General features: G+C 63.4%; 111 protein-coding genes, 2 tRNA genes and 2 pseudogenes (2 of these 115 running past the window's edge). 60 read left to right on the forward strand and 55 right to left on the reverse strand.

The genetic code is table 11. The annotated features are described in order from the left end of the window. Positions 1-21: the 3' end of a cell cycle two-component system response regulator CpdR gene (gene cpdR, locus ACFFNA_RS24365; RefSeq protein ID WP_010911372.1), read on the forward strand. 342 nt of this gene lie to the left of the window's left edge; only the last 21 of its 363 coding nucleotides appear in the window; its start codon lies off the left edge, out of view; it ends in the stop codon at positions 19-21. A gap of 196 nt (positions 22-217) precedes the next feature. After that, positions 218-292, forward strand: a tRNA-Val gene (locus ACFFNA_RS24370). 21 nt (positions 293-313) lie between these two features. Here the strand turns inward: ACFFNA_RS24370 and ACFFNA_RS24375 are convergent. Next, the gene (locus ACFFNA_RS24375; protein ID WP_378922215.1) at positions 314-1,468 is read right to left on the reverse strand and encodes a dihydrodipicolinate synthase family protein; all 1,155 of its coding nucleotides are present in this window, start codon (positions 1,466-1,468) and stop codon (positions 314-316) included. 240 nt (positions 1,469-1,708) lie between these two features. Here ACFFNA_RS24375 and ACFFNA_RS24380 point away from each other — a divergent pair, with 240 nt between their 5' ends. From ACFFNA_RS24380 to ACFFNA_RS24445, 14 genes and pseudogenes are all read left to right on the forward strand, one after another. Then, positions 1,709-2,767, forward strand: a complete 1,059-nt coding sequence (locus ACFFNA_RS24380; protein WP_378922217.1) for a LacI family DNA-binding transcriptional regulator — start codon at positions 1,709-1,711, stop codon at positions 2,765-2,767. Then, positions 2,764-3,776: pseudogene (locus ACFFNA_RS24385) on the forward strand (Gfo/Idh/MocA family protein). Before ACFFNA_RS24380 ends, ACFFNA_RS24385 begins: the two are co-directional and overlap by 4 nt. Beyond that, positions 3,773-5,374, forward strand: a complete 1,602-nt coding sequence (locus ACFFNA_RS24390) for an acyl CoA:acetate/3-ketoacid CoA transferase (RefSeq protein WP_378922219.1) — start codon at positions 3,773-3,775, stop codon at positions 5,372-5,374. Before ACFFNA_RS24385 ends, ACFFNA_RS24390 begins: the two are co-directional and overlap by 4 nt. Continuing rightward, positions 5,367-6,143 (forward strand): enoyl-CoA hydratase/isomerase family protein, encoded by a 777-nt coding sequence (locus ACFFNA_RS24395; protein ID WP_378922221.1) that lies wholly within the window; start codon positions 5,367-5,369, stop codon positions 6,141-6,143. Before ACFFNA_RS24390 ends, ACFFNA_RS24395 begins: the two co-directional genes overlap by 8 nt. A gap of 16 nt (positions 6,144-6,159) precedes the next feature. Then, entirely contained in the window at positions 6,160-7,671 is a 1,512-nt protein-coding gene (locus ACFFNA_RS24400) for an aldehyde dehydrogenase family protein (RefSeq protein WP_378922223.1), read from the forward strand. 59 nt (positions 7,672-7,730) lie between these two features. Continuing rightward, positions 7,731-8,984, forward strand: coding sequence for an ABC transporter substrate-binding protein (locus tag ACFFNA_RS24405; RefSeq protein ID WP_378922225.1), 1,254 nt, complete (start codon positions 7,731-7,733; stop codon positions 8,982-8,984). Between the two features lie 90 nt (positions 8,985-9,074). Further along, complete coding sequence (locus tag ACFFNA_RS24410) at positions 9,075-10,031, forward strand: carbohydrate ABC transporter permease (RefSeq protein ID WP_111548685.1); 957 nt, start codon at positions 9,075-9,077, stop codon at positions 10,029-10,031. Next, positions 10,028-10,972, forward strand: coding sequence for a carbohydrate ABC transporter permease (locus ACFFNA_RS24415; RefSeq protein ID WP_111548686.1), 945 nt, complete (start codon positions 10,028-10,030; stop codon positions 10,970-10,972). The genes ACFFNA_RS24410 and ACFFNA_RS24415 overlap by 4 nt, the downstream gene beginning before the upstream one ends. Before the next feature lie 4 nt (positions 10,973-10,976). Beyond that, positions 10,977-12,092 carry an ABC transporter ATP-binding protein gene (locus ACFFNA_RS24420; protein ID WP_111548687.1) on the forward strand — a complete coding sequence of 372 codons (1,116 nt, stop codon included), beginning with the start codon at positions 10,977-10,979 and terminating at the stop codon, positions 12,090-12,092. A gap of 5 nt (positions 12,093-12,097) precedes the next feature. Further along, the gene (locus tag ACFFNA_RS24425; RefSeq protein ID WP_378922228.1) at positions 12,098-13,600 is read left to right on the forward strand and encodes a GMC oxidoreductase; all 1,503 of its coding nucleotides are present in this window, start codon (positions 12,098-12,100) and stop codon (positions 13,598-13,600) included. After that, on the forward strand, positions 13,597-14,358 hold the full coding sequence (locus tag ACFFNA_RS24430; protein ID WP_378922230.1) for a 3-ketoacyl-ACP reductase: 762 nt from the start codon (positions 13,597-13,599) through the stop codon (positions 14,356-14,358). Before ACFFNA_RS24425 ends, ACFFNA_RS24430 begins: the two co-directional genes overlap by 4 nt. 13 nt (positions 14,359-14,371) lie before the next feature. Continuing rightward, on the forward strand, positions 14,372-16,000 hold the full coding sequence (locus ACFFNA_RS24435) for a GMC family oxidoreductase (RefSeq protein ID WP_378922232.1): 1,629 nt from the start codon (positions 14,372-14,374) through the stop codon (positions 15,998-16,000). Positions 16,001-16,012: 12 nt separating this feature from the next. Further along, the gene (locus ACFFNA_RS24440; RefSeq protein WP_378922234.1) at positions 16,013-16,330 is read left to right on the forward strand and encodes a Dabb family protein; all 318 of its coding nucleotides are present in this window, start codon (positions 16,013-16,015) and stop codon (positions 16,328-16,330) included. Positions 16,331-16,401: 71 nt separating this feature from the next. Continuing rightward, positions 16,402-17,637 (forward strand): MFS transporter, encoded by a 1,236-nt coding sequence (locus ACFFNA_RS24445; protein ID WP_378922236.1) that lies wholly within the window; start codon positions 16,402-16,404, stop codon positions 17,635-17,637. Between the two features lie 64 nt (positions 17,638-17,701). On the opposite strand, the gene ACFFNA_RS24450 is transcribed toward ACFFNA_RS24445, so the two are convergent. The 3 genes from ACFFNA_RS24450 to ACFFNA_RS24460 form a co-directional block, all read right to left on the reverse strand. After that, positions 17,702-18,547 (reverse strand): EamA family transporter, encoded by an 846-nt coding sequence (locus ACFFNA_RS24450; protein WP_378922238.1) that lies wholly within the window; start codon positions 18,545-18,547, stop codon positions 17,702-17,704. A 7-nt stretch (positions 18,548-18,554) separates the two neighbouring features. Then, positions 18,555-19,466 (reverse strand): endonuclease/exonuclease/phosphatase family protein, encoded by a 912-nt coding sequence (locus tag ACFFNA_RS24455; RefSeq protein WP_378922240.1) that lies wholly within the window; start codon positions 19,464-19,466, stop codon positions 18,555-18,557. Between the two features lie 99 nt (positions 19,467-19,565). Then, entirely contained in the window at positions 19,566-21,119 is a 1,554-nt protein-coding gene (locus ACFFNA_RS24460; RefSeq protein WP_378922242.1) for a cation:proton antiporter, read from the reverse strand. Positions 21,120-21,169: 50 nt separating this feature from the next. Between ACFFNA_RS24460 and ACFFNA_RS24465 the strand changes: the two genes are divergently transcribed. Further along, positions 21,170-21,403, forward strand: coding sequence for a hypothetical protein (locus ACFFNA_RS24465; protein WP_378922244.1), 234 nt, complete (start codon positions 21,170-21,172; stop codon positions 21,401-21,403). A gap of 38 nt (positions 21,404-21,441) precedes the next feature. Here ACFFNA_RS24465 and ACFFNA_RS24470 read toward each other — a convergent pair whose 3' ends face one another. The 9 genes from ACFFNA_RS24470 to ACFFNA_RS24510 all read right to left on the reverse strand — a co-directional run bounded on the left by ACFFNA_RS24470 (position 21,442) and on the right by ACFFNA_RS24510 (position 32,245). Beyond that, a complete protein-coding gene (locus ACFFNA_RS24470; RefSeq protein ID WP_111548695.1) occupies positions 21,442-22,506 on the reverse strand; it encodes an ABC transporter ATP-binding protein in 1,065 nt (354 codons plus the stop codon). Between the two features lie 15 nt (positions 22,507-22,521). Continuing rightward, positions 22,522-23,313 carry an ABC transporter permease gene (locus ACFFNA_RS24475; RefSeq protein ID WP_378922246.1) on the reverse strand — a complete coding sequence of 264 codons (792 nt, stop codon included), beginning with the start codon at positions 23,311-23,313 and terminating at the stop codon, positions 22,522-22,524. Then, a complete protein-coding gene (locus ACFFNA_RS24480; protein WP_378922248.1) occupies positions 23,310-24,224 on the reverse strand; it encodes an ABC transporter permease in 915 nt (304 codons plus the stop codon). The genes ACFFNA_RS24475 and ACFFNA_RS24480 overlap by 4 nt, the downstream gene beginning before the upstream one ends. A 56-nt stretch (positions 24,225-24,280) precedes the next feature. Further along, positions 24,281-25,390: an ABC transporter substrate-binding protein gene (locus ACFFNA_RS24485; protein WP_378922250.1), complete on the reverse strand. Its 1,110-nt coding sequence runs from the start codon at positions 25,388-25,390 to the stop codon at positions 24,281-24,283. Positions 25,391-25,632: 242 nt separating this feature from the next. Then, positions 25,633-26,805: an iron-containing alcohol dehydrogenase gene (locus tag ACFFNA_RS24490; protein WP_378922252.1), complete on the reverse strand. Its 1,173-nt coding sequence runs from the start codon at positions 26,803-26,805 to the stop codon at positions 25,633-25,635. Positions 26,806-26,823: 18 nt separating this feature from the next. Continuing rightward, positions 26,824-28,212 (reverse strand): aldehyde dehydrogenase family protein, encoded by a 1,389-nt coding sequence (locus ACFFNA_RS24495; protein ID WP_378922254.1) that lies wholly within the window; start codon positions 28,210-28,212, stop codon positions 26,824-26,826. Positions 28,213-28,383: 171 nt separating this feature from the next. Beyond that, the gene (locus tag ACFFNA_RS24500) at positions 28,384-29,754 is read right to left on the reverse strand and encodes a glutamine synthetase family protein (protein WP_378922256.1); all 1,371 of its coding nucleotides are present in this window, start codon (positions 29,752-29,754) and stop codon (positions 28,384-28,386) included. An 88-nt stretch (positions 29,755-29,842) separates the two neighbouring features. Then, positions 29,843-31,405, reverse strand: coding sequence for an amino acid permease (locus ACFFNA_RS24505; protein ID WP_378922258.1), 1,563 nt, complete (start codon positions 31,403-31,405; stop codon positions 29,843-29,845). Positions 31,406-31,426: 21 nt separating this feature from the next. After that, a complete protein-coding gene (locus ACFFNA_RS24510; RefSeq protein ID WP_111548703.1) occupies positions 31,427-32,245 on the reverse strand; it encodes an N-formylglutamate amidohydrolase in 819 nt (272 codons plus the stop codon). 236 nt (positions 32,246-32,481) lie between these two features. Here ACFFNA_RS24510 and ACFFNA_RS24515 point away from each other — a divergent pair, with 236 nt between their 5' ends. From ACFFNA_RS24515 to ACFFNA_RS24525, 3 genes are all read left to right on the forward strand, one after another. Next, complete coding sequence (locus tag ACFFNA_RS24515) at positions 32,482-33,309, forward strand: MurR/RpiR family transcriptional regulator (protein ID WP_111548704.1); 828 nt, start codon at positions 32,482-32,484, stop codon at positions 33,307-33,309. 158 nt (positions 33,310-33,467) lie between these two features. Next, complete coding sequence (locus ACFFNA_RS24520; RefSeq protein ID WP_378922261.1) at positions 33,468-34,625, forward strand: efflux RND transporter periplasmic adaptor subunit; 1,158 nt, start codon at positions 33,468-33,470, stop codon at positions 34,623-34,625. After that, complete coding sequence (locus ACFFNA_RS24525) at positions 34,622-37,753, forward strand: efflux RND transporter permease subunit (protein ID WP_378922263.1); 3,132 nt, start codon at positions 34,622-34,624, stop codon at positions 37,751-37,753. The genes ACFFNA_RS24520 and ACFFNA_RS24525 overlap by 4 nt, the downstream gene beginning before the upstream one ends. 74 nt (positions 37,754-37,827) lie before the next feature. Here ACFFNA_RS24525 and ACFFNA_RS24530 read toward each other — a convergent pair whose 3' ends face one another. The 6 genes from ACFFNA_RS24530 to ACFFNA_RS24555 form a co-directional block, all read right to left on the reverse strand. Then, a complete protein-coding gene (locus ACFFNA_RS24530) occupies positions 37,828-38,241 on the reverse strand; it encodes a GtrA family protein (RefSeq protein ID WP_378922265.1) in 414 nt (137 codons plus the stop codon). Beyond that, the gene (locus ACFFNA_RS24535; protein ID WP_378922267.1) at positions 38,238-39,059 is read right to left on the reverse strand and encodes a ChbG/HpnK family deacetylase; all 822 of its coding nucleotides are present in this window, start codon (positions 39,057-39,059) and stop codon (positions 38,238-38,240) included. The genes ACFFNA_RS24530 and ACFFNA_RS24535 overlap by 4 nt, the downstream gene beginning before the upstream one ends. Next, the gene (locus tag ACFFNA_RS24540) at positions 39,056-40,045 is read right to left on the reverse strand and encodes a glycosyltransferase family 2 protein (RefSeq protein ID WP_378922269.1); all 990 of its coding nucleotides are present in this window, start codon (positions 40,043-40,045) and stop codon (positions 39,056-39,058) included. The genes ACFFNA_RS24535 and ACFFNA_RS24540 overlap by 4 nt, the downstream gene beginning before the upstream one ends. Then, a complete protein-coding gene (locus ACFFNA_RS24545) occupies positions 40,038-41,201 on the reverse strand; it encodes a glycosyltransferase family 87 protein (RefSeq protein WP_378922271.1) in 1,164 nt (387 codons plus the stop codon). The genes ACFFNA_RS24540 and ACFFNA_RS24545 overlap by 8 nt, the downstream gene beginning before the upstream one ends. A 208-nt stretch (positions 41,202-41,409) precedes the next feature. Next, the gene (locus tag ACFFNA_RS24550) at positions 41,410-42,447 is read right to left on the reverse strand and encodes a zinc-binding dehydrogenase (RefSeq protein ID WP_378922273.1); all 1,038 of its coding nucleotides are present in this window, start codon (positions 42,445-42,447) and stop codon (positions 41,410-41,412) included. Between the two features lie 37 nt (positions 42,448-42,484). After that, the gene (locus ACFFNA_RS24555) at positions 42,485-43,726 is read right to left on the reverse strand and encodes an acyl-CoA dehydrogenase family protein (RefSeq protein ID WP_378922275.1); all 1,242 of its coding nucleotides are present in this window, start codon (positions 43,724-43,726) and stop codon (positions 42,485-42,487) included. A gap of 122 nt (positions 43,727-43,848) precedes the next feature. Here ACFFNA_RS24555 and ACFFNA_RS24560 point away from each other — a divergent pair, with 122 nt between their 5' ends. The 6 genes and pseudogenes from ACFFNA_RS24560 (at position 43,849) to ACFFNA_RS24585 (ending at position 48,198) form a co-directional block, all read left to right on the forward strand. After that, complete coding sequence (locus ACFFNA_RS24560; RefSeq protein ID WP_378922277.1) at positions 43,849-44,664, forward strand: SDR family oxidoreductase; 816 nt, start codon at positions 43,849-43,851, stop codon at positions 44,662-44,664. Positions 44,665-44,700: 36 nt separating this feature from the next. Continuing rightward, positions 44,701-45,186, forward strand: coding sequence for a MaoC family dehydratase (locus ACFFNA_RS24565; protein WP_378922604.1), 486 nt, complete (start codon positions 44,701-44,703; stop codon positions 45,184-45,186). Continuing rightward, the gene (locus ACFFNA_RS24570; RefSeq protein WP_378922279.1) at positions 45,183-46,217 is read left to right on the forward strand and encodes a phosphotransferase family protein; all 1,035 of its coding nucleotides are present in this window, start codon (positions 45,183-45,185) and stop codon (positions 46,215-46,217) included. The genes ACFFNA_RS24565 and ACFFNA_RS24570 overlap by 4 nt, the downstream gene beginning before the upstream one ends. Further along, positions 46,217-46,992: pseudogene (locus tag ACFFNA_RS24575) on the forward strand (SDR family NAD(P)-dependent oxidoreductase). The gene ACFFNA_RS24570 and the pseudogene ACFFNA_RS24575 overlap by 1 nt, the downstream one beginning before the upstream one ends. 96 nt (positions 46,993-47,088) lie before the next feature. Continuing rightward, the gene (locus ACFFNA_RS24580; RefSeq protein ID WP_111548715.1) at positions 47,089-47,733 is read left to right on the forward strand and encodes a TetR/AcrR family transcriptional regulator; all 645 of its coding nucleotides are present in this window, start codon (positions 47,089-47,091) and stop codon (positions 47,731-47,733) included. 216 nt (positions 47,734-47,949) lie between these two features. Beyond that, complete coding sequence (locus ACFFNA_RS24585; RefSeq protein ID WP_378922281.1) at positions 47,950-48,198, forward strand: DUF680 domain-containing protein; 249 nt, start codon at positions 47,950-47,952, stop codon at positions 48,196-48,198. Between the two features lie 31 nt (positions 48,199-48,229). Here the strand turns inward: ACFFNA_RS24585 and ACFFNA_RS24590 are convergent, their stop codons facing one another. Next, on the reverse strand, positions 48,230-49,156 hold the full coding sequence (locus ACFFNA_RS24590) for an AraC family transcriptional regulator (protein WP_378922283.1): 927 nt from the start codon (positions 49,154-49,156) through the stop codon (positions 48,230-48,232). Between the two features lie 95 nt (positions 49,157-49,251). Here ACFFNA_RS24590 and ACFFNA_RS24595 point away from each other — a divergent pair, with 95 nt between their 5' ends. Further along, positions 49,252-50,100, forward strand: a complete 849-nt coding sequence (locus tag ACFFNA_RS24595; RefSeq protein ID WP_378922285.1) for an SDR family oxidoreductase — start codon at positions 49,252-49,254, stop codon at positions 50,098-50,100. Positions 50,101-50,112: 12 nt separating this feature from the next. Here the strand turns inward: ACFFNA_RS24595 and ACFFNA_RS24600 are convergent, their stop codons facing one another. The 7 genes from ACFFNA_RS24600 to ACFFNA_RS24630 form a co-directional block, all read right to left on the reverse strand. Continuing rightward, a complete protein-coding gene (locus ACFFNA_RS24600) occupies positions 50,113-50,898 on the reverse strand; it encodes a ThuA domain-containing protein (protein ID WP_378922287.1) in 786 nt (261 codons plus the stop codon). Between the two features lie 77 nt (positions 50,899-50,975). Beyond that, the gene (locus ACFFNA_RS24605; protein ID WP_111548948.1) at positions 50,976-51,206 is read right to left on the reverse strand and encodes a hypothetical protein; all 231 of its coding nucleotides are present in this window, start codon (positions 51,204-51,206) and stop codon (positions 50,976-50,978) included. A 59-nt stretch (positions 51,207-51,265) separates the two neighbouring features. After that, complete coding sequence (locus ACFFNA_RS24610) at positions 51,266-51,850, reverse strand: sarcosine oxidase subunit gamma (RefSeq protein WP_378922288.1); 585 nt, start codon at positions 51,848-51,850, stop codon at positions 51,266-51,268. Beyond that, the gene (locus ACFFNA_RS24615; RefSeq protein WP_378922290.1) at positions 51,843-54,836 is read right to left on the reverse strand and encodes a sarcosine oxidase subunit alpha; all 2,994 of its coding nucleotides are present in this window, start codon (positions 54,834-54,836) and stop codon (positions 51,843-51,845) included. Before ACFFNA_RS24615 ends, ACFFNA_RS24610 begins: the two co-directional genes overlap by 8 nt. Beyond that, positions 54,833-55,129, reverse strand: coding sequence for a sarcosine oxidase subunit delta (locus tag ACFFNA_RS24620; protein ID WP_378922292.1), 297 nt, complete (start codon positions 55,127-55,129; stop codon positions 54,833-54,835). The genes ACFFNA_RS24615 and ACFFNA_RS24620 overlap by 4 nt, the downstream gene beginning before the upstream one ends. A gap of 12 nt (positions 55,130-55,141) precedes the next feature. Further along, on the reverse strand, positions 55,142-55,564 hold the full coding sequence (locus ACFFNA_RS24625) for a hypothetical protein (protein ID WP_378922294.1): 423 nt from the start codon (positions 55,562-55,564) through the stop codon (positions 55,142-55,144). Further along, a complete protein-coding gene (locus ACFFNA_RS24630; protein ID WP_095084630.1) occupies positions 55,564-56,817 on the reverse strand; it encodes a sarcosine oxidase subunit beta in 1,254 nt (417 codons plus the stop codon). Before ACFFNA_RS24630 ends, ACFFNA_RS24625 begins: the two co-directional genes overlap by 1 nt. A gap of 202 nt (positions 56,818-57,019) precedes the next feature. Here ACFFNA_RS24630 and ACFFNA_RS24635 point away from each other — a divergent pair, with 202 nt between their 5' ends. The 8 genes from ACFFNA_RS24635 (at position 57,020) to ACFFNA_RS24670 (ending at position 63,282) form a co-directional block, all read left to right on the forward strand. Then, positions 57,020-57,388: a DUF2568 domain-containing protein gene (locus tag ACFFNA_RS24635; RefSeq protein ID WP_378922296.1), complete on the forward strand. Its 369-nt coding sequence runs from the start codon at positions 57,020-57,022 to the stop codon at positions 57,386-57,388. A 164-nt stretch (positions 57,389-57,552) separates the two neighbouring features. Further along, a complete protein-coding gene (locus tag ACFFNA_RS24640; protein WP_378922298.1) occupies positions 57,553-58,311 on the forward strand; it encodes an SDR family oxidoreductase in 759 nt (252 codons plus the stop codon). 111 nt (positions 58,312-58,422) lie between these two features. After that, complete coding sequence (locus tag ACFFNA_RS24645) at positions 58,423-58,809, forward strand: SET domain-containing protein (protein WP_378922300.1); 387 nt, start codon at positions 58,423-58,425, stop codon at positions 58,807-58,809. Positions 58,810-58,987: 178 nt separating this feature from the next. Further along, complete coding sequence (rpsU, locus tag ACFFNA_RS24650) at positions 58,988-59,266, forward strand: 30S ribosomal protein S21 (protein WP_023810129.1); 279 nt, start codon at positions 58,988-58,990, stop codon at positions 59,264-59,266. A 191-nt stretch (positions 59,267-59,457) separates the two neighbouring features. Next, entirely contained in the window at positions 59,458-60,309 is an 852-nt protein-coding gene (locus ACFFNA_RS24655) for a tetratricopeptide repeat protein (RefSeq protein WP_111548727.1), read from the forward strand. Positions 60,310-60,486: 177 nt separating this feature from the next. Continuing rightward, entirely contained in the window at positions 60,487-60,963 is a 477-nt protein-coding gene (locus ACFFNA_RS24660; RefSeq protein ID WP_378922303.1) for a DUF992 domain-containing protein, read from the forward strand. A 197-nt stretch (positions 60,964-61,160) separates the two neighbouring features. Beyond that, positions 61,161-61,643, forward strand: a complete 483-nt coding sequence (locus ACFFNA_RS24665; protein ID WP_111548729.1) for a DUF992 domain-containing protein — start codon at positions 61,161-61,163, stop codon at positions 61,641-61,643. 202 nt (positions 61,644-61,845) lie between these two features. Beyond that, positions 61,846-63,282, forward strand: a complete 1,437-nt coding sequence (locus tag ACFFNA_RS24670) for an MFS transporter (protein ID WP_378922305.1) — start codon at positions 61,846-61,848, stop codon at positions 63,280-63,282. A gap of 114 nt (positions 63,283-63,396) precedes the next feature. Here the strand turns inward: ACFFNA_RS24670 and ACFFNA_RS24675 are convergent, their stop codons facing one another. The 7 genes from ACFFNA_RS24675 to ACFFNA_RS24705 all read right to left on the reverse strand — a co-directional run bounded on the left by ACFFNA_RS24675 (position 63,397) and on the right by ACFFNA_RS24705 (position 72,398). Beyond that, on the reverse strand, positions 63,397-64,089 hold the full coding sequence (locus ACFFNA_RS24675) for a response regulator transcription factor (protein WP_378922307.1): 693 nt from the start codon (positions 64,087-64,089) through the stop codon (positions 63,397-63,399). Then, positions 64,086-66,818 (reverse strand): DUF4118 domain-containing protein, encoded by a 2,733-nt coding sequence (locus ACFFNA_RS24680; protein WP_378922309.1) that lies wholly within the window; start codon positions 66,816-66,818, stop codon positions 64,086-64,088. The genes ACFFNA_RS24675 and ACFFNA_RS24680 overlap by 4 nt, the downstream gene beginning before the upstream one ends. Positions 66,819-66,875: 57 nt before the next feature. After that, positions 66,876-67,439 (reverse strand): potassium-transporting ATPase subunit KdpC, encoded by a 564-nt coding sequence (gene kdpC, locus ACFFNA_RS24685; protein WP_378922311.1) that lies wholly within the window; start codon positions 67,437-67,439, stop codon positions 66,876-66,878. An 11-nt stretch (positions 67,440-67,450) separates the two neighbouring features. Then, a complete protein-coding gene (gene kdpB, locus ACFFNA_RS24690) occupies positions 67,451-69,544 on the reverse strand; it encodes a potassium-transporting ATPase subunit KdpB (protein ID WP_378922313.1) in 2,094 nt (697 codons plus the stop codon). 231 nt (positions 69,545-69,775) lie between these two features. Continuing rightward, positions 69,776-71,479, reverse strand: a complete 1,704-nt coding sequence (kdpA, locus tag ACFFNA_RS24695; protein ID WP_378922315.1) for a potassium-transporting ATPase subunit KdpA — start codon at positions 71,477-71,479, stop codon at positions 69,776-69,778. 34 nt (positions 71,480-71,513) lie between these two features. Continuing rightward, positions 71,514-71,603, reverse strand: coding sequence for a K(+)-transporting ATPase subunit F (locus ACFFNA_RS24700; protein ID WP_023669708.1), 90 nt, complete (start codon positions 71,601-71,603; stop codon positions 71,514-71,516). A gap of 492 nt (positions 71,604-72,095) precedes the next feature. Beyond that, positions 72,096-72,398 (reverse strand): DUF982 domain-containing protein, encoded by a 303-nt coding sequence (locus ACFFNA_RS24705; protein ID WP_378922318.1) that lies wholly within the window; start codon positions 72,396-72,398, stop codon positions 72,096-72,098. Positions 72,399-72,648: 250 nt separating this feature from the next. Here ACFFNA_RS24705 and ACFFNA_RS24710 point away from each other — a divergent pair, with 250 nt between their 5' ends. Beyond that, positions 72,649-73,071 (forward strand): hypothetical protein, encoded by a 423-nt coding sequence (locus tag ACFFNA_RS24710; protein WP_378922320.1) that lies wholly within the window; start codon positions 72,649-72,651, stop codon positions 73,069-73,071. A 244-nt stretch (positions 73,072-73,315) separates the two neighbouring features. Here ACFFNA_RS24710 and ACFFNA_RS24715 read toward each other — a convergent pair whose 3' ends face one another. From ACFFNA_RS24715 to ACFFNA_RS24725, 3 genes are all read right to left on the reverse strand, one after another. Then, entirely contained in the window at positions 73,316-73,495 is a 180-nt protein-coding gene (locus tag ACFFNA_RS24715; RefSeq protein WP_378922321.1) for a hypothetical protein, read from the reverse strand. 16 nt (positions 73,496-73,511) lie between these two features. Beyond that, positions 73,512-73,772 (reverse strand): hypothetical protein, encoded by a 261-nt coding sequence (locus ACFFNA_RS24720; RefSeq protein ID WP_378922323.1) that lies wholly within the window; start codon positions 73,770-73,772, stop codon positions 73,512-73,514. Between the two features lie 137 nt (positions 73,773-73,909). After that, positions 73,910-74,152 (reverse strand): hypothetical protein, encoded by a 243-nt coding sequence (locus ACFFNA_RS24725; RefSeq protein WP_378922325.1) that lies wholly within the window; start codon positions 74,150-74,152, stop codon positions 73,910-73,912. Positions 74,153-74,438: 286 nt separating this feature from the next. Here ACFFNA_RS24725 and ACFFNA_RS24730 point away from each other — a divergent pair, with 286 nt between their 5' ends. The 4 genes from ACFFNA_RS24730 to ACFFNA_RS24745 all read left to right on the forward strand — a co-directional run bounded on the left by ACFFNA_RS24730 (position 74,439) and on the right by ACFFNA_RS24745 (position 78,339). Beyond that, complete coding sequence (locus ACFFNA_RS24730; RefSeq protein WP_378922327.1) at positions 74,439-75,767, forward strand: DUF6538 domain-containing protein; 1,329 nt, start codon at positions 74,439-74,441, stop codon at positions 75,765-75,767. A gap of 14 nt (positions 75,768-75,781) precedes the next feature. After that, complete coding sequence (locus tag ACFFNA_RS24735; protein WP_378922329.1) at positions 75,782-75,967, forward strand: hypothetical protein; 186 nt, start codon at positions 75,782-75,784, stop codon at positions 75,965-75,967. A 736-nt stretch (positions 75,968-76,703) separates the two neighbouring features. Beyond that, positions 76,704-77,255, forward strand: a complete 552-nt coding sequence (locus tag ACFFNA_RS24740) for a recombinase family protein (protein ID WP_378922331.1) — start codon at positions 76,704-76,706, stop codon at positions 77,253-77,255. Between the two features lie 400 nt (positions 77,256-77,655). Continuing rightward, positions 77,656-78,339 (forward strand): hypothetical protein, encoded by a 684-nt coding sequence (locus ACFFNA_RS24745; RefSeq protein WP_378922333.1) that lies wholly within the window; start codon positions 77,656-77,658, stop codon positions 78,337-78,339. Between the two features lie 371 nt (positions 78,340-78,710). On the opposite strand, the gene ACFFNA_RS24750 is transcribed toward ACFFNA_RS24745, so the two are convergent. Continuing rightward, positions 78,711-78,800: transfer RNA gene (locus ACFFNA_RS24750), tRNA-Ser, on the reverse strand. A gap of 357 nt (positions 78,801-79,157) precedes the next feature. On the opposite strand from ACFFNA_RS24750, the gene ACFFNA_RS24755 reads away from it, so the two are divergent. From ACFFNA_RS24755 to ACFFNA_RS24770, 4 genes are all read left to right on the forward strand, one after another. Then, positions 79,158-79,862 carry a hypothetical protein gene (locus ACFFNA_RS24755; RefSeq protein WP_378922335.1) on the forward strand — a complete coding sequence of 235 codons (705 nt, stop codon included), beginning with the start codon at positions 79,158-79,160 and terminating at the stop codon, positions 79,860-79,862. Positions 79,863-79,981: 119 nt separating this feature from the next. Beyond that, positions 79,982-80,305, forward strand: a complete 324-nt coding sequence (locus ACFFNA_RS24760) for a hypothetical protein (RefSeq protein ID WP_378922337.1) — start codon at positions 79,982-79,984, stop codon at positions 80,303-80,305. Between the two features lie 37 nt (positions 80,306-80,342). Then, on the forward strand, positions 80,343-81,005 hold the full coding sequence (gene msrA / locus ACFFNA_RS24765; protein WP_378922339.1) for a peptide-methionine (S)-S-oxide reductase MsrA: 663 nt from the start codon (positions 80,343-80,345) through the stop codon (positions 81,003-81,005). Between the two features lie 211 nt (positions 81,006-81,216). Next, a complete protein-coding gene (locus tag ACFFNA_RS24770; RefSeq protein ID WP_378922341.1) occupies positions 81,217-82,206 on the forward strand; it encodes a BMP family lipoprotein in 990 nt (329 codons plus the stop codon). Between the two features lie 65 nt (positions 82,207-82,271). On the opposite strand, the gene ACFFNA_RS24775 is transcribed toward ACFFNA_RS24770, so the two are convergent. Both ACFFNA_RS24775 and ACFFNA_RS24780 read right to left on the reverse strand, forming a co-directional pair. Next, the gene (locus ACFFNA_RS24775; protein ID WP_378922343.1) at positions 82,272-82,670 is read right to left on the reverse strand and encodes a hypothetical protein; all 399 of its coding nucleotides are present in this window, start codon (positions 82,668-82,670) and stop codon (positions 82,272-82,274) included. Positions 82,671-82,689: 19 nt separating this feature from the next. Further along, on the reverse strand, positions 82,690-82,896 hold the full coding sequence (locus tag ACFFNA_RS24780; RefSeq protein WP_378922606.1) for a SlyX family protein: 207 nt from the start codon (positions 82,894-82,896) through the stop codon (positions 82,690-82,692). A 230-nt stretch (positions 82,897-83,126) separates the two neighbouring features. Here ACFFNA_RS24780 and ACFFNA_RS24785 point away from each other — a divergent pair, with 230 nt between their 5' ends. The 6 genes from ACFFNA_RS24785 to deoA all read left to right on the forward strand — a co-directional run bounded on the left by ACFFNA_RS24785 (position 83,127) and on the right by deoA (position 89,501). Next, a complete protein-coding gene (locus ACFFNA_RS24785) occupies positions 83,127-84,659 on the forward strand; it encodes an ABC transporter ATP-binding protein (RefSeq protein ID WP_378922345.1) in 1,533 nt (510 codons plus the stop codon). Continuing rightward, on the forward strand, positions 84,656-85,795 hold the full coding sequence (locus ACFFNA_RS24790) for an ABC transporter permease (protein ID WP_378922347.1): 1,140 nt from the start codon (positions 84,656-84,658) through the stop codon (positions 85,793-85,795). The genes ACFFNA_RS24785 and ACFFNA_RS24790 overlap by 4 nt, the downstream gene beginning before the upstream one ends. A 1-nt stretch (position 85,796) precedes the next feature. Further along, positions 85,797-86,768 carry an ABC transporter permease gene (locus ACFFNA_RS24795; RefSeq protein WP_111548745.1) on the forward strand — a complete coding sequence of 324 codons (972 nt, stop codon included), beginning with the start codon at positions 85,797-85,799 and terminating at the stop codon, positions 86,766-86,768. A 164-nt stretch (positions 86,769-86,932) separates the two neighbouring features. Next, positions 86,933-87,325 (forward strand): cytidine deaminase, encoded by a 393-nt coding sequence (gene cdd / locus ACFFNA_RS24800; protein ID WP_378922608.1) that lies wholly within the window; start codon positions 86,933-86,935, stop codon positions 87,323-87,325. 47 nt (positions 87,326-87,372) lie between these two features. Further along, positions 87,373-88,182: a purine-nucleoside phosphorylase gene (locus tag ACFFNA_RS24805; protein WP_378922349.1), complete on the forward strand. Its 810-nt coding sequence runs from the start codon at positions 87,373-87,375 to the stop codon at positions 88,180-88,182. Then, the gene (deoA, locus tag ACFFNA_RS24810) at positions 88,182-89,501 is read left to right on the forward strand and encodes a thymidine phosphorylase (protein WP_378922351.1); all 1,320 of its coding nucleotides are present in this window, start codon (positions 88,182-88,184) and stop codon (positions 89,499-89,501) included. The genes ACFFNA_RS24805 and deoA overlap by 1 nt, the downstream gene beginning before the upstream one ends. 58 nt (positions 89,502-89,559) lie before the next feature. Here deoA and ACFFNA_RS24815 read toward each other — a convergent pair whose 3' ends face one another. From ACFFNA_RS24815 to ACFFNA_RS24825, 3 genes are all read right to left on the reverse strand, one after another. Next, positions 89,560-90,123 (reverse strand): TIGR02281 family clan AA aspartic protease, encoded by a 564-nt coding sequence (locus ACFFNA_RS24815; protein ID WP_378922353.1) that lies wholly within the window; start codon positions 90,121-90,123, stop codon positions 89,560-89,562. Between the two features lie 95 nt (positions 90,124-90,218). Beyond that, positions 90,219-90,848, reverse strand: a complete 630-nt coding sequence (upp, locus tag ACFFNA_RS24820; protein WP_111548750.1) for a uracil phosphoribosyltransferase — start codon at positions 90,846-90,848, stop codon at positions 90,219-90,221. 146 nt (positions 90,849-90,994) lie between these two features. Continuing rightward, positions 90,995-91,969, reverse strand: a complete 975-nt coding sequence (locus tag ACFFNA_RS24825) for an adenosine deaminase (protein WP_378922356.1) — start codon at positions 91,967-91,969, stop codon at positions 90,995-90,997. A gap of 134 nt (positions 91,970-92,103) precedes the next feature. On the opposite strand from ACFFNA_RS24825, the gene ubiE reads away from it, so the two are divergent. From ubiE to coaBC, 3 genes are all read left to right on the forward strand, one after another. Further along, positions 92,104-92,880 carry a bifunctional demethylmenaquinone methyltransferase/2-methoxy-6-polyprenyl-1,4-benzoquinol methylase UbiE gene (gene ubiE / locus ACFFNA_RS24830; protein WP_111548752.1) on the forward strand — a complete coding sequence of 259 codons (777 nt, stop codon included), beginning with the start codon at positions 92,104-92,106 and terminating at the stop codon, positions 92,878-92,880. 70 nt (positions 92,881-92,950) lie between these two features. Continuing rightward, the gene (ubiB, locus tag ACFFNA_RS24835) at positions 92,951-94,525 is read left to right on the forward strand and encodes a 2-polyprenylphenol 6-hydroxylase (protein ID WP_378922358.1); all 1,575 of its coding nucleotides are present in this window, start codon (positions 92,951-92,953) and stop codon (positions 94,523-94,525) included. Positions 94,526-94,618: 93 nt separating this feature from the next. After that, positions 94,619-96,091, forward strand: coding sequence for a bifunctional phosphopantothenoylcysteine decarboxylase/phosphopantothenate--cysteine ligase CoaBC (gene coaBC / locus ACFFNA_RS24840; protein WP_378922360.1), 1,473 nt, complete (start codon positions 94,619-94,621; stop codon positions 96,089-96,091). A 50-nt stretch (positions 96,092-96,141) separates the two neighbouring features. On the opposite strand, the gene ACFFNA_RS24845 is transcribed toward coaBC, so the two are convergent. Together ACFFNA_RS24845 and ACFFNA_RS24850 are read right to left on the reverse strand one after the other, a co-directional pair. After that, on the reverse strand, positions 96,142-96,717 hold the full coding sequence (locus ACFFNA_RS24845; RefSeq protein ID WP_378922362.1) for an invasion associated locus B family protein: 576 nt from the start codon (positions 96,715-96,717) through the stop codon (positions 96,142-96,144). A gap of 294 nt (positions 96,718-97,011) precedes the next feature. Beyond that, positions 97,012-97,356 (reverse strand): hypothetical protein, encoded by a 345-nt coding sequence (locus ACFFNA_RS24850; protein WP_378922364.1) that lies wholly within the window; start codon positions 97,354-97,356, stop codon positions 97,012-97,014. 108 nt (positions 97,357-97,464) lie between these two features. Here ACFFNA_RS24850 and ACFFNA_RS24855 point away from each other — a divergent pair, with 108 nt between their 5' ends. Continuing rightward, entirely contained in the window at positions 97,465-97,941 is a 477-nt protein-coding gene (locus ACFFNA_RS24855; protein ID WP_378922366.1) for an NUDIX hydrolase, read from the forward strand. Between the two features lie 111 nt (positions 97,942-98,052). Here the strand turns inward: ACFFNA_RS24855 and ACFFNA_RS24860 are convergent, their stop codons facing one another. The 5 genes from ACFFNA_RS24860 to ACFFNA_RS24880 form a co-directional block, all read right to left on the reverse strand. Then, entirely contained in the window at positions 98,053-98,901 is an 849-nt protein-coding gene (locus ACFFNA_RS24860; RefSeq protein ID WP_378922368.1) for a citryl-CoA lyase, read from the reverse strand. Further along, a complete protein-coding gene (locus ACFFNA_RS24865; protein ID WP_378922370.1) occupies positions 98,898-100,082 on the reverse strand; it encodes a CaiB/BaiF CoA transferase family protein in 1,185 nt (394 codons plus the stop codon). The genes ACFFNA_RS24860 and ACFFNA_RS24865 overlap by 4 nt, the downstream gene beginning before the upstream one ends. A gap of 15 nt (positions 100,083-100,097) precedes the next feature. After that, a complete protein-coding gene (locus tag ACFFNA_RS24870) occupies positions 100,098-101,621 on the reverse strand; it encodes a tripartite tricarboxylate transporter permease (RefSeq protein WP_378922372.1) in 1,524 nt (507 codons plus the stop codon). Between the two features lie 4 nt (positions 101,622-101,625). Beyond that, the gene (locus ACFFNA_RS24875) at positions 101,626-102,162 is read right to left on the reverse strand and encodes a tripartite tricarboxylate transporter TctB family protein (RefSeq protein ID WP_378922374.1); all 537 of its coding nucleotides are present in this window, start codon (positions 102,160-102,162) and stop codon (positions 101,626-101,628) included. A gap of 125 nt (positions 102,163-102,287) precedes the next feature. Then, positions 102,288-103,265, reverse strand: coding sequence for a Bug family tripartite tricarboxylate transporter substrate binding protein (locus tag ACFFNA_RS24880; protein WP_378922376.1), 978 nt, complete (start codon positions 103,263-103,265; stop codon positions 102,288-102,290). A 184-nt stretch (positions 103,266-103,449) separates the two neighbouring features. Between ACFFNA_RS24880 and ACFFNA_RS24885 the strand changes: the two genes are divergently transcribed. After that, positions 103,450-104,220, forward strand: coding sequence for an IclR family transcriptional regulator (locus ACFFNA_RS24885; protein ID WP_378922378.1), 771 nt, complete (start codon positions 103,450-103,452; stop codon positions 104,218-104,220). Positions 104,221-104,251: 31 nt separating this feature from the next. Here ACFFNA_RS24885 and ACFFNA_RS24890 read toward each other — a convergent pair whose 3' ends face one another. The 3 genes from ACFFNA_RS24890 to ACFFNA_RS24900 form a co-directional block, all read right to left on the reverse strand. Continuing rightward, positions 104,252-105,352 carry an OmpA family protein gene (locus ACFFNA_RS24890; RefSeq protein WP_378922380.1) on the reverse strand — a complete coding sequence of 367 codons (1,101 nt, stop codon included), beginning with the start codon at positions 105,350-105,352 and terminating at the stop codon, positions 104,252-104,254. Between the two features lie 67 nt (positions 105,353-105,419). Then, positions 105,420-105,959, reverse strand: coding sequence for a GNAT family N-acetyltransferase (locus tag ACFFNA_RS24895; RefSeq protein WP_378922382.1), 540 nt, complete (start codon positions 105,957-105,959; stop codon positions 105,420-105,422). A 98-nt stretch (positions 105,960-106,057) separates the two neighbouring features. Further along, positions 106,058-106,288: a YdeI/OmpD-associated family protein gene (locus ACFFNA_RS24900; RefSeq protein ID WP_378922384.1), complete on the reverse strand. Its 231-nt coding sequence runs from the start codon at positions 106,286-106,288 to the stop codon at positions 106,058-106,060. Between the two features lie 160 nt (positions 106,289-106,448). Between ACFFNA_RS24900 and ACFFNA_RS24905 the strand changes: the two genes are divergently transcribed. Next, positions 106,449-106,904, forward strand: a complete 456-nt coding sequence (locus ACFFNA_RS24905; protein ID WP_378922385.1) for a DUF2214 family protein — start codon at positions 106,449-106,451, stop codon at positions 106,902-106,904. Here the strand turns inward: ACFFNA_RS24905 and nth are convergent. Beyond that, positions 106,898-107,704, reverse strand: coding sequence for an endonuclease III (nth, locus tag ACFFNA_RS24910; RefSeq protein WP_378922387.1), 807 nt, complete (start codon positions 107,702-107,704; stop codon positions 106,898-106,900). The two genes, ACFFNA_RS24905 and nth, sit on opposite strands and share 7 nt — an antisense overlap. Before the next feature lie 22 nt (positions 107,705-107,726). Between nth and ACFFNA_RS24915 the strand changes: the two genes are divergently transcribed. Further along, positions 107,727-108,221: a DUF2244 domain-containing protein gene (locus ACFFNA_RS24915; RefSeq protein ID WP_378922389.1), complete on the forward strand. Its 495-nt coding sequence runs from the start codon at positions 107,727-107,729 to the stop codon at positions 108,219-108,221. 2 nt (positions 108,222-108,223) lie between these two features. Here ACFFNA_RS24915 and ACFFNA_RS24920 read toward each other — a convergent pair whose 3' ends face one another. Then, positions 108,224-108,991 (reverse strand): class I SAM-dependent methyltransferase, encoded by a 768-nt coding sequence (locus ACFFNA_RS24920; protein WP_378922391.1) that lies wholly within the window; start codon positions 108,989-108,991, stop codon positions 108,224-108,226. Between the two features lie 161 nt (positions 108,992-109,152). Here ACFFNA_RS24920 and ACFFNA_RS24925 point away from each other — a divergent pair, with 161 nt between their 5' ends. The 3 genes from ACFFNA_RS24925 to ACFFNA_RS24935 all read left to right on the forward strand — a co-directional run. Then, entirely contained in the window at positions 109,153-110,028 is an 876-nt protein-coding gene (locus tag ACFFNA_RS24925) for a methylated-DNA--[protein]-cysteine S-methyltransferase (RefSeq protein ID WP_378922393.1), read from the forward strand. A 223-nt stretch (positions 110,029-110,251) separates the two neighbouring features. Next, positions 110,252-110,722, forward strand: coding sequence for a hypothetical protein (locus ACFFNA_RS24930; RefSeq protein ID WP_111548772.1), 471 nt, complete (start codon positions 110,252-110,254; stop codon positions 110,720-110,722). Positions 110,723-110,742: 20 nt separating this feature from the next. Further along, on the forward strand, positions 110,743-111,066 hold the 5' portion of the coding sequence (locus ACFFNA_RS24935; RefSeq protein ID WP_378922395.1) for a hypothetical protein. The gene runs 69 nt beyond the window's last position; the window shows 324 of its 393 coding nt (coding positions 1-324); it begins with the start codon at positions 110,743-110,745; the stop codon falls past the right edge of the window.

Consider the following 111,066-nt stretch of genomic DNA (forward strand, 5'->3'; position numbering starts at 1 on the left):
AAGATGCTGCACGCGGCCTGAGCCGCTTTCTGAGCCAATGCATGCCGCCCAAAAGTGGTCCCGGTTTTGGGAAAACGACATGCATGAAACAAAGACCTAGAGCGCGGCGCGCTTTAGGCGTCAGTGCCTTGTCGCCGCTGCGGCGAGACGACGCCTTCTTTCCTTTTTCCTGCTATTGACGCGCTGGATCAAAAATGGTGTATGCGCGGCTTCGGATGGGCGTGTAGCTCAGCGGGAGAGCACTGCATTGACATTGCAGGGGTCACAGGTTCAATCCCTGTCACGCCCACCATCCAATCCAAACGATCAGATTTTAAACGCCTGCGACGGCGCAGAGGCTCCTCATCCTGGCAACCGCCAGATCCGGATCGGCCAGCAATCCTGCCTGGTCGGCGAGGCGGAAGACATCGGCATAGTGGCGGATGCCGCGCGCCGACTGCATGCCGCCGACCATCGAAAAATGATCCTGATGGCCGTTCAGCCAGGCCATGAAGACGATGCCGGCCTTGTAATATTCGGTCGGCGCTTCGAAGATTTTTCGCGATAGCGGCACGGTCGGCGCCATCAGCAAGTCATAGTCGGCGCGGTCGCCGTCCGCCAGTTTTGCCAGTGCCGCATTGGCGACCGGCGCGATCGCATCGAAAATGCCGAGCAGCGCATGCGAGTGTTTCCTGTCGTCGCCCGCGATCAGTTCGGGATAGTTGAAGTCGTCGCCGGTGAACATGACGACGCCGTCCGGCAGCCGGTTCCGGAGCGTGACCTCCTTGCCGGCATCGAGCAGCGAGATTTTTATCCCCTCCACCTTGCCGGCGTGGCGTTCGATGATGGCGACGACGGTGTCGAGCGCGGGCTCGAAATTCGCGCTGCCCCAATAGCCCCTGAGCGCAGGGTCGAACATGTCGCCCAGCCAGTGCAGGATGACCTTGCCGGACGCCTGGCTCAGAATGCGCTCGTACACACGTGCATAGTCGTCCGGGCCCTTGGCGACCGCCGCCAGCGCGCGGCTGGCCATCATGATCGCCTTGCCGCCCAGCCCTTCTATGAAAGCGAATTGCTGCTCGTAGGCGGTGATGACATCGTCGAGCGTCCTGGCGGCGGTTGGCGCCAGATGGTCTGTGCCGGCACCCGAAGCGAGATCGGCGCCTTCGACGGTGCGCGCTTCCGCGATCGAGCGGCGGATCAATTCCTGTGCGTTTGTCCAGTCGAACCCCATGCCGCGCTGCGACGTGTCCATCGCCTCGGCAATGCGGAAGCCGAGCCGCCACAGATGGTGACGAAACGCCATCGTCCTGTCCCAGTCGACCACCGGCCGCGACCACGGATCGGTCATCGCAAGCGGATCGGCAACGACGTGCGCGGCGGCATAGGCGATGCGCGAAAACCGCGCGCCGATCACCGGCTGCACCGGCTGGCCGACCAGCGCGTAGCGGGTGCTGCGGCCACCCTCACCAGGTAAGGAAATGTCCATCGATCTCTCCCTATTGCCGTGCCTATAAATGGAACGTTCCAATAAATCAAGAACCTTTAGGATTCAGGGTTCATTCATCGACAAATGCTGCACCGCAGCAAAATTCGGCGTAAAATGGGCCGTATCGCCTTTCCTGATCAATTTCTCAAATTCAGAAAGAACCCCGATTGACTCCAGATAGGAGTAGTGATTAGAACGTTCCAATAGATTTGACCTAGAAAACCGGGAGGACGCATCTGGATGGCCAGTCGGGCCAAGGCAACGATATTCGACATTGCCCGCGAGGCAGGCGTGTCCAAATCGACGGTGTCGCTCGTGCTTCAGGGCAGTGGGCTGATCCGGCCTGAGACCGCGGTCAAGGTTCGCAAGGCGATCGAGGATGTTGGTTACGTCTACAACCGTGGCGCCGCCAACCTGCGCAAGGCGCACTCCAACGTCATCGGTATGGTCATCAACGATCTCACCAATCCCTTCTTCGCCGAACTGGCGGTCGGCATGGAGCGCGTCTTCCAGTCGGCCGGCATCGTGCCTTTCATCGCCAACACGGCGGAAAATCCGGTGCGCCAGGAAGAGGTGCTGAAATCGTTGATGGAGCAAGGCGTCGCCGGCCTCATTGTGTCGCCGGCGCGCGGCACCACGCCGGGCGCTTTCCGTCGGCTGGAGATGGCGGGCGTTCCGGTCGTCTTCGCCATGCGCCGGCTGCCTGAAAGCCGCATTCCGGTGATCACGCCCGACAATCATCGCGGCGCCTACCTTGCGGCCGCCCATCTCATTGGCAAGGGCCATCGCCGGCTTGCCTTCTTTGGCGGTTCGTCCGATCTCGTGGTCTATCATGAACGCCTTGGCGGCTTTCGCGATGCCTGCGAAACGCTTGGCATCGCTGCCCGCGACGTGCTCCTCGTCGAGGGCGAGACCAGCCGCAGAGGTGGCATGGCGTGCCTGGAAACCGCTCTGTCGATGCCCGAACCACCAACCGCGGCCTTGTGCTTCAACGACGCGGTCGCCTTTGGCGTCATGCTGGCGCTACGCAAGCACGGACTTGAGCCTGGCGCGGATTTCGCCGTCGTCGGCTTCGACGATGTGGTGGAGGCCGAGCACTATATACCGGCCTTGACCAGCGTTTCGGTGGACACGGCTGGGCTCGGCGAACGTGCCGCCCATGTCATGCTGAAAATGATCCAGTCGCGCACCACGCGGGCCGAAGATCATATCGGCGCGGTCAATCTGGTGGTCAGGGAAAGCTGCGGCCCGGATCGTCGCGCCCGAAACAGGCCCGCAGGAATGGGGGACGCGGCATGAGCGTCAGATGGGGCTTGATCGGCGCCAGCACGATCGCCAGACAGTTCATGATCAACGCCATCCGCGCGCAAGGCGATGGCGAGATCGCCGCGGTGATGAGTTCCAGCCCCGAGCGCGCCACGGCCTATGCCGGGGAGAACAACATTCCGCTGGCTGTTTCGACGCTTGACGCTCTGCTCGGCGCCGACATCGACGCGGTCTACATCTCGACCACCAATGAACTGCATCTCGAGCAGGCCCTGGCCGCCGCCAAGGCGGGAAAACATGTGCTGTGCGAAAAGCCGCTGGCGCTGACCAGCAGCGACGCGCGCACAATGGTCGCCGCGGCAAAAGCCGCCGGCATCGTGCTCGGCACCAATCATCATCTGCGCAACGCCGGCGCGCACCGCGCCATGCGCGAGGCCATCGCGGCCGGCCGTATCGGCAGGCCGATCGCCGCGCGCGTCTTCCATGCCGTCTACCTGCCGGAGAACCTGCAGGGCTGGCGCATCACGAAACCTGAGGCAGGCGGCGGCGTGGTGCTCGACATCACCGTGCATGATGCCGACACGCTGCGCTTCGTGCTCGGCGACGATCCGGTCGAAGTCTCGGCCTTCACCCAGTCGGCCGGCATGGCCGGCAGCGGGTTGGTGGGGCCATGTGCATCTGGCGCTTCAAGTCTGGCGTTATCGCCCAGTCGCATGAAGGCTTCACCACCAAATTCGCCGACACCGGTTTCGAGGTGCATGGCTCGGAAGGCTCGATGATCGCCCGGAATGTGATGACGCAGAAGCCGGTCGGCTCAGTGACGCTGCGCACGGCAAAAGGCGAAGAGGAGCTGAACTTCGACCGCGAGGACCTCTATGCCCGGTCGCTGCGCCAGTTCCATGCCGCTATCCGTGGCGACGGCCAACCTTCCGCCACGGGCGAGGACGGCATCTGGTCACTCGCTGCAGCCGAAGCGGCCCTGCAATCGGCCAGTTCCGGCAAGGCCGTCAAGATCGACCCGAAACTCGGGAGCATGAATTGAGCAAGGTCGTTTCCGCAGCGCAGGCCGCAGGCCTGATCAAGGATGGCATGGTCGTATCCGTGTCGTCGTCGAGCGGTCTCGGCTGCCCGGACGCGGTGCTGGCCGCGATTGGCGAGCGCTTCGACAGCGAAGGCCATCCGAAGGATATCACCACGCTGCACCCGATCGCCGCCGGCGACATGTATGGCATCAAGGGCATCGACCATCTGGCCAAGCCCGGCCTGTTGAAGCGCACCTTGTGCGGCTCCTATCCGTCGGGACCCTCCTCGTCCGAGCCGCCGCAGATCTGGAAGATGATCGGCGACAATTCGGTCGCCGCCTACAATGTGCCGTCGGGCATCCTGTTCGACATGCATCGCGAGGCCGCCGCCAAGCGGCCAGGCGTGCTGACCAAGGTCGGTCTCGACACCTTCGCCGACCCCCGCCACCAGGGTTGCGCCATGAACGCAGCCGCCAGCGAGCCGATCGTTTCGGTGCAGCAGTTCGACGGCGAGGAATGGCTCTATTTCCGCTCGATCGTGCCGCATGTCTCGATCATCCGCGCCACCACGGCCGACGAGCGTGGCAACCTCACTTACGAGCATGAGGGCGCCTATCTCGGCGGTCTCGAACAGGCGCTCGCCGCCCGCAACAATGGCGGCGTCGTCATTGCCCAGGTCAAGCGCGTCGTCGAGAACGGCACGCTGAAGCCGCACGACGTGCGCGTGCCCGGCGTGCTGGTCGACCACATCGTCGTCGCGCCCGACCAGTTGCAGACGACGCTGACGCCTTACGACCCGGCAATCTCGGGCGAAATCTTCCGGCCGCTGTCGAGCTTCCGCAACGCCGAAATGAACGTCCAGAAGGTGATTGCGCGCCGCGTTGCCATGGAGCTTCGCGACGGCATGGCCGTCAACATCGGCTTCGGCATCTCGGCCAATGTGCCACGCATCCTTCTCGAGGAAGGCCAGCACGGCAAGGTCACCTGGGTGATCGAACAGGGCGCCGTCGGCGGCGTGCCGCTGCTCGACTTCAAGTTCGGCTGCGCCTCCAACGCCGAGGCGATCATGCCCTCGCCGCACCAGTTCATCTATTTCCAGGCCGGCGGCTTTGACGCTTCGCTGCTGTCCTTCCTGCAGATCGACCGCCACGGTTCGGTCAACGTCTCCAAACTGTCTGCACGGCCGCATGTCACCGCCGGTGCCGGTGGCTTTGTCGACATCACCGCGCGGGCGAAGAAGATCGTCTTCTCCGGTTTCTTCAATGCCGGGGCAAAACTCTCATTGGCTGATGGCGGCATCCACATCGACCAGGAGGGCAAGGTCAAGAAGGTGGTCAACGAGGTCGAGCACATCTCCTTCTCGGGCAAGCGCGCGGTCGCACAGGGACAGGACATCACCTACGTCACCGAGCGCTGCGTGATGAAGCTGACGCCCGAAGGTCTGGTTGTCACCGAAATCGCAGCCGGCATCGACCTGCAGCGCGATGTGCTGGCCCAGTCCGGGACCCCGCTCGGTGTCGCCAAGAACCTTGAGGTGACACCCGCCGCACTTTACCTGGATCAGCCGATCGGCCTAACGCTGAATGGCGGCGCCGCGCTTGGAGGCGCTCATGGCTGAGCGTCTCGTCACCTTCGAGCAAGATGGTGCCATCGGCATCGTCACCTTGCGCCGGCCGGAGAAATTCAACGCGCTTGACATTCCGATGCTGCGGGCGCTGGAGACAGCGCTCGACGAAGCGGAGATGGCCAAAGGCGTGCGCGTCGTATTGCTTCGCGGCGAAGGCAAGGGCTTTTGCGCCGGCGGCGACGTCGAGGCGTGGGCGCAGATGAGTGCCGCCGACTTCCAGGTGCAATGGGTGCGCTATGGCCACCGTGTCTTCGACCGGCTGGCGCGACTGCGGCAGCCGACCATCGCCGTGCTGTCCGGCCATGCGCTGGGCGGCGGGCTGGAACTGGCCGTCGCCTGCGACTTCCGCGTGGCGGAGAAACACGTCAAGCTCGGCTTCCCCGAAACCTCGATCGGCGTCGTCCCGGGCTGGTCCGGCACCCAGCGCGCGGTGCGCCGCTTCGGTGCGCAGACGGTGCGGCGCATGGCGCTGGGCGGCGAGATTCTGCTCGCACCCGAAGCGCTGGCCCTGGGCGTGGTCGACCGGGTGGCTGAAACCGGCAGCGGCCTGACCGAAGCCAGGGCATGGGCCGAAAAGATCGCCGAGCGCGGCCCGCTGGCGACGGAAGCGGCCAAGCTGATGATCGCGGTCGCCGAAGGTGAGGACAGTGCCGCGGCAACGGAAGCGCTGGCCAGTGGCTTCATCGCCCTGACCGGCGATCTCCAGGCCGGTGTCGGCGCTTTCAAGACCAAGCAGAAACCAGCATTTTCAAGATCCTGAGGATTCCGAAGCCAAGATGAACGCCCGTCTCAACATCATCATGCCCGCCGAGGCATCCGCAGCGCCCAGAGCCTATCGGCTGCTGATCGACGGCAAGCATGTCGATGCCCGCGACGGCCGCACGCTGGAGCGCAAGAGCCCAGGCCACGGCTTCACCGTCTCGCATTATGCACAGGCCGGCGAAACCGAAGTCGAAGCCGCGGTGCTGGCCGCGCACAAGGCGTTCGACACCGGTCCGTGGCCGCGCATGAAGGCGGCCGAGCGCGCCGCGATCCTGCTCAAAACGGCCGATCTGATCGAGGCACGGCTGGAAGAGATCGCCCGGCTCGATGCGCTGGAATCGGGCAAGCCGATCGCCCAGGCGCGCGGCGAGATCGGCGGCGCCGTCGACATCTGGCGCTACGCCGCATCGCTCGCCCGCACGCTGCACGGCGAATCCTACGCCAATCTCGGCGACGCCATGCTGGGTGTCGTGCTGCGCGAGCCGATCGGCGTCGTCTCGATCATCACGCCGTGGAATTTCCCCTTCCTGATCGTCAGCCAGAAACTGCCTTTCGCGCTTGCCGCCGGCTGCACGGCCGTGGTCAAGCCGAGCGAAATGACCTCGGCCTCGACCTTTGTTCTTGGTGACATCCTGATGCAGGCCGGCCTGCCCACCGGCGTCGTCAACATCCTCGCCGGCCTTGGCGCCGATGTCGGCGCGCCGATGGTCAGCCATCCCCTGGTCGAGATGGTGTCGTTCACCGGCTCCACCCGCGTCGGCAAGATGACCATGGCCTCGGCCGCCCAATCGCTGAAGAAAGTCTCGATGGAACTTGGCGGCAAGAACGGTCAGATCGTCTTTCCGGACGCAGACCTCGAAGCGGCCGCCGACGCGGCCGTGTTCGGCGGCTTCTTCAATGCCGGCGAATGCTGCAATGCCGGCAGCCGGCTGATCGTGCACGAGGCGATCGCCGATGATTTTCTCGGCGCGGTCAAGGCGCTCACCGCCAGGGTGACCGTCGGCGATCCGCTCGATGACCGCACCAAAGTCGGCGCGATGATCTCGTCCGACCATCTGGCCAAGGTAGCCGGTTACGTCACGGCAGCGGCAAGCAACGGCAGCAGCGTCTACAGCGGCGGCAAGCAGTTGGCCTCGAATGCCGGCCAGTACCTCGATCCCACCATCATCCGCGACGTCACCGAGGACATGGCCATCGCGCGCGAGGAAGTATTCGGCCCGGTGCTCTCGGTGCTGACTTTTGAATCGATTGAAAAGGCGTTGCACATCGCCAACAACACGCCTTATGGTTTGTCGGCGGGCGTATGGAGCGCCAGCATCGACACCTGCATGTCGGTGGCGCGGAATGTGCGTTCGGGAACCGTCTGGGTAAACACGTTCATGGAAGGTTATCCCGAGCTGCCATTCGGAGGCTACAAGCAGTCCGGTCTCGGACGCGAACTCGGCAAACGCGCCGTCGAGGATTATACCGAGGAAAAGACAATCCAGTTTCATCGCGGCCAACGCACCGGATGGTGGGTCGGCTGAGTTGAGAAGAACCCGGCGGGCATCCGCCGGTCGTGTAGATGCAACAAGGGAGGAAGTACATGTTGCGCAAACTGCTTATCGGAACGGCTCTCGCATCGGGCCTTGCTTTCGCGGCCCATGCCGAGGACGTCAAGGAAGTCCAGATGCTGCATTGGTGGACGTCGGGTGGCGAAGCGGCTGCTCTCAACGTCCTCAAGGGCGACCTGGCCAAGGAAGGCTATGCCTGGAAGGACGTGCCGGTGGCCGGCGGTGGCGGTGACCCCGCAATGGTTGCGCTGAAGGCAATGGTGGCTGCAGGCAATCCGCCGACGGCTTCTCAGATGCTCGGCTACACCGCGCTCGACTATGCGGCGGCCGGCAAGATGGGCGATATCACCGCCATCGCCGTCAAGGAGGGCTGGGACAAGGTTGTTCCCGCGGCGCTGCAGAAGTTTACCGTCTATGAAGGCAAATGGGTCGCGGTGCCCGTCAACGTCCATTCGGTCAACTGGTTGTGGATCAACAAGGCGGTGATGGACAAGATCGGCGGCACCGAGCCCAAGACCTTCGACGACCTTATTGCGCTGCTCGATAAGGCCAAGGCGGCCGGCGTCATTCCGCTCGCCTTGGGTGGCCAGAACTGGCAGGAAGCCACCATGTTCGACTCGGTCGTGCTGTCGACCGGCGGACCTGAGTTCTACAAGAAGGCCTTCAACGACCTCGACGACGCATCGCTGAAGTCCGACACGATGAAGAAGTCGTTCGACAACCTCGCCAAGCTCGTCACCTATGTCGACCCGAACTTCTCGGGCCGCGACTGGAACCTCGCCACCGCCATGGTCATCAAGGGGGACGCACTGGTTCAGGTCATGGGCGATTGGGCCAAGGGCGAGTTCCACGCCGCCAACAAGACCCCGGGTACCGATTTCCTGTGCTACCGCTTCCCGGGCACCGACGGCAGCGTCGTCTACAATTCCGACGTGTTCGGCATGTTCGACGTATCTGACGACCGCAAGGCCGCCCAAGCCGCACTTGCCACCGCCACTTTGTCGAAGAGCTTCCAGTCGGCCTTCAACGTCGTCAAGGGCTCGGTTCCGGCCCGCACCGACGTTCCGGACACCGACTTCGACGCCTGCGGCAAGAAGGGCATCGCCGACCTTAAGGCCGCCAACGAGAAGGGCACGTTGTTCGGTTCGCTGGCCCAGGGCTATGGCGCCCCGCCCGCGATCGCCAATGCCTACAAGGATGTCGTGACCAAGTTCGTCCACGGCCAGATCAAGACCTCGGACGAGGCCGTGACCGAGCTGGTCAAGGCGATCGACGACGCCAGGTAAGCGCCACGCACCAAAAACGCCTTCCCCGCTCCGGCGGGGAAGGCTCCGATCCGCGAACCTGGTTGACCTCGCGTCGACGGGAGGAGCCCTATGAGCACGGTAGCGACAAGCCAGATCAAGCTGACGCCGGAGCACGCCCGTCCGCGCGCCTCGGTGCGCTCGCGCCTGCAGGACGCGCTGCCGAAGATAGTGCTGGCACCCAGCTTCGCCATCACCATCGTCTTCGTCTACGGCTTCATCCTGTGGACGATCTATCTGTCCTTCACCAATTCCAAGACCTTCCCGTCCTATGTCATCACCGGCTCGCGCGCCTATCAGCGGCTGTGGGGCTGGACCTTCGACACCGACCCGCCATCGAGCTGGTACACGTCGATCACCAACATGGGCATTTTCGGCTTTCTCTACATCTTCATCTGCCTGGCGCTCGGCCTGTTCCTGGCCATCCTGCTCGACCAGAAGATCCGCGGCGAAGGTGTGCTGCGGCCGATCTATCTCTATCCGATGGCGCTGTCCTTCATCGTCACCGGTGTCGCCTGGAAATGGTTCCTCGATCCGGGCCTCGGCCTTGAGCAGACCTTGCATCAATGGGGCTGGACGAGCTTCCATTTCGACTGGATCAAGAACAAGGACTTCGTCATCTACACGGTGGTCATCGCCGGCGTCTGGCAGGCCTCCGGCTTCATCATGGCGATGTTCCTGGCCGGCTTGCGCGGCATCGACGGCGAGATCATGAAGGCGGCGCAGATCGATGGTGCCACCACCTTCCAGCTCTATCGGCGCATCGTCATCCCGCTGCTGCGGCCGATCTTTCTGTCGGCCTTCATCGTGCTCGCGCACCTTGCCATCAAATCGTATGACTTGGTTGTCGCGCTGACCAGCGGCGGCCCCGGCGGCTCGGCCTGGCTGCCGTCGAACTTCATGTATGAGTACACCTTCAAGCGCAACGAGATGGCTGTCGGCTCGGCGAGCGCCGTGATCATGCTGATGACCATCGTCGCCATCATCGTGCCCTATCTCTATTCGGAACTGCGGGAGAAGCCGCAATGAGCGCCGTTGCCACTCCTGTCCGCCAGACCGCCGGCGGCGTCAACGTCAAGACCATCAACCGCATCGTCATCTACGGGCTGCTGGCGCTGTTTGCGCTGTTCTACCTGATGCCGCTGTTCGTCATGCTGGTCACCTCGTTCAAGACCATGGAGGAGATCCAGAACGGCAACATGCTGGCGCTGCCACAAGCGCCGACCTTCGAGCCTTGGATCAAGGCGTGGAGCGAAGTTTGCTCGGGCCTGACCTGCGTCGGCATGAAGGGCTATTTCTGGAACTCGATCAAGATGGTGGTTCCGGCAGTCATCATCTCGACCCTGCTCGGCGCGCTCAACGGCTATGTGCTGACGAAATGGCGCTTTCGTGGGGCGACGCTGGTGTTCGGGCTGATGCTGTTTGCCTGCTTCATCCCGTTCCAGTCGGTGCTCTTGCCGATGGCGACGATCCTCGGCAGCCTCGGCCGGTTCGGCGTTAAGCTGCAGAACGCGACCGGTTTCACCTTCGGCTTCGGCAATCCGACCGTGAACCTGGTGTTCGTTCACGTCGTCTACGGCATCGGTTTCACCACCCTGTTTTTCCGCAATTATTACGAAGCGTTTCCGAACGAACTGGTTAAGGCGGCGCAGATCGACGGGGCAAGCTTCTTCCAGATCTTCCGGCGCATCATGCTGCCCAACTCGTTGCCGATCATCGTGGTGACGGTGATCTACCAGTTCACCAACATCTGGAACGACTTCCTGTTCGCCTCCGCCTATGCCGGTTCCGGCGACGTGATGCCGATGACGGTAGCACTCAACAATGTCGTCAACACCTCGACGGGCGTCGTCGAATACAACGTCAATATGGCGGCCGCGATGATCGCCGCACTCCCAACCCTTCTCGTCTATGTGCTCGCCGGCCGCTATTTTGTGCGCGGCCTGATGGCCGGCGCCGTCAAAGGATAATCTGATGGCTTTTCTGGAAATTGATGGTCTGAGAAAGCGCTTCGGCCAGGTCGAGATCCTCAAGGGGATCGATGTCGAACTCGATAAGGGCGGCTTCCTGGTGCTGGTCGGCCCGTCCGGCTGCGGCAAGTCGACTTTGCTCAACACCATCGCCGGCCTCGAGACGATCACTTCGGGCGAAATTCGCGTCGAGGGACGCACCATCAACGACCTGCATCCGTCGAAGCGCGACATCGCCATGGTGTTCCAGAGCTATGCGCTCTACCCGAACATGACGGTGGCCGGGAACATCTCCTTTGGCATGGAGATGCGCGGCGTGCCGGCGGCAGAGCGCCAGAAGGCGATCGACAAGGTGGCCAAGGTGCTGCAGATCGGCCACCTCCTGCAGCGCAAGCCAAGCCAGCTGTCCGGCGGCCAGCGCCAGCGCGTCGCCATGGGCCGGGCGCTGGTGCGCGACCCAAAACTGTTCCTGTTCGACGAGCCTTTGTCCAACCTCGACGCCAAGCTGCGCGTCGACATGCGCATCGAGATCAAGCGCCTGCACGCCACCACCGGCACCACCATCGTCTACGTCACCCACGACCAGATCGAGGCGATGACGCTGGCGACCAAGATCGCCGTCATGCGCGACGGCGAGGTGCAGCAGTTCGGCACCCCGGCCGAGATCTACAACAACCCGACCAACCTCTTCGTCGCCGACTTCATGGGTTCGCCGGCGATGAACCTGATCCCGGCGACGATCGGCACCAACGGCAACGCGCTGTCCGTCGTACTGCAGCGCGAGGCGCGCGAGCCGATCTCGCTGCCGATGGCCAACGCACCGGCGGGCCTGTCGGCATTCCAGGGCAAGCCGATCATCTTCGGTGTTCGCCCCGAAGCGCTGACCGATCCGGAAGGCGCCGAGCGCAATGCGTCGAACATAGCCACCGCCGACTGCTTTATCGAGGTGGTGGAGCCGGCAGGCTCCGACACCTTCGCCGTCACCAATCTCGGCGGCAAAGGCGTGGTGGCGCGGCTGCGCGCCGACGCCAACATCCAGCCCGGCACCAACACGTCGCTCGCCTTCAACCTGACCAAGGCGGTGTTCTTCGATCCGGCGACCGAAAACCGCATTCTCTGACCGAGATGGCAAATCCCGATATCGTCATCATCGGCTCCGGCATCGGCGGCGCCACGATCGCCTCCGGTCTGGCCGGCAGCGGTGCCTCGATCCTGATGCTGGAGCGCGGCGAGCCGTTGCCGGCAACGCCGCATGCGCGCGACACGCGGTCCATCTTCGTCGACGGCCACTACCGGCCGAAGGAGATGTGGCGCGAAGCCGGCGGTGCGGCCTTCAACCCCGGCAACTACTACTACGTCGGCGGCAATTCGAAATTCTATGGCGCGGTGCTGATCCGTTACCGCAGGGAAGACTTTTCGGCCATGGAGCATTTCGGCGGCGTGTCGCCGGCCTGGCCGTTTTCCTACGAAGAATTCGAGCCCTGGTATTCGAAGGCCGAGCAGCTGTTTCGTGTGCGCGGCACACTGGGCGAGGATCCGACCGAGCCGTTCCACTCGATCCCCTACGCCTTCAAGCCGGTACCGGACGAGGCGCCGATCGCGCGCGCCCGCGCCGAGCTCAAGGGCCTCGGCCTGCATCCGGCCTCGCTGCCGCTCGGCGTCGACATCGACACCTGGCTGAAGGATGGCAAGACCGGCTGGGATGCTTTCCCGAACACCGGGCAAGGCAAGGTAGACGCGCAAACAGGACCGCTGACGGCTGCCCTCACCGACCCGAACATCAAGCTCGAGACCGGCGCTTACGTCGAATCTCTCGAAGCCTCGGCCGACGGCAAAACCATTGCCGCCATTCACTACCGCCAAAATGGCGACGTGAAGAAAGTCTCGCCGAAGCTGGTCATCCTCTCAGCCGGAGCAGTCAATTCCGCCGTCATCCTGCTGCGCTCGCCTTCTCCCGACGGCAAGGGCCTTGCCAACCGCTCCGACCAGGTCGGCCGCAATTTCATGAACCACAATTCCAGCGCCATGCTGGCGATCGATCCGCGCCGCCGCAACGATTCCATCTACCAGAAGACGCTGATGCTGAACGATTATTATCTGTCCGACGGCAAGGGCGGCAAGCCGCTCGGCAACGTCCAGCTTCTCGGCAAGATCGACGGCAACATCCTCAGCGCCAATGTAAAGTTCGCGCCTAAATTCGCGCTCGATTTCATGGCCGGCCATGCTGTCGATTGGTATCTGATGTGCGAGGATCTGCCCGATCCTGAAAGCCGCATCATGGTCGACGGCAAGGACATCGTCATGCAATGGCGGCGCTCCAACATGCAGTCGCTGGACGGGCTGACCAAGGTGATGCGCGAAAACTTCCGCGCCTGCGGTTACCCGATCGTGCTGTCGCGCCCCTTCGACAAGCGCACGCCGTCGCACCAGTGCGGCACGGTCAAGATGGGTGACGATCCGGCGACCGCGCCGCTCGACCCGTTCTGCCGGTCCTTCGATCACCGGAATCTGTTCGTTGTCGATGGCGGCTTCCTGCCGAACTCGGCCGCCGTTAATCCGGCGCTGTCGATCGCCGCACAAGCGCTGCGTGTCGCCGACCATATTCGCAAGACCGAGCTTTCCACATGACCCGTCCTGCAGCCATCGTCACCGGCGGCGCGCGCGGCATCGGCCTGGCCTGTGCGCAGGCGCTGGCCGATGCCGGCTTCGATATTCTGGTCGCTGACCTTGCCGAAAACCCCGCTGACGGGTTAGCCAAAGACATCGCCAAGCACGGCGCGAAGTTCGCTTATGTCAGCTGCGACATTGCTGATCTTGCCAGTCACACCACACTCGTCGATGCGGCGATGCGCGCCTTCGGCCGCATCGATTGCCTGGTCAACAATGCCGGCGTCGGTGCCGTCGTGCGCGGCGACCTCCTCGAGCTGAAGCCGGAGAACTTCGATAGGGTGCTCAGCATCAATCTGCGCGGCACCGTGTTCCTCAGCCAGGCCGTCGCCAAGGCGATGCTGGCTGCACCTGGCAGTCACCCGAAATCGATCATCACCATCACCTCGGTCAGCGCCGAAATGGCGTCGCCGGAACGGCCGGACTACTGCATCTCGAAAGCCGGGCTGTCGATGTGGGTGAAGACCCTGGCGCTCAGGCTCGCCGCCGAAGACATCGCTGTGTTCGAGGTGCGGCCGGGCATCATCCGCACCGATATGACATCAGGCGTCACCGCCAAATACGGTGCCTTGATCGACGGCGGGCTGGTGCCGGCAAAGCGCTGGGGCGAAGCGTCGGACATCGGTGCCGTGGTGGCGACGCTCGCCGGCGGCAAGCTCGGCTTTTCGACCGGCTCGATCATCAATGTCGACGGCGCGCTCTCCGTGCCGCGGCTGTAAGGTGGATAGTGTCATGACCGACTACATCATCGTGGGCGCCGGCCCGGCCGGCTGCGTTCTGGCCAACCGGCTGAGCGAGGATCCGGCGAATTCGGTGCTGCTGCTGGAAGCCGGCGGCAAGGACTGGCATCCCTATATCCACCTGCCGGCGGGCTTTGCCAAGATGACCAAGGGCATTGCTTCCTGGGGCTGGTCGACGGTGCCGCAGAAGCACATGAAGGACCGCGTCTTCTGGTACACGCAGGCCAAGGTGGTCGGCGGCGGTTCTTCCATCAACGCCCAGATCTACACGCGCGGCAATGCCCGCGACTACGACGCCTGGGAGAAGGAAGAGGGTCTCGCCGGCTGGGGCTACCGCGACGTGCTGCCTTATTTCAAACGCGCCGAGAACAACCAGCGCTACGCCAACGACTTTCATGGCGACCAGGGCCCGCTCGGTGTGTCGAACCCGATTTCGCCGCTGCCGATCTGCGAAGCCTATTTCCGCGCCGGCCAGGAGATGGGCATTCCGTTCAACCCGGATTTCAACGGCGCCAGCCAGGAAGGCGTCGGCTACTACCAATTGACCCAGAAGGATGCGAGGCGTTCATCCGCTTCGGTCGCCTATTTGAGGCCGATCCGAGCGCGCAAGAACCTCACCGTCAGGACCGATGTGCTGGTGACCCGCGTCGTCGTCGACAAAGGCCGCGCCATTGGCGTCGAAATCGTCGACAGGCCGGGCGGCGAGAAGAAAATCCTGCGCGCCGACCGCGAGGTGATCGTTTCGTCCGGCGCCATCGGCTCGCCGAAGCTGTTGATGCAGTCGGGCATCGGCCCGGCCGACCATCTGAAATCGGTCGGCGTCGCGCCGGTGCATGACCTCCCCGGCGTCGGCTCGAACATGCAGGACCATCTCGACCTGTTCGTCATCGCCGAATGCACCGGCGATCACACCTATGACAACTATGCCAAGCTGCACCGCACGGCCTGGGCCGGCCTGCAGTACCTGCTCCTCAAGAAGGGGCCGGTGGCCTCCAGCCTGTTCGAGACCGGCGGCTTCTGGTACGCCGACCCGACTGCCGCCTCGCCCGACATCCAGTTCCATCTCGGCCTCGGCTCCGGCATCGAAGCCGGTGTCGAGAAGCTGAACAACCCGGGCGTCACCTTGAACTCCGCCTTCCTGCGGCCGCGCTCGCGCGGCACGGTGCGGCTGAAGAGCGCCGACCCGGCCGACCATCCGCTGATCGATCCGAACTACTGGTCCGATCCCTATGACCGCGCCATGTCGATCAAGGGGCTGAGGCTGGCGCGCGAGATCATGCGGCAGAAGGCGCTTAAGCCCTACGTGCTGCGCGAAGTGCTGCCCGGCCCGTCACTCGCCAGCGACGACGAGCTGTTCGACTATGCCTGCCGCAGTTCCAAGACCGACCACCACCCGGTCGGCACCTGCCGCATGGGCCATGACGACATGGCGGTCGTAACGCCGGATCTGCGGCTGCGCGGCATCGAAGGCCTGCGGGTCTGCGACGCCTCGGTGATGCCGCGTGTGCCCTCCTCCAACACCAATGCGCCGACCATCATGGTCGGCGAAAAGGGTGCCGACCTGATCCTTGGTCGCGAGCCGCTGCCGCCGGCGGTGTTTTCCGGAAACCGTGCAGCTTGAAGGGTCCTGAAGATGATCAGGCACTGTGTTTTCGCTAGGTTTCGCAACGATGTTCCGGCCGCCGAGCGCACAGCGATCCATGCCGACCTCGAGGCGCTGCGACGGGTGATCGACGGCATGGACACCGTCAAATTCAGCGCCAATGTCAGCCCGGAGCCGTTCGCGCGCGGCTTCACCCACGGCTTCACCATCGATTTCCGCGATGCCGCCGCCCGCGACGCCTATCTGGTGCATGAAGCCCATCAGCGCGCCGGCGCCCGGCTGGTTGCAGCCCTCGAAGGCGGCACCGACGGGTTGATGGTCTTCGATCTCGACCTTACGAAAAAGTGACCGCCGGTTTTTCGAAAGCCGGCTGATGGCTGTTCTCTTTTGCGAACCGGGCGACATATCGTTGCCCGGGGATGGCAAAGGAGCACGTCTTGAACCTCAACGCCCAACAGAAGAAAACCGTCCTGGCCTCATTCCTGGGGTGGACGCTCGATGCCTTTGATTTCTTCCTTCTGACATTCCTGCTCACGGATATTGCGACCGAATTCCAGACCGATGTCCCGGCAGTCTCGAAGGCGCTGTTCCTGACCTTGGCGACGCGCTTCATCGGCGCATTCTTCTTCGGCATGCTTGCCGACAAATACGGGCGCAAACCCATCCTCATGCTCAACATCGTCAGCTATTCGGTGATCGGCGCCTTGGCCGCCTTTTCGCCCAATCTCGGGATCTTCCTGGCGCTGCGCGCCCTGTTCGGCATCGCCATGGGCGGCGAATGGGGGCTCGGCAGTTCGCTCGCCATGGAGTCCATCCCGCCCAGCGCGCGCGGCATGGTTTCGGGCATCCTGCAATGCGGTTACCCGGCCGGCTACCTCCTGGCAGCGGTGGTCTATGGCCTGCTCTATCAACAAACGATCGGCGGCTACACGATCGGCTGGCGCGCCATGTTCCTGCTCAGCTTCGTGCCGGCACTGATCGTGCTGTTCATCCGCTCGCATGTGCCGGAATCGCCGGCCTTCGTCGACGCGCGGAAAACAGCCCGACCGGGTCTGTTGGAAACGCTGCAAAAGCACTGGGGCGTCGCCCTCTATGCCGTCGTGCTGATGATGTTCTTCAACTTCTTCAGCCATGGCACACAGGACCTCTACCCGACCTTCCTGAAGAAGCAGCACGGCTTCGATCCCCACACGGTGAGCTGGATCACCATCGTCGCCAACATCGGCGCCATTGTCGGTGGCCTGGCGTTCGGCGCGCTGTCCGAGAAGATCGGCCGCGTCAACGCCATCACCCTGGCGTGCCTGATCGCCCTGCCGTCGATCCCGCTGTGGGCCTACAGCACCACGCCTTTCATGCTCGCCATTGGCGCCTTCGTCATGCAGGTCGCGGTCCAGGGCGCCTGGGGCGTCATCCCGGTGCACCTCAACGAGCTTTCACCCGGGTCGGTGCGCGCGACCTTGCCCGGCTTCATCTATCAGGCCGGCAATCTCGCCGCCTCCTACGGCGGCCCTTACCAGGCAGGCATCGCGGAAAGGGTCGGGGGCAGCTATGGCTACGCGCTGGCGCTTTTTGCCGGCGTGGTCGCCGTCTGCATCATCGTCGTCATCCGCTTCAGTCCGGAAAGACGCGGCCAGGTGATGACGGTGCTGGGCTGAAAGATCTGGCTGGTTTTTCACGCATGATCTTTGCCGAAAAGTCTGCAACTTTTCGGGATCATGCTCAGCCCAGCCTGAGCGCGACGACACCGGCAACGATGCTGAGCGCGGCGGCACCGCGCCAGCCCGTCATCTTCTCGCCGAGCGCGAACACCGAGATCATCATGGCGAACAGGATCGAGGTTTCGCGCAGCGACGCCACCGAAGCGATCGGCGCCTTGGTCATCGCCCACATCACGATCCAGTAGGCTGCACCGCTGAGCGCGCCGGTGAACAGGCCCACCTTCCAGTCACGCGCCAGCACCGGCAGCGCCTTCGGCCCACGGAAGATGAGGCATAGCACCAGCGCGCCAAGCGCATCGCAGATGAACAGCCAGGCGGCATAGCTCTGCGCGGTGGCGGCCAGCCGCGCGCCGCTGCCGTCGGACAGCGTATAGCTGGCGATGAAAATCGAGGTGCCCAGCGCAAAGCCGACCGCGCGCAGGTTCAGCTTCTCCAGATGCGCGCCGCCGCGAAACGACATCACCAGCGTGCCGGCCGACAGCAGAAAAATGCCGAGAATGGCAAGCGGCGCCGGCACCTCGGCGACCACGAACATGCCGCCAAGGGCTGCCAGCAGGGGTGCTGTGCCGCGCGCCAGCGGATAGGTCTGGGCAAAATCGCCCGCCTGGTAGGCGCCGATCAGGAAGGTCCGGTAGCCCATATGGAAGAGCACCGAGGCCAAGATATAGGGCCACACTTCGGCTTTCGGCACCTCGACGAAGGGCAGCACCACGAGGGCTGCAGCGCCCATGCCGAGCGTCATCAGCGTGATCGACAGGAAACGGTCGAGATGGACCTTGACCAGCGCGTTCCAGATCGCGTGCATGGCGGCGGCGGCAAGCACCGCGAAGAAGACGAAGAGCGTCATATCAGGCTCATCCGCCGCGCTCCATGGCGAGCGGCGTCTTGAGATCGATGTCGATCCGCAGCGGAAAATGATCCGACGCGACCTCACCCATGTCGGCGCTGACCGAGCGCACGCGCCCCGCAAACATGCCGCCGACGAAGCAATGGTCGAGCCGGCGCTTTGCCACCTTGCCGTCGATGGTCTTCACATGGGTGTGGAAATCCGCGGGAGGCTCGCTGGCAACGGCAGCGGCATCGACGAAGCCATCGAGGTAGGCGGCGCCACGATGATAGGGCGTGCTGCCGACGATGCGGCTGTATTCGGCGCTGCCCGGCTCCATGTTGAAATCGCCCAGCCAGATCGCCGCCATTGGGTTCTCCGGCTCCGGCTCACCATTACTCCAGTTGCGGGCAGGCTCGTCATCGGCGCCGCTCCACGGCCCGCCTTCGGAAGGCGCACGGCGATGCTCGGCAAGCAGATAGTCGATCTGCTCCAGCCGCTCCTCGACCGCGATATGGGCGAGATGCAACGACAGCACCCGAACCGGGCCCGCCGGCGTGCGGATCATGCATTCGAGCGCCGCATTGCGGGTGTTGAGCGGCCGCAGCGTGCGGCGCATCGGCAGCGTATGCAGCCGCGACCAGACGATCGGTAGTTTCGACAGTACCATGGTGCCGAACTGACGGCGTCGGTTGACCAGGCGGCCGTCACGCCGCTCGCTGGCATCCATGTCGAGGGCCGGACCATAGACCCAGTGATAGTCCGGCAGCAGGCGGGAAAGCAGTTCCGGCTGGTCGTCGCAATTGCTGCGTTGCCAGTGCCGTTCGACTTCCTGCAGCGCAATGATATCGGCATCGTCGACGATGCGGGCGGCGCGCGAAAGATCGTAGCGGCCGTCGCTGCCGAACCCGTACTGGATGTTGTAGCTGACCAGCTTCATTGCTTATCCGGCTCAATTTCGCTGATTGCACTAACGGTTCGGCGATGGCCCTGCAATGGACCGCGGCGACAGCGTGGCTGGGCCAGGAGGAGACACCACCTATGTGGTGGTGAGCGGCTGGAAACTTCCAGCCGGCGATGCCGCCAATTCCGACCAGTCGATTTCCTCTTCAAGCCGGTGATAGGCCTCGTCGCCGATCGTGCCGTTGCGGCGCAGTTCCTCAAGCGTGTCACGCTGGCGGTTGATGGCATAGAGACGCAGCCGGTCATACTCCGTAGCCGCCTGCGCATTTTCCGGGTTTTCGGCGATCGTGCGCTGGGCCGTATATTGTTTGCGCACGGCGGCAGCCGCATTCGAAGTCTTGCCGCTCAACACATTCAACGCGGCCTGCATAATGGCGACACGCGCCTGCGCCACTTCGCGATCGACTGTCGTGTCCGGATCGAAGTTGAGCAGGCGCAGCAGCGGCTTCAGCGTCATCCCTTGCAGCACCAGAGTACCCAGAACCACCGCGAAGGCGGCGAGCACGATCGGATCGCGGCCGGGAAATTCGACCGGCAAGGCAAAGGCCGCGACCAGCGTCACCAACCCGCGCATGCCGCACCAGCCGATAAGCACGCCGCCGCGAAACGATGGCGCTTCTCGCCTTTGGTCCTCGCTGCCGAAGCGGGCAAACCATCGTATGATCACGCCGTAACCCAACACCCAGGCGAGGCGCGACACGATGACGACGGCCAGCACCGTTGCGGCGAAGACGAATGCTTCGCCCTGCCCTTCCCCGGCAAGCCGGCCGACGATCGACCGTGCCTGCAGGCCCATCAGCACAAAGGCCAGCACGTTGAGCACAAAGACCGCCGACTCCCACACCGAATAGGTGCTGACGCGCCGCCTTGCCGACATGCGGCGCGGCGCCCTGCGTGCGAGGGTCATGGCATAGACGACAATGGTGATGATGGCCGAAAGGCCCAGCCTGTCGGCGAGGATCCAGAACCCGAAAGTTCCGGCGAATTGCACCACCGTGCTGCTCGCCGCATCCTCGATCCGGCTGAGCGTCAGCAGCGAAAAGCGGGCAAGCAGATAACCCGCGGCCAGGCTGCCGATCGTCGACAACAGGATCGTCGGTATGGCGTTGCTCAGCATGATCGCGCCGAGCGTTGCCGAAACCGCCAACCGGTAGATCAGGAGCGCGGTGGCACCGTTGAGCAGGCTCTCGCCCTGCAGGATGGCGGTGACGCGGTGCGGCACCTTGAACTGCCCGAGCACCGCGCTGGCCGCCACCGCGTCCGGCGGCGCGACGATGGCGCCGAGCGCTATCGCCGCGGCAATCGGCAGCCCGGCCATTTTCCAGCCGACGAAAGTAACGACCGCCGTCGTGAAGATGACGGCGCCAAGCGCCAGAGCGACGAGCGGCAGCCGGTAGCGGTTGAGATCCCGCAACGATGTGTCGTAGGCGGCATCCAGAAGCACCGGCGCAATGAACAGCGCCAGCGCCAGCTCCGGGTCGATCTCGATCGTCGGCGCGCCAGGTACGAAAGCGAGACCGGCGCCTGCCAGAGCCAGCAGCGAAGGATAGGGTATCTCCAGCCGCCGCGACAGCGCTGTCAGCGCGACGGCGGTCAAAAGCAGGACAAGGGTCAGTTCGAAAAGCGCCATGGCCTATCGTAGCGGCGAAGCAGGATCGTTGGCAGTGGTTAGATGACAAGATGCTGTTGATTGTCCAACGCACTCTCGGCTCCTGGCAGTATGCCCGGATCGGATTGCCGGCGTTCTGGAAGATCGATACCCACTGGTTCGGCGACCGCATCGGCCATGCCGACATCGCGCATCCGGGGCTCGCGTCGCTGGCCGACTTCCCCCCATTGGAAATCCATGCCGCGCGGATGAAAGCCCTGCCGGTCTCTCAGACAGTGATGCAGCCGTTCATTGCGCCGGCTTGAGGGGCCGGGTTCTTCTTCTGCCCCGCCCGCTCTGCTGCCTAGTGCAGCACCAGCATATCGCTCGACGAGAACGATATCTCGGCCTTCTCGCCGACAGCCGGCGGCGGAGCGGCTGGACTGTTGAAGGTGTCGAGCGAGACCGTGCTGCCACCGATGCCGACGCGAACCCGGATCACCGAGCCGAGGAAATGCACCTCGGAGATTTCACCGGACAGGCTGGAATCGCGGCCGGGCTGGCGGCCGAGCGAAATCGCCTCCGGCCGCAGCGCCAGCGACAGCGTGTCGCCTGACTTGGACCCGTTGAGCTTGCCCTTGAGCAGGACCTCCTCGCTGTTGACGCGCACTCTGCCAGATGCGGCATCGGTCACCGTGCCTTCGAGCACGTTCAGCGTGCCAACGAAATTGGCGACGAACTTGGTCGCTGGCCGGTTGTAGATCTCGAACGGCGTGCCGACCTGCTCGGCCTTGCCGCCATACATGACGGCGATGCGGTCGGAGATCGACAGCGCCTCTTCCTGGTCATGGGTGACGAAGATGGTGGTGATGCCGAGCTTCTTCTGGATCGAGCGGATTTCCTCGCGCAGCGACACGCGCACCTTGGCGTCCAGCGCCGACAGCGGCTCGTCGAGCAAAAGCAGCTTCGGCTTCGGCGCGATGGCCCGCGCCAGCGCGATGCGCTGCTGCTGGCCGCCGGAGAGCTGGTAGGGATAGCGGTCGGCCATCTGCGGCAGCTTGATGATGTCGAGCATCTCGGCCACGCGTCTATCGATGTCCGCCTTGGGCATGCCCGCGACCTTCAGTCCAAAGCCGATATTCTGCGCCACCGTCAGGTTGGGGAACAGCGCATAGGCCTGGAACACCATGCCGACATTGCGCTGGTTTGGCTTCAGCCTCGTGATGTCCTTGCCTGCAACGACGATCTTGCCCGCCGACGGCTCTTCGAAACCGGCGACCATGCGCAGAACGGTGGTCTTGCCGCAGCCGGACGGCCCGAGGAAGGAAACGAACTCGCCCGGCTCGACATCGAGATTGAAATCCTCGACCACAGTGGTGGCGCCGAAGGATTTTCGCACATGCTGGATGGAGAGGAATGGTTCGGCCATGGCTTTTTCTTTCGATCAGTTCGGGCGGTTCGCCGATCTCGGCGCGAAACGGGACAGGATCTGGATCAGCGACATACAGCCCCAGGTGATGGCGAAGGCGATGATGGCAAGCGCCGCCGGCTCATAAGCGCGGTTGGCGCCAATGTTTTGCAGATAGGGGCCGAAGGCGGGCCGGTTGAGCAGGCTGGCCATGGTGAATTCGCCAATGACGATGGCGAAGGTGAGGAACGCGCCCGACAACACGGCGATCAGCACATTGGGCAGGATCACTCGACCAATGATCGTGCCCCAACCGGCGCCAAGGATCTGCGCCGCTTCGGTCAGCGTCCTGACGTCAATGGTGCGCAGTCCGGTATCGACCGCGCGATACATATAGGGCAGCGCCAGCATCGCATAACCGATAACCAGCAAGGCATTGGTACCCATGTCGGTCGCCAGGAACGGCAGCGGCGAATTCGAACCGTACATCCTGATATAGCCGAAGACGATGACGATGGCGGGAATGACCAGCGGCAGCAGCGTGATGAACTCGACGATCGGCCGCAGCTGCGGCAGGCGCAGCCGGATCCAGTAGGCCGCAGGCACCACGATCAGCACGCCGAGAATGATGGTGAAGATGGCGGCGAGCACCGAGTAGCCGAAGGTCGCCTGAAAACGAGGATCGCCAAGCACGATCTGGTAAGCGTCGAAGGAATAGGCGCCACGCCGCATGCGCATGGAGAATTCCACCGTCGCGATCAGCGGAATGAAGAAATAGGCCGCGCCCAGCGCGAAGACGACCCAGGCCCAGAATTTTCCAGACTTCATTTCAGCCACCTCTCCGAACGCGTCCGGAACCAGATGTAGAAGACATTGGCGAGGCCGGTGATGACGATCATGCCGAAGGCGATCGCATAGCCGAGATGAGCATTGTGCAGCACATCGCCGCGAATCTGCGCGTAGAGCAGGATCGGCACGATGTTGAGCGAGGAGCCGGTCAGCGCATAGGCGGTGGCGATGGCGCCGAAGGCATTGGCGAAGAGCAGGATGACCGTGCCGAGGAAGCTCGGCCAGATTACCGGGATAACCACCATGCGCCAGTATTGCGCCTGGGTGGCGCCGAGCGTCGCGGCGGCCTCGCCCCATTCCTTCTTCAAGCCGTCGATCGCCGGCGTGATGATGACCACCATTAACGGAATCTGGAAATAGACATAGGTCAGCGTCAGCCCCCAGAACGACAGGATGTTGAAGCCGTGCGCGTAGATGTTGAGGCCGAACACGGTGTTCAGGAGCACGGTGGCGAGGCCAAGCCGACCGAGCGTAGCGAGGAAGGCAAAGGCCAGCGGTACGCCGGCAAAATTCGAAGCAACGCCAGAGAATGTCAGGGTCGCCGAGCGTATCCACTCCGGCAGGCCGCCGCGCACGATGGCGATGGCAATCGCCAGGCCCGCGAAGGCGCCGATCAGCGCCGAGGCAAGGCTGACCTTGAGCGAGATCCAATAGGCAGCAACAATCGATGGCTGCGCCAGTGCCGCTATGTTTTCGAACGTGAATTCGCCGGCCTCGTTCTGGAATGCGCCCAGCATCAGATAGAGCGTGGGCAGGATCAGGAACATGATGGCGAAGATGAAGAATGGCGCAACGCCGAGCCACTGCGTCGGCAGCCGCAAGGCGCGGGCCTCGCTTGGAGGCGCGGTCTTCCCCGCGATGGCCTGATTGGAAAGCGAGAGGTCGGTCATGCGCCGGCTACCGTCTTCGAGGGAAAACCGGGCGGCCCAGGGCCGCCCGGCTCGTGTTACTTCTGAACCGCGGCGCCGACGACGGTGTCCCAGTTCTTGGTAATGGCGTCCTTCATGGCAGCTTGTTCCTCAAGCGTCGGGAACACCGCCGCAGCATAGGATTCGGCCGGCGGCAGCTTGGCCAGCACGTCCGCCGGGATCTTGCCGTTCTTCGCCAGATCGTTGAAGCGGATCGGATGGCAATAGCCCTTCAGCCAGCCGATCTGACCTTCGTCGGAATAGAGATATTCCAGCCAGAGCTTGGCAGCATTCGGATGCGGCGCAAAGGCGCTGATCGCCTGCACGTAGACGCCGGCGACAACGCCGGTCTTCGGCACAATGACGTCGACGGGCGGGTTGCCCTTCAGCGTGTCGCGACCGGCAAGCGCGTTGTAGTCCCAGAAAACAAAGATTGGGGTCTGTCCCTGTGCAAGCGTTGCCGCCTTGCCGGTGACGGGAACGAAATTGCCGGAGGCGTTGAGCTTCTTGAAGAACTCGAGGCCAGCGGTACCAGCAGCTTCACCAGGGGCGGCACCCGTCGACAGGCCGGCGGCGTAGACGCTCATGATCGCTTGGTTGGCGGTCCGGGGGTCACCCGGAAGCGCAACCATGTTCTTATACTCGTCCTTCTGCAGGTCAGCCCAATCCTGCGGTGGATTCGGCACGAGATCCTTGTTCACCATGAAGGACAGCACGCCGTAGTAGTCGCCGGTCCAATACCCTTCTGCATCCTTGGCGCTATCGGGGATCGAGTCCCAGGTTGACACCTTGTAGGGTTGGATCAGACCATCCTTCTTGGCGGACGGGCCGAAGGACAAGCCGACGTCGATGACGTCAGGCGCCTGCGGACCCTTGTTGTCCTTGTTGGCCTTGATCGCCTCGACCTCGTCGCCGGAGCCGGCATCGGGGTTGAGTTCGTTGACGGTGATTTCCGGATACTTCGCCTTGAAGCCGTCGATGACGGCACCGTAGCCGCACCAGTCATGCGGCAGCGCGATGGTGGTGAGCTGGCCCTCGGCCTTGGCGGCCTTGACGAGATCGTCCAGCGAATCCGCGGACGAAATCACCGACGACACCATAAGGGTCGCGGCCGAAAGGGAAAGCAGTTTCCCCGTGAATTTGAACATGTGTTCTCTCCGTTGAACTGACGCCGTTGGACGCCTGCGATCCGGTATCGTTTTCATGTGACAGCCAGATGAAAGCTTTGTGAAACCGGCTGCTCGCAGTGCGAAAAAGTAAACTCTTTTTAACCGGCTGTAGCAATCGCCTCGCGATTCTTTTTCCGGCTAACTAGTTGCTGCCTTGCCCGTCATCCCTCCCCCTTGGTTTGTAGCCCCTTTTCAGATCAAATTCTTCCGCGGAAAACTCCTCAGACCGTGCCCGCGATGGCGTTCTCGAGCAAGGTCAACGCCGCCTTCTTCGTCAGCTTGACCGGGTTGCCGCCGGCGGTGGGATCGACCACCGCCATGTCGGCGATCAGGCCCTTGCGCTTCTTGTCCATGTCGAGCCCCTTGATCAGGCCCGGCAGCGCATGCGGCACCTTCAATTCCTTGCGCAGCTTGATGATCGCCTTGGCGAAGCCATCGAAGCCGCCCTTGATGCCGCAATAGGCGGCAAGCCGGCCGATGCGCTCCTCGATGGAGTCCCGGTTGAAGGCCAGCACATAGGGCATGAAGACGGCATTGGTCATGCCGTGATGGGTGTCGTAGAGCGCGCCGACCGGATGCGACAGCGAGTGGATGGCGCCCAACCCCTTCTGGAAGGCGGTGGCGCCCATCGCGGCGGCGCTCATCATATGGGCGCGCGCGACGAGATCCTTGCCGTTGGCATAGGCCTTCGGCAGGTTCTCGAAGACAAGCCTGACACCTTCGACAGCGATGCCGTCGGCCATCGGATGGTAACCCGGCGCGCAATAGGCTTCGAGGCAGTGGGCAAGCGCGTCCATGCCGGTGCCGGCGGTGATGAAGCCGGGCATGCCGACCGACAGTTCCGGATCGGCAATCACGATGGAAGGCAACAATTTGGGATGGAAGATGACCTTCTTGGTGTGGGTCGCCTCATTGGTGATGACGCCGGCGCGGCCGACTTCCGATCCGGTGCCGGCTGTGGTCGGCACCGCGATGATCGGCGCGATCACGTCGGAATTGGCGCGCGTCCACCAGTCGTCGACATCCTCGAAGTCCCACACCGGCCGCGTCTGGCCGGCCTGGAAGGCGATCAGCTTGCCAAGATCGAGCGCCGAGCCGCCGCCGAAGGCGATGACGCCGTCATGCTTGCCCTTCTTGAACACCGCGATGCCGGCGGTCAGATTGGACTCGACCGGGTTCGGCCTCACTTCGGAAAAGACGCCGTAAGGGACCTTGGCATCGTCGAGGATCTTCAGGGTCGAGGCGACGACTGGCAGTTTCGCCAGGCCCGGATCGGTGACGAACAGCGGCCGCTTGATGCCGGTGGCCGCCAGAACCTCAGGCAGCTCCTTGATGCGCCCGGCGCCGAAGCGGACGGTGGTGGGATAGTTCCATTTGGAGATCAGCTTGGACATTTTTTGTCTTTCGAAAAGTCAGATGGCTTCGCGCAGGTGGAAGGATTTTGGCCTCGTCAGATTGTCATAACCGATGGCGGACAGGCCAGCGCCCTTGCCGGTGTCCTTGACGCCGGTCCAGACCAGGGCCGGATCGAGGTAGTCGCAGCGGTTCATGAACACCGTGCCGGTCTCGACGCGGTTGCCGATCGCCACCGCATGTTCGGTATCACGCGTCCAGATCGAGGCGGTCAGCCCGTAAGAACTGTCGTTCATCAGCGCAATCGCCTCTTCATCGTTGCGCACCTTCATGATGCCGACGATCGGCCCAAAACTCTCCTCGCGCATGACGCTCATCTGATGGTCGACTTGCGTCAGCACTTCCGGCGCCAGATAGGGCGAACCGGCCTTGTCGTTAGCCACCTTCATGTTGATGTGCGCCACCGCGCCCTTGCGCAGCGCCTCGGCCTTCTGCTCGCGGATCAGGTCGGCGAAACGCGCCTGCGCCATCGGTCCCATCGTCGTCGCCTGGTCGAGCGGATTGCCGACGACATAGTTCTTCGTCTCGGCGATGAAGCCCTCGACGAATTCGTCATAGACCTTTTCGTGCACGTAAACGCGTTCGATGCCGCAACAGCACTGGCCGGAATTGTAGAAGGCGCCGTCGACCAGATTGGCGACCGCATGATCCATCTTGGCGTCGGGCAGCACATAGGCCGGATCCTTGCCGCCAAGCTCGAGGCCGAGCGTCATGAAGGTTCCCGCGGCCGCCTTTTCGATGGCGCGGCCGCCACCGACAGAACCGGTGAAGTTGACGTGGTCGATCTTGCCCGAACCGAGCAACTTCTCGGTCTGTGCATGGTTGAGCACGACATTCTGGAACACTCCCTTGGGCAGGCCCGCTCTGTCGAAAGCCTGTTGAAAACGCTCGCCGACCAGCAGCGTCTGCGCTGCATGCTTGAGGATGACGGCGTTGCCGGCCATCAGCGCCGGTACGATGGTGTTGACCGCCGTGAGGTAGGGATAATTCCACGGCGCGATCACCATGACCACGCCGAGCGGATCCTTCTTCACATAGCGCCTGAAGCCGTCCTTCGGGTTGGAAGCCGGCATCGGCCGCAGCGCCGCCTCGGCGATCTCGACCATGTAGTCGGTGCGTTCCTTGACGCCGCCGAACTCGCCGCCATAGCGCACCGGGCGCCCCATCTGCCAGGCGATCTCCGGCACGATCTCATCGGTGATCGCGACCAGCGCTTCCAGCATCGCCAGCATATACTTGCCGCGCTCGACGATCGGCGTCTCGGCCCATTTCTCTTGCGCCGCCTTGGCGCGTTCGACCGCGGCATTGATCGCCTGGTCCGTTGCCACGGGCCGCTCGGCATAGATCGAGCCATCGATGGGGGATTTGAGTTTGACCGTCTCGGTCATTTGTAAGTCCTCGCATTCTACAACAAAAATCTTATGGCTTGGAGCTGCCCCTCGTGCCGGCACCTGCTCCGTATGGTGACGGGGAGAAGCTCTAGCATTGGCGCCCCCTCTTCGCGTTCTTCACACAGAGAGGGCAAGGGTGAGGGGCGGCGCCAACGTTCGCGGGCTAGTTTAGTACCGCTCGAACCCTCTGTGCAGTTCCCAATCCGTAATGCGGCGGTCGTATTCGAGCTGCTCCCACTTTGCGGTATGCACATAATGTTCGAGCACATCCTCGCCGAGCGCCTGCTTCAGCATCTTCGACTTCACCAGCGTCTCGGTGGCGTCGCGCAGCGTCTTCGGGATCTCCGGCAAACGCGACGCCTGGTAGGCATCGCCGACGAAGGGCTTCTGCAGTTCGAGCTTCTCGTCGATGCCGGCAAGGCCGGCGGCGATCAGCGCCGCAAAGGCGAGATAGGGGTTGAGGTCGGCGCCGCCGATCCGGCATTCCATGCGGATGCCCTTGGTGCCCTCGCCGCACAAGCGGAAGCCGGCGGTGCGGTTGTCCTCGCTCCACATGATCTTGGTCGGCGCAAAGGTGCCGGCCTGGAAGCGCTTGTAGGAGTTGATGTAGGGCGCCAGGAACCAGGTGAATTCCTTGGCGTACTTCAGCTGTCCCGCCGCCCATTGCTGGCCAAGCGTCGACAGCGTCCAGTCGGCCTTCTTGTCGAAGAACAGCGGCGTCTTGCCGTCGGCGCTCCACAGCGAATTGTGGATATGGCTGGAATTGCCGGCCAGCCCGTAATTGTACTTGGACATGAAGGATATCGCCTTGCCTTCGGACTCGGCAATCTCCTTGGCGCCATTCTTCAGGATGACGTGGCGATCGGCCATGTCGAGCGCCTCGGCATAGCGCACATTGATCTCTTCCTGGCCTGGGCCCCACTCGCCCTTGGAATTCTCGATCGGGATGCCGGCCGCTTGCATCTCGTTGCGAAGCCGGCGCATGACGCCTTCTTCCTTGGTGGTGATGCCGATCTGATAGTCGCCGATATAGGGCGAGGCGGTATCGAGACCCTGCCAGTGTTTCTTGCGGGCGGAATCGTAGGTCTCGTTGAACAGATAGAACTCGAGCTCGGAAGCGAAATAGCCGATATAGCCGCGCTCCGTCAGCCGCTTGACCTGCTTCTTCAGGATGGCGCGCGGCGAATGCGGCAGGTCGTCATGGGTGTGGTGGTCGAGCACGTCGCAGATCACCAGCGCCGTCTTCTCCAGCCATGGAATGCGCCGCAGCGTCGCCAGATCCGGCTTCATGACGAAATCGCCATAGCCCTTCGACCAGCTCGCCGCCTTGTAGCCGGGCACCGGCTCCATATCGATGTCGGCGGCCAGCAAATAGTTGCAGCCATGCGTCTCGTCATGCGCGGAATCGACGAAATACTGCGCCAGGAACCGTTTTCCCGCGAGCCGGCCCTGCATGTCGACGATGCAGGCCAGTACCGTATCGATCTCGCCGCTGGAGACCGCTTTCTTCAACTGATCGAACGAGAAATTTCCGGCCATTCCTTTGGCACTCCAGCGCTTGAGCTTTTGAACGGGTTAAACAAAACCATGGCCGGCACGATGCCGGCCATGGCCATGATGGTGGATATCAGTGGCCGGTTTCGCCGACGGCCAGCTCGGCAGCCGCGATGGCAGCCTTGCGCTTGGCGATCTGGTCGCCGATCGGCGGGCCCTGGAAGCGGCGGTTCTCGAAACCGAACCAAAGCACGGCGGTCAGCACGATGAAGCCAATGGTGATGTAAAGCACCTTGTCGTTCGGCGGCTGGATGGCGATGTAGAAGATGATCACCATGCCGACGACCGACAGGGTGCAAAACAGCTTGAACAGCCCGGCGCCGAGATTCCAAGGACCCGGAGTTGGCCATTTCGCCGTTCCGAAAGTCATCATGCCGAGCACGATCGGAATGGTGAACGACAGGAACAGGAACACCAGCGTCGAATTGACGACGATGGTGTAGATGTTGGTGCCGCCGATCGAGATGAACTGGGCAAGAAAGACATAGATGATCTCGAGGATCGCGGCGGTCCAGATGGCGTTGACCGGCGTGCGCCAGCTTGGGCTGACCTTGGCGAGCGAGGCTGAGCCGACCGGCATGCCGCCGTCACGCGAGAAGGCAAACAACATGCGCGAGGCCGAGGTCACCGTGGCGAGACCGCAGAGGAACTGCGAGATCAGGATCGCCAGGTAAAGCAGCTCTTTCAGCCAGACCGGCAGGATCGCATCCATAGTCGAGAAGAACACGCTCCAGCCCTGCTTGGCGCCGGCAGCCAGGTCCGGGATCGCCAGAACGATTGCGCACAGCATCACCCAGCCGATCAGCGAAGACCAGAGCACGGACGAAACGATCGCCTGCGGCACCGAGTGTGCTGCCTTCTCTGTCTCTTCGGAGGTGTGCGCCGACGCGTCGTAGCCGGTGATGGTGTAGACCGGCAGAAGCAGGCAGAGCAGGAACAGATAGCTCATGGAATCCGACTGCGGGAAGACACCGCCACCCGCGTCACCCGAATAGTTGGTGAACGTCCACAGCCGCGTGATATCGATCGCCGGCGCAAAAACCAGGCAAGCCACGATCAGGACCGCCGTCGCGCCCAGGATGAGGAAGCCCGAAGCATCCGTCAGCATGGCCGTGAGCTTGATGCCGAAGTGATTGAGCACCGCCTGAAGAATGGTGATGATGGTGACGAACCCGACGATTTCGCCTGGCGTCCCCGTAATGCCGAAAGCCCCGCCGAAAGTACCGACGAAGAAGAAAGCCGTGCCGATGTTGATGGCGCCGAGCACGGTGATCAGGCCGAGCAGATTGAGCCAGGCGGTCAGCCAGCCGGTGAAGCGGTTGCCGAGGATCGAAGACCAGTGATAGAGGCCGCCGGCGGTCGGGAATGCCGAGGCGATCTGGGCCATGGCAAGAGCGAAAAACCCTGAAACGCAGCAGCCGACGATCCAGCCGATACCCGCGCCCGCGCCGCCGATCGACGATGTCGCCTGCGCGAAGGAGTTGATGCCGCCCGAAAGGATGCAGATGATCGAGAACGAGATCGCGAAATTCGAGAAGCGGCTCATGCTTCGCGACAGTTCCTGGGCATAGCCCATGCCATGGAGAACCTTCAGGTCCTCCGTCTTGTCTACGTCTGTATAACCCGGTGCTGCCATTTTGATTTCCCCTGTTGGTTCTTAGCTGGCCGATTGAACTGACTTGCCGACTGCGCTTGTTCGAGAGCCCTTGGCCTCCTCTGGCTCCAGATCCGAAAAAATGCCCGTGAGCAGATCCGCCCATTTCCGCTGCCCGGTCTCGCCGGCGATTTCGTCGTTGCGGATTTCGATCATTGCGCACGGCAAGCCGCGCGAACGCGCGTGGCGTTCCAGCGTGAAATAGACGCGGTCGGCCGGCGAATAGGGCTCGTTGACGCCGACGGTGACACCGGCGAGCCGCTTCAGCGCGCCAATCAGCGGTGACGCCAGCCGGCGGTCCTCGTCATGGATGATGCCGATATGCCAGGGCCGGTTGCGGCCCTTGTAGACCGGCGTGAAGGAATGCACGGAAACCAGGCGGGTTTCCTGCCCGCGCGCCAGCCTGTCGTCGACAATCTGCTCGATGGCGGCATGAAACGGCTGCCACGACAGCGCAACGCGCGCCGCCCGCTGCTTGTCCGAAAGGCCGGCATTGCCTGGTATCGCCGTGGTCTCACTGACCGGCGGCACCAGATCGGGCGCATCGAGCGGCCGGTTGCAGTCAATGACGAGGCGCGAAATGCGGGTTTCGACCAGCGTCGCGTCAAGCGCCTCGGCCATGCGGCGGGCAACCGGCAGCGCGCCGGGATCCCAAGCGATGTGGCGGGACAGGTCCTCGGCGGCAAGGCCGAGCGTGCCGAACTCGGCCGGCAGGAAATTCGAGGCGTGATCGCAGGTCAGCACGAAAGGGCTCGATCCGCCGGGGTTGGTCACCCCCACGGTATCAGACGATGCAAGGCTGGCGGGCCGTGCTTTCTCCATAGTCTGCCGTCCCCGGGGAGCGCTGTATCGTATGTTACGTATTTTGCCTCATTGCGTCCCTGTGGATGATTTCATACAGTTTATCCGGCTTTGTCAAATACGATTTCGGAAAAGACGGTGGACCGGGCCGAAGCATTTTGCAGCCAAGTGGAATCACTTGGCGTCGCAGAAATGCGGCCAAGACAAACAGACTGAGCGGGATGGGTCCACCATCCCGCTCCAGGGGTGGGGAAAAGATGATTTCCAGCATTGCCGAACTGATTGCCGACCGCATCGGCACGATGCCGGCCAGCGAACGGCGCGCAGCCCAGACTCTGATCGCCAGTTATCCGATGATCGGCCTCAAGACGGTTGCCGAATTCTCGGCCGCGGCCGGCGTCTCTTCGCCGACGATCCTGCGCTTCGTTGCCCGGCTCGGCTTCCAGAACTATCCCGAATTCCAGTCGAGCCTGCAGGACGAACTGGCAGCGCAGCTGCAATCGCCGGCGATAAGGACGCTCAACCCGCCCTCGCCCGGCGGCGGCACCGCGTCACCGATGCTGGAAGCGACGCTCGACAATATGCGCGAGACATTCAGGCACCTGTCCGACAAACAGCTTGCCGACATCGCCGCCCGCCTCGCCGACCGGCGCGGCAAGACCTTCCTGATCGGCGGCCGCTTCACCGATCCGCTGGCGCGGTACATGGCCGCCCACCTCGCCATCATCCAGCCCGATGTCTTTCACCTCGCCGGCCAGGAAAGCATGTGGCGCGACAGGCTGATCGACATGGGCAAGCGCGACGTGCTCGTGATCTTCGACATCAGGCGCTACCAGGACAGCCTCCTCCGCTTCGCCGAGAAGGCGCATCAGCGCGGCGTGCAGATCGTGCTGTTCACCGACCAGTGGCTGTCGCCGATCGCCCGCTTTGCCCGCCATGTCATTGCCGGACGTACCGCAGTGCCGTCGGCGTGGGATTCTTCGGCAGCCCTTTTCGTCGTCGCCGAAACACTGATCGGCGCCGTCACAAGGCAACTGGAAGCAGAAGGCGCCAAACGCATCCGCGAGATGGAAGGCCTGCGTTAGGCCGTCAACGTAACGCATATTTAATGTGCGCAGACACTGGAGAGTTGTCATAAAGACGCGATATCGGGGTGGCCTCTTGCCTTAGAATAGCCTCGCTGCGTCTGCTTCATTTCGGGAAACCGGTAGACGGAAGGATCGTTTTGCCAACCGGAGTGCCGATGGCCGCCTGGAAACAAATACTTTTCGCGCTAGTGGTGCTGGTCGTGGCGGCAGCCGCCTGGCTGCGCTTTTTTCCGGGCGCACCGGACGTGCTGGCACGCTGGGGGATAGACTGGGTTTATGTGGCAACGCGCCCGGCTGAAACCGGTGCTGCCAAGCAGGCAAACGTCGGCAATGGCGGCAACCGGCGGGTGAACGTGGTCGCCCTGGCCGCCACTTCGGCTGTTATCAACGATCGCCTGCAGGCGATCGGCACCGGCCGTGCCAATGCCTCGGTGACCGTCAATCCCTACAGTTCAGGCCGGCTCGTTGAATTCCTGGTCGAATCCGGCACCCGCGTCGAAAAGGGGCAAATCATTGCTACCCTCGATTCCGAGACCGAGGTGATCGCGCAGGATCGTGCCAAGCTCGTTTTGCAGGACTCGCAGAACAAGCTCGACCGGGTGAAATCGCTGCGGGCTTCCAACGCCGCGACACCGGTCGCCGTCGCCGATGCCGAAGTGGTGCTGGCGGCCGCCAAACTGGTCCTTCGCGATGCCGAACTTGCCCTGCAGCGCCGCTCCATCATCGCGCCGATCACCGGCACCGTCGGCATCCTGCCGATCGCCGCCGGCAATTATGTGACCAACCAGTCGGCGATCGCCACGCTCGACGACCGTTCCAGCATCCTGGTCGATTTCCTCGTGCCCGAGCGCTTCGCAGCCGCCGTCAAGGTCGGCGCGCAATTGACGGCGACGCCGATCGCCAATCCCAGCAATGCCTATACCGGCACGGTTTCGGCCATCGACAACCACATCGACGAAAAGAGTCGCACCCTTCTGGTCAAGGCCAAGATCGCCAACCCAGCCGATTCGCTGCGTGCCGGCATGTCGTTTGGCATCATCATGAAGTTCCCCGGCGAGACCTATCCGGCGGTCAGCCCGCTGGCGATCCTCTGGGGCTCGGACGGCGCTTATGTCTGGCAAATCGAGGACGGCAAGGCCAAGCGGGTCCCGGTGCGCATCATCCAGCGCAACACCGAGACCGTGCTGATCGACGCGGAGATCGACAGCGGCGACATGGTGGTGACCGAAGGCACCCAGAGCGTCAGCGAGGGCGGTGCGGTGCGCATCGCCGGCGAAGAGCAACGCGCCGCGGACGCCGCCGAAGGCTCATGACCAGCCCCGTCAACGCTGCCAGCGACACCGGCTTTACCGCCCTGTTCATTCGCAGACCGGTGATGGCCTTCGTGCTGAACACACTGATCGCAGTCGCCGGCCTCGCCGCCTTCTATGGCGTCGAAATCCGCGAACTGCCTGACGTCGACCGCGCGGTCGTCACGGTCTCGACCGCCTTCGAGGGCGCCGCGGCCGAAACCGTCGACCGTGAACTGACCGACACCATCGAGGGCGCTGTCGCCCGCGTCTCCGGCGTCAAGTCGATCTCGTCGTCCTCCTCTTTCGGTTCGAGCCGCGTCACCATCGAGTTCAACGACGGCGTCGACCTCAACGTCGCCGCCTCGGACGTGCGCGATGCCGTCGGCCGTGTCGCCAACCAGATGCCGGACACGGCCGATCCGCCGCGCATCGTCAAGGCCGACGCCAATTCCGACCCGGTGATGCGACTGGCGGTGACTTCGGACAACATGTCGATCCAGGACATGACGGTGGTGGTCCAGGACCAGATCGAGGACGAACTGGCCGCCGTGCCCGGCGTTGCCGACGTCCAAGTCTATGGCGACCGCGACAAGATCTTCCGCATCGACGTCGACCAGAACAAGCTCGCCAGCCTCGGCTTCACTGTTGCCGACCTCAGGGCGGCGCTTGCTTCTGTCGCTTTCGATTCACCGGCCGGTTCGATCACCACGATAAACCAGGACCTGATCGTCCGCACGACGGCGGACGTGACCACGCCCGAGGAATTCGAAAACATCATCATCGGTGGCACGACGCGCATCCGCGACGTCGCCACCGTCACACTCGGCCCCGATGTCGGCCAGACCACGCTGCGTTCGGATGGCAAGACCGGCATCGGCATCGGCATCATCCGCCAGGCGGAATCGAACACGCTGGACATCTCGACCGGTGTTCAGGCCGCCGTCGCCAAGTTGCAGGAGAACCTGCCCAAGGGCATGTCGATCAAGATCACCAGCGACGACGCGGTTTTCGTCAATGGCGCGGTGCACGAGGTCGAGATCGCACTCGGCCTGTCCGTGACCATGGTGCTGATCGTCATCTACGTCTTTCTGCTCGACTGGCGCGCAACGCTGATCCCGGGACTGTCGATGCCGGTCGCCATGATCGGCACCATCGCCGCCATCTATCTGGCCGGCTTCTCGGTCAACATCCTGACCCTGCTCGCCTTGGTGCTGGCGACGGGACTGGTCGTCGACGACGCCATCGTCGTGCTCGAAAACATCGTGCGACGACGCAATGAAGGCATGGGCTCGCGCGCCGCCGCCGTGCTTGGCGCTCAGGAAGTGTTCTTCGCCGTCATTGCCACCACGCTGACGCTGGTCGCCGTCTTCGTGCCGATCTCGTTCCTGCCTGGCCAGACCGGAGGCCTGTTCCGCGAATTCGGCTTCGTGCTCGCCATGTCGGTGCTGCTGTCCTGTGTGGTGGCGCTGACGCTGTGCCCGATGCTCGCCTCGCGCATGCTGTCGAGTGCATCGCTCCACCACGAAGGCGGCCACGGCATCGGCGCCCGCATCGGCGGCGCGCTGAATGCAGCCTACAAGCGCGCCCTGCATGCCTGCCTCGATGCGCCGTGGATCGTGCTTCTGGTCGCGGTGCTGTTTGCCGGCACCGCCTTCACGCTGTTCGGCACCATCCGCCAGGAACTGACGCCGACCGAGGACCGCGCCGCCGTGCTGTTGCGCATCAGCGCCCCGCAAGGCGTCAGCCTCGACTACACGACGCAGCAGATGCAGAAGATCGAGAAACTGATCCAGCCGATGCGCGATTCCGGCGAGATCCGCAGCACTTTCGAGAACGCCGGCCAGAACGGCTCCTACAACTCAGGCTTCATGGTGATGACGCTGGCGCCGTGGAACGAGCGCAGCCGCAGCCAGCAGGAGATCATGGCCGAGATCAGCCAGCTGACCAGGCAGGTGCCGAGCGTGCGCATCTTCCCGGTGCAGCCGAACAGTCTCGGCATTCGCGGTGCCGGCAACGGCCTGCAGTTCGCGCTGGTCGGCAATGACCGCAAAGCACTCGGCGACGCGGCCGTCAAGATCATTGCCGAGATGCAGAAGGACCCGCGCTTCCAGACACCGCGCCTGTCCATCGACCCGACGCAGCCGCAGCTGGCCGTGGCCATCGACCGCGAACGCGCCTCCGACCTCGGCATCGACATCACCGGGCTGGCCAACACCTTGCAGGCGATGCTCGACGGCAACGATGTCGTCGACGTCTACATCGCCGACCGCAGCTATGGCGTGAAGCTGGTCTCGACCACCAACCCGATCAACGATCCGACCGACCTGGAAAACATCTTCCTGAAGACATCAGACGGCCGCTTCGTGCCGATGTCGACCATTGCCACGCTCACCGAGCGTGCCGTGCCGCCATCGCTGTCGCGCGAGCAGCAGCAGCCGTCGGTGGCGATCACCTCCAACCTCAATGGCGACTTCGCGCTCGGCGATGCGCTGACCCGCGCCGAGGAAATCGCCACGCCGCTTTTGCCCGCGGGCAGCCGCATCCTGCCGCTGGCCGAGGCCGCGACGCTGGGCGAGACCAACAGCGCCATGGTGACCATCTTCGGCTTCGCGCTGGTCATCATCCTGCTGGTGCTGGCCGCCCAGTTCGAAAGCTTTGTCAGCGCCATCATCATCATGGCGACGGTGCCGCTCGGTCTCGCTTGCGCCATCTTCGCGCTGCTGCTCTCGGGCACCAGCCTCAATGCCTACAGCCAGATCGGCTTGGTGCTGCTGGTCGGTGTCATGGCCAAGAACGGCATCCTGATCGTCGAATTCGCCAACCAGCTGCGCGATCGCGGACTTGGCGTGCGCGAAGCGATCGAGCAGGCCTCGATCATCCGCGTTCGGCCGGTAATGATGACGATGATCTGCACCGTGCTCGGCGGCTTGCCGCTGGTGCTGGCGAGCGGCGCCGGTGCCGAGGCGCGCGTGGCGCTCGGCTGGGTCATCGTCGGCGGACTGGGCCTTGCCACCGTCTCGACGCTGTTCCTGACGCCGGTCGCCTATCTCCTGCTTGGCCGCTTCGTCACGCCGAAGACCCATGAGGAAGCGCGGCTGAAGCGCGAACTCGAGGAAGCCGCCTACACCAATGTGGAGCCGGCCGAGTAGAGACATTCCAGGAAAAGCGTGTCGCGGTCTTCCGCCCGCGATTTTGTAAAACACCGCAATTTCGTAGGAATAGCCTATCTCAGCAACCGGCCTTCGATCGACCAGCGCGCGGCGAGGAAATTCAGCACCGCGGCCACCACGACACCGCCGATCTTTGCCGGCCACACCCCGGCGATACCAGCGAACAGCGCAATCGAAAGGCTGGAAACGCCGAGCGAAATCAGCCCCCCGAGCGAGGCGAAACGAAGGAATGCATCACGCAGCCGGATGGCTTGATTGCGTTCGAACGACCAGAAGCCGTTCGCCACGAACGAAAAGGTGACGGCGATGAACCAGGCGGCGATGTTGGCGGGCAGCGGCGGCATCTGCAGCTTGAGCAGCAGGAAGAAGCTGGCAAGGTCGATGGCTGTGTTGGCAAGTCCGACAATGGCAAAGCGGACGATCTTGTTGCCGGTCGAACGTCGGGGCTGGTCCGCGCCGCCGCTCATCCCTTGCCGTCCATGATTGCGACACCGGCGCGGGCCAGGCTGGCGCCGAAATCGTCCGATGCCAGGACCGCGAATTCGACCTCGCGCACGCTTTGCATCGGGTCGCGCGCGCGCAGCGTCTCGTCGACATGGCCGGGGTGACACATGAACAGCCCTCGTTCCGGCAATGCCTCGACGGCGGCCCGCAGCACGGAAGCGAACTTTTCGGGTCGCCGCCAGTCATAGATGCCCGCGAGCGGTTCGAAAATGGTGAAGCCGGCATGCTGCATAGACCGGTTGAACCCGGCAGCGAGCGCTGCGATCGCGGCGACTTTCGGCGCCGTAGCGAGCGTTCCCGCCAGCACCGGCGCGCCGCGCAACGCAGGCCTGTCGGCTTCCTCATGCAGACGCGCGCGCAGCCATGTGCGCACGACAGGAAGGAAATGCACATGCTGATGCCCGTCGACGAAATCGGGGCGGCGCCCGAGTGCTTCGACGAAGCGGCTGTACTGGGCGTCGAGCTCGGCATGGACATCGCGATCGTCGATGCGGCCGCGCAGAACAGGCAACGCCAGCGAGCGGAGCGGCGGCAGCCGGCCTTCCGGCGCCAGGCTCGACCGGCCGGTGACGGCTGGCTGGTCGGTCAAGGTAAGATGCAGCCCGACCGCGACACGGCCGCACAGAGGCTTTATGCGCTCCGCCTCCTGCGCCCATTGCGGAAAGCCGGTCATGCAGCTGGTGCCGGTCAGGCGCCCGCGATCGAGCAGGTCGAGGATCGCGGCGGAGACGCCTGGCGCCAGGCCGTAGTCGTCGGCGATCAGGCGGATGCGCCGTGTCATGTATCGCGAGCGCCCGGTGCCAGTTTGCCGGGAGCGACGTCGCTACGTACGACATCGCGCACAATATAGACCGGCCGATCCTTGCTCTCGCTGAGCGTGACCCAGACATATTCACCAATCAGGCCGAGAAGGGTCAGGTTGAGGCCGCCGAGCAGGACGACGGCGACCAGGAGGCTGGGGTAACCGGGAACGGCAATGCCGTAGAAGATCACCTCGAAGAACACCTTGGCGCCGTAGACCGCGCCGGCTAGCGCGGCAAGCAGCCCGCTGAGGCTGATCATGCGCAACGGAATGACGGAAAAGGAGGTGAAACCTTCCAGCGAGAAGGCGATCAGGTTGAGCCGGCTCCATTTCGACGTGCCGCTGGCGCGGCCCTCCGGCGAATAGGGCAACGCCTTCTGGCGGAAGCCGGCCCAGGCAAACAGGCCCTTGTTGAAGCGTCGCTTGTCGCGCAGGCTGGTCAGCGCGCGTGCGACAGTGCCGCGCATGACGCGAAAGTCGCCGGCATTTTCGGGAATGTCGAAACGCTGGCTGCTGTTGATCAGGCTGTAGAAAAGCCGCGCCAGCTGACTGCGTCGCCAACTGGCCTCACGCCGGTCGTTCTGCGCGTAGACGACGTCGATGTCCGGATGTTCCACCAGCTCGGCGATCAGCTTCAGGCTGATGTCCATCGAATGCTGGAGGTCGGCGTCCATGATCAGCACCATGTCGCCGCGCGACTGGTCGAGGCCGGCGAGCACGGCGACTTCCTTGCCGAAATTGCGGCTGAGGCGGACGATCTCCCACGATCCCGTCAGCACCTGCGAAAATCGTTTGGCGCCATCGTCGCGGCTGCCGTCGTCGACCAGGAGCTTGTGCACTGTCATGCCAAAGCGCTGTGCCACCGCCGCCTCCAGCGCGGCAAGCAATTCGGCGAAGGCCGATGCCGATGGCGCTTCGTTGAAGAACGGCGCGACGATATCGAGTGTCGGCCGCAACTCAGCCATTTGCGACCCCTGCATTCACCACCTTTTCCCGCGCTTTGGCCCAGAACCACCAGATCAGGGAACAGGCGATGAAAGCAACCGAAACCGGCCGGAACCAGGGGTAGAGGAAATCATGCACATGTTGCTCGACGCCGCTCAGCCCGGTCGCAAACAGCGCCGTCGACAGCACCGAGGCCAGGACGCCGCCTCGTTCCTCGCGCCACAACAGGGCGATGGCGAGACCGGCAGGCACGGCGATCATCGCATAGGTGTTGGGCTCGACGCGCGGATTGAAGACGCACATGTAGAAAGCGGCGGTCAGGAAGATCGCCAGCCCTGCCGTCCCCTGCTCGAGCTTGCGATCGAACCAGAGCACGATCGAGAGCGCCAACAGGCCGACCACGAAGCGCACCGCCGTGGCGCCGGATTCCGCGATGGGCATCCCTGCCGTCGCAAAAGGCGCGGTGAAATCGGCGGCAACAAAATGGCTGGTCTTGTCGACCGCCATCGAGGTCAGCATGCTGGCGAAATCACGATACTGGTCGTTCAGATAATCGGCTGGCGCGAAGGCATAAGGGATGGCGAGCACGAACAGCACCGCCAGCACCAGCACCGGTATCAGCCGGGGGCGCAGCCCTCCTGCCAGGAGCAGCATGATGATCGCGGTCGGCTTGGCAATGATGGCAAGCGAAGCCCAGAAGAAGGTCTCGGCGCGCCGCCCTTCAAGCGCCGACAAAGTAAGAAGCCAGGAGGCGCCGGCCAGCAGAATTGTCGATTGGCCGTTGCGGATCGCGCCGAGCGCCATCGGCAGAGCGAGGAAGAGGCCGAACGAAAGCAGCCAGGTCAGTTCCTGACCGCCGAGCTTGCGCACCTGCCGGACGGCGGCGAAGGTCAGCACCGCGAAGCCGAGGACATGCCACAACAGCCCGCCCAGATGCGGGCCCAGCTTCAACAGCGGAACATAGAGCGCGGCAAAGGCGGGCGCGTAGAGATACCCCATCTCGGACTGAAGATCGTAGAGCGGCCGGCCAGCCAGAAGGTTCTCGCTGCCATATCTATAGGCCAGCAACACCGTACGCGTGTCGGGCGACCACAGGACCATGGCAAGAACGACCAGGAACGCCCCGATCCACAGGCCAAACCCCAAACGATCGAAAACCGGCTTGGAAATCGTCATCAAGTCACCCTACACCCATCCCGGAACGGCCCCCTTGCCTGGACCGCCCGGCATTCGATGGCGGCGGCATATCACGGACAAAGCGGCGTGGCATAGGGTCTGAAAGACGCGGATGTCCGCCCGACGCGGCTTGCGGCAGCCGGACACCAGCATTTTTTGGCATCGAGAGCTGTGAATGCTTTGCATTCGAACGTCTGGCACCTTCATGCTACGGCCGAATGAACACCTTGCCGTTGGGCCTGGCCAGTTCTGTCGGCACCCGCGCCATTGCCTCGGCGAGCGGCACCACCGCCGTCACATCGGTCGACCAGCGCCCATCGGAAAACCGATTCTGCGCTTCCAGGATGGCCGGGCCGCGGCGGTCGCGAAACTGGCGCATCCATTCGCTCAGCCAGAAACCCTCGATGTGCTTGTGCTGGAAGATCAGTTGGCCGGGTTCACGGATGATCGTGGCTTCGGGATCAAGCCGCCCATAGATGATCCAGCGCGAGCGCTTCGGCATGACGTCGAAAATTGCGGAGGCCAGCGGCCCGGTGACCGCGTCAAGGAAGATGCGCGGCTGTTCGGCCTTGATCACCTCGCGCAACGCCGCCTTGAAATCCGGCGCCTTTTCGTTGAGGACGTGCGCCGCGCCAAGCTCTTTCAGAGCCGCGATCTGATCGTCGCGGCGCACGGTGACGATCGGTCGGAAACCCTCGTCCTTGGCCAGGCCAATGATCAGCTTGCAGAGCTGGCTGGCCCCGGCGGTCATGACGAAGGCTTTTTCACCTTCTCGGCTGACGATGTCGAACATGGCGAGCGCAGAGAGCGGGTTGACGATCATCGCCGCGCCATCCTCGTCGCGGACTGTGTCGAGCAGTGGGATGCAGACCACCGCTTCCGCAACGGCATATTCGGCCCATGAGCCCCAGTTGGTGACGCCGGTGGCGAAAGCGACGCGCATGCCGATCAGGCTTTTGGCATAGGGCTCATCGCCACTGGCGGCGACGGTACCGACACCCTCGAAGCCGGCCGGCTGGCCCTTGGCGCGCGGCTGGCCGTACTGGCCCTTGATGAACATGACATCGGACGGATTGATCGAAGCGAGATTGACCTTGATCAGCACCTGCGTCGGCCCCGGCGTCGGCACCGCGATGCTGCCCGGCTCGAGATAGGGCTCCATCGCCTCCAGCACGCTGCCGGAAGGCGTCCTGGTGTAGCCGTCGCCGACAAGCAGCAGCGCCTTCATTTCGGAGGGGACAGTCATCGGAACACTCCTTGCTTGGACCTGCTGGCGTCGGCGCTCAGACCTTTTCCTGCGTGTATTTCTTCAGCTCCGTCCGCGCCACCTGACGGCGATGCACGGCGTCCGGTCCGTCGGCAAGGCGCAATGTCCGCAGATGCGTCCACGAACGCGCCAGTGGCGTGTCTTGACTGATGCCTTGCGCGCCGAACATCTGCACCGCCTCGTCGGTGACCTTGAGCGCGACGCGCGGCGCGATCACCTTGATCTGGCTGATCCAGGGGGCTGCGGCGCGCGCATCGCCCTGGTCGATCATCCAAGCCGCCTTGAGGCAGAGCAGCCGCGCCATCTCGATCTCCATGCGGCATTCGGCGATGATGTCGAAATTGGCGCCGAGTTTTGCCAAGGGCTGGCCAAAGGCCTCGCGACGCACGGAACGCTGACACAGCATCTCCAGCGCCATCTCGGCCTGGCCGATGGCGCGCATGCAGTGATGGATGCGGCCGGGGCCGAGCCGCCCCTGCGCGATCTCGAAACCCCTGCCTTCGCCGAGGATCAGGTTCGATGCGGGCACACGCACATTGTCGAAGCGAAGATGCATGTGGCCATGCGGCGCGTCGTCGTCGCCATAGACCTGCATGGCCCGAACCTTGGTCACGCCTTTTGTATCGGAAGGCACCAGGATCATCGAATGCCGACGATGTGTCGGCTCTTCGTCGGCACCGGTCCGGACCATGACGATGTAGATGGCGCAGCGCGGATCGCCGGCGCCGGAAGCCCACCATTTCTCGCCGTTGAGCACATAGTCGCCGCCCTGGCGCTCACAGCGCATTGCAATGTTGGTGGCGTCGGACGAGGCGACATCCGGCTCGGTCATCAGATAGGCCGAGCGGATCTTGCCGTCGAGCAGCGGCTCGAGCCACGCCTTCTTGTGGTCGGCCGAGCCATAGCGTTCCAACACCTCCATGTTGCCGGTGTCGGGCGCCGAGCAGTTGAAGGTCTCGGCGCCGAGATGCGCCTTGCCCATTTCCTCGGCGAGATACGCGTATTCGACCGTGGAAAGGCCGTAGCCGCGCTCCGAGCCGGTCAGCCAGAAGTTCCACAGGCCGCGCTCCCGTGCGGTCTTCTTCAGCCCTTCGAGGATCTCGCTCTGGCGCGCGCTATAGAGCCAGCGGTCACCGGCCTTGCCCACTTCGCCTAGGAATTCCTTGTCGAGCGGCTTGATCTCGTCGCGCACCATGGCCGCGACGCGCGCGTGGATCGGCTTCAGCCGCTCGGTCATGCCGAGATTCATCTCCGTCATCGGTCGCTAACCCTTCATGCACGCCAGGCATTTTACCCGTGGCAAGGATGACCGTACTTCGGATAGCCTTGTCAACGCGAACTGTTTTGCCCGCACACCGAGGCAAGGCGCGGAGGATTGTGATGAGCTATCTGGACGAGCTGTTTTCGGTGGCCGGCAAGACCGCGCTGGTGACCGGAGCGGCGACCGGCATCGGCCGCATGGCGGCAACCGCGCTGGTGAAGGCCGGCGCCAGCGTGATGATCGCGTCGCGCAAGGGTGAGGATTGCATCAAGGTCGCCGGTGAACTGAACGGGCTTGGCGCACCGGGCCGAGCCGAAGGCTTCGCTGGCGATGTCTCCAGCGAAGCCGGCATTGCCGCGCTCGTCGCCGAGGTCAAGACGCGGACTGACCACCTGAACATCCTGGTCAACAATGCTGGTGTGTCCTGGGGCGCGCCGCTGGAGAATTTTCCGTATTCCGCCTGGGCGAAAGTGTTCGGTGTCAATGTCACCGCGGTCTTCCATCTGACGCGCGAATTGCTGCCGCTGCTCGATGCCGCCGCCAGCGATGCCGATCCGGCCCGGGTGATCAATCTGGGTTCGGTGATGGGCACGCAGCCGCTGGCCGACGACGCCTATTCCTACACGGCGTCTAAGGCCGCGGTTCATCATCTGACGCGCACCCTGGCGCTGGAGTTCGCCGCCCGCCGCATCACCGTCAACGCCTTTGCCCCCGGCCCCTTCCAGAGCCGCATGACGGCATTTGCCACCGGCACGCAGGAACAGGCCAGGCATGTCGGCAACCATGTTCCGATCGGCCGTATTGGCGCACCGGATGACATTGCCGGCGCAACGCTCTATTTGTGCAGCCGTGCAGGCAGCTATGTCACCGGCGCCATCCTGCCGATCGACGGCGGACAGTCGGTGCAGCATGGGCTGACCTTGTTCAAGGAATGACATTTTCCGGCCGGAGCCGGGGGTGAACTGGAGGACATCCGCGTGGAACCGATCAGTCTCGATGTACTTCTGGCCAGTGTCGGCAAGGAGGTTGGCGTGTCGCCCTGGCGGGTGGTCACGCAACGCATGATCGACCAGTTCGCCGACGCTACCGACGACCACCAGTTCATCCACTGTGACCCGGAGCGCGCCATGCGCGAGACGCCGTTCGGCGGCACCATCGCACACGGCTTCCTGTCGCTGTCGCTGTTGTCGGCGATGACCTTCGAGACCATGCCGCCGCTGGAAAACGGCAAGATGGGGGTCAACCACGGCTTCGATTCGCTGCGCTTCCTGGCGCCGGTGAAGACCGGCGCGCGCATCCGCACCCGTTTCGTGCTGGCCGACGTCAAGGTCAGGCCGTCGGGCTGGGTGCAGACCGCGCATGACGTGACGATCGAGATCGAAGGCTCCAAGAAACCGGCGCTGACCGCCCGTTGGCTGACGCTGACCTTGATCGAACGCCAGCCCGAGACGGCATGAGCGATCCGAACGTTCTCGACCAGGCAGCGCTTGCGCCTTACCTCGAGGCGAACATATCAGGCTTTACCGGGCTCCTTTCCATCGAAAAATTCAAATCGGGCCAATCGAACCCAACCTATCTGCTGACGGCGGAAAGCCGCCGCTACGTGCTGCGCGCCAAGCCGCCCGGGCAATTGCTGAAATCGGCGCATCAGGTCGACCGTGAATTCACCGTGATGAGCGCGCTTGCCAGCACCGCCGTGCCGGTGCCCAGGATGCTGCATCTGTCGGCGGAAGACTCGCCGATCGGCCGCATGTTCTACATCATGGATTTCCTCGACGGCCGCATTTTCTGGGATCCGGCGCTGCCGGAGGCTCGCGACAACGAAGAACGCGCCGCCATCTACGACGCCATGAACGATACGCTCGCGGCCCTGCACGATGTCGATGTCGAGGCCGTGGGTCTCGGCGATTTCGGCCGGCCGGGCAATTATTTCGAGCGCCAGCTAGGGCGCTGGAGCAGCCAGTACCGCGCCTCGGAGACCGGCACCGTCGCCGATATGGACCGGCTGATTGCCTGGCTGGAGACACATAGGCCCGCCGATGATGGCCGCGTCTCGCTGGTGCATGGCGACTACCGGCTGGACAATCTGATTTTTGCTCCCGATCGGCCAAAGGTGCTGGCGGTGCTCGACTGGGAATTGTCGACGCTCGGCCACCCCTTCGCCGACATCGCCTATCAGTGCATGCAATGGCGCCTGCCGCACGCCTCGGGCTTTCGCGGCCTGGGCGGCGTCGACCGTCGGGCGCTCGGCCTGCCCTCCGAAGACGATTATGTTGCCGCCTATTGCCGGCGGCGCGGGCTGGACAGCATCGGCAACTGGACGTTCTTCCTGGCCTTCTCCTTCTTCCGTCTGGCGGCGATCTGCCAGGGCGTTTTCAAGCGGGCGCTGGACGGCAACGCCTCCAATCCCGAAAAGGCCAGAACCTATGGCGAGGCGGTAAAACTGCTTTCGCATCTCGCCGCGCAACTGATCGACAAGGAGGCGTGATGGGCCGTTTTGAGGGAGCAACCGTGCTGATCACCGGTGCGACCGGCGGGTTTGGCCGGGGTGCGGCGAAAGGCTTTGCCTCCGAAGGTGCAAGGCTGGTGCTGTCGGACATCGACGAAAAGACGCTGGCCGATCTCGCAGGCACGCTGCAGGCCGAAACGGCGATCCTGGCCGGCAACATCGCCGACGAAAAACTGTCGGAGGATCTGGTCCGGCTGGCGGTCGAAAAATTCGGCCGGTTGGATGTCGCCATCAACAATGCCGGCATCGTCCAAAGCTTCGTGCGCTTGCCGCAAGTCCCCTCGGATGAGGCTCGCCGCGTGCTGGAGGTCGATCTGCTCGGCGTCTTCTATGCGATGAAACACAGATCCCGCAGATGGAGCGGCAGTTCAAGGCGACCGGCAAGGGCGGCGCCATCGTCAACATCGCCTCGGCCGCCGGCCTGTCCGGCGCGCCGAAACTCTCGGTCTATGCCGCCGCCAAGCACGGCGTCATCGGTTTGACCCGCTCAGCCGCGGTCGAATACGCCACCAAGGGCCTGCGCATCAACGCCATCTGCCCCGCTCACACGAGGACGGCGATGGTCGACAGCTTCGTGCGCACCTCCGGCGCGCCGGAAGCAGAGGCGTTGGCCGAGCTGACGCGTGGCGTGCCGATGAAGCGGGTGGCGGAAGTCGATGAAATCACCACCGCCATCCTGTTTGCCGCCGCCCCGGCAAACTCCTTCATGACCGGCCATGCGCTGGCCGTCGACGGTGGCATCGGCGCGATCTGATGCATGCCGCTTGGGAACCTGTCGCGCCCTTGTCCGTTTTCGTACAGCGTATATAATTTAGCCAGGTACCAACCAACCAACCAAAGGCACGAGATCTTGCCGCCGAGCGTCCAGACACGCCGCGAGAAACAAAGGGCCGAACTGCGCTCCGAACTGGTCGAGGCCGCGCACAAGCTCGTCCAGGAAGAGGGCTATGAAGGCCTGACCATCCGCAAATTGGCCAAGCGGGTCGGCTATGCGCCGATGTCGGTCTATTCCTATTTCGCCGACAAGCAGGACATCCTGTTCGCCCTGGCCGAGGATGCATTCGAGACGCTTGCCCGCCGCATCGAGGAGCATGCATCCGACGATCCGATCGAGGCATTGCAGGCGGTCATGACCGAATATGCCGCCTTCGGGCTCGGCAATCCCAACGAATACCGCACCGTGTTCATGACCGAGAAGACCAAACTGCCGGAAGGCAGGAGTTATGAGGACATGGAAGAGAGCAACCCGGCGATGAACGCGCTGATCAGCAGGGTCGAGGCCTGTGTCGCCGCCGGCAAGTTGCAGGGCGACCCGCGCGCCATCGCCACCATGCTGTGGGCGGTCGGCCACGGCACGATCTCGCTGCTGATCACCTTTCCATTCTATCCCTTCGGCGACCCGCAGGCGTTCGTGAAGCGGATGTGCGACTTCACGCTTGCCACGCTGAGCACACAGAATGTGCCGCCGCTGACTGAGACGCCAGTCAACTGCTAAGCGACACTCTTCACAGGCTCTGATCACCACGACCAACGCCCATTTGGAGCGCTCGGCTGTGTCAGAACGCCGCGATTTTCGGCGTTCAATAAAAGTTCAATAAAATTTATCCGTACATGTACGTTTTCTGACTTGAACGTCGGCATCTCCGGACGTATATGTACATTGTGTCGTACATGTACAAAAAAGTTCAACCGTCGAAAACGGAGACTGACGATGAAAAAGATACTCCTGACCCTCGCCGCCGTGCTGGCACTTTCGGGCTCGGCCTTTGCCGCCAGCGCCACCCAGCCGGTCAAGCAGGCACCTGCCGCGACCTGCGTCGACACCAGGACCCATGTGAAGCTCGATTGCGCCTCGACCGGCTCGGTCGAGAAGAAGGGCTCCACGGAAAACACCGCTGACGGCAAGGGCCCGCGGCTCGGCATCAGCATCAATCCGTGGATTGTGCCCAGCACATTCTGAGACCGGACTAAACACTTCACGAGTAGACGATCTAGCCTCGACTTTGAGCTGCGTATTGGGTCGGCGCGCAGCCGACCTTGCCGCTGAAGGCAGTGCTGAAGGCACTCGCCGATTGATAGCCCACATCGGCAGCGATCTGGCTGAGTGGTTTTTGACTGTGCAGCAGCGCGTCCTTGGCAAGCGCCATACGCCATGCCAGCAGATATTCCACGGGTGCTGCCCCCACGACGTCGACGAAGCGCCGGGCAAATCGCGAGCGCGACATGCCCGCACTCTTTGCCAGTTCGGCAATCGTCCATGCCCTGCCGACATCCGAATGTATATGCGTCAGCGCCCTGGCCAGTTGCGGATCGGCAAGACCGCCAAGCAGGCCTTGTGGCTGTGACGCGCGCTGCGCACCCTCGCGGCGCAGCGTTTCGATCAGCATCACCTCGATCAGCCGCGACAGGACCATGCCCCTGGCCGGCCTCGCGGCATGCGTTTCGTCGACGATGATCCGCATCAGGCCTCCGAGCCTTTCCCCTACATCCTCCGCCGCACGGATATGCGTGAAGCGCGGCAGCAGGCCGAACAGCAGGTCGGCATTTGCTGGATCGCAGATGATCAGGCCGCCGAGAATGCGCGTCGTCGGGCCACCCTTAACGCCGTTTCCGACCCTGAGTTCGTTATCGACCGTGTTGCGTTCCTTGAACGCGGCATCGGACAGGATAAGCCTTGTGCCGGGGCTGCTGACGAAGCACGGCGAAGACGGCTGCGCAGCCAGGAGGTAATCCCCCGTGCACAGCCGCAGCGGTTCTCCGTCATCAGGCTGAAACCAGCATTCACCTTCGGTCACCAGATAGAAGGTGGGATCGCACTGATATGGCGAGCGGATGCCCCATTCACCGGTTGCGGCAAGGTTGCCGAGCAGGAGTGTCCTTGGACGCAACAGAGCGATGATGTCAGTCAAAGGGTCCAAAATGAGACGATCCGTAATTCAATCGGTACTTTTCATTATAGATCAGGCAGATCGTTTTACCTAGATCACTCACCTAACCCGATGGAGTTATGTGAATGACCAAGACCGTCCTCATTACCGGCTGTTCGTCCGGGCTCGGCAAGACCGCGGCAAGATACTTCGCCGCCCAGGGCTGGAACGTCATCGCGACAATGCGAAAGCCGGACCAAAGTCTCGCCGCCGGCTATGCCGGCCAAATGCTTGTCTTGCCTCTCGACGTCACCGATTCCGCAAGCATCGAGGCCGCGATTGCCGCTGGCGTCGCCCACTTCGGCCGTATCGACGCTGTCGTCAACAATGCCGGCGTCAGTGTCGTCTCGATCTTCGAGGCCACCGCGAAAGAGACGATCCGTGGAGTTTTCGAGACCAATGTCTTCGGCATGATGAATGTCATGCAGGCGGTCATTCCGCATTTGCGCAACCATGGCGGCGGAACGATCATCAACATCAGCTCCGGTGTCGGGCTGGCGGCGGTGCCGCTTCTGGCGCTGTACACCGCAACCAAGCACGCCGTCGAAGGCCTCTCGGAATCGCTGTCCTACGAGCTGGAATCGCAGAACATCCTGGTCAAGCTCGTCGAACCCGGAGCCATGCGCACCACCAGTTTCACGTCCAACACCATGGCGGCGTCACAGGCCGTTTCCGTCCCGGCATCGTACAAGCCCTACTTCGATCACATGATGCAATCGATGATGAACTACCCATTCCCTGATGCCAACGAAGATCAAGTCGTCGCGACGATCTATGCGGCGGCGACCGATCCATCGCACCGCCTGCGCTACCTCGCCGGCCCGGATACGGAGGAAATGGCAAGGCTGCGCTGGTCGACTTCGGAAGACGAATACCTAACCACCATGAACCGCCTGATGGGTCAAACCGCCTGGCGCGACAGGAGGTCCAACTGATCTCAGGCCCCATCATCTCAGGCCCTTGTCACCATCGGCATGCAGGCGCAGCCCTTTCTGGACGATCTTCTCCTTGGCCGCATCCGTCGGCACGTTCGGCGCATTGGTGATGCCCGACCATGCCGGCGCCGGGTTGTGCGCCCAGTGCACGGCGTTGCGCAGCACCTGCTGCACGCCCTCATTGTGATAGATCGGATAGGTTTCGTGGCCGGGCGAAAAGTAGAAGATCCTGCCGGCGCCGCGCTGGTAGGTCAGCCCGGACCGGAACACCTCGCCGCCTTCATACCAGGAGACGAACACCGTCTCGAGCGGCTCCGGCACCGCGAACGGCTCGCCATACATTTCCGTCTCGCCGATCTCCAGGCACTCGCCGATGCCTTGCGCGATCGGATGGCCGCGGTTGATCGCCCAGACGCGCTCGCGCTCGCCCGCCTCGCGCCATTTCAGCGAGCAGGGCGTGCCCATCAGCCGCTTGAAAATCTTCGAGTAGTGGCCGGAATGGAGCACGATCAGCCCCATGCCTTCCCACACCCGCTTCTGTACGCGCTCGACAATCTCGTCCTTGACCTCGCCATGGGCGGCATGCCCCCACCACAGCAGGACATCGGTGCTGGCCAGGCGCTTCTCGCTCAAGCCATGCTCGGGCTCCTGCAAGGTGGCGGTGGTCGCCTCGATACCCTTGTCCTGGTTGAGCGCCGCGGCAATGGTGCCATGCATGCCCTTGGGATAAAGCTCGCGCACGGCGGCATTGGTCTGCTCGTGGACATTCTCGCCCCAAACGATGGCTTTTGTCGGCATATCTGTCTCCCAAAGCGCTTTAAATAGCATCTCCAATGGGATTGAGAAGGTCCCGATCCAGCCTGGTCCGATGGAAACTATGTCGTGCGCTTCTTGCGGCCGGCCACCGTCTTGGCCTTGCCCGGCTTCGCCGGAGCGCCGGAGATGGACGTTCCGGTTATCGACACCGGATCGCTGGCCGGAAAGGTGTCCTCGAGGCCTTCCTCGAGTTCCTCTTCGGCGCTCGACGCTTCATGTTGCTCATGTTCGAGCGAGCGAACGGCAGGGCTTTTTTTGACCGGCGACTTCGGCGCGGAATTCGACGGCATCGGCATTCTCCCTCGGCGTACGGATGCAGAACGAGCGTGCCCTGCAAAACGTTCCGAGTTCAGACCGCTGCGTCCCGCGATCCCTCGGACAGGAAAGTAAAGACATAGTCCGAGAAGGAACGCCAGCATTCAACCTGGAAGGCGTCTGGGGCGTTGCGCAACAGCACAATCTCAGCCTTGCCCAGGATGGTGCGCGAGGCCGCCCCGACCGGGAAGGCATCGAGCGACAGGTCCTGCGGGCAGCCCGCATTGATCGTCGCCGCCGCCCCAGCACCCGTCACGGCGATCGCAATGTTGCGATGCGAGATGCCGACGGCCGAATGCAAGGCAGAAACCGCGGCGCAATCGGTGAGCGGATCGTTGCCAGCCTCGTCGATCACCAGCCATTCGTCGGGGCCGAGCCACAGAGCGGTACGGCCCGCCTTCGTGGCCGAGGTTTTTGGCTTTTTCGGCAAGGTCACACCGAGCGCCTTGGAAAGGGCGGCAATCGAAGCCTCCGGCGCGCGCAGCGAGATGCGATCGGCCGGCGGCAGCACCTCGACCTTGGCGCCGGTCGCGGCGGTGCTGCGTCCAGCCAGCGCCGGGCGACGCTCGACCGAAGGCGATGCGGCCGCAGCCGTCTTCTTTGCAGCGGCCTTAGCCATTGAGGCGCCCTCCCGTCTCGTCGAAGAACACCATACCGGAAACCTCCACTTCGATCACCCCGTTTGGCATCGGCACGTAGAGCGTGTCGCCCATGCGGTCGCGACCGCCGGCGACCAGTGCAAGGGCAATCGAGCGGCCGCAATTTTCCGACCAGTAGCTCGAGGTGACGTGGCCGATCATCTTCATCGGGATCGCCTGCTTCGGATCCTCGACGATCTGCGCGCCTTCTTCCAGAACCATCTTCGGGTCCTTGGTCTTGAGACCGACCAGCTGCTTGCGACCCTTGGCGACCAGGTCCGGCCGCGCCATGCCGCGGATGCCGACGAAGTCGGCCTTCTTCTTGCCGACCGCCCAGTCGAGACCGGCATCGTTCGGCGTCACCGTGCCGTCGGTATCCTGGCCGACGATGACATAGCCCTTTTCGGCGCGCAGCACGTGCATGGCCTCGGTGCCGTAGGCCGCCGCACCATGCTTCTGGCCCTCGGCCCACAGCGCTTCCCACACGGCCTGGCCGTAGTCGGCCGGCACGTTGACCTCGAAGCCACGCTCGCCGGTGAACGACATGCGGAACAGCCGTGTCGGCACGCCGCAGATCTTGCCTTCGCGCACCGACATGTGCGGCAGCGCCTCGTCGGACATGTCGATGCCTTCGACCAGTGGCGCGATGATGTCGCGCGACTTCGGTCCTTGCACGGCAATGACCGCCCATTGTTCGGTGATCGAGGTCAGCCAGACATTGAGCTGCGGGAACTCGGTCTGGAGGTAATCCTCCATGTGGTTCATGACGCGCGGCGCACCGCCGGTCGTCGTCGTCACATGGAAGCGGTCGGGCGCCAGCCGGCCGACGACGCCGTCATCATAGATGAAACCATCCTCGCGCAGCATGATGCCATAGCGGCAACGGCCGGGCTCCAGCTTCTCCCACGGATTTGTGTAGAGCAGTTCCATGAACTTGGCCGCATCCGGCCCGACCACTTCGATCTTGCCGAGCGTCGAGGCATCGAATAGGCCGGCCGTCTTGCGCACCGCGACGCATTCGCGGTCGACCGCGGCGTGCATGTCGTCGCCGGCCTTTGGGAAATACCAGGCGCGCTTCCACTGCCCGACATCCTCAAACACGGCACCTTGGGCTTTGGCCCAGGGATGGATCGCCGTCTTGCGTGTCGGGTCGAACAGCGGTCCGCGCGCGTGGCTGACAATCGCGCCGAAGGTGACCGGCGTATAGGGCGCTCGGAACGTGGTCAGGCCGACTTCCGGGATCGGCTTGCCCAGCGTCTCGGCGGCGATCGCCAGGCCGTGCATGTTGGAGGTCTTGCCCTGGTCGGTCGCCATGCCGTTGGTGGTGAAGCGCTTGACGTGCTCGATCGAGCGCATGCCCTCATGCACCGCTTGGCGGATATCCTTGGCGGTGACGTCGTTCTGGAAATCGACAAAGGCTTTCACCGTCGTGTCCGGCCCGGCGCCGGGGGCCGCACCCAGCATGCCGCGCGACCAGCTCTCCGAGGCGTCGACCTTGGGCTTGTTGCCCTTGGCGGTTTTCGCACCGGCATCTTTCGCTGCCTTCTCGCCCGCCGCATAAGCCTCGTCGATCGTCGCTGACAGCCCGTCCGTGCCGTTGCAGGCGCCGACCGAGGCACAGTCCTGCGCATAGGTGCCCGGCACGAAGCGCTTGGTCTCGTCGTTGAAGGCGACCTTGCCGCGCGACTGCGAGAACAGGTGCACCGACGGCGTCCAGCCAGCCGACATCAGGATCGCGTCGACCGGGATGGTGCGTTCGCCACCGCCATTCTTCGGCTGCACGGTCATCGACGACACCCGCAATTTGCCGCCGGCGCGGATCACCGCGCGGCCGAAATTGACCTCGATGCCGAGCGCCCTCGCCTCGTCGATCACCGGCCCGGTCGGATGGTCGCGCAGGTCGACGATCGCCGCGACGTTGACGCCCGCTTTCTTCAGGTCGATCGCCGCTGCATAGGCGGAATCATTGGCGGTGTAGACGCCGACATTCTTGCCGACCGCGACGCCATAGTGGTTGAGATAGGTGCGCGCCGCACCTGCCAGCATGATGCCCGGCCGATCGTTGTCGGCGAACACCATGTGGCGCTCGATGGCGCCGGAAGCCAGCACCACGCGCTTGGCCCTCACCTGCCACAGCCGCTCGCGCGGCAGGTCATGGCCGGGGGTTGCGAGATGATCGCTGACACGCTCGACCAGCCCGACGAAATTCTGCGCGTAGTAGCCGAAGGCCGTGGTGCGAGACAGCACACGGACATTGTCGATGCCTTGGAGCCTGGCAATTGCTGCCTGCGCCCAGGCAAAGCCGTCCTGGCCGTCGATCCTGGCGCCGGTCTCGAAACGCAGGCTGCCACCGAACTCGGCCTGCTCGTCGGCCAGGATGACGCGCACCCCGGTCTCGGCCGCGGCAAGTGCTGCCGCAATGCCCGCGGCACCGCCGCCCAGCACCAGCACGTCGCAATGCGCGTAGCGCGACGAATAGTGATCGGGATCCGGCTGGTCCGGGGAAACCCCGAGGCCGGCGGCCGCCCGGATCTTCGGCTCGTAGAGGCTCTTCCACGCCGCCTTCGGCCACATGAAGGTCTTGTAGTAGAAGCCGGCCGAAAACAGCGGCGAAGCAATGTCGTTGACCGCGCCGACATCGAAGGACAGCGACGGCCAGCGGTTCTGCGACTGCGCGGCAAGCCCGTCATAGAGCTCCTGCACGGTGGCCCGCACATTCGGCGTCTTGCGCGCCGCGTCGCGCTTGATCTCAACCAGTGCGTTCGGCTCTTCCGCGCCCGCCGACAGGATGCCTCGCGGACGGTGATACTTGAACGAGCGGCCGACGAGATGGACGCCATTGGCGAGCAGCGCCGAGGCCAGCGTATCGCCCTCGATACCGGCGTAGGACTGGCCATCGAAGCTGAACCGCGCGGTTTTCGCCTGTTTGAGGCGGCCGGCGCTGGGAATGCGGAACGCGCCGCTCATTTGGCAACTCCCGGCAGCTTCGACGGCTTCGGCTCGCCGGCCTTGTAGGTCATGATGAACTTGTCGGTGACGGTGTCGCGCACGGCGTTGAAGAAGCGGGCGCAGCCATGCATGTGCCGCCAGCGCTCATAGATGATGCCCTTGGGGTTCGAGCGGATGAAGAAGAACTTCTCGAAATCGTCATCGGTCTCGCCAGCGATGTTGGCCGAGCGCGCGATATGCGCCTCGCCGGCATTGCGGAACTCGAGCTCCGGACGCTCTTCCTCGCAATAGGGGCAGCGGATGAGAAGCATTTGTGTTCGTTCCTACAATTCGCCGTGGCCGACGTGAGCGCCGGCGGGTTGGTCGCAAAGCCTCTGGCCCATGGCCGCAAAGGGCGCGACGAGCCGGATGCGCTCCTCCACGCTTGCGGCCGGGCGAAACAGGTCGCGATACGCCATGTTGCCGATGGTGAGTTGCATCGGATCGGTCGTGACGATGACGCGGCGCGGCTCGAATGTGTCGTCCTCGCCGAGATCGGAAGGCCTGTTCTCCACGAACATCACCACCTTCTGGCCGCCGCTCCACACGCAGGCCAGCACGCCGTCGTCGACGGAAAACGGCCAGTTGGCCTCGTTTCCGGCGCGGCTGATCGGCTGCGTGCGCACTTCGTCCGCCGACGGAAAATGGAACATGCCCTGTTCCCCCGCCAGCATCAGCGGCATGGCGACAGCCATCTGCGCCATCATCAGTGCGCCACCGCCGCCGCTGCCGCCTCGTCGATGAGTCGGCCGGTGCGGAAGCGCTCGATGGTGAAGGGCGCGTTGATCGGATGCGGATCGTCCTTGGCGATGGTGTGGGCAAAGACATGGCCCGAGCCCGGCGTCGCCTTGAAGCCGCCCGTGCCCCAGCCGCAATTGACATAGAGGCCGGGCACCGGCGTCTTGGCCAGGATCGGCGAGCGGTCCGGGGTGACGTCGACGATGCCGCCCCATGAGCGCAGCATCTTCATGCGCGTGAAGATCGGGAACATCTCGCAGATGGCGTCGAGCGTGTGCTGCAGGATGTGCAGGCCGCCGGTCTGCGAATAGGAGACATACTGGTCGGTGCCGGCGCCGATCACCAGTTCGCCCTTGTCGGACTGCGAGATGTAGGCGTGCACCGTGTTCGACATCACCACGCAAGGCACCACCGGCTTGACCGGCTCCGACACCAGCGCCTGCAACGGATAGCTCTCCAGCGGCATGCGCACGCCGGCCATGTTCATGATGACGGAGGAATGGCCGGCGGCAACGACACCGACCTTCTTGGCGCCGATGAAGCCGCGCGTCGTGTCGACGCCCATGACCGCGCCATTGGCCGCGCGCTTGACGCCGGTGACCTCGCAATTCTGGATGATGTGGACGCCGCGCGCCGAGGCGCCGCGCGCATAGCCCCAGGCGACGGCATCGTGGCGCGCCGTGCCGCCGCGGCGCTGCAAGGCAGCTCCGACCACCGGATAGCGCGCATCCTTGGAGGTGTTGAGCGGCGGGCAGAATTCCTTCGCCTGCTCCGGCGTCAGCCATTCATTGTCGATGCCGTTCAGCCGGTTGGCGTGGACATGGCGCTTCAGCACCTGGATATCGTGCACATTGTGGGCGAGCATCATGACGCCGCGCGCCGAATACATGACGTTGTAGTTGAGCTCCTGGCTGAGACCGTCCCACAGCTTCAGCGCATGGTCGTAGATGCCGGCGCTCTCGTCATAGAGATAGTTGGAGCGGATGATGGTGGTGTTGCGGCCGGTGTTGCCACCGCCCAGCCAGCCCTTTTCCAGCACCGCGACATTGGTGATGCCGTGCACCGTGGCGAGATAATAGGCGGTGGCCAGGCCATGGCCGCCGGCGCCGACGATGATGACGTCGTATTCCTTCTTCGGCTCTGGCGAGGACCATTGTTCCTCCCAGCCCTTATGGCCGCGCATGGCCTCGCGGGCGATGGCGAATACCGAATATTTCTTCAACGTTCCAGCCTCGCAAATGGCAGCCAAGCGTTCATCAAGCCTCGGCGCGCGAGGTGTATCACTAGCGAAACGCAGCTTCCACCCTTGCGCTGTTTGCGACGGTGCTTGCCGTTTTGCGCCGCGCCGAAAAAGACGCATGCGATCTGGCCGCCATGGCTGCCTTCAGTCACATTGCCTGTCGCGGCACTCGAGGAGGACGATTATGGGCAACGCCTGGTGGAATTTGACGTTGCGCTTCCTGCTGGAGCTTGCCGCCTTGCTCGGCCTCGGTCTGGCGGGATGGGGGCTCTCCGACGGATGGTGGCGCTGGATCCTGGCTCTGGCCCTGCCGCTCATTGCGGCTGTCCTGTGGGGAACCTTCGCCGTGCTCAACGATCCAAGCCGGTCGGGCCGTGCCCCCGTGCCGGTACCGGGCGCGGTGCGGCTGGTGCTGGAACTGACGATCCTGTTCGGCGGTGCGGCTGGGTTCTACCTGGCCGGTTACACGACCACGGGCATCATCGTCGCCCTGCTCATCGCCATCAGCTACGCATTCTCGCTCGATCGCCTCAGCTGGTTGCTGAAGCAATAGTCCGCCCAACCGGCCTCGCCTTTCGCGAGCGGCTGGCTTCCGTCCATCGTCAGCAAGATCCAACTGCGCAGGTATCGGGTGTCGCCGGAAGGCGTGGCCTGCGATCAACGGACCTCGTTGCCGGCACCAGTCGGCCAGACAGGACCGACAGAAGGACGACAGCCATGCTCGCACTCGCCAACAAGATCGCCATTGTCACCGGCGCCAGTTCCGGCATCGGCCGCGCCACGGCAAAACTCTTCGCCGAGGAAGGCGCCAGGGTCATCGTCGCCGCCCGCCGCCAGGCCGAGCTTGATACGCTTGTCGCCGAGATCGAGGACGCCGACGGCACGGCAGTCGCGCTTGCCGGCGATGTCCGCGACGAAGCCTATGCAAAAGCCCTTGTCGATCTGGCGGTCGAAAAATTCGGCGGGCTCGACATCGCCTTCAACAATGCCGGCGCCGTCGGCCAGATGGGACCGATTTCGGACCTGTCTCTGGAGAGATGGCGCGAGACGCTCGACACCAACCTTACCAGCGCCTTTCTCGGCGCGAAATATCAGGTGCCGGCGATGGTCGAGCGCGGCGGTGGTTCGCTGATCTTCACCTCCACCTTCGTCGGTAACACCGTCGGCATGCCCGGCATGACCAGCTATGCCGCAAGCAAGGCCGGCCTGATCGGGTTGACGCAGGTGCTGGCGGCTGAATATGGCCCGAAAGGCGTGCGGGTCAACGCGCTGCTGCCCGGCGGCACCGACACACCGGCGGCAACCTTCAAGACCCCTGAATCGCGGGCTTTCGTCGAAAACCTGCATGCCCTGAAGCGTGTCGCGGTACCGGAAGAGATCGCCCGCTCGGCGCTCTACCTCGCCTCCGACGCTTCGAGCTTCACCACCGGAGCCGCGCTGTTTGCCGATGGCGGCGTGTCGATCAACCGGACGTGAAGGCTTTTCGCCGCCAGGATGCATGTTCATTGCCGCAAACCTGGGCGGCCGGTCTTGCTTTTTCTGTGCGATTTGGCGATGCCGTTTCCTGTCGAAACGGGTCCTCGAACCATGATGCTGATCAGAACCTATGTGGCTGCGAGCGCAATCGAAGGGGTCGGCGTGTTCGCCGCCGAGCCGATCAGGAAAGGCGCCTCGATCTGGCGGCTCGATCCGGATTTCGACCGGTTGATTCCGTTGCAGAAATACGAGGCAGCACCGCCGCATCTCAGGGAATTGCTCGACCGCTATGCCTATCCAAGCCCGGATCGTCCCGGTTTCATGGTCTATGAGGTCGACAATGGGCGCTTCATGAATCACGCCGAACGGCCGAATACGGACTTTTCGCGGTATGGCGGCGCGACCGCGACCCGCGACATCGCGGCCGGCGAGGAGATCACCTGCGACTATGGCGAGTTCTTCGAGGATTTCGAGCGGCTTCACCTCGCTACGGCGTAGTCGGCTCCCTGTCTGGCGGCAAACCGGCTGCGGTTTGGCCGCTGATGTTCATTTCGGCTGTGGACAGCGCGGCCTGATTCTGCTATCAGCCGCCACAATTCGTGGTGTAGATCGCCGCGGAGGCTTGCGGCTATGGCCGCTTGCCTGTTGATATCAAACCCGAAAGACAGGATTGCCCGTGCAGGTACTCGTCCGCGACAATAACGTTGATCAGGCGCTTCGCGCGCTCAAGAAGAAGATGCAGCGCGAAGGCATTTTCCGCGAAATGAAGATGCGCGGCCATTACGAGAAGCCTTCCGAGAAGCGCGCCCGTGAAAAGGCCGAAGCCGTGCGCCGCGCCCGCAAGCTGGCCCGCAAGCGCGCTCAGCGCGAAGGCCTGCTGCCGATGACGCCGCGTCCGGTTGCTGCTGGCGCCGCCGGCGGTGCAGGTGGTGCTCCGCGTCCGCCGCGGTTCTAACGCCAATTTTTCGTCCTTTTCGAAGGATACTAGAGGTGGCGCGATGCGGAATCGCCGCCACCTTTTTGTTTAGGGCGACAGGCGTCCACACGGACGCACAAAGGACGCTCTAACACTTTACGAAAACTACGACCCGGCCCGGAGGGGGGACTCGGACCGATCGACGCGGCTAAAGCGAGGACAGGGCAGACATGAACGCAATCAGCGTGGAGCGCAGAACCCCTTTGCGCGGCTTTGCCCTGACGGCAGCTCTGCTTTCCGGGCTGGCGCTTGCCGGCTGCCAGACGGCTGGCCCTACAGGCGAATTCAACAACATCGACAAGGCGCAGGGGTCGAGCGAGAACATCTCCTCGCTGTCGGCGGTGATCCAGCGCAATCCCCAGGATCCCGAAGGCTACAATGTGCGCGGCTCCGCCTATGGCCGGGGCGGCCAGTACCAGGCGGCTCTCAAGGATTTCGACACCGCCATCCAGCTCAACCCGAATTTCTTCCAGGCTTATTCGAACCGCGCGCTCATTCAGCGCTTCCTCGGCAATCAGAAGGCTGCGCTCGACGACTACAACCATTCGATCCAGATCAACGGCAATTATGACGCCGCCTATATCGGCCGCGGCAACCTCTACCGCAAGGCGGGTCGCACACAGGACGCCTTCAACGACTTCCAGAAGGCAATCCAGCTCGACACGACCGATGCGCGCGCCTACCACAATCGCGGTCTGATCTATCAGAGCCAGGGCCAGCACAAGTTCGCCATCGAGGATTTCTCGACCGCCATCTCGCTGGCGCCGGACGCCGCCGAGCCCTACAACGGCCGCGGGCTTTCCTATCTGGCCACGAACGACGAAGACAACGCCTTTGCCGACTTCAACATGGCGATCAAGCTCGACGGCAAGAACGCCGAGGCCTGGGCCAATCAGGCGCTGATCTACGAGCGGCGCGGCGACAAGGTCAAGGCCGGGAAATCCTACCGCGAAGCCGTGCATCTTGATCCGACTTACCAGCCGGCCAAGGATGGCCTCGCCCGCGTCAGCGGTGCGACTTAGGCGCGTATCAAAGCGCTGGCCGAAAGAGCGGGCGGCGCCGCAAAGCCGTCAATCCGGCAACCGCGCGTTAACCCCGGCAGCAAGGTGCTGACCCGTGCCTTGTTCGCGCCAAGTTTTCGGCGGAACGGTCTGGCCACCCAAGCCGTTACTCCAAGCAATTTGCGAAAGGACCCTCCCATGATCAAGAAACTCGCCTGCGCTGCTGCTCTCGCCACGACGGTGTTCGCTGCCGGCCCTGCCAGCGCCGGCAAGCTGCAGCTCGGAACGCTCGACTGCACCATTGACGGCGGCACCTCTTACATCGTCGCCTCCAACAAGGGCGTGTCCTGTGTCTTCCGCCCCTACCATCACGGACCGTCGGAGATTTACACCGGCGTCATCTCCAAGATCGGCGTCGATGTCGGCCAGACGCATCAGGGCCAGCTCGCCTGGGCCGTGCTGGCGGCAACACGCGACCGTGACGCGGGCGATCTCGCCGGCAGCTACTACGGCGTTAACGCCGAGGCCAGCGTGGTGACCGGCGGCGGCGCCAACCTGCTGGTCGGTGGCTTCAACAGCGCCTTCATGCTGGAGCCGCTCAGCGTGCAGGCACAGACCGGCGTCAACCTCGCCTTGGCGGTGACCTCGCTCGAGCTGATCCACTCGCTCAAGTGAGTGCAGGGAGCCATGCGCTCCACGACCCCTCTACCTGCGGCGCGGAACCAGATAGGATGGTTCTGCGCCGTTTGATTTTTAGAGCAATTCCAGGAAAAGTGTGAAACGGGCTTCCCGGGAAAAGCGCGTAGCGCTTTCCCTTAGGGAATTGCGTCAAAACAAAAAGATAGAGCGGTTCCGAACCGCTGGGGGACCGCATGCCAAAGACAGCCATCGCTGCTGCCATATTCGCCACCGCGCTTGCCGGGACGGCGCATGCACAGGACAAGGGCATCGAACTCGGTGTGCTGGATTGCGCCATCGGCGGCGGCACCGGTTTCATCTTCGGCTCGAGCAAGGATTTGAGCTGCACCTTCAACCCCGCCGACAAGACCTTTGCACCGGAAGCCTATTTCGGCGCCGTCAACAAATACGGCCTCGACATCGGCACCACGAAGCAGACAGTGATGCAATGGCTGGTGCTGACACCGCTGAAGAACATCTACGCGCCAGGCGCGCTGGCCGGAGACTATCTCGGCGCCAGCGCGGAAGTGACGGCAGCCGTCGGCGCCGGTGCCAATCTGCTGGTCGGCGGCTCCTCGCAGGCCTTCACCTTGCAGCCACTCAGCCTGCAGACGCAGACCGGCATCAACCTCGCCATCGGCGTCAGCCAGTTCCAGTTGCGCAGCACCGAGAATTGACCCCCGGTCGCCTGCCGCAAATATCTCGAAAAATTTCGCTTGAGCTCAACCCCGGTTGAGGTTTTAGAAGCCTGCCCCGACTGGAGCAGCGCCCTTGATGCGGCGCGCGATGCACGCTCCTGCCTGCGCATGGTCCTGCCGGAAACCCATACTGGCTTCTGGCGCCATGTGCTGGCATCGAGATATGGAAGGCAGGGGGGAAATGACCGAAATCAGCACAAACAGGGTCGACTGGCGCGCTTTGTGGGCAAGCGGCGACCTGGCGCGTTTCTGCTTCATCAGCCTCGGCATCCTGCTGCACGCCACCAACGAGACGATGGTGGCGACGGTGATGCCGGCCATGGTCGGCGAACTGGCCGGCGTGCAGCTCGTCGGCTGGTCGCTGGCCATCTATGAGCTCGGCGCCATAGTCGCCGGCGCGGCGGCCGGGCGGCTGGTGAGCTATGTCCCCCTGCGCACCAACATGGTGGTCGCCGCCCTCCTCTATGCCGCCGGGGCGCTGATCTGCGCCACCTCGCCTTCCATGCAATTGTTCCTTGCCGGCCGCCTGATCGAAGGGCTTGGCGGCGGCGCGCTGGTGTCGCTGGCCTTCGTCTCGGTCGAGCGGCTGTTCTCGCGCGCCATCTGGCCGCAGCTTTTCGGCATCATGTCGGCGATCTGGGGCGTTGCCGCGTTCAGCGGCCCGATGCTCGGTGCAATCATGACCGAGCTTTTGTCATGGCGCTGGGCCTTCGGCATCTTCACCTTCGGCGGCACCGCCATGGCGCTGGCAAGTTTCATCGTGCTCAACACGCCGGAGGCGACGAAACCCAGGACAAGCACCGGCAAGGCACCGCCCTTCCCGTTCGCAGCACTTGGCTGCCTTGCCGTCGCCGTGGTGCTGATCGCCTCGGCCGGCGTCGACATCGCCTTGCTGCGCTCGTCGCTGCTGATGGTCCTCGGCCTCATCGGCCTGGTGCTGTTCTTCTCCATCGATGCGCTGAAGCCGCGCTCCCGGCTTTTTCCGGCGCGGCTATTCTCGTGGCGCACACCGGTCGGCGCCGGCATGACCATGGTCGCCGCCTTTTCAGTGGCGACCTGTTCTTTCGGCGTCTACGGGCCGCTGATCCTGACCAGCCTGCACAACATTCCGCTGCTCACCACCGGCTACATCATCGCCGCCGAATCGATCGCCTGGTCGATCCTGTCGATCCTCGTCGCCAATGCGCCACCGCAACGCGAGCGGCTGATCATCGTTGGCGGCGCGGTCATGATCGCGGCAGGCATCGCCGGCTTTGCCTATACGATACCACTGGGCTCCATTCCGCTGATCCTGCTTTGCGCCCTGCTGCAGGGCGGCGGCTTCGGCATCGCCTGGCCGTTCCTGACGCGCGTCATCGTCGCCTCCGCTCCGGAGGGCGAGCAGACCATCGCATCGGCGGCGGTGCCGACCATGCAGCGCATCGGCTATGCCGTGGGTGCAGCACTTGCCGGCATCGTCGCCAATGCCAGTGGCTTTTCGCAAGGTTTGAACCATGACGCGGCGGCGAATGTCGCGTCCTGGCTGTTCCTCGCCTTCGTGCCGCTCGGCATTGTCGGCTGCCTGGCTGCCTTGCGGACATCGTCAACGGCAAACCGTCTGCAGGAGGCTGTTGGTTAAAGCAATTCCAGGAAAAGTGTGAAACGGGGAAAAGCGCGTAGCGCCTTCCCTGAGGGCATTGCGTTAAAACGAAGAGATAGACCGCGATCCCGAGAGGTCGAATGGCCCCTCGCTCTATTCGACCTCGCGCAGGCGGTAGCCGACACCGGTCTCGGTGGTGATGTAGCGCGGCTGGTCGGGGGTCTTCTCAATCTTCTGCCTGAGCTGCCGGACGTAGACCCTGAGATACTGCACGTCGGTCGAATCGCCCCAGACCTGCTTCAAAAGGAAATGATGGGTCAGCACCTTGCCGGCGTGCTGCACCAGGATGCGCAGGATGTCGTATTCCTTCGGTGACAGCTTTACGTCCTTGCCTTCGACCTTGACGATGCGTTTGACCAGATCGACGGACAGGTCGCCAGTGTGGAACACCGGCTTTTCACCCTGCTGCTGGAACTTGTGGCGCAGCGCCACGCGGATGCGCGCAATCAGCTCGTTCATGCCGAATGGCTTGGTGACATAGTCATCGGCGCCGAGTTCCAGAGCCTGGACGATACCGGCCTCGTCGGTGCGGCTGGAAAGGATGACCACCGGAATGTCGAGGCCGTCGTCGCGCCATTTGCGCAACAGCTCATGGCCGCTCATGCCGGGCAGGCCGAGGTCGAGCAGGACGAGATCCGGTTTCTCGGCCTCCATCAGTTCGATCGCCACCCTGGCGTTTGGCGCCTCGCTGATCGCATAGCCCTGGCTGCCGAGGCCGACGCGCAGCAGCTTGCGGATTGGCGGCTCGTCATCGACAACCAGTATCCTGACGTTCGAGTTTGTCATGCCAAGTCACCCACATCGTCGTCCGCATTCGAGGCGTCGAGGGCGGGCGGGTTCGCCGGCTTCGGCATCTTGATGGTGAAAACCGCGCCCGAACGGTCGGTGCGGTTTGCCGCCGTGATCGTGCCCCCCATCGCCTCGATGAAGCCGCGGCAGATCGACAGCCCAAGCCCGGTGCCGGCACGAACCTGGTCGCGCTTGCGCACCCGGTAGAACGTGTCGAAAATCCGTTCCAAATCGCCGGAGGGGATGCCCGGCCCCTCATCCATGATCTGCAGGATGACGGAACCATTGTCGGTCCAGCCCTGCACGCGGATCGTCGAGCCGGGCGGCGCGTATTTCGCCGCATTGTCGAGGAGATTGAACAGCGCCTGCTCGAACAGGACGGGGTCGACCTTCAACATCGGCAGATCCGAGGGGATGTCTATCTCGGTCTTGTGCTCGGCGATGATTTTCCTGGCTCTCTGCAGGGCGGAACCGACGATGTCGCCGACATAGTGGAAAGCATAGTTCGGCTCCATCGCGCCGGACTCGATCTTGGTCATGTCGAGCAGATTGGCGATGAAGCGGTTCAATCGCTCGGATTCGTCGAGCACGGTCGTCAGCAGCTCCGCCCGGTCCTGTTCGGGAAGTGCCGGCGCGAATTCCCTCAGCGTGCCGGCCGCGCCCATTATGGCGGCGAGCGGCGTCTTCAGATCATGCGAGATGGAAGTGAGAAGTGCCGAGCGCAGCCTGTCCGCCTCGGCAGCGAGCTTGGCGCGGTCGACATCTGCGACCAGCTGGATGCGCTCGATGGCGACCGCCGCCTGGTCGGCCAGCGCATCGAGCAGGCGCTGCTGCTCGGGCGTCAGCAGCGGGCCCTGCTTGTCGTTGTCGAGGCCGATGACACCGATTGCCGTGCGCCCGGTCCGCAAGGGAAGATAGAGGCGCTTGGCGCCCGGAAGCGTGTCGGCGCCGCGTCCCGCGGCACGATTGTGCTCCCAGGCCCAACGGGCGGCTGCGATGTCGGCCTCGGCCAGCGTATCGTCGGGCGGATAGCCGGCCTTGACGGTGATCGTTCCGTCTTCCGGCAAAAGCAGCACCACCCGCAGCTTCAGCATCGAGGCGATCTGGAAGGCGGTGGCCCAGAGCACGTCGTCGAGCGTGCCGGCACCGGCGAGCTTCTTTGAAAAGAGGTAGATGTCCTCGGTGGCCCGCGCCCGCGAGCGGGCGGCGACCGCCTGGCGTTGCACGCGCGCCGTCAGATTGCTGGCAATGACGGCGACAACCAGGAAGACGCCAAGCGCAACAATGCTCTCCGGATCCCGGATCGTCAGCGTGTAGCGCGGCTCCAGGAAGAAATAGTTGAAGGCAAGGGCGCTGACGAGACAGGCGTACAGAGCCGGCCACAGTCCGCCGGTGACCGCCGATGCCAGCACCGCGATGAGAAAGATGATGGCGAGATTGCGGACGTCGAGAAACTGGTCGAGGACCGCGCTGAAGGCGAGCGAACCCACGACATAGGCCGTGGACAGCAGATAGGGCCCTATCTGGAACTGCTTCTGCTCGTCCGCCGTCTTGACGCTCCTCGACGTCGCCTCGGTGTTGCGTTCATTTCCCGAAATGACATGAACGCTGATGTCGCCGGCATTGCGGATGAGATCATAGGTGAGCGAGCCTTCGATCAATTCGCGCCAGCGCGATCGGGTCGGCCTGCCGACCACGATATGGGTGAAATTGTTCGCCGTCGCATAGCGCACAATGTCCTGCGCCACATTCTGACCCGGAATCGTCGTCACCTCGGCACCAAGTTGTTGGGCGAGGCGCAGGTTGGTTGCGAGCCGGTCCTTGTCCTCCTCGGGCATGCTGGCCAAGCGAGGGCTGTCGACATGCAGCGCCGTCCAGGGAGCACGGAGCCGATCGGCCAGCCTGCGTGCATAGCGGACGCGAGCCGATCCTCCCAGGCGCGCGTCGAGGCAGACGAGGACCCTTTCGCCTGCTGCCCACGGTCCGGGAATGGCGTGGGCCTGCATATGGATCAGCAACTGGTCGTCGACGCGCTGGGCGGTGCGGCGCAGCGCCAGTTCCCTCAGCGCCGTCAGATTGCCCGGCGAGAAATAGTTCTCGATGGCGCGTTGGGCGGTGTTGGGGAAATAGACCTTGCCCTCCTCGAGCCGCTTGATCAGGTCGTCGGGGGTGAGATCGATGATTTCGACATCATCGGCCTGGTCGATGATGGAATCGGGAACCGTCTCGCGGACCCTGACCTTGGTGATCTGGGCGACGACATCGTTCAGGCTTTCGACATGCTGGATGTTGAGCGTCGTGTAGACATCGATGCCTTGCGTCAGGATTTCCTGGACATCGAGGTAGCGCTTGGGGTGGCGGCTGCCGGGCGCGTTGGTGTGGGCGAGTTCGTCGACGAGAACCAGCGCCGGGCGCCGGGCGAGGATGGCGTCGATATCCATCTCGTCAAGGATGCGCCCCTTGTAGTCGACCTTGCGGCGGGGAATAACCTCATAGCCCTCGACCAGGGCCAGTGTTTCCTTGCGGCCATGCGTTTCGACGACGCCGATCACCACGTCGACGCCGTCGGCCAGCCTGGCGCGACCCGACATCAGCATCTCGTAGGTCTTGCCGACGCCGGGTGCTGCACCCAGGAATATTCTCAGGCGGCCGCGCGCCTCCCGCTCGGCATGATCAAGCAGCGCGTCGGGAGAAGGTCTGGTTTCGTTGCGGCTGTCGTCCGGCATCAGGATCGATCATGAATGGCGCCGGGGATACTGTCGATCCCCGGACCTCACCATTCACTATTTCGCGGCGTCCAGCGCAAGGTTGAGACCGAGCACGTTGACCACCGGTTCTCCCATGAAACCGAGCTCCCTGCCCTCGACCTGGCTGTCGACAAGCGCCTTGACCTTGGCTTCGTCGACGCCCCTGGCCTTGGCCACCCGGGCGACCTGGAAGTAGGCCGCTTCGGGGCTGATATGCGGATCGAGGCCGCTGCCGGACGTCGTCACCAGGTCCATCGGCACGGGCTGGTTCGGATTCTCCGCCTTCAGCTTTTCCGCGTCGCCCTTGATGCGATCGATCAGCTTGGGATTGGTCGGGCCGAGGTTGCTGCCGCTCGAGGCGGCGGCGTTGTAGCCGTCGCCGGCGGCCGAGGGGCGGCCGTGGAAGTAACGATCGCTGGCAAAGCCCTGGCCGATCAGTTCGGAGCCGATCACCTTGCCGTCCTTCTCGATCAGGCTGCCATTGGCCTGGCGCGGGAACAGCGCCTGGGCGATGCCGGTCATGCCGATCGGATAGATCAGGCCGGTCAGCACCGTGAAGAAGACGATCATGATGATCGCGGGTCTTATCTGGGTGAGCATGGACGTATTCCTTAAGCGAGGCCGAGGGCGGTGACGATCATGTCGATCGCCTTGATGCCGACGAAGGGGACGATGATGCCGCCGAGGCCGTAGACGAGCAGGTTGCGGCGGAGCAGCGCGCCGGCGCCGATGGCACGATATTTGACGCCTCTCAGCGACAGCGGGATCAGCGCGATGATGATCAGCGCGTTGAAGATGATGGCCGACAGGATGGCGCTCTGCGGCGTCGCCAGATGCATGATGTTGAGCGCCTGCAGCGGGCCGGTCGTCTGTCCCGGCGCGACGTAGAAGACGGCGAACATCGCCGGAATGATGGCGAAATACTTGGCGACGTCGTTGGCGATCGAGAAGGTGGTCAGCGAACCGCGCGTCATCAGCAACGCCTTGCCGATTTCGACGATCTCGATCAGCTTGGTCGGATCGCTGTCGAGATCGATCATGTTGCCGGCCTCGCGCGCGGCCACCGTGCCGGTGTTCATGGCGACGCCGACATCGGCCTGGGCCAGGGCCGGCGCATCGTTGGTGCCGTCGCCGCACATGGCAACCAGCTTGCCCTTGGCCTGCTCGTCGCGGATCAGCTTCAGCTTGTCCTCGGGTGTCGCCTGGGCGAGGAAGTCGTCGACGCCGGCTTCCGCGGCAATCGCCGCGGCCGTCATCGGATTGTCGCCGGTGATCATCACCGTGCGGATGCCCATGCGGCGCAGTTCGGTGAAGCGTTCGCTGATACCGCCCTTGACGATGTCCTTGAGGTGGACGACGCCGAGCAGGCGCCCGTCGCGTTCGACCGCCAGCGGCGTGCCGCCCGACTTGGCGATCTCGTCGGCGATGGCCTGCAGATCGCGGACGGATTCGCTGCTTGGGCGCGTGCCATGAGAGGCTGATGTCGACTGGTTGACATGGGCAAGAACCGAATCGACGGCGCCCTTGCGGACCGACGAACCATCGATGTCGACGCCGCTCATGCGGGTTTGCGCGGTGAAGGGCACGAAAGTGGCGTGCAACGTTGCCATGTCGCGGGCGCGGATGGCGTACTTTTCCTTGGCCAGCACGACGATCGAGCGGCCTTCAGGCGTCTCGTCGGCGAGCGAGGCGAGTTGCGCCGCGTCGGCCAGTTCCTGCTCGGTGACGCCTTTGACCGGGCGAAACTGCGTCGCCTGGCGATTGCCGAGCGTGATCGTGCCGGTCTTGTCGAGCAGCAGCGTGTCGACGTCGCCGGCCGCCTCGACGGCGCGGCCGGACATGGCCAGCACGTTGAAGCGCACAAGGCGGTCCATGCCGGCGATGCCGATGGCCGACAGCAGGGCGCCGATCGTCGTCGGGATCAGGGTCACGAACAGCGCGACCAGCACGGTCACCGAGATGTAGCCACCCGAATAGGAGGCAAAGCTCGGGATCGTCGCAGTGGCCAGCACGAAGATCAGCGTCATGCCGACGAGCAGGATGTTGAGCGCAATCTCGTTCGGCGTCTTCTGGCGCTCGGCGCCTTCGACCAGCGAGATCATGCGGTCGAGGAAGGTATGGCCGGAGGCCGCGGTGATGCGCACGCGGATCCAGTCGGACAGCACCTGCGTGCCGCCCGTGACCGCCGAACGATCGCCGCCGGATTCGCGGATGACTGGCGCGGATTCGCCCGTGATCGCCGCCTCATTGACCGAAGCGACGCCTTCGATCACCTCGCCGTCGGACGGGATGATGTCACCGGCCTCGACCAGCACGGCATCGCCGACCTTGAGGCTGGTGCCGGGCACCAGCTTGTATTTCGTGCGGTCTTCACCGGTCAAAAGCTTGGCCTGGGTCTCGGTGCGCGCCTTGCGCAGCGAATCCGCCTGCGCCTTGCCACGGCCTTCGGCGACGGCTTCGGCGAAGTTGGCAAACAGCACGGTGAACCACAGCCAGATGATGATCTGCAGCGTGAATTTGAAATCGCCGCCGCCGGTGATCAGATCCCTGACGAACAGGACGGTCGTAAGCGCCGAGACGACGGCGACGACGAACATCACCGGATTCTTGATCAGGGTGCGCGGGTTCAATTTCTTGAAGGCCCCGCCGATGGCGGGCCACAAGATGCTAGCATCCATGATGCTGGCAGATTTTGAGTGGCTCATTTTGGAGCTCCGGCTTCGCTGTTGTTGGATGGCACCGATCGATCGGATGCCGAAAAGGGTGGCCCGTAGACCAGCGGCCAGATCACGATCATGACCGCCGCAATGCCTAGGAATGTGGATATGGTCGGGAAGGGAGGGGGAGTTGCCTCCCCCTCATTGTCGGCTCGAGACCGAACCTTGCGACGCATGATGCTGAACCAGGACATGACTTCTATCCAAGGCGGGGCGGTTTCAGAAGGTCTGCCCATGGATCATCGCCAAATGTTCGACGATCGGTCCGATCGCCAGCGCCGGGAAGAAGGTCAGGCCGACGACGATCAGGATGACGCCGACCAGCAGGCCGACGAACAGCGGGCCATCGGTCGGGAAGGTGCCGGCTGAGGCCGGGACCGTCTTCTTGGCCACCAGCGAGCCGGCAATGGCCAGCGCCGGAATGATGACCAGGAAGCGTCCCATCAGCATGCCGATACCGAGCGTTATATTGTACCAGGGCGTGTTGCCACTGAGGCCGCCAAAGGCCGAGCCATTGTTCGCCGCCGCCGAGGTATAGGCGTAGAGAACCTCAGAGAAGCCGTGCGGGCCGGCATTGGCGATCGATGCCACGGCGCTTGGCAGCACCACCGCAATGGCCGTGAAGATCAGCATCGCCAGCGGCAGGCTGAGGATGGCCAGCATCGCCATCTTGACTTCCTTGGCTTCGATCTTCTTGCCGAGATATTCCGGCGTGCGGCCAACCATCAGCCCGGCAACGAAGACCGCGACGACGATGAACATCAGGATGCCGTAGAAGCCGGCGCCAACGCCGCCGACGATGACTTCGCCGAGCTGCATGTTGATCATCGGGATGAAGCCGCCGAGTGCCGTGAAGCTGTCATGCATGGCGTTGACCGCGCCGCAGGACGCGGCGGTCGTGATGACGGCAAACAGTGCCGACATGGCGATGCCGAAGCGGCTCTCCTTGCCTTCCATGTTGCCGCCGTCGATGCCAAGCGCGTGCACCAGCGGGTTGCCAGCAGCTTCCGCCCAGTAACAGACGGCGACACCGGCGATGAACAGGACACCCATGGTGGCCAGGATCGCCCAGCCCTGGCGCTGGTTGCCGACCATGCGGCCGAAGACGTTGGTCAAGGCAGCGCCGAGCGCGAAGATCGTCACCATCTGGATCAGGTTGGAGATCGCATCGGGATTTTCGAAAGGATGCGCGGCATTGGCATTGAAGAACCCACCACCATTGGTGCCGAGCATCTTGATGGCCACCTGCGACGCGACCGGGCCGACCGCAATCGTCTGCTGCGCGCCTTCCAACGTCGTGGCGTTGACATAGGCGCCGAGCGTCTGCGGCATGCCGAGCCAGACATAGACGAGGGTCAGGACGATACAGAGCGGCAGCAGCACATAGAGGGTGCAGCGGGTGATATCGACCCAGAAATTGCCGATGGACTTGACTGAGGCGCGGGCAAAGCCACGGATCAGCGCGACCGCGATGGCGATACCGACCGCTGCCGACATGAAGTTCTGCACAGTGAGGCCGGCCATCTGCACGAGGTAGGACATCGTGCTTTCGCCGCCGTAGTTCTGCCAGTTGGTGTTGCTTACGAAGCTGACGGCGGTGTTGAAGGCGAGATTGGGTTCGACGGCGGTCATGCCCGCCGGATTGTAAGGCAGGACGCCTTGCAGCCGCTGCAGGACATAAAGCACCAGGAAGCTGACAACGCTGAAGAACATGATGCCTGCCGCATAGGTGGTCCAGTGTTGTTCCTCGCGCTCGCTGGTTCCCGCGATGCGATAAAGCCCGCGTTCAATCGGGCCTAGAACCGGCGAAAGAAATGTCCGGTCGCCGTTGAAGACGCGGTACATGTAGCCGCCGAGCGGCTTCACCAGCAAAACGACGATCCCGCAGTAGACGAGGATCTGTAGCCATCCGTTGAGAGTCATGGTTGTAGCTTTCCGTGCCTTGCGCCAATTGCTGTCAGAAGCGTTCTGGGCGAACGAGGGCGTATGTCAGGTAGACGAGCAGGAACAGCGTCACGCCGCCACCGAGGATATAGTCGACGAGCATTTTTGCGGTCCTCGCGTTAAAGAATGTCACAGGCTTTGATGTAGGCGAAGGACAGGGCGAAAAACAAAATCCCTATCCCGAGAACAATAATGTCCATTGTGCTTGTTCCTTGCTTCCGGTCTTCCACTTTCGCCTGATACAGGCAGGTCGGTCTTCCACTTTCGCCTGATACAGACAGGTCGGCGATTACGTGAAAACGGCCCGTCGCATTTGGCGGCGGTACCGGATGTGTTTTCTGAAGGGTGATATGGACCCGATCGCCATAAAGGTTCGAGACGGCGCGGAGCAAAAAGAAATAGGAATTTTATAAAGATTTTCGGGTCAGCTCGTCGCAAGCGTTCGACAGGTTGATTGTCGCGCAGCGGCCGGCTTCAGTCCCGACCACGGGCCTGCGGTTTCCCGGCTGGAAAAGCGAAAGCCCGGCTGGGGAGGGCCAAGCCGGGCTTTCCGTGGTGGCTGGTGCAGATTTAGCCGCCACGATGGGAGGTGGCGTCAGGCGGCGTAACCGCCATAACCACGGGCAACGGCGTGTACGCCTGCGGCCGGCTCGAGATCCGGCCACAGGATGCCGGCAGCGTGGGCAAATTCGACCAGGGCACGGCGCGCCTGCTCGATGGTCACATAACCCGGAACGGCGAGATCACATGCCTTCACCGCGTTGCGAAAGAGCGGGCCACGGCGGGAGGTCGTCCAGTTGGTCAGGAAATCGTGCATTTCGGCAAGCGAGGCAATCTCGCGCTTGAAGCCAAGGCCGACGGTCAGTGCGACCGGTGAATGAAACAGCTTGTCGTGCATGAAGCGGGCTCCTGATTTATCGCAGCGCCGGGAGAGATATCCGGGCTGGTCCACGGACGGGACGCCGTGAAACGCGCTGCGAGGCCGGAGGTTCCAGGCCGAGCGCTTTTAGATGAAATGCCGGCACAAGCGCTCGCCATGATCTGCCTGATGCTTTCCCGCGGCGGCTAGTGGTGAAAATCAGACACTTGAGTCCAGCCGAGGGTGTAAGATAGCCGCCGACGGCTCTGGGTGAGTTCGGGAGGCAACCATGCTACCTCGTACGATTTTCCTCGGCAGACTGATTGGCCTGTTCTTTATTCTCGCCGCGCTATTCATGCTCATGCACAAGCAGTCGTTTGTCGCGACCGTGCCCAGGCTCATTCAGGACCCACCGCTGGTCCTGGTTATCGGCATGATTGCATCGATTGCGGGTCTCGCCATGGTGCTCGGGCACAATGTCTGGGCAGGCGGAATCCTGCCGGTCGTCGTCACCCTCATCGGATGGTCAATCCTGATCCGTGGTTTGCTCCTGCTCTTCCTTTCACCGGAAGCGCTGGCGATTTATTTCAAGATGTTTCATTTCGAAGACCTTTTCTACATCTTTGCCGCGATTACGCTGGTCCTTGGACTGTACCTGACTTACGCCGCGTTCAAAGCCTTGCCGCTGTCAAACGCGGGAACCAAGCGTTAGGCTCGATCCACTAGCTGAACAATCGCTGGCCTAACCGAAGCCGTCGAGCGCGTGCACGACGACCGGTTCCTTGTCGAGCACGAGGCCGCACACGATGCGCCGGGCTCGCTGTCCGGGGGACATGGTTGCCGCAGTGCTGGAGCGGGAATTGTGGAGGTGTTGGCCGGAAGGCCGCGACGACTGACCAGGATGGAGAGGGTCACAATCTCAGGCACCGCGCCGTCGCCGACCGTGGCGCGCGACGCTACTGCCGCATGAGCGCGTTTGCTTCAGCCAACGTAGCCAGCACTTGCTCGACTTTCTGCGCCGAGGCGTCCGTGCGCTCGATATGCAGCATCATTTGCTGCGTCAGCATCGCAAGCCTTGCGGCGCGATATACGTTGCCGTTTCTCGCAGTTTCAAGGTCGAAGGCCGCGATCATCATGGGAACAAACCCAAAATCATAGAGCACTCGAATTCGCGCGTGCTGATGGATCGATCTTCGTCAGGTGCTTTCTGGCCTCGATCACACGCCGCTCAGCGGCCCTTATCCTGCTGCAGAGCGCGATATTGATTCCGACTCCGCAGTCTTCGTCCAGCATTTCCTTGGCGCGCCCGAGGGCGAGCTCCGCCCGCTTAACGCGCAGTCTGGCCTTGGCCAGTTCCAGGATCATGAGATCGGCCATCGCGCCGCGTCCGTTGTGCTCCAGGGTGTACATCATGAAGTGCTAACTCATAACGGAGCGGTTCGTTCCCCCTGAGGCCTGGCACCGAGATCACGAATATGATCCTTCGTTGCGACGACCCCCTCAACGGAGATCGCCTTTCCCGATGACCATGAGATCACGGTGGCGGGCTTCTATCGCGCCGCGGTCAGGACGAACGTGCGCTCTCTCGGCTCAATTCGTTTCAGGCAATGTTCTGGGATATCTGGCCACGTCGCCTTGGCGCATGCTTTCTCCGTGACCGCAATAGTTTCGCCGGGCTGCACGTTCGCGGCTTGGGTAGCGGTGGATGACGTGAAGAGCACCGTCTGAGTTACGAGCGCCGCAACGGCTGCGACTTGGATCAGGACGGCAGCGAGGGCGATCTTCTTGAGCATGCGAGGAAACGCTCATCCCCGCCCCCGGTTCCTTTGGTTTCTGGTTTTTCGCTCAAATTGGCCCGCTGCCTCACGGTGCGTGCTTTTCTGTTTGAGCAGGCCAGCCAAGCAGGGAAAGAAGTAGGGAGGCACGTAGGGTCTTCAGAAGTCCCCAGCGATTTCAATGCGTTGTCGAACGATGGTGGCGGAGAGAGCGGGAAACTCTCCCCCGCATCGCTTGACCCCTTGTGGCCCTTGACTTTCAAGCCATTCACCCGCCTTGCTGGGGGACCAATGTGGGGGACCGATGGCCAATCCAAAGCAGTTCCTAGAGTGGCACGGCCAGCAATGGCGAGTTGTGGTGAAGGTTCCGGCCAAGCTACGCGACATCATCGGCAGGACCAAGCTCAAGCAGCCCCTTCACACCGCCGACCTCAAGCAGGCCGATGAACGCAAGTGGGCCGTAGTGGAGCGCTTCAAGGCCCTCTTGGCCGCCGCCAACCGTGCGCTGACCACCAACGATCCGCTTGAGGCCGAGGCGCTCCGCAACCGGCTGCACAGGGACGAGCAGGGGACGCAGGACCACATCCACGACCGCGCCAAGCAATTGGAGGTGACGCATGGGGCCGACCGCGCCAAAGCTTTCTATGAGGTGGCGAGTGGGCAGGCGACGCCGCTTGACCACCATGCGGATGGCTTCAAGGCGCACAAGGCGACCTACAGCATGGGCGCAGTGCAAGACTTCGAGCGAGTGCTGGGCTGGCTTGTGGATTGGCTCAAGGCCGACCACCGAGCGGCCAGCGTCGAGGCCGTGACGCGGCAGACGGCTGGGCGCTTCATTGATCAGCACCTCACAGTCGGCAGAAGCCGTGACAAGGCCGCCGCCTATCTGGGCTTCCTCCGGGAATACTGGAAGTGGCTCAAGCAGCGCGGCCATGTGAGTGATAACCCTTGGGTTGGCCAGGACCTCCCCGCCGCGCTCCGCCCAAGCCGAGACGCCGAGCCGGATGGCGACAAGCGGGCCTATACCGACGCCGAACTAGCTAGGCTCATATACGGTCCCGCCAGTGAACGCCTTGCGGACCTAATGTGCATTGCTGCCTTAAGCGGGATGCGGATCGAAGAGGTATGCCAACTTCGGTTAGTGGACTGTGAGGGCGGTGCATTCAATGTCCGAGCGGGCAAGACCGAAGCGGCCAAGCGTCACGTTCCCATCCACACCGGGCTTGCGGCGATCATGGCGCGGCGGACCAAAGGCAAGTTGTCCAGCGATTTCCTGATTGACGGACTGCCCGATGTTCCCGCGTCGAGGGAAAGCCGCTCCGATCCCGCCTCAAAGGAGTTCACTCGCTACCGCCGCAAGCAAAAGGTGGACGAACGGCCCAATGGCAAGCCCAAGTCCAACGTTGACTTCCACTCATTCCGCCGCTGGTTCATCCACAAGGCGCGAGCCGCCATGCTGGAAGGCAATGCTGGCTTTGACGAATGGACATTCCCCGCAGTGATCGGCCACACCGAAAGCGAAAGGCCTAAGTCCCTCGACCTCGCCATGATGGGCTACGCGGGGAAAGACCCAGAGAAAGCGAAGCGGGCCTTGGTGGAGTCCGTCAAGCTGCCACCCCATCCACCACAATAAGGAGAGCCTGACCGATGACCACTGACACCTTGCCGACCGCCGCCACGCTCATCACCGACGACACCGCCGCCATCAACTTCGTGCTGGACCATCTGGAGCCGTTCGAGGCTTCCGGGTTCCTAAGCGACCGCCGCGAGGGCAAAGGCCTTGAGCCGTGGCTAGCCGGGGTGCGCCATGACCGCATGATGGCCGCCGAATAGTCCACGCACTTGGGGGGCCGCCATTAGGTAGAGAGCCGCTGGAGGCCCCCGACAGGCCCAGCCTCAGGCCGAAAAACCTAATGAAATCAGTTCGAATAGTGCTTGTACTTAGGGGGGCTCCATTAAGTAGATAGCCCCAAGAGAGCCTACTGGTAGCTGACTGGATGGATAGAGGGGAGATTGATCCTCCTCTCCCCTTTTGTCGCTCAGGGTTCCCTCCCGGCCTTAGTGCTGAAAGTGACTGCCCCGAGTACCGTATTGCCGCTCCAGGTATCCATCCGGTAGCAAGGGGAGATGAGGGAGCAAGGCCACTCCCCCTCCTCAAGGCCACCATCCGGTATGCCCGCTCGGGCGGTTACTGGACGCCAATCGGGTGCCGATTACGCGAGGGGTCCAATATAGGTGACAGCGGGCGCGATTTCCCCCCATGGCCTCCCAGTTTATGGGACCCTAACGAAAGCTTTGCGGGAGCGGCCCCAGAACGAAACCGGGGGTGTCATCGGGCCAGACATCCGGGCAAGCATCCGGCAGCGCGGGGGATTGTGATGGGAGCACCCTCCTCTTTAAGGCGCATTGCGGCGCATTGCGGTCCTGCCAATAGGGCAAGGTTCTGTCATCCCGCGCAGCCTGTCAGGTTCCGCCTCGAATAGTTCTGCCAATAGGGTTGACTTCGAGTTATGGCAGCTCTATTGCTTGGGCTCTAGACCCAATTGGCAGCCACAGAGAGGCCTCAGCGATGCTCACAGGATACGCACGGACCAGCACCACGGACCAGACGGCAGGGCTTGAGGCCCAGCTTGTAGCGCTCAAGGTGGCGGGCTGCGAGAAGGTGTTCAGCGAACACGCCTCGGGGGCGAAGCAGCGCGACCAGTTGGACGAAGCCTTGCGCTTCCTCCGGGAGGGCGACACGCTGGTTGTCACCAAGATGGACCGCCTAGCGCGTGACCTTCGCAGCCTGCTTGCGGTGGTGGACGATCTGGACAAGCGAGGCATCGGCCTCCGCATCCTCGACTTCGCAGGGGAGACCATCAACACGGGCTCCGCCACCGGGAGGCTGCAACTGGCCATGTTCGCGGCCTTCGCGGAGTTCGAACGGACCATGATGCTAGAGCGCCAGCGAGCGGGCATTGAGAAGGCGAAGGGCGAAGGGAAGTATACGGGCAGGAAGCCGACCGCCATGACCCAGCAAGGCACCATCAAGTCGCTGGCATCGGACGGCATGACCCGCGCCGCCATCGCCGCCCAGCTTGGCATCAGCGAGCGCAGCGTCTACAGGGCGCTCACCTAGCCCTCGACCAGCCCGCCTAGCCCAATTGTGGCAGGAAAGGGGCGCCCGAGCGATCCTATCAGTAGCCCCATCCAATCGCTTGAGGCACAGACCTACAGCCCGCCGCCCAGGGCCCCAGATGCTACACCGCGCGGCCTATCCTCCGGGCAGTCAACGGGGTCTCGCTGCGCAGTGCCAGCCACGATGGGGCGGCATCGGGCAGGGCATCAGGCGGCGGCATTGGGTGTCGGCATCGTGGGTCCGCTTGGTATCAGGGGAGATGATGGGGCGATGCCACTCCCCGCTCACGGCCAGCCTCCGAGCCCGTGCCTCTCAGCGACTCAGGGAAGCCCGTACAGCGCCACGGCCCGCGAGTGCACCGCGCAGTCCCGTCCCGCCAAGCGCTCCTCGGCGGCCCGCTATGAGTCCGGCAGAGGCTGTCAGCCAACTAGGCAGAGGAGGCGTTGACGGCGCGGACAAAAAGGTGCACGCGAAAACAGCTCGGGAACGCAATGATACGCTGAGCGAGGGGGGAGATTTGCCAGACCTTGGGTGGTTCGTGCAGGCGCTTGGGCTTCGTGCCAGCCTAATAGCTGGCCTCGCGCTGGCTTGCGCTATCCTCGTCCTCGCACCAGTGATCGGAGTGACCACATTCTCCGGTATCGATCCGACCGTAATGTCGTTCGCTAGAGTCGGACTTGCGGTGTTCGGAAGTCTCACCCTGATGAACTTGGCAGTCGCCACTTGGGGCGGTGTTCGGTGGATAGGTTCCAAGCTCGCCGAGATTAGATCACGATCGGCACATAAGGCAGCGGCGGCTGCAAGTTTGAACGAACTGACGGCAAGGGAGCGCAACATCCTCGCCTTTCTCGTAACGCGCAATGAGCGGCACTTCGTTTCGAACATCAACGGTGGCTATGCGGCTAGCCTGATAGGGCGAGGTTTGATCCACCTTGCGGCTCGACCAGGGCAGTCTCTCTCAGCCCTCTCGGTGCCGTTCACGGTCGATGAATATGTGTGGGAAGCCCTCCAGGCTCGTAGGGAGGAGTTCAAGCATGCTAATCCGACTGGCAAGCCTCCTTACTCAGACAACCCGTTCGCCTAGTCCCTTGACCCGCCGGGATCGCTTTCGGCCACGGCGAGCCGTTGTACCTAGGGGAGGGCGAGCGGCGCGACAGATTATCCAACCAAGCGGAGGGCGACTAGCCCGACCAGCTATTCATTCTCAAGGTGTTCGCCATCGGGGGCTGCTTGTTGTGGCCGCTGCGCTGGCCACCGGATGACGGGCCAAGGGTGCGCGATGCGATGCTGCCTGTGTGACTCAGGGAAGCCCGTACAGCGGTAAGGGGATGATGGGAGAGCCGATCCCCGCCTATGCCTAGCGACTATCTTGGGGGACCAAGCTGGGGGACCGCGCTTTGGCGGAGTGGCTACAAAGTGTTGATATTGTTACTCATTGGGGGACCAAAAATGGGCTGGCGGAGAGAGCGGGATTCGAACCCGCGTTACGGTCTCCCGTAAACACACTTTCCAGGCGTGCGCCTTCAACCACTCGGCCACCTCTCCGTCCATGCATGTCGCGCCGGCCGGTTTCGCCGCGCGGGTTGGGGAGATGCACCTCCCTTGGGGCGGTGGCGTGGAACCCCGCGCCGGCGCCGCCAACCAGCGAACGCCCTTCCCCTGCACCTGAGCCGTCGAAGCAACAGGCGCGGGGCTCATCTAGTCGATCCGGCGCCGAATGCCAAGCCATAACGGCAGTCTATTCGCTTTGCCGGCCACACAGCGTTTCGCGAGGCTGCCGCCGCACCGGTTTTGAGGCGCCGCCATCCGAATGATGTGCACAGGCAAGGCCGCAAGGCTGGCCGCGCTTGACTTCGCCGCTGGCCGTCTGTCGAGTGATGCAGAGGCCTTGGGGGGCTGGACATGACATCGAGCAATGGACAGACGCCAGCCAGGCGGCCGGACAGCGGCCTGTCCTTTGTGCCGCCGGGCTGGCTCGTCTTCGTCATGGCGTGGTCCGTCTACGGCCTGATATCGGCCTGGCGAGTGGTCGGCGACTATGGCCTGCCGGACAGCGTCTTCTATCTCATCTATGGCGGGCTTGCCGTCGACATCATCACCATCCTGTGGGGGCTTTACCTGCTCGGCCTCGCCTTTGGCCGCTCGGCCCGCTTCCCACGCCATTTCACCATCTGGCAGATCGCCACCATCATCTGGCTGCTGGCGAGGCAGGCCTATGTGCTCACGATTTCCGATTTCGTCTTCTCGGGCCAGGCGCTTGCCGTCACCGCTGCGGAAATCGCCATCGGGATTCTCTGCATCTATTTGCTGCGCCGCGGTTCCGAAGCAGATTCTGTCTACGCCAATCCGGAAACCGAAAGCCCGCCTGTCGTCGTCTCGATCCTCGCCGCCCTGCTCGGCATCATCCTCGGCGCGGTCATCGGCGCCGTGGGCGGATTCTTCGCCGGTGAGGGGATTGCGGAGGCCACCGACATGAGCTGCTTCGAAGGCGGCTGCGGTTATTTTGCCCTGTTCATCGGGCTGGCCGGGCTGGTCGTCGGCGCCATCGGTGGTGGCCTTTTTGCCGTCTGGCGCGTCCATCGGCGCAAACGCAAGCCGGTGGCATAGGCCGGGCTTCAAATTCGCGTATGGCGATTGCGAACCAGGCATGCGCACTCTATTTCTCGTCTTGGAACCGGAAGGCCCTCGGGAGGAGCTTGAGGACTGGCCCGGGGGAAGGTCTCCGCATGTTTCGCTTCGTCTTTCGTCTTGCCGCAATGGTCGCGCTGTCGATTTCCGTCATCATGGCGGTGCTCGATGCGACGCGCACCGTGGCGGCTTCGGCGCTGGTGCTGACCCCGCTCGACACAAGCTGGCTGGCGGTCTCGCCGGACACGCGGGCCGCCTTCGAAACCTTCGTGCGAACCAAAGCCGGTGCGCTGCTGTGGGACGGCGCCATCGCCTGGGTGCTCGACCAGCCGGGCTTCGCCGTGTTCGCGGTGCTGGCCCTCCTGCTCTATGCTATCGGCTACAGGCGGCAACGACGCCCGGGACAGTTCGCCGCCACCTGATCCAGTCCCTACGTCCCCCAGAGAGGGAAGACCGCGCATGTTCTTTCTCAGCGACATGCTGAACAAGAAGCTCAATCTGCCGAAACCGTCCGAGGCGTTGCCGGGCCGTGCCCGGGCGATCCCGACGGCATCCAGGCATCATGTCCTGAAAAAGCCTCTCAAGGGTCCCTACCCCGAAGGCTTTGAGACGGCGATGTTCGGGCTCGGCTGCTTCTGGGGCGCCGAGCGGCTGTTCTGGCAGCTCGACGGCGTCTGGGTCACCGCGGTCGGCTATGCCGGCGGCATCACGCCCAATCCGACCTATCAGGAAACCTGCACCGGCCTCACCGGCCATGCCGAAGTGGTGCTGGTCGTCCACGATCCCAAAATCGTCTCCTATGCCGGGCTTCTGAAGCTGTTCTGGGAAAGCCACGACCCGACGCAAGGCATGCGCCAGGGCAATGATATCGGCACCACCTACCGCTCCGCGATCTACACACTCAGCGATGCGCAATTGCGGGCGGCGCGCGCCTCGCGCGATGCCTACGAAACCGCCTTGCGCGGTGCCGGCCATGGCAAGATCACCACCGAGATCGCACCGGCGCCTGAATTCTACTTCGCCGAAGCCGATCACCAGCAATATCTGGCGAAGAACCCTTACGGCTACTGCAACCTCAAAGGCACCGGCATCCCTTGCATCCCGGCTGCCATCTCCGCCTAAAGCCTTTGGCGCAAAGATCGAGCTGCGGTGCGGTCTCCCCGCGCCATGCTTTTCCAAAAGGTCAAAATTCCGCGTGAATTTTGTTCCGGGCCGTGCCAGATTGCCGCCGAGCGGGAGGGGAATACACTCCTGGCTGATGTCGCATGCCTGCCGGAGAACCGGGCAGCATGCGGCGCGTAACGGAAAAAATAACCGACAGGGTGTGGATCACATGAAACGTATCGTTCTCGGCCTCCTGGCCGCAACCGCAATGGTTCTTCCGGCTTTCGCCGCGGATGTCCAGCCGGCCATCCTCTATGATCTCGGCGGCAAGTTCGACAAATCCTTCAACGAGGCTGCCTTTCATGGCGCCGAGAAGTTCAAGACAGAGACCGGCGTCGCCTATGTCGAGTTCGAGGTGTCCAACGCCTCGCAGCGCGAGCAGGCGCTGCGCCGCTTCGCCGAGGACGGCCGCAACCCGATTGTCATGGCCGGCTTTGCCTGGGAGGATGCACTGAAGAAGGTCGCGGCCGAATATCCTGACCTCAACTTCGCCATCATCGACGATGCCGTCGATCTGCCCAATGTCCGCTCGCTGGTATTCAAGGAGAATGAAGGCTCCTACCTCGTCGGCATCCTGGCGGCGATGGCTTCAAAGTCGAAGAAGGTCTCCTTCATCGGCGGCATGGACATCCCGCTGATCCGCAAGTTCGAATGCGGCTATGTCGGCGGCGCCAAGTCGGCCGGTGCGACGGATGTCATCCAGAACATGACCGGCGACACGCCGGCTGCCTGGAACGACCCGGCGAAGGGCGGTGAAATCGCCAAGACGCAGATCGACCAGGGCTCCGACGTGGTCTACGCCGCGGCCGGCGGCACCGGCGTCGGCGTGCTGCAGGCGGCGGCTGATGCCGGCAAGCTTGGCATCGGCGTCGATTCCAACCAGAACGGCCTGCAGCCCGGCAAGGTGCTGACCTCGATGATGAAGCGCGTCGATGTTGCCGTCTACACCGCTTTCATGGACGGCAAGAACGGTACCTTCAAGGGCGGCCTGCAAAATCTCGGCCTCAAGGAAGGCGGCGTCGACTACGCCATGGACGACAACAACAAGGCGCTGGTGACCGACGAGATGAAGGCGGCGGTCGAAAGGGCCAAGGCCGACATCATCGCCGGCAAGCTCGAGGTGCACGACTACACGGCCGACAACGCCTGCCCTTATTGAGCGGCGCGACATACAGCCATGACCTGCAAACCGCCGGGCACAAGCCCGGCGGTATTGCGTTGGCCTTATAGCTTGCTCGTCAGGTAGCCCAGCGCGAAGGCGACGATCAGCCCGACAGCGACGGCAAATCCGCGCCGACCTCCGAGCGCGTGCAGGCCGATGCCGTACGGGCGCCGAGACAGGCTTCGGATCACCGTCGGTGATTTGGCATTGTTGCCGCCCAGACCAGAGGTGCGCATCTGCGGCAGGTCGGCAATGCGCTGGGTGATCTGGTTCCAACGCTCTTCGCCATCAGCCGGTTCGGCACGGTCGAAGACGTGCATGCGTTCGGCAAGTTGCACGACCGCGTCGCGGAAGGCAGGGTCGATCTCTAGGTCGCGCTCGGCCCGTTCGCGTTCCGCGTCGTTCATCAGGCCGAGCACATAGTCGCCGGCCCGCGCGGTGCGATCGCTTTCACTGGCCATGACTTCCCCCCCTTTTTCCTCACCAGTGCGGCGGCTTGGTTACAGGCACGTCGGGCGCCGCCTGCTCCTCCAGCGCCAGGAAGCGGTCGGTCAGCGCGTCGAGCTTGTGCTGCATGCGCTCGATCACCTTCCACTGCTCGGCGATCTGGCCGGACAGTTCCTCGATGGTCTTCTCCTGTTCGGCGGCGCGGATCTCCAGCGTCGTCAGCCGGTCGGCAGGCATGATCATTCAAATCCCCAGTCTCTCGCCGCGATGCCTCGCACTGCAATACGTTGCGCCGCGATACGAATTTCGGCTTCGCCATATTAGCGAATGTGAAGGCCCCGGCCACGTTGGAAATTGACAAGCGCACCGGGATTTGTCGAGAGTGACCAATGCTCCGCCAATTGGCACGGGCGGAGTGTCATGCTAGGCGTTTTGACCAAGCGATAAAAAATAAGAGTGGGACAGGCTGCATGGCGCAAGCCGCAATCGAGTTGATCGGCATCAACAAGAGTTTTGGCGCCGTGCGCGCCAACCGCGACATCAATCTGGAGATCGCACGCGGCACCATCCATGGCATTGTCGGCGAGAACGGCGCCGGCAAGTCGACGCTGATGTCGATCCTCTATGGGTTCTACCAGGCCGACAGCGGCGAGATCCGCGTCGGCGGCCAGCCGGCCTCGATCAAGACCCCCAATGACGCCATCGCGCTCGGCATCGGCATGGTGCATCAGCATTTCATGCTGGTCGACAATTTCACGGTGCTGGAAAACGTCATCCTCGGTGCCGAAAGCGATGCACTGCTGAAGCGAAGCATCGCCAAGGCGCGCTCCGAACTCGAACGCCTCGAACGCGAATACGGGCTGGAAGTCGATCCCGATGCGATCATCGAGGAACTGCCGGTCGGCCTTCAGCAGCGGGTGGAGATCCTCAAAGCGCTCTATCGCGGCGCCGAGATCCTGATCCTCGACGAGCCGACGGGCGTGCTGACACCAGCCGAGGCCGACCATCTGTTCCGCATCCTCAGGCAGTTGAAGGAACAGGGCAAGACGGTGGTGCTGATCACCCACAAATTGCGCGAGATCATGGCGATCACCGATACGGTGTCGGTGATGCGCCAGGGCACGATGGTGGCGACCCGCGAGACCAAAAAGACCACCGTCGAGGAGCTGGCCGAACTGATGGTCGGGCGGCGCGTGCTACTCAGGGTCGAAAAGGGCGAGGCCGAAGCCGGCGCCGTCAAGCTCGCGGTCAAGAACCTGACGGTGAAGGATACACGCGGCGTCACCATGGTCGACGACATCTCCTTCGACATTCGCGCCGGCGAAATCGTCGGCATTGCCGGCGTCGCCGGCAACGGACAATCCGAACTGCTCGAGGCGATTTCCGGCATCAGGCACGCCGTTTCCGGCTCGGTCATGCTCGACGGCAAGCCGATCGACCTGACGGGTGCCGCCGATCCCGGCGAACTGCGCGACCGCGGCCTCGCCCATGTGCCGGAGGATCGCCATCATGTCGGGCTGGTGCTGGCCTTCGAGGAGAACGAGAATTCCATTCTCGGCTATCATGACGACCCCCGCTATTTGAAAGGACCCTTCCTCAACATCGATGCCATCCGCAACGATGCCAAGGACAAGATCGCCAAATACGACATTCGTCCGACCGACTGCCGATTGAAGACCGCCAATTTTTCCGGCGGCAATCAGCAGAAGATCGTGCTCGCGCGGGAGATGGAACAGGACCCCGGCGTGCTCATCGTCGGCCAGCCGACGCGCGGCGTCGATGTCGGCGCCATCGAGTTCATCCACAAGCGGCTGATCGCCATGCGCGACCAGGGCAAGGCGGTGCTGGTGGTGTCGGTCGAGCTGGACGAGATCCGTTCGCTCGCCGACCGCATCCTGGTGATGTTTGCTGGCCGCATCGTCGGCGAGCGCGGCCCGGAAGCGACCGAAGGCGAGCTCGGCCTGCTGATGGCCGGTGTCGAGCATCAGGAGGCAGCCCAATGAGCACGCCTTACGCCAAACTGCCGGCCTGGGCCGACTACGGCCTGATCCCGCTGATCAACCTGTTCGTCGCCTTCGTCGTCGCCGGCTTCGTCGTGCTTCTGGTCGGCGAGAACCCGTTCCGCGCCGCCGTCATCCTGGTCGAGGGCGCCTTCGGCAAGGGAACAGGCATTGCCTTCACCCTCTTCTATGCCACCACGTTCATCTTTACCGGGCTTTCGGTGGCCGTGGCAGCGCATTGCGGCCTGTTCAACATCGGCACCGAGGGGCAGGCCTACATCGCCGGCCTCGGTATCGCCGTCGTCTGTCTTTCCTTCGACAGTGTGCTGCCGTGGTGGCTGACATTTCCGCTGGCCATCGTCGCTTCGGCGGTCGTGGGCGCGTTGTGGGGGCTTATCCCCGCCTATCTGCAGGCCAAGCGCGGCTCGCACATCGTCATCACCACCATCATGTTTAATTTCATCGCCGCCTCGATCATGGTTTACCTGCTGGTTGGCCCCTTGAAGCCGGCAGCATCGCAAGCGCCGCAGACTCGCAACTTCCTCGCGGGCGCGGAATTGCCGAAGCTCAACTGGATCATCGAGCTGTTCGGCGCCAAGATCCGTTCGGCGCCGCTCAACATTTCCTTCCTGCTGGCGCTGATCATGGCCTTCCTGGTCTGGCTGTTGATCTGGCGCACCAAGCTCGGCTATGAGATGCGCACCTACGGTCACAGCCCGAAGGCGGCGCGCTATGCCGGCATTTCGGAAACCCGCATCATCATCACCGCCATGATGATCTCTGGCGCGCTGGCCGGCATGATGGCGCTCAATCCGGTGATGGGCGACCAGCACAATGTCGCGATCGACTTTGTCTCCGGCGCCGGTTTCGTCGGCATCGCCGTGGCGCTGATGGGCCGCCTGCACCCGATCGGCATCGTGCTGGCGGCGATCCTGTTCGGCATGCTCTACCAGGGCGGCGCCGAGCTTGCCTTCGAGATGCCGGCGATCAGCCGTGACATGATCGTCATCATCCAGGGTCTGGTCATCCTGTTCGCCGGCGCGCTCGAGCACATGTTCCGGCCTTACATTCAGGCGCTGTTCGCCTCTTTCAGTCCGCGATCGGTCGGCATGGAAGCGGTCAAGGGGAAGGGTGCCTGAAATGGATGTGTTCAACGCAATCGTCCAGACATTGGACTCGACCATCCGCCTCTCGGTGCCGCTGCTGCTCGCCTGCCTCGCCGGCCTCTATTCGGAACGCGCCGGCATCTTCGACATCGGCCTCGAAGGCAAGATGCTGGTCGGCGCCTTCGCGGGTGCGGCGGCGGCTTCCGTGTTCCATTCGGCCTTTCTCGGCCTCGGCATGGCCATCCTGATCTCGGTCGCGTTTGCCATGATCCACGGCTTTGCCTCGATCACCCATCGCGGCAACCAGATCGTCTCCGGCGTGGCGATCAATTTCATCGCCGCCGGATCGACCATCATCCTCGGCCAGGCCTGGTTCCAGCAAGGCGGGCGCACGCCTGCGCTGCAACCAGGTGAGCGCTTCGAGGCCATCACGTGGCCTGGCGCCGGTGCCATCCACGATGTGCCGATCCTAGGGCCGATCTATTCGGAACTGATCTCCGGCCACTCGATCCTGGTCTATCTCGCTTTCCTGATGGTGCCGTTCACCTGGTGGGTGCTGTTTCGCACCCGCTTCGGCCTGCGGCTGCGCGCCGTCGGCGAGAACCCGGCCGCGGTCGACACCGCCGGCATTTCCGTCGCCTGGCTGCGCTACCGGGCGCTGATCTGCACCGGCGTGCTGACCGGCATCGCCGGCGCCTATCTGTCGATGGTGCAGAATGGCGGCTTCGTGAAGGACATGACCGCCGGCAAGGGCTACATCGCGCTGGCGGCGCTGATCTTTGCCAAATGGAAGCCGGTCAACGCCATGTTCGCCTGCTTGCTGTTCGGTTTCCTCGACGCACTGTCGATCCGCCTGCAAGGCTCGCCGCTACCCATCATCGGCAAGGTGCCAGTGCAGTTCATGCAGGCGCTGCCCTACATCCTCACCGTCATCCTGCTTGCCGGTTTCATTGGCAAGGCGATCCCGCCGCGCGCCGGCGGCGTGCCTTACGTCAAGGAACGCTGAGCTCGGCTCAGGCCAAGGCATGTCGCTCAAAAGTGGCCCCGGTTTTGAGACAACGACATGCGTAGAAAAAGGACTTAAAGCACGTCGCAAGAATCCGTTTCGACGCGACGCGCTCTAAGCGGGAGTGCCGGGTTTTGGACATGATCATCGGAGAGAACGAACTAATGTCGCATGATCTGTTCGAAGCGGCCAAAGCTGCCATGTCCAAGGCCTATGCGCCCTATTCGAAGTTTCCGGTGGGCGCCGCCTTGCGCACCGAGGACGGGCGCGTCTTTGCCGGCGCCAATGTCGAAATCGCCTCCTATCCGGAAGGCTGGTGCGCCGAGACCACCGCGCTTGGTCACTACATCATGGGTGGCGGCGGCAAGATCGTGGAAATCGCCGTCCTTGCCGAACGCATGGCGAAATGCTCGCCTTGCGGCGGCTGCCGGCAGCGGCTGGCCGAATTCTGCCGGCCGGAAACAAAACTCTATCTCTGCGACAATGCCGGCGTGGCCGAGACCGTGACCATGGGCGAGATGCTGCCCTACGGTTTCCGCGGCGACATTTTGAAATGAAGACCTGGTTGAAATGAAGAACTGGCTGAAATGAAGAGTTGGCTGCAATGACGGAAAAGGCGCTGGACCATCTCGTCGAACGGCTGGACGGCCTTGCGCCGTCGACCGCACTGGTGCTGGGTTCGGGCCTGGGCGGGCTGGTCGACCAGATCGAGGATCCGATCCGCGTTTCCTACGCCGACCTGCCGGGCTTTCCCAGAAGCGGCGTCACCGGCCATGCCGGCGAAGTGGTGGCGGGGCTGTTTGCCGGCGTGCCGGTGCTGATGCTGTCCGGCCGCGCCCACTACTACGAGCACGGCAACGCGGCTGCGATGCGGCCGGCACTGGAAGTGCTTGCCGGTATCGGCATCACGAAACTGATCCTCACCAATGCCGCCGGCTCGGTCGATCCCGACATGCCGCCGGGCTCGGTCATGCTGATATCGGACCACATCAATTTCTCGGGCACCAATCCGCTGATTGGCGAGCCCAGCGACCGCCGCTTTGTCGGCCTGACCGAAGCCTATGACGCCGGCATCCGCAAGACGATCGAACGCGCGGCGAAGGCGACCGGCACAGCACTTCACAAGGGCGTCTACATGTGGTTCTCGGGCCCTTGCTTCGAAACCCCCGCCGAAATCCGCATGGCGCGCATCATGGGCGCCAATGCGGTCGGCATGTCGACCGTGCCGGAGGTCATTCTTGCCCGCTTCCTCGGACTGCGCGTCGCCGCCTGCTCGGTCATCACCAATTTGGCGGCCGGCATGACCGGCGCCGAGCTTTCGCACCAGGAGACCAAGGACATGGCGCCGGTCGGTGGCGCGCGGCTGGCGACGATCCTGCAGCGCGTGTTCCGCGACGGACTGCTGGAGAGCTGATGCTTCCCCAGGAAATCATCCGACGCAAGCGCGATGGCCTGAAACTGTCGGCGCAGGAGATCGCCGGCTTCGTCGAGGGCGTCACCGAAGGGGTCGTTTCGGACGGCCAGGTCGGCGCCTTCGCCATGGCGGTGTTCTTCAACGGTATGAGCCGCGACGAGGCCGTGGCGCTGACACTGGCGATGCGCGATTCCGGTGACGTGCTCGACTGGTCGGACCTGCCCGGCCCGGTCACCGACAAGCATTCGACAGGCGGCGTCGGCGACAATGTTTCGCTGATGCTGGCGCCGATCGTCGCCGCCTGCGGCGCTTATGTGCCGATGATTTCCGGCCGTGGCCTTGGCCATACCGGCGGCACGCTGGACAAGATGGATGCCATCCCCGGCTATGCCAGCCAGCCCGATATCGCGCTGTTTCGCAAGGCTGTGCTTGAAACCGGTTGCGCCATCATCGGCCAGACCGCCGACCTCGCGCCGGCCGATCGCCGGCTCTACGCGATCCGCGATGTCACCGGCACGGTCGAATCGGTGCCGCTGATCACCGCTTCGATCCTGTCGAAGAAGCTGGCGGCCGGGCTGCAATCGCTGGTGCTCGACGTCAAGGTCGGCAACGGCGCCTTCATGGAAAAGTCACGCGATGCGACCGCACTCGCCAGCAGCCTTGTCGAGATCGCCAATGGTGCCGGGTTGAAGGCCTCGGCGTTGATCACCGGCATGAACGAGCCGCTGGCGTCGGCCGCCGGCAACGCCGTCGAGGTGCGCAACGCCGTCGATTTCCTCACCGGCCGTCTTCGTGATCGTCGGCTGGAAGACGTGACGCTGGCGCTCGCCGCCGAGATGCTGCAGTCGGCAGGACTGGTGTCGTCCAACCAGGATGGCATGCGGCGCGCCACTGAGACGCTTGCCAGCGGCCGCGCCGCCGCCACTTTCGCGCGCATGGTCGCCGCGCTCGGCGGCCCCGCCGATTTCATCGAGAAGCCGGAAAAATACCTGCCGAAAGCGGCGACCGAGTTTGCCGTCAAGGCGTCCGAAAACGGCTTCGTCACCGGCATAGCGACCCGCGACATCGGGCTCGCGGTGGTTGGCCTGGGAGGCGGACGCACGCGGCCGGACGACAAGGTCGACCCCGCGGTCGGTATCACCAGGCTGCTGCCGGTCGGCGCGGAGGTTCGGACTGGCGAGCCGCTGGCGCTGGTCCATGCCCGCTCATTGGCCGATGCCGAGGCGGCCGCCGCCGCCGTGATTTCGGCCTATGCGATTGGGGCTTCGAAGCCGGCCGCCGACAAGTCGGTCATCCGGCGGATTCTTCCGCGCGGATAGAGCGGGTCATCGCAATTCCGGACGGAAAACCGTTTCACACTTTCCTGGAATGCTCTCGCTACTGAACGAGAAGCAGCGTGCCGTTCTCAGCCTGGAATTTGCCAAGCCGATTGAGGAAGCTCATGCCGATCAGATTGGTGTGCAGCGCCCTGTCGTCGAGCACGATGGTCTGGACGTCGTTGACCGTGATGCTGCCGATCTGCAGGCGGTCGATCATTGCCACGGCCGCCTTGATCGAGCCATTGGCGGTGCTGACCTCGTGACTGAAGTCGGCAGGGTTCAGCGACAGGCCGATCCTGCGTGCCGTCGAGGTGTTGATGGCAACCAGCGTGGCGCCGGTGTCGACCATGCCGTCGACCTGACGTCCGTTGAGCTTGAAGGCCGACGAGAAATGTCCGCGCTCGTCTGCCGTAACGATGACCTTGCGGCCAAGCGCCAGCGGCGTGGCCGGCTTGCCGGGCACCGATGCCAGATTGACGTCCGGCTGGACTTCGACCGCAGGTTTGCTCGTCGCCGCCGATTTCAGCAGGTTTTCGATGATTTGCGGATTCGACTGATACACGATCGGTATCGATGCCGATGTACCGGCGAAAACGCCAAGGATGAGAAGCTTGCGCAGCATGGATCGGCCTTCGTGACGGCCGATCCTTAAGCCCGCATGGTGTTTGCCGCTTTAACGTGCGCCAAAACCACGCCTTTGCGTAAACAATTGGTAAATTACTTGGTCCCGTACATACGATCGCCGGCATCGCCGAGGCCGGGCATGATGTAGCCCTTCTCGTTGAGCTGGCGGTCGATGGAGGCGGTGAAGACGGGAACGTCTGGATGCGCCTTGGTGAAGCGCTCGATGCCTTCGGGTGCCGCCAGCAGGCAGAGGAAGCGGATGTTGGTGGCGCCGCGCTCTTTCAATTTGTCGACCGCCGCGATCGCCGAATTGGCGGTGGCCAGCATCGGATCGACGACGATAACCAGCCGGTCGGCGAGGTCGCTCGGCGCCTTGAAGAAATACTCGACCGCCTCCAGCGTTTCGTGATCGCGGTAGAGGCCGACATGGGCGACGCGGGCCGCCGGCACCAGGTCGAGCAGGCCTTCCAGCAAGCCGTTGCCGGCGCGCAACACCGAGGCGAAGACCAGCTTCTTGCCCTCCAGCGTCGGCGCTTCCATCGTCTCCATCGGTGTCTCGATCGATGTCGTCGTCAGTTCGAGGTTGCGGGTGACCTCGTAGCCGAGCAGCAGCGAGATCTCGCGCAGCAGCCGCCTGAAGCCGGCCGTCGAGGTCTCCTTCTTGCGCATGATGGTCAGCTTGTGCTGGACAAGCGGATGGTCGACGACGGTGACGCCCTGCATGGTGTTCTCCTGATGCCTGCGCCCGAAAGTGCACGCATGGTCCTCTCGGACGCACCGCGCTTCAAGCTGCTTGAGCGAACCCTAGCGGCAATGCGCCGGCCAAGGAACCGCTTGGCCTGCACCGACCACAGCTTTGTCGGAAGAAATCAGCGAGCGGCGCCGTTGAGGCGGGCAAGAAGCGCGGTCTTGGTCTTTCGGTCGACGAAAGCGGCCTCGATGGCCGTTCTGGTGACGGCAGTCAGCGCCTTTTCGTTCATCGAGAAATGCTCGGCGGCGATGTCATATTCGCGCTTCAGCGAGGTCCAGAAATAGGGCGGATCGTCGGAATTGAGCGTCACCTTGCAGCCGGCCGCCTGCAGGGTCGGAAAGGGGTGGTCGGCGAAACTGTCGAACACCTTGAGCGCGATGTTGGAACCGGGGCAGCACTCCAGCACGACGCCCTCATCAGCAATGCGCCGGACAAGGTCCGGGTTTTCGATGGCGCGCACGCCATGGCCGATGCGGGAGGGACGGATGTGATCAAGCGCCGCCTTGACGGTCTCCCAGCCTGTCAGTTCGCCGGCATGGATGGTGATGCCGAGCCCGGCCTCGCGCGCGATCTCGAAGGCCCTGACATAGTCCTCCATGTCGCCGATGCGCTCGTCGCCGGCGACGCCGAAGCCGGTGACCAGCGGATGCCCGCAGCGCGCCGCGAAGCGCGCCGCCTGCTCGATCGACTCGACGCCGACATGGCGCACCCCGGTGATGATCATGCGGCCCTCGATGCCGGTCTTGGCCTTGGCCCGGGCCATGCCTTCGCCAAGCGCGTCTGTATAGGCCTTGGGCGACAGCCCGGCCTTCTTGGCATGGTCGGGCGAAGTGAACACCTCGGAATAGATGGCACCGTCGCGGGCGAGGCTGGTCAGATAATGGTCGGCCAGCCGCGCATAGTCCTCCTCCGTCCGGAACAGATCGGAGGAGAAATCGTAGGCCGCGAGGAAGGATGTGAAATCATGCCAGACGAAGGAACCGTCCTGGATATAGGGCGAGGTATCCTTGCCGTATTTCTGCGCCTGGCGGATGACGAGTTCGGGCGCCGCTGCCCCTTCAATGTGGCAGTGCAATTCCGCTTTCAAAGGCATTCAATCATCCCGTCTGTCAGTCCAGGTCTTGAAAACCCAACACCTGGAAGCGCGGCTGAACACCGCGCCTTAAACAATAGCGCCCGCACCATCGATCGGCTATGGTCCCGCCGGTTTTATGACGGATCAAAAAAATGTCAGTTGAGAGAACCACGGCCGCGGGCGGCATGGAAACCTCCTATGGTTTCAAGCGTGTAGGGGCTGGCGACAAGCAGTCCCTGGTCAACGATGTTTTCCACAAGGTCGCCAACCGCTACGACCTGATGAACGATCTGATGTCGGCTGGCCTGCACCGGCTGTGGAAGGATGCCATGGTCACCTGGCTCAATCCTCCAAAAAGGATGGGCTGGCGCGTGCTCGACGTTGCCGGTGGCACCGGCGACATAGCCTTCCGCATCGTCGATGCCAGCCACGGCAATGCCCATGCCACCGTGCTCGACATCAATGGCTCGATGCTTGCCGTTGGCCGCGACCGTGCCGAGAAGAAAGGCCTGTCCGGCAACACCGACTTCGTCGAGGCCAACGCCGAGGAACTGCCCTTTGCCGACGCTACGTTCGACGCCTACACCATCGCTTTCGGCATTCGCAACGTGCCGCGCATCGATGTCGCGCTCAGTGAAGCGTTCCGCGTGCTGAAGCCGGGCGGCCGGTTCCTGTGCCTCGAATTTTCCGAAGTCGAGATGCCGCTGCTCGACAAGGCCTACGAAGCCTGGTCGTTCAACGCCATTCCAAAGATCGGCAAGATGGTCACCGGCGACGGCGAACCCTATTCCTATCTGGTCGAATCGATTGCCAGGTTTCCCAACCAGCAGAATTTCGCGACGATGATTTCCCGAGCCGGCTTCGATCGCGTCTCCTTCCGCAACTATTCCGGTGGCATCGCGGCACTTCATTCGGGCTGGAAGCTTTGAGGCTGGACCGCATTTCTCACAGTCGATGTGCGCTATGCCGGTTCGAAGAACCGGTAGGACGGGCACGGCCATGAGTACCGTCAGCGCTGGATTTCGGCTCATGCGGGCCGGCTGGGTGCTGGTGCGCGAAGGCGTCGTCGCCGCCTTGCCGGGCGAGGAATTGTCCGGCCTGCCGAAGTTCGGCTGGCGCCTGGCGCGGCTGTTCACCCGCCGCCGCGCGCTGGCCTATGAGCGCAGCGACCGGCTGGCCAAGGCGGTCGTCCGGCTCGGGCCGTCCTATGTCAAGCTCGGCCAGTTCTTGGCGACACGGCCCGACGTCGTCGGCAACGACATGGCGCTCGATCTCGCCATGTTGCAGGACAAGATGCACACCTTTCCGAGAGCCGAGGCGATCACGGCAATCGAGGCTTCGCTCGGGCGCAAGGTCGGCGATCTCTACGCGCAATTCGGCGACCCGGTCGCAGCCGCTTCCATCGCCCAGGTCCATGCTGCCGACACGGTCCATGACGGCATAGCCACAAAGGTAGCGGTGAAGGTGATCCGGCCGGGCGTGCGCCGCCGCTTCTTCCAGGATCTCGAAAGCTATTTCCTCGCGGCCCACCTGCAGGAGAAATACATCCCGTCGTCGCGCCGGCTACGACCGGTCGAGGTCACCGAGACGCTGGCGCAGACCACCAAGGTCGAGATGGATCTCCGCCTCGAGGCGGCCGCCCTTTCGGAGCTCGGCGAAAACACCAGGGATGATCCCGGCTTTCGCGTGCCATCCGTCGACTGGGAGCGCACCGGCCGCGACGTGCTGACCATGGAGTGGGTCGACGGCGTCAAGATGAACGACATTGCCGGCCTTGCCACTGCCGGTCATGACCTGAAGACGATCGCGGCCAACCTCATCCAGTCGTTCCTGCGCCACACGCTTCGCGACGGCTTCTTCCACGCCGACATGCATCCGGGCAACTTGTTCGTCGAAGCAAACGGCACCATCGTCGCCGTCGATCTCGGCATTGCCGGCAGGCTCGGCAAGAAGGAGCGCCGCTTCCTCGCCGAAATCCTCTACGGCTTCATCACGCGCGACTATCTGCGTGTCGCCGAAGTGCATTTCGAGGCCGGCTATGTGCCGCGCCAGCACAATGTCGCGGCCTTCGCGCAAGCAATCCGGGCGATCGGTGAGCCGATCCACGGCCAGCCAGCCGAGACCATTTCGATGGCGAAGCTTTTGACGCTGCTGTTCGAAGTGACCGAACTCTTCGACATGGCGGCGCGGCCGGAATTGATCCTGCTGCAGAAGACCATGGTGGTGGTCGAGGGCGTGGCACGCACGCTCGACCCGGCCTTCAACATGTGGAAGACGGCCGAACCGGTGGTTGGCGGCTGGATCGCCGGCAATCTCGGCCCGCGTGGCATGATGATCGATGCACGCGATGGCGCCAAGGCGCTGCTGACGCTGGCCCGCCAGGCGCCCGAACTTGCGGCGCGCACCGATCGGCTATCACGCGAGATCGACCTGATGGCCGAGCACGGCCTGCGCTTCGACGAGACCACCGCCCGCGCCATCGGCAAGGCTGAGGCGCGCTACAGCCGCTCCGGCCGCCTGGCACTGTGGGTGATCGCGCTAACGCTGGTCTATATCGCCTGGAAGCTCGTATAGCGCCCAGCCACATCGGGATTCGGTTCCGCAACTTGCAGCGATCTGATTGCATTGCTATCATTGCGATCGGAAGCCGCAGCCGGGTGCAATCATATGGCCAGCATTACGATCCGCAACCTGGACGATGAGGTCAAGGAACTGCTGCGCCGCCTGGCGGCGGAAAACGACCGCTCCATGGAGGAGCAGGCGCGGGTCATGATCCGAGCCGCCGTTGACGGGCAGATCGGTCCTGTGGGTCGCATCGACCAGATCGAGAAAACCCTCCGCGACCTGACCAGTTCGCACAACCTCGCGGTGCCAATCGCTGCGGCGCCAGGCAAGATCGTGCCGCGCGGCAGCCTCTCCGGCAAGCGCATCCTGCTCATCATCGGCGGCGGCATCGCCGCCTACAAGGCGCTGGATCTGATCCGCCGGCTGCGCGAGCGAGGCGCTGCGGTGCGGGTGGTCATGACATCAGCCGCGCAGGAATTCGTCACCACGCTGTCGGTGGGCGCGCTCTCCGCCGACCATGTCTTCACCGAACTGTTCGACCGCAATGACGAACACGATGTCGGCCACATCAGGCTGTCGCGCGAGGCCGACCTGCTGGTGGTGGCGCCCGCCACCGCCGACCTGATGGCCAAGCTTGCCAACGGCCATGCCAACGATCTTGCCTCGACGGTGCTGATCGCCACCGACAAGCCGGTGTTGATGGCGCCAGCCATGAACCCAAAAATGTGGGCGCATCCGGCGACACGTCGTAATCGCGCGACGCTAGGCAAGGACGGTATTGCCTTCGTCGGTCCGGCCAAAGGCGAGATGGCCGAAAGCCATGAGGCGGGCGAAGGTCGCATGGCCGAGCCGCTGGAGATCGTCGCCGCCATCGAGGCGCTGCTCGATGTCAGCCCCAAGCCGCTGTCGGGACGCAGGATCATCGTCACCTCCGGCCCGACGCATGAGCCGATCGACCCGGTGCGCTATATCGCCAACCGTTCGTCGGGCAAGCAGGGCCATGCCATTGCGGCGGCACTGGCCAGGCTCGGCGCCGATGTGCGGCTCGTCTCCGGTCCGGTCACCATTGCCGATCCCGCCGGCGTGAAGACCATCCATGTCGAACGGGCGCAAGAGATGCGCGACGCGGTGGAGCAGCTTCTGCCTGCGGACGCGGCGGTGTTCGTCGCCGCCGTTGCCGACTGGCGCAGCGAGAACTCGGCCGGTGAGAAGATCAAGAAGGTCGCGGGCGAAGGACCGCCGGTGCTGCGCATGGTCGAGAATCCCGACATTCTCGCTGGGGTTGGCCATCACAGCCAGCGACCCGGCCTTGTGATTGGCTTCGCCGCCGAGACACAAGATCTCTTGCGCAACGCCGAGGCCAAGCTTCGCAAGAAGGGCGCCGATTTCATCGTTGCAAACGACGTGTCACACGAAAGCGGCATCGGTCCTTCGGGCGTGATGGGCGGTGATCGCAATCGGGTGCGGATCGTGTCCAAGGCCGGCGTCGAGGAATGGCCCGAGATGAGCAAGGACGAGGTGGCTGCGCGGCTCGCCGCCCTGATCGCCGAACGGTTGAAAACGATCGTCGTTTGATTAGTGGCGCCGGAACGGCGGCGCGCTTCAGGTCATCCGGCTCTGCGCGGTCAATTGGCCAAAAGCTCCGCGGTTCGGGCAAGTGCGCCGGCAAAACCGTTGAGCGGAATGGAAAAGCTCACCGCTTGTTCGGTGTCGGCCGCGAAGGCATCGATCTTCAGGGTGGTGCCTGACTTCAGCAGCGGCGTGAGAGCCGCATCGAACGCCACCGGCACCAGGCAGCCAACAACCTGGCAGGTGTTGAACGGCAGGCTGCCATCCAGCTTCTGGTCGTCGATGGACATGCTGACACCCTTGGCCAGCGCCAGGCCGAACGGCAGCGCGAGCGTACCGGTGGCATCGTCGCCGGTCTTGCTCGACAGCTCGATCGCCAGCAGGCGCTGGTTGTTTTGCTTGTTGAATTGCTGATGCGACAGGCTGCAGGTCTTGGTCGCGCCTGATATCTGGCAATTGACCGTCCAGTCGCCATGGGTTTCTGACAGCGCCGACGCTCCGCCAGGCAGTTGCGGCGCATCGGCGGCGGGCGCCACCACCGCCTTGTCGGTCTTGGTTTGCGCCGCCACGGCCGGCACACCGACGACGCAGGCAACACCCAGCACTGCCACGAAATACGCGTACTTCCTCATCAAGACCCCTCCCGCCCGGCTCCGCCTGGGCCAGCTGGATGCTGACCTTGAGAGACGCACCGATCGCGTGCTGTTTAACCGTTTCGCCGGAGGCGCCATCATACCTGACGAACAGTCGGCGCCGTTGACGCCATTCCGCTCAAGGCCGGCGCCGGCCCGATAGAGCGGCGAATCGGCCGCTTCCGTCAAGTGCAATGCGGGGTTGCCAGGCAGATTCTCCGCCGCGGTCGCTTCGATCAGCGCCGAGATATGGCACAGCCGGACAGACGCCCTATATTAAGGCCATGATTTCTTTCACGCGGGAATGAGCGGATGACGGCGCTTCGACCATCGATGGTTTTCACATCGGCAATGCTGGCCACGGCGATGCTGGTCGGCGTTTGCCTGCCCGCTTCCGCGCAGGCCCTCAATTCCCTCACCGGCAACAACGCACTGATCCGGCAGAACGACCTGCAAATCCTGCAGAACAGGGTGCAGCGGCAGCAATACCAGCAGCAACAGCAGCAGTATCGTGCCCAGGACCGCCAGATCGTCCAGCAGCCGCAACCGGTGGTGCCACAATTCAAGCCAGGCTGCACCACGCAGATAATCGGCAGCACCGCCGTGAGCAATTGCCGCTGACAAGCCGGCGTTTTTCATTTATTAGCCGACTTATGTATTCGGAGTGTCTTTCGGCACACGCGAAAGTTTTGGTTTTGCAAGGGTGCTCTGTCGCGCTATTCGGCATTGCATCGACTGGATCCACGAATGGCAGCCACCAAGAAAAAGGCCGTGCGTAAGGCAAAGAAAGGCGAGAGTATCCGTCAGGTGGCGGCGATTCCGTTTCGGCTGAACGCGCGCGGCGATGTCGAGGTGATGCTGGTTACGTCGCGAACCACAAGACGCTTCATCGTCCCCAAGGGCTGGCCAATGAAGGGCAAGAGCGGACGCAAGGCGGCCACCATCGAGGCGCGAGAGGAAGCCGGCGTGCTCGGCAAGACGCTGAAGGAACCGGCGGGCACCTATTCCTACTGGAAACGACTGGCCAACCGCTTCGTCCGCGTCGACGTCGTCGTCTATCTGCTGGAAGTCACCGAGGAACTGGCCGACTGGCAGGAAGCCAAACGGCGGCAGCGGGCCTGGCTGCCGCCCGCCGATGCGGCCCTGCTGATCGATGAGCCAGACCTTTCGACCCTGGTGGCGACCTTGACGATTGCCCGGCCTGAACCGCTCAACCCCGCCTGAGGTTAGAGCAATTCCAGGAAAAGTGTGAAACGGTTTTCCGTCCGGAATTGCGTCAAAACAGAGAGATGGAGCGGTTCACCGTTTCCGTGAAACGGTGAACCGCTCTGGACCTCACTCGCTCGTGTCGCCCCCTTCGGGTAAGGGGCGCGCCGGCGCACCGGTATAGGCCCACAACCATTCACGCGGCAACGGACCCTTGTTTCGCTCGGCTTGCTGCGACTGTTCCCAGGCATGCGCCAGGATGCCGACCGAGCGCGACAGCACGAAAAGCCCGCGCGTCAGCGGCGGCGGGAAGCCGAGTTCGCCATAGATGACGGCAGTGGCGCCATCGATGTTGAGCGGTATCTTTTTCCCCTTGCGCCGCGCGACTGCCGCTTCCACCGCCTCGGCGATGTCGGCGAGGCGTCCATTGACGACACCACGCGCGGCAAACTCGCGGGTCAGTTCCAGCAGGCGCGGCGCGCGCGGGTCGACCGGATGGAAGCGATGGCCGAGCCCCGGCACATGGCCCTTCTCCCCGGCGAAGAACCGGTCGAGCCGTGCCGAGACGGCTGCATTCAGCGTCATGCCGCCGTCGAGCGCCACGGCGATGTCGCCGTAGAAGGACAGCGCCTGTTCGCCGGCGCCGCCATGCACGTCGCCGAGCACATTGATGGCCGAGGCCATGGCGCTGTTGATGCCGACGCCGCAGGTTGCAGCCATGCGCGCAATCGCGATCGATGGCGCTTGCGGCCCATGGTCGACGGCGGCGCCCAGCGCAATGCCGAGCAGCGCCGCCTGGTCCTCGCTGGGCAATTCGCCACGCAGCATCAGCCAGATCATCGCCGGAAAGCTGACGCGGCCGATCAGATCCTGGATATCGTAGCCGCGCAGCCGGATGATACCGGGCCGCATCTCAATGATGTCGGTCTGCCACCATTCCTCGCCGCGCTCACGGCCGGTCTTCTTCTCGGTGCTCATGCCCGTGCCTTTGCCTTGGCGCGCGGCGGCAGATCGGCGAAAACCTCGTCAATATGCTCGCCCAGCGCCGGTGGCGGCTTCGTCGGCAGAGGTGCCGCGCCATCGACCATGAACCCACCGCGCAGGACAGTCAGTGGCCTGTCCATACCCGGCACGTCTTCAAAATTCGCGGTCACCTGGCGTTCGAGTACTTGCGGCTCGGCCAGCACTTGCGGGATCGTTAGCACCCTGCCCGCCGGCACGCCGGCACGGTTGAGCGTCTCTTCCCAGACCGCCGCCGGGGCGCTGACCAGGGCGTCCTCGATCTCGACTTTGAGCGCCGCTCGGTTGCGCTTGCGCGTCTCGCGCTCGGCAAAGCGCTGATCCAACGCCAGCTCCGGCCGCCCGATCAGCCGGCACAGCGCGACGAACTGCTCCTGCTTGTTGGCGGCGATGTTGAGCAGCCCGTCGCCGGTGCGAAAGGCGCCGGAGGGTGCTGCGGTCATGTTCTCATTGCCCATCGGCTGCGGATCGACGGCCGCGGTCAGGTAGTTGGAGACCGGCCAGCCGAGCGCCGAGAGCGTGCATTCGAGCATCGAGACGTCGAGAAAGGCGCCCTCGCCGCTTGTCTTTTGCCGGACCAGCGCCGAGGCAATGGCGAACGCGCCGACCAGTCCCCCAAGCGTGTCGGCGACCGGATAGCCGACACGCAGCGGCGCCGTTTCCGGCGTGCCGGTGATGCTCATAATCCCGGAAAGCCCCTGGATGATCTGATCATAGGCGGGATTGTCACGCATCGGCCCGGTCTGGCCGAAACCGGATATCGCACAATAGACGAGGCCGGGACGGACCGCCTTCAGTGCCTCGTAGCCAAGGCCAAGCCGATCCATCACGCCGGGGCGGAAATTCTCCACCAGCGCATCGGCACTGGCGACCAGATCGAGGAAGCGCTCGCGATCGGCCGGGTTCTTGAGATCGAGCACCACCGATCGTTTGCCGGCGTTCTGCGCCAGGAACGATGCGCCCATGCCGGCGCTGTTGAGCTTTGGCGAACCGCCAAGTTGGCGTGCCAGGTCGCCGCCTTGCGGGACCTCGACCTTGATCACGTCGGCCCCGAGCAGCGCCAACTGATAGGCACAATAGGGGCCGGCCAGGACGTTGGTCAGGTCGAGGACGCGGATACCGGAAAGCAATTCGGTCATGACAGCTCAAATCGATCAGGCATCGCCCGGCACATGCTCCGGTCCGCGCCGCCGGCGGTGCTCGACATAGGCCCAGATATGCGGCCCGACCAGGCCGATGAAGGCGAGCGTCAGCAGCGTCAGCGACAGCGGATGCTTGTAGAACACCGACCAGTCGCCATTCGAGATGGTCATCGCCCGGCGGAACTGCGTTTCTGCCAGTGGCCCCAGGATCATGCCGATGATGACCGGCGCGGTCGGGAAATCGAAGCGCCGCATCAGGAACCCGGCCGCCCCCAGGAGATAGAGGATGACCAGGTCAATAGGCGATTGCGAGATGCCATAGGTGCCGACCGTAGCGAACACCAGGATGCCGGCATAGAGCTGCGGCGCCGGGATCTTCAACAGCCGCACCCACAGCCCGATCAGTGGCAGGTTGAGGATGACGAGGATGACGTTGGCGATGAACAGGCTGGCGATCAGCCCCCAGACGAGATCGCCCTGCGTGGTCAAAAGCAACGGCCCTGGATTGATGCCATAGCTCTGGAACGCCGACAGCATGATCGCCGCCGTCGCCGAGGTCGGCAGGCCGAGCGTCAGCATCGGCACCAGCACGCCGGCGGCGGACGCGTTGTTGGCGGCTTCCGGGCCGGCAACGCCTTCGATGGCGCCGACCGTGCCGAACTCCTCCTTGTGCTTCGACAGTTTCTTTTCGATGGCGTAGGACAGGAAGGTCGGGATTTCGGCGCCGCCGGCCGGCATGGCGCCGATCGGAAAGCCGATCGCCGCACCGCGCAGCCAGGGTTTCCACGAACGCCCCCATTCGGCTGATGTCATGTAGAGCGAGCCCCTCAGCGGCACGATCTCGTCCTTGCCGGCATAGCGGCGCGAAGCCATGTAGAGTGTCTCGCCGACGGCGAACAGGCCGACGGCGGCGATGATGACGTCGACGCCGTCAAGCAGTTCGGTCATGCCGAAGGTGAAGCGCGGTTGGCCGGTCTGCAGGTCGACGCCGATCATGCCAATGACGAAGCCGGCGAACAGGCTGGTCAGGCCGCGCACGGACGAGGAGCCGAGCACCGCCGAAACCGTGATGAAGGCCAACACCATCAGCGAGAAATATTCGGCCGGGCCGAAGGCCAGTGCGAATTTGACCACCACCGGCGCCAGGAAGGCGACGCCCATCGTGCCGATGGTGCCGGCGACGAAGGAGCCGATGGCCGAGGTGGCAAGTGCCGCACCGCCGCGGCCGGACCGCGCCATCTTGTTGCCTTCCAGCGCGGTGACGATGGTGGCGCTTTCGCCGGGCGTGTTGAGCAGGATCGACGTCGTCGAGCCGCCATACATGGCGCCGTAATAGATGCCGGCAAACAGGATGAAAGAGGCCTCCGGCGCCACCTGGTAGGTGATGGGCAGCAGCAGGGCGATGGTCAGCGCCGGCCCGAGGCCGGGCAGCACACCAATGGCGGTGCCGAGCGTGGTGCCGAGCAGGCACCACAGAAGATTGACCGGGGTGAAGGCAACCGAGAAGCCGTGTGCGAGATGGCCGAGCGTTTCCATGGCGTCAGGCTCCAAACGTGCCGGTGATCGCATCGATCACCGTGTTCAGCTGGTTCTCGATGAAGCCGGCGCCGATGTTGACGCCGAGCGCCCTGGCGAAGCCGAAATAGGCGGCCAGCGCCAGGATCAGGCCGAGCCCGACGTCGCGTAGCGTGCGCTTGCTACCGAAGCCGTAGCAGACGAGAACGAACATGATGACGGATGCCGCCGTGAAGCCGAGCGGCTGGATGAGCAGCAGATTGGCGAGCAGGCCGATGACGACGAAACCCATCGCCTTCCAGTCGGTCGGCGTTTCCCTTTCCTCCTCCGGCTGCCAGCCGCCACGAAGCGCCGCGAGGATGAGCAACAGGGAAAGCACCACCAGACCGACCATGGTGAGGTAGGGAAAAACGGTCGGGCCGACCTTGGAGTAGAGCGGCGACACCGGGATCGCCAGCGTCTGCCAGGCTACGGCGCCGGCGCAGGCCAGAAGCCCGACGCCAATCAACAATTCCGGCACGGCAAGGCGCGACGGCGCCGCCTGCTGGTCACTGCTGCTCATGATTGTCCTCCCCAGGATAGCTGGCCAAGATGCGCGGCACCGCACGGCCGGTCCTCACCGCAGTTTCATGCCGGCTTTGCATTCCATGCGAGAAGGGGCGGCGTGCGCCGCCCCTTTAGGGAAGATCAGGCGAGCCCGAGATCTTTCAGGATGGCCTCGATGCGGGCCGTATCCTCGGTCACGAATTTCGCATAGTCGTCGCCCGTGAGCAGGATCGGCGTCCAGTTGCGGTTCTTGCACTCCGTCGCCCAGGCATCGCTCTTGGCCATGCTCTCGATCAGCGTGATCATCGCCGCCTTGTCGGCATCGGAAACGCCGGGAGGTGCGAAGACGCCGCGCCAGTTGAACAGCTCGACATCGATGCCGGCTTCCTTCAGCGTCGGCGCGTCGATACCGTCCTGGCGCTTATCGGCCGAGATGGCAAGCAGCCGCAGTGCGCCCGCCTTGATCTGCTCGGAGAACTCGCCAAAGCCGGAGATGCCGGCCGCCACCTGGTTGCCGAGCAGTGCCGACAGCGCCTCGCCGCCACCGGCGAACGGGACGTAGGACAGGTTTGTCGCCGGCACGCCGACGGTCTTGGCGATCAGCCCGAACAGGATGTGATCCGAGCCGCCGGCTGAGCCGCCAGCGACAGGAACCTTAGTCGGATCGGCCTTGAGTGCGGCGACGAAATCAGCGGCGGTCTTGAACGGCGACTCCGCCGGCACCACCAAGGCCTCGAACTCGCCGGTGAGGCGCGCGATCGGCGTGACTTGCGTCAGATTGTTGGCAGCCTTGTTGGCGATGATGGCGCCAACCATGACCATGCCGGCAACCATCAGCGAATTGCCCTTGCCGTTCCATTGGTTGATGAACTGCGGCAGCCCGACCGTGCCGCCGGCGCCGCCGACATTGGTGATCTGCGAGCCGGAGATCAGCTTTTCACTGCGCAGCACCTGATCCATCGTGCGCCCTGTCTGATCCCAGCCGCCGCCAGGTGCCGCCGGTACGAAAATCTGGATCTGCGGCGCGCCCTCGGCGAAAGCGGGAGAGAGATGAAGTCCTGCAAAGCCGGCAGCGCCTGCCGCTGCCGTGCTCATCAAAAATCTGCGTCTGTTCAGCATGGGATTCCTCCAGATCACGACACCTCCTCCGGTGCCTGCCAAAACGCGCCTGAATCCAGACCCGTAATCGAGTTCAAGCAGATGTTACCGAGTTCTGTCAACGGGAACGATATTCTACTAGACAGAACGGGTCGGCGGCGCGACAGAGTGGCTCCGCTCGGACCTCTCCGAATTGGGAACCGCAATGGACTCATCAAGCAGATCGGCTGATCCAGCCATCCCGCACGCGGCGGCCGAAGGTGTTGCCGCGCTCGACCGGGCGATCACCATCCTCGATGCCTTCACCACGGCAGACCGGTCGCTCAGCCTGGCCGAAATCGCAACGCGTACCGGCCTCTACAAGAGCACCATCCTGCGGCTTGCGCATTCGCTGTTGCGCGGGCAATTGCTCGAGCGTCTGGACGATGGCCGTTACCGCGTCGGACCCGCCACCTTCCGGCTCGGCGCGCTCTATCAGCGGTCGGTGGTGGCGGTCGACATCCTGTTGCCGATCATGCGCGACCTTTCCGAGCGAAGCTGGGAGAGCGTTGCCTTCTATGTTCGCTCGGGCGACGTCCGCACCTGTCTCTACCGCGTCGAATCCAAGCATCCGATCCGCTACACGATACGTGAAGGCGACGTGCTGCCTTTGCTGGTTGGGTCGGGCGGCCGCGTGCTTGCGGCGTTTTCCGGCCAGCAGGGCGAACCCTACGAGACCATCCGCAAGACCTGCAACTGTCTCGCCGTCGGCGACCGCGACCCCGAGACGGCAGGCGTGTCGGCGCCGGTGTTCGGGCCGGGTCGGGTCCTGCTCGGCGCCTTGACGCTGGCCGGCCCCAGCACGCGCGTCGACGCGGCGTTCCTTCAGCGCATGAAACGCCCGCTGCTCGAGGCAGCGGCGCGCGCCACCCGCGCCTTCGGCGAGGACGCCTCCATGCTTGAGCAGGCGAGCCTCGCCGCGGACGCTGTGTCGTAGCGGGGTCGAAGGCGCCGCAGCCGGGACTGCGTCAGTTCAATTTGACCAGAACCACACGGCGGTTCTTGGCGCGGCCCGCCTCGTCGTCATTGCTGGCGACAGGCGCCATCATGCCGGCGCCGGCAGCGGTCAACCGCGCCCCGTCAATGCCGTACTTCGCCACAAGTGCTGCCTTGACCGCTTGCGCCCGCCGCGACGACAGGTCGAGATTGTAGTCGAAGGCGCCTTGATTGTCGGTGTGGCCGACGACGATCACCGCCATGCTGGGCTCGTTTGCCAGCAGTGTCGAAATCTCCTTCAGTGTCGGTTCTGACTCCGGCTTGATGTCGGCCTTGTCGGTGTCGAAGAAGATGCCGTAGAGCGAAATGCTGCCGGTGGCGGACAGCGAATCCGCCATCTTGGCCGCCTCGACGACCACCATCTTCTTGTCGCGCGCCTTGGGTTCCAGCACCTGGACGACGGCGACGGTGCGGCCGTTGAGCTCCTTGCAATAGAGATCGTCAGTCATCGAATAGGTCTGCACGGTGACATAGGCGTCGCCGCCGTCCTGCGGCACCTTGGCCGAGAAATAGCGCTGGTCGTTGATGCCCGAGGTCAGCGCGCAGGCGCCATTGGAAAAGGCCGAGTCCTTGAGATCGCTCTCATGGAAGGAATACATCGTCAGGCTCATGTCGCCGCCGCCGCCGCTCGACGAACGGTCAGCGGCGCCGCCGCATTCCTCCTTCTTGCATTCGAACAGGATTTCGCCGCCGGCCGCCTCAACCACATCCTGATAGTTGCGCAGCACTTCGAGCGGCGAGCGCTCGGCCGGCAGCACATAGGCGATGCGAGTCAAAGCGCCCTCGACCTCGGCCTTCTTGTCGGGTGCGAAGACACGATTGTTCATCGCATCACGCGCGTCAGGGTCGGCGCTTGGCTTCAGCGGCGACAGCGGCACACTGAAATCGGTGAACGCCAATTTCTCATAGGAGACGATGAACGAGCCTTCGTATCGCTTGGCGAGTTGGTTGTCGGCGGCGCCCTCGATATCGGCGGTCGGCACCGTCGCGTCGGCTGCCGCCAGCCGCAATGTCAGCACGAGCACAAGCCCTGCCCAGAAAAACCTGATGGCTGTCGTCTTCAATGCATGCATCGATCATCCCCCCTTCGCACTGCGATCGATGCTTAGCAGAGCGGGTATGTCCAGTCGATGACGCCGCTCAGGGCAGCCGCTCCAGCAGGATGGTCGGGGCGTCGTGGTAGGTGGTCCGGACCACCTCCCGGTAACCGCACTTCGTCGCAACGTTCAGCGAAGCGGCGTTTTCCGGATCGATGATGCAGACGGTTTTCGCAGGCCCGAAAATCTCTTCGCCCCATGCCAGGACGCGGCCAACCACCTCGGTGGCGAAGCCTGCGCCGTGAACGGCCGGAGCCAGCGCCCAGCCGGCCTCGGGAATGCCTTCGATCGACGGCTCCATATCGCGCTTCAGATCGTGAAAACCGGCCTCGCCGATGAAACGGCCCGTCGCCTTCTCCTCGATCGCCCAGAAGCCATAGCCGAGCAGGGACCACAGGCCGGCATGACGCAGGAAGCGCATCCAGCTTTCTTCGCGCGTGCGCGGCTTGCCACCGATGAAACGGGTGACGATGGGATCGGTCCACATCGTCGCATAGGCGTCGAAATCTCCCAGCCGATGTGCCCGCAGGATGGTTCGCTGCGTCTCGATGACGGGAGCACTGGTTAATTGCGGATTGCTCATGGGTTCTGCCTCGCTTGTCTACCCGGCGCGTAGCAAATTTCCCGGGCCAGGCAAGGGCCAAGGCAGAGCACGTCATCTTCCAGACGAGAAAATCGCGCTCAGCCGCGCCAGGCCATGTTCATGTAGACGCGGCCGCGCTGCAGCTCGTCCAGCATCTGGTCGAGCCGTTTCTGCCTGGTATCCGGCCGCCTGGCACGGCTGATCCAGCCGAGATAATCGTTCTTCTGGTAATCCGGCCGTGCCTCATAGGCCGTTATCAAACCGCGCTCCACCAGGACAGCGCTGACATCGTCTGGCATCGGGTTCAGGGTGCGCTTCAATCCGGTCATGCGCGCAACTTCTAGGCTGTCAGGAACTGGCGTCAATGACGCTCACGGCTAGGTCGAAAGCGAGCTCGCGTGTGGGAATCTTGCGGAACGATGCTACCCTTCGCAAGGTGACTGGTTCAGCGTGGCCTGTCTCAGTGCCTGCCAACAAGGGGAAAGTGCCATGGACACCACCGATCTTGTGCTTGCCATCGTCCACCATCTGCTGGTGTTTTCCCTGGCAGGGATCATCGGCGCCGAATTCGTGCTGATCCGCGGCGATCTGGCCGCCGCCACGCTCAAGCGGCTCGCCGGCATCGACCGTCACTATGGCATCATCGCCGCGCTGATCATCATCGTCGGCATCGGCCGCGTCTTCTATGGCCTCAAGGGTTGGGAATTCTACGTCTACAACTGGGTGTTCTGGGCCAAGATGGCGGCGTTTGGCATCGTCGGCCTGCTGTCGATCATCCCGACCGTCCGCTTCATTTCCTGGAACAGGCAGGCAGGCGCCAATCCCTCGTTCCTAGTGCCGGCAGCCGAGCTTGCTTCGGTGAAAACCTACATCCGCGCCGAGGCATTCCTCTTCCTGCTGATCCCGGTCTTCGCGGCGGCGATGGCGCGCGGCTACGGCTACTGATCTTCGGCGGCAACCGTTTCAAGCGGAGCTATCGGCACCAACGGTGCCGGAATGCTGGTCGTCTTCTCCTGCGCCTTGCAGATGTCGGCGATGACACAAGCCGGGCAATCCGGCTTGCGCGCCTTGCAGACATAGCGGCCATGCAGGATCAGCCAGTGATGCGCGTGGCGCATATACTCGCCCGGGATGATCTTCAACAATCCCTGCTCGACCTCTTCCGGCGTCTTGCCGGGCGCCAGCCCGAGCCGGTTGCCGATGCGAAAAATATGGGTGTCGACCGCCATCGTGTGCTGGCCGAAGGCCATGTTGAGCACGACATTGGCGGTCTTGCGCCCGACCCCCGGCAGCTTGACCAGTTGGTCCCGGTCGTCAGGCACGTCGCCACCATGATCGCGGATCAGCGCCTGCGACAGCGCAATCACGTTCTTCGCCTTGTTGCGCCAGAGCCCGATGGTTCTGATGGTGTCGCCAACCTTGGCTTCACCCAGCGCCAGCATCTTTTGCGGTGTGTCGGCAGCCTTGAACAGCGCCCGCGTCGCCTTGTTGACGCCGGCGTCGGTCGCCTGCGCCGACAGCACCACCGCCACCAGCAATGTGAAGGCGTTGACATGTTCGAGCTCGCCCTTCGGCTCCGGCCGCTGGACGGCAAAGCGCCGGAAGATCTCGTGCATTTCGGCCGGGCTGTAGCGCGACGAGTGCCGCACCGGCCGCGGGCGCGGCTTGGCGTTCGACCCGTCACGCCGGCCGGGCAACAGCTCTTTTTTGGGCATGGATGACTCTTTGGACTTGGGGCTCGCCATTTCCTTCCTATAATATCCCGCCATGAGCGACACAAACGCCTCATTCCAGGCCGACGAACCATTCTTTCAGGCACTGCTGACCCCGCACCGGTCTTTGGGCAAAACCGGCTTTGCCATGCTGATGGGCGCGCTGCTGTTCGGCTGGCTGGTGACAGGCGCGTTTTTCCTGTCGCGCGGCGCCTGGCCGGTGTTCGGCTTCTTCGGCCTCGACGTGGTCGCCGTCTACATCGCTTTTCGCGCCAACTATCGTGCCGCACGTGCCCGCGAGGAGGTGTCGGTCTCGCGCACCAGCCTCGACATCCGCAAGACCGCACCATCTGGGAAGTCGGAAGCGCATCGCTTCAACCCGTTCTGGGCGCGGTTCTCGGTCGCCCGTCACGCCGAGATCGGCATCACCCGGATGACGGTGGAAGGACACGGCCAGAACGTGCCGATCGGTGGCTTCCTCAACCCTGACGACCGCGAGACCTTCGCCACTGCCTTTTCGCGGGCGCTGGCGACCGCCAAGGCGCGCTGATTCTAGAACCGGTAACGCAAAAGCCTGCCGACTTTGCGCAATGCGGGAATGTGTCTCCAAAGACGGATGAACAGTTTGGCGGACCAGCCCATGCGGGCAGCGTGTTCGGGCTTGTAGGCCGAAATGTCCTCGACGAACCGCAGCTTCGGAATGGCCAGCTCCAGTTCGTGCGGATCGTCGATCGCCCAGTGGACCTGAGCTCCCGTCGCCTTGATGGTCGGATTGAGGCGAAGCAGCTTCAGGCCGAAACGGCTGTAGGCATCGAACATCAGCTCGCCGCTGGCAAGATGCGAGACGAGCCGCGCAAACAGCCGTGGCCCCTCGTCGGCGGGAAGATAGGGGGTCAGTCCTTCTGCCACCACGATGGCCGGGCGATTGCGGGGCACTTGAGCCAGCCAACCCGGTTCGGTCACCGACGAAGCGACCAGATGGCAGTGGTCGCGGGACGGGTAAAGCTTGCGCCTGAGTTCGATGACTTCCGGGTAGTCGACATCGAACCAGTCCACGCCTTGTGGTGGATCGACGCGGAAGATGCGCGTATCGAGCCCGCAACCAAGATGCAGCACGATGGCGTCGGGATTTCTGGCGAGAAAGTCCTGAACGCGGACATCCAGCGTCTTTGCCCTGATCGCCAGGCCGACACCGAGATTGGTGTCGACCTTGAGCCTTGAGAAATCATAGTCGATCTTGAGCACCGCCTCGTCGGCGAAATGATCCACGAGCAGCGAATCCGGCAACCTGCTCTCCAGCGCCTTGCCGTAGAGCGTCATCAGCAAGGTCTCCTTTCCCCGGTCAGATGCACTTTCTCGCCAGCCATGAGCAATTCCTCAGCCGAAACCCGAGTCTATCTGGGTATGCGCTGCAAGAAGGCAAGTTTCGGGTGGCGACCGACGCCCCAAGGGGCGATATTCCTGCCCAAGGAGACAGTTCCATGAGCACACAGACAGCAGTTCTCAAAAAGGACATCACGCCCGAAGGCAGCGACTACGAAATCGTGCGCCGCGCCATCGAGAAGATCAGCCTCGACTATCGCGACCAGCCATCGCTGGAAGAACTGGCCGAGGAGGTCGGCGAGACGCCGACCGGCCTGCAGAAACTGTTCACGCGCTGGGCTGGCCTGTCGCCAAAAGCCTTCCTGCAGGCGGTGACACTGGACCATGCCCGCAAGCTGCTGGATTCGGGCATGCCGCTGCTCGAAACGTCGTTCGAGCTGGGCATGTCCGGCCCCGGCCGGCTGCACGACCTCTTCGTCACCCATGAAGCAATGTCGCCGGGCGACTACAAGACGCGCGGCGCAGGCCTCACCATCCGCTACGGCTACCACCCCTCGCCGTTCGGCACTGCCCTGATCATGGCTACCGACCGCGGGCTTGCCGGCCTCGCCTTCAGCGATCCAGGCGAGGAACGCGCCGCCTTCGCCGACATGTCCAGCCGCTGGCCAAACGCCATCTATGTCGAAGACATGGCCGCGACGGGACCCTATGCCGCGCGCATCTTCGACCCGACGCTGTGGCGCCCCGACCAGCCGCTGCATGTCGTCATGATCGGCACCGACTTCCAGGTCCGTGTCTGGGAGGCGCTGCTCAAGATCCCGATGGGCAACGCCCGCACCTATTCCTCGATCGCCGCCAGCATCGGCGCGCCGAGCGCCAGCCGTGCCGTCGGCGCCGCCAACGGCGCCAACCCGCTCTCTTTCGTGGTTCCCTGCCACCGCGCCATCGGCAAGTCCGGCGACCTCACCGGCTATCACTGGGGCCTGACCCGCAAGCGCGCCATCCTGGGTTGGGAAGCAGGGCAAGTGTCGTAGTGAATGTCGATTTTTTCAAATGTTGCCGAAAAATCTATAAATGCCAGACTTATCAAGTATAGGTACGATTATTGCATCGGATTTTCTTGATTGCAACCAAAGGCAACCTCTGGTTTACCCGATTGTTATTTTCATCAATTATTTAAGTTAACTCTAAATTAACCACGATAAAGTGATGATGACCCATATTAATTCGGGCGATCCGGCTTAATGGGAGGTCTCGATGACGCTGTTTCGCGCCGCCTTCGGCGCAGCTCTGCTGGTCACCTGTATTGACCAGACCGCATTGGCCACAACGCAAAATGTCATTTTCAATGGCACGATCACCGCGACCTGTACGCTCGTGGTCGTCACCAACGGCACGATGACGGTGAGCCCCGATCTGCAGTCGCTAAGCTCGCACAACAGTGGCGGCTCGGCCGGAACGGTCACGCTGACGACGACCGGAGGTGTGTCGCTCAGCGTAGACCCGGTCACCACCACCTCGGCGCCGGCTGCCGATGTGACGGCCACCACCTGGACGCCGACCTATTCCGCCAGCGGCGCCCACACTGTCGCCGAAACGGGTTCAGCCAGCAGCTTGACCGCTCCCGGCGCCTCGCTTGTCTCGGTCAACCTCGCCGGCACCAAGGGCGGCAGCAACCGCTTCGCCGCCGGAAGCTATCAGGCGACGGTGACGGTACGCTGCGAATAAGCTCTCGGAAGGAGGGGTCCTTGACACATGCTCGAACCTTGGCGACGGCGCTGGCCGTCGGCCTGATGCCTATTGCCGCCGTGGCCCAGTCGATGTCGCCGATGCGAGGCGAGGTCAACAGCTTCACCGACGCCTTCGCGGTCCGGGTTTTCCCGGCCAATCCCTACGACCAGAAGATCAGGGTCGAAATCCACGTCTACGATCAGGATTTTCAGCCGGTGGACGCCAGGATTTCTCCAAGTGTCTTCCAGCTGGCTTCCCAGGCTTCCCGTCCTGTCCTCGTGGTCGTGCCCTTTGCCGGCGCCGCCGAGCGTAAGGTGCGTATCTGTACCGAAAGCATCCCC

It is taken from the genome of Mesorhizobium kowhaii, assembly GCF_042431665.1.
Lineage (GTDB): Bacteria > Pseudomonadota > Alphaproteobacteria > Rhizobiales > Rhizobiaceae > Mesorhizobium > Mesorhizobium kowhaii.

Coding starts and splice junctions, on each gene's coding strand:
- ACFFNA_RS24600 (WP_378922287.1), bottom strand. CDS start 50,898: ATGCCGACAAAAGCCATCGTTTGGGGCGAGAATGTCCACGAGCAGACC.
- ACFFNA_RS24700 (WP_023669708.1), bottom strand. CDS start 71,603: ATGCTCGTCGACTATATCCTCGGTGGCGGCGTGACGCTGTTCCTGCTC.
- ACFFNA_RS24705 (WP_378922318.1), bottom strand. CDS start 72,398: ATGCACGACAAGCTGTTTCATTCACCGGTCGCACTGACCGTCGGCCTT.
- ACFFNA_RS24545 (WP_378922271.1), bottom strand. CDS start 41,201: ATGACGATTTCCAAGCCGGTTTTCGATCGTTTGGGGTTTGGCCTGTGG.
- ACFFNA_RS24890 (WP_378922380.1), bottom strand. CDS start 105,352: ATGCATGCATTGAAGACGACAGCCATCAGGTTTTTCTGGGCAGGGCTT.
- ACFFNA_RS24640 (WP_378922298.1), top strand. CDS start 57,553: ATGCTCGCACTCGCCAACAAGATCGCCATTGTCACCGGCGCCAGTTCC.
- ACFFNA_RS24930 (WP_111548772.1), top strand. CDS start 110,252: ATGACGCTGTTTCGCGCCGCCTTCGGCGCAGCTCTGCTGGTCACCTGT.
- ACFFNA_RS24480 (WP_378922248.1), bottom strand. CDS start 24,224: ATGACCGACCTCTCGCTTTCCAATCAGGCCATCGCGGGGAAGACCGCG.
- ACFFNA_RS24455 (WP_378922240.1), bottom strand. CDS start 19,466: ATGAAGCTGGTCAGCTACAACATCCAGTACGGGTTCGGCAGCGACGGC.
- ACFFNA_RS24475 (WP_378922246.1), bottom strand. CDS start 23,313: ATGAAGTCTGGAAAATTCTGGGCCTGGGTCGTCTTCGCGCTGGGCGCG.
- ACFFNA_RS24465 (WP_378922244.1), top strand. CDS start 21,170: ATGCTGTTGATTGTCCAACGCACTCTCGGCTCCTGGCAGTATGCCCGG.
- nth (WP_378922387.1), bottom strand. CDS start 107,704: ATGGCGAGCCCCAAGTCCAAAGAGTCATCCATGCCCAAAAAAGAGCTG.
- ubiB (WP_378922358.1), top strand. CDS start 92,951: ATGAGTACCGTCAGCGCTGGATTTCGGCTCATGCGGGCCGGCTGGGTG.
- ACFFNA_RS24745 (WP_378922333.1), top strand. CDS start 77,656: ATGAGTCCGGCAGAGGCTGTCAGCCAACTAGGCAGAGGAGGCGTTGAC.
- ACFFNA_RS24440 (WP_378922234.1), top strand. CDS start 16,013: ATGATCAGGCACTGTGTTTTCGCTAGGTTTCGCAACGATGTTCCGGCC.
- ACFFNA_RS24795 (WP_111548745.1), top strand. CDS start 85,797: ATGGATGTGTTCAACGCAATCGTCCAGACATTGGACTCGACCATCCGC.
- ACFFNA_RS24570 (WP_378922279.1), top strand. CDS start 45,183: ATGAGCGATCCGAACGTTCTCGACCAGGCAGCGCTTGCGCCTTACCTC.
- ACFFNA_RS24495 (WP_378922254.1), bottom strand. CDS start 28,212: ATGACCGAGACGGTCAAACTCAAATCCCCCATCGATGGCTCGATCTAT.
- ACFFNA_RS24855 (WP_378922366.1), top strand. CDS start 97,465: ATGGCAGCCACCAAGAAAAAGGCCGTGCGTAAGGCAAAGAAAGGCGAG.
- ACFFNA_RS24680 (WP_378922309.1), bottom strand. CDS start 66,818: ATGCCGGACGACAGCCGCAACGAAACCAGACCTTCTCCCGACGCGCTG.
- ACFFNA_RS24395 (WP_378922221.1), top strand. CDS start 5,367: ATGGCTGAGCGTCTCGTCACCTTCGAGCAAGATGGTGCCATCGGCATC.
- ACFFNA_RS24615 (WP_378922290.1), bottom strand. CDS start 54,836: ATGAGCGGCGCGTTCCGCATTCCCAGCGCCGGCCGCCTCAAACAGGCG.
- ACFFNA_RS24925 (WP_378922393.1), top strand. CDS start 109,153: ATGAGCACACAGACAGCAGTTCTCAAAAAGGACATCACGCCCGAAGGC.
- ACFFNA_RS24540 (WP_378922269.1), bottom strand. CDS start 40,045: ATGGCTGAGTTGCGGCCGACACTCGATATCGTCGCGCCGTTCTTCAAC.
- ACFFNA_RS24905 (WP_378922385.1), top strand. CDS start 106,449: ATGGACACCACCGATCTTGTGCTTGCCATCGTCCACCATCTGCTGGTG.
- ACFFNA_RS24645 (WP_378922300.1), top strand. CDS start 58,423: ATGATGCTGATCAGAACCTATGTGGCTGCGAGCGCAATCGAAGGGGTC.
- ACFFNA_RS24710 (WP_378922320.1), top strand. CDS start 72,649: ATGCTACCTCGTACGATTTTCCTCGGCAGACTGATTGGCCTGTTCTTT.
- msrA (WP_378922339.1), top strand. CDS start 80,343: ATGTTCTTTCTCAGCGACATGCTGAACAAGAAGCTCAATCTGCCGAAA.
- ACFFNA_RS24380 (WP_378922217.1), top strand. CDS start 1,709: ATGGCCAGTCGGGCCAAGGCAACGATATTCGACATTGCCCGCGAGGCA.
- ACFFNA_RS24490 (WP_378922252.1), bottom strand. CDS start 26,805: ATGTCCAAGCTGATCTCCAAATGGAACTATCCCACCACCGTCCGCTTC.
- ACFFNA_RS24625 (WP_378922294.1), bottom strand. CDS start 55,564: ATGATGGCGCAGATGGCTGTCGCCATGCCGCTGATGCTGGCGGGGGAA.
- ACFFNA_RS24720 (WP_378922323.1), bottom strand. CDS start 73,772: ATGATGTACACCCTGGAGCACAACGGACGCGGCGCGATGGCCGATCTC.
- ACFFNA_RS24555 (WP_378922275.1), bottom strand. CDS start 43,726: ATGACGGAGATGAATCTCGGCATGACCGAGCGGCTGAAGCCGATCCAC.
- upp (WP_111548750.1), bottom strand. CDS start 90,848: ATGCAGGGCGTCACCGTCGTCGACCATCCGCTTGTCCAGCACAAGCTG.
- cdd (WP_378922608.1), top strand. CDS start 86,933: ATGTCGCATGATCTGTTCGAAGCGGCCAAAGCTGCCATGTCCAAGGCC.
- ACFFNA_RS24665 (WP_111548729.1), top strand. CDS start 61,161: ATGCCAAAGACAGCCATCGCTGCTGCCATATTCGCCACCGCGCTTGCC.
- kdpA (WP_378922315.1), bottom strand. CDS start 71,479: ATGACTCTCAACGGATGGCTACAGATCCTCGTCTACTGCGGGATCGTC.
- ACFFNA_RS24865 (WP_378922370.1), bottom strand. CDS start 100,082: ATGACCGAATTGCTTTCCGGTATCCGCGTCCTCGACCTGACCAACGTC.
- ACFFNA_RS24620 (WP_378922292.1), bottom strand. CDS start 55,129: ATGCTTCTCATCCGCTGCCCCTATTGCGAGGAAGAGCGTCCGGAGCTC.
- ACFFNA_RS24815 (WP_378922353.1), bottom strand. CDS start 90,123: ATGCTGCGCAAGCTTCTCATCCTTGGCGTTTTCGCCGGTACATCGGCA.
- ACFFNA_RS24410 (WP_111548685.1), top strand. CDS start 9,075: ATGAGCACGGTAGCGACAAGCCAGATCAAGCTGACGCCGGAGCACGCC.
- kdpC (WP_378922311.1), bottom strand. CDS start 67,439: ATGCTCACCCAGATAAGACCCGCGATCATCATGATCGTCTTCTTCACG.
- ACFFNA_RS24675 (WP_378922307.1), bottom strand. CDS start 64,089: ATGACAAACTCGAACGTCAGGATACTGGTTGTCGATGACGAGCCGCCA.
- deoA (WP_378922351.1), top strand. CDS start 88,182: ATGCTTCCCCAGGAAATCATCCGACGCAAGCGCGATGGCCTGAAACTG.
- ACFFNA_RS24730 (WP_378922327.1), top strand. CDS start 74,439: ATGGCCAATCCAAAGCAGTTCCTAGAGTGGCACGGCCAGCAATGGCGA.
- ACFFNA_RS24550 (WP_378922273.1), bottom strand. CDS start 42,447: ATGACTGTCCCCTCCGAAATGAAGGCGCTGCTGCTTGTCGGCGACGGC.
- ACFFNA_RS24885 (WP_378922378.1), top strand. CDS start 103,450: ATGGACTCATCAAGCAGATCGGCTGATCCAGCCATCCCGCACGCGGCG.
- ACFFNA_RS24400 (WP_378922223.1), top strand. CDS start 6,160: ATGAACGCCCGTCTCAACATCATCATGCCCGCCGAGGCATCCGCAGCG.
- coaBC (WP_378922360.1), top strand. CDS start 94,619: ATGGCCAGCATTACGATCCGCAACCTGGACGATGAGGTCAAGGAACTG.
- ACFFNA_RS24635 (WP_378922296.1), top strand. CDS start 57,020: ATGGGCAACGCCTGGTGGAATTTGACGTTGCGCTTCCTGCTGGAGCTT.
- ACFFNA_RS24605 (WP_111548948.1), bottom strand. CDS start 51,206: ATGCCGTCGAATTCCGCGCCGAAGTCGCCGGTCAAAAAAAGCCCTGCC.
- ACFFNA_RS24585 (WP_378922281.1), top strand. CDS start 47,950: ATGAAAAAGATACTCCTGACCCTCGCCGCCGTGCTGGCACTTTCGGGC.
- ACFFNA_RS24805 (WP_378922349.1), top strand. CDS start 87,373: ATGACGGAAAAGGCGCTGGACCATCTCGTCGAACGGCTGGACGGCCTT.
- ACFFNA_RS24510 (WP_111548703.1), bottom strand. CDS start 32,245: ATGGAGAAAGCACGGCCCGCCAGCCTTGCATCGTCTGATACCGTGGGG.
- ACFFNA_RS24725 (WP_378922325.1), bottom strand. CDS start 74,152: ATGCTCAAGAAGATCGCCCTCGCTGCCGTCCTGATCCAAGTCGCAGCC.
- ACFFNA_RS24375 (WP_378922215.1), bottom strand. CDS start 1,468: ATGGACATTTCCTTACCTGGTGAGGGTGGCCGCAGCACCCGCTACGCG.
- ACFFNA_RS24920 (WP_378922391.1), bottom strand. CDS start 108,991: ATGACGCTCTACGGCAAGGCGCTGGAGAGCAGGTTGCCGGATTCGCTG.
- ACFFNA_RS24655 (WP_111548727.1), top strand. CDS start 59,458: ATGAACGCAATCAGCGTGGAGCGCAGAACCCCTTTGCGCGGCTTTGCC.
- ACFFNA_RS24515 (WP_111548704.1), top strand. CDS start 32,482: ATGATTTCCAGCATTGCCGAACTGATTGCCGACCGCATCGGCACGATG.
- ACFFNA_RS24505 (WP_378922258.1), bottom strand. CDS start 31,405: ATGGCAGCACCGGGTTATACAGACGTAGACAAGACGGAGGACCTGAAG.
- ACFFNA_RS24525 (WP_378922263.1), top strand. CDS start 34,622: ATGACCAGCCCCGTCAACGCTGCCAGCGACACCGGCTTTACCGCCCTG.
- ACFFNA_RS24530 (WP_378922265.1), bottom strand. CDS start 38,241: ATGAGCGGCGGCGCGGACCAGCCCCGACGTTCGACCGGCAACAAGATC.
- ACFFNA_RS24760 (WP_378922337.1), top strand. CDS start 79,982: ATGTTTCGCTTCGTCTTTCGTCTTGCCGCAATGGTCGCGCTGTCGATT.
- ACFFNA_RS24775 (WP_378922343.1), bottom strand. CDS start 82,670: ATGGCCAGTGAAAGCGATCGCACCGCGCGGGCCGGCGACTATGTGCTC.
- ACFFNA_RS24610 (WP_378922288.1), bottom strand. CDS start 51,850: ATGGCTAAGGCCGCTGCAAAGAAGACGGCTGCGGCCGCATCGCCTTCG.
- ACFFNA_RS24445 (WP_378922236.1), top strand. CDS start 16,402: ATGGCAAAGGAGCACGTCTTGAACCTCAACGCCCAACAGAAGAAAACC.
- ACFFNA_RS24435 (WP_378922232.1), top strand. CDS start 14,372: ATGACCGACTACATCATCGTGGGCGCCGGCCCGGCCGGCTGCGTTCTG.
- ACFFNA_RS24425 (WP_378922228.1), top strand. CDS start 12,098: ATGGCAAATCCCGATATCGTCATCATCGGCTCCGGCATCGGCGGCGCC.
- ACFFNA_RS24860 (WP_378922368.1), bottom strand. CDS start 98,901: ATGAGCACCGAGAAGAAGACCGGCCGTGAGCGCGGCGAGGAATGGTGG.
- ACFFNA_RS24850 (WP_378922364.1), bottom strand. CDS start 97,356: ATGAAAAACGCCGGCTTGTCAGCGGCAATTGCTCACGGCGGTGCTGCC.
- ACFFNA_RS24500 (WP_378922256.1), bottom strand. CDS start 29,754: ATGGCCGGAAATTTCTCGTTCGATCAGTTGAAGAAAGCGGTCTCCAGC.
- ACFFNA_RS24520 (WP_378922261.1), top strand. CDS start 33,468: ATGGCCGCCTGGAAACAAATACTTTTCGCGCTAGTGGTGCTGGTCGTG.
- ACFFNA_RS24430 (WP_378922230.1), top strand. CDS start 13,597: ATGACCCGTCCTGCAGCCATCGTCACCGGCGGCGCGCGCGGCATCGGC.
- ACFFNA_RS24825 (WP_378922356.1), bottom strand. CDS start 91,969: ATGCCTTTGAAAGCGGAATTGCACTGCCACATTGAAGGGGCAGCGGCG.
- ACFFNA_RS24895 (WP_378922382.1), bottom strand. CDS start 105,959: ATGAGCAATCCGCAATTAACCAGTGCTCCCGTCATCGAGACGCAGCGA.
- ACFFNA_RS24875 (WP_378922374.1), bottom strand. CDS start 102,162: ATGAGCAGCAGTGACCAGCAGGCGGCGCCGTCGCGCCTTGCCGTGCCG.
- ACFFNA_RS24880 (WP_378922376.1), bottom strand. CDS start 103,265: ATGCTGAACAGACGCAGATTTTTGATGAGCACGGCAGCGGCAGGCGCT.
- ACFFNA_RS24470 (WP_111548695.1), bottom strand. CDS start 22,506: ATGGCCGAACCATTCCTCTCCATCCAGCATGTGCGAAAATCCTTCGGC.
- ACFFNA_RS24560 (WP_378922277.1), top strand. CDS start 43,849: ATGAGCTATCTGGACGAGCTGTTTTCGGTGGCCGGCAAGACCGCGCTG.
- ACFFNA_RS24900 (WP_378922384.1), bottom strand. CDS start 106,288: ATGACCGGATTGAAGCGCACCCTGAACCCGATGCCAGACGATGTCAGC.
- ACFFNA_RS24485 (WP_378922250.1), bottom strand. CDS start 25,390: ATGTTCAAATTCACGGGGAAACTGCTTTCCCTTTCGGCCGCGACCCTT.
- ACFFNA_RS24670 (WP_378922305.1), top strand. CDS start 61,846: ATGACCGAAATCAGCACAAACAGGGTCGACTGGCGCGCTTTGTGGGCA.
- ACFFNA_RS24660 (WP_378922303.1), top strand. CDS start 60,487: ATGATCAAGAAACTCGCCTGCGCTGCTGCTCTCGCCACGACGGTGTTC.
- ACFFNA_RS24735 (WP_378922329.1), top strand. CDS start 75,782: ATGACCACTGACACCTTGCCGACCGCCGCCACGCTCATCACCGACGAC.
- ubiE (WP_111548752.1), top strand. CDS start 92,104: ATGTCAGTTGAGAGAACCACGGCCGCGGGCGGCATGGAAACCTCCTAT.
- ACFFNA_RS24595 (WP_378922285.1), top strand. CDS start 49,252: ATGACCAAGACCGTCCTCATTACCGGCTGTTCGTCCGGGCTCGGCAAG.
- ACFFNA_RS24715 (WP_378922321.1), bottom strand. CDS start 73,495: ATGATGATCGCGGCCTTCGACCTTGAAACTGCGAGAAACGGCAACGTA.
- ACFFNA_RS24460 (WP_378922242.1), bottom strand. CDS start 21,119: ATGGCGCTTTTCGAACTGACCCTTGTCCTGCTTTTGACCGCCGTCGCG.
- ACFFNA_RS24740 (WP_378922331.1), top strand. CDS start 76,704: ATGCTCACAGGATACGCACGGACCAGCACCACGGACCAGACGGCAGGG.
- ACFFNA_RS24845 (WP_378922362.1), bottom strand. CDS start 96,717: ATGAGGAAGTACGCGTATTTCGTGGCAGTGCTGGGTGTTGCCTGCGTC.
- ACFFNA_RS24420 (WP_111548687.1), top strand. CDS start 10,977: ATGGCTTTTCTGGAAATTGATGGTCTGAGAAAGCGCTTCGGCCAGGTC.
- ACFFNA_RS24755 (WP_378922335.1), top strand. CDS start 79,158: ATGACATCGAGCAATGGACAGACGCCAGCCAGGCGGCCGGACAGCGGC.
- ACFFNA_RS24535 (WP_378922267.1), bottom strand. CDS start 39,059: ATGACACGGCGCATCCGCCTGATCGCCGACGACTACGGCCTGGCGCCA.
- ACFFNA_RS24785 (WP_378922345.1), top strand. CDS start 83,127: ATGGCGCAAGCCGCAATCGAGTTGATCGGCATCAACAAGAGTTTTGGC.
- ACFFNA_RS24870 (WP_378922372.1), bottom strand. CDS start 101,621: ATGGAAACGCTCGGCCATCTCGCACACGGCTTCTCGGTTGCCTTCACC.
- ACFFNA_RS24790 (WP_378922347.1), top strand. CDS start 84,656: ATGAGCACGCCTTACGCCAAACTGCCGGCCTGGGCCGACTACGGCCTG.
- ACFFNA_RS24405 (WP_378922225.1), top strand. CDS start 7,731: ATGTTGCGCAAACTGCTTATCGGAACGGCTCTCGCATCGGGCCTTGCT.
- ACFFNA_RS24770 (WP_378922341.1), top strand. CDS start 81,217: ATGAAACGTATCGTTCTCGGCCTCCTGGCCGCAACCGCAATGGTTCTT.
- ACFFNA_RS24450 (WP_378922238.1), bottom strand. CDS start 18,547: ATGACGCTCTTCGTCTTCTTCGCGGTGCTTGCCGCCGCCGCCATGCAC.
- ACFFNA_RS24915 (WP_378922389.1), top strand. CDS start 107,727: ATGAGCGACACAAACGCCTCATTCCAGGCCGACGAACCATTCTTTCAG.
- ACFFNA_RS24415 (WP_111548686.1), top strand. CDS start 10,028: ATGAGCGCCGTTGCCACTCCTGTCCGCCAGACCGCCGGCGGCGTCAAC.
- kdpB (WP_378922313.1), bottom strand. CDS start 69,544: ATGAGCCACTCAAAATCTGCCAGCATCATGGATGCTAGCATCTTGTGG.